This is a genomic window from Neorhizobium sp. LMR1-1-1.1, from assembly GCF_040675795.1.
Classification (GTDB): domain Bacteria; phylum Pseudomonadota; class Alphaproteobacteria; order Rhizobiales; family Rhizobiaceae; genus Neorhizobium; species Neorhizobium cellulosilyticum.
Genome location: NZ_JBEGHE010000025.1, coordinates 280,835 through 393,365 on the forward strand (window position 1 = coordinate 280,835; position 112,531 = coordinate 393,365).

Consider the following 112,531-nt stretch of genomic DNA (forward strand, 5'->3'; position numbering starts at 1 on the left):
TGCCGGCATTTTCCGGGCGGCTGCCCACTTCGATCGCAGCCTTCAGCGCGGCACCGGAGGAAATGCCGACCGGCACACCTTCGAGAGCGGCCACATGGCGGGCGGTCTCCAATGCGTCGGCACTGGCAACCGTGACGATCTCGTCATAGACCTTGGTGTCGAGGATCTTTGGCGCAAAGCCTGCACCGATGCCTTGGATCTTGTGCGGACCTGGCTCGCCACCGGAAAGGACCGGAGATTCCTTCGGCTCGACGGCAATCACCTTGACGTCAGGCTTGCGGCCCTTCAGCACCTGACCGACGCCGGTAATCGTGCCGCCGGTGCCGATACCGGCGATGAAGATATCGACCTTGCCGTCGGTATCGTTCCAGATTTCCTCGGCCGTTGTCTTGCGGTGGATTTCCGGGTTGGCGGGATTTTCGAACTGCTGCGGAATGATTGCATCGGGCAGCGTGGCGGCCAGCTCTTCGGCTTTGGCGATCGCGCCCTTCATGCCCTTCGGACCTTCGGTTAGAACGAGTTCGGCGCCGAGAAGCGCCAGCATCTTGCGTCGCTCGACCGACATGGTTTCCGGCATGGTCAGGATCAGCTTGTAACCCTTGGCGGCTGCCGCAAAGGCAAGCGCAATACCCGTATTACCCGAAGTCGGCTCGACAAGCGTCGTCTTGCCCGGCGCGATCTTGCCCTGTGCTTCCAGGCTCTCGATCATCGCGACGCCTATACGGTCCTTGACGGAGGCAATCGGGTTGAAGAATTCGAGCTTGGCGAGGATCGTGGCCTTCACGCCCTTTTCCTTCGCCAGCTTGTCCAGCTTCACGAGCGGCGTGTCGCCGATCGTTTCGGTGATCGAGGAATAGATCCGGCCGCGGCCCGGCTTCTTGTCCGACATTGTCGTTTCTCCACTAGAACAGGTGACCGAAAATAGTGTCCGATGGAGAAAGAGGCGAGGATGAATTTGTCTTGTCGCATCGAAAAAAGGCGAAATATCCTTCTCCCGACAGGCGGCGTGGCGCAATCGCATGCTGCAAAAGAGGCAATCTTGACAGCTATCAATGCTGGCGCGGCCGGAAAGCGGCGTCAGACCCCGGTCGAACCGAAGCCGCCTGCACCGCGCACGGTTTCGGTCACGTCGCTGATCTCGGCCACGCGCACCTGCGTTACCGGCGCGATTACCATCTGGGCAATCCGCATTCCGCGACTAATGACGAAGTCTTCCTCGCCGAGATTGATCAGCAGCACCTTCACTTCGCCACGGTAATCGCTATCGATCGTACCGGGCGTATTGAGGCAGGTGATGCCGTTCTTGAACGCTAGACCGGAGCGGGGGCGAATCTGCGCCTCATAACCGGCCGGGATCTCGAAAATGAAGCCGGTCGGCACGAGTGCCCGTTTTCCCGGCGCAAGCGTCATGGGCTCGGCGTCGGCCACCGCCGCACGAAGATCCATGCCCGCCGCACCGCCGGTTTCATAGGAGGGCAGGTCCAGTCCATCGCCATTTTCCAGGCGGATGAGATTGAGCTTGGGCGAAGAAGAAGTGTGAGCGTTCATCTCCTCATTAGCCCGGTGATAGTCGCCGGGGTCAAACACGAATTGAAACTTATCCACTAAGTCGCTAGATACGCGGCAACTCGAAGGATTGTTGCTGACATGGCCGAAACTCTGGCAGAGGCGGTTTCCCGCCGCCGTACATTTGCGATCATCGCCCACCCGGACGCGGGCAAGACGACGCTGACCGAAAAGCTGCTTCTGTTCGGCGGCGCCATCCAGCTTGCTGGCGAGGTCAAGGCGAAGAAGGATCGCATCCAGACGCGGTCCGACTGGATGAAGATCGAGCGCGAGCGCGGCATCTCGGTCGTCACCTCGGTGATGACCTTCGAATATAACGACAAGGTCTTCAATATCCTGGATACGCCGGGTCACGAAGACTTCGCCGACGATACCTATCGCACGCTGACGGCGGTGGATGCCGCCATCATGGTCATTGATGCCGCCAAGGGTATCGAGCCACGTACGCTGAAGCTTTTCGAAGTGTGCCGCATGCGCGATATCCCGATCATCACCTTCGTCAACAAGATGGACCGCGAAAGCCGCGACATTTTCGAGGTCCTCGATGAAGTCGAGGAAAAGCTGGCGCTGGATACCGCTCCGATCACCTGGCCGATCGGCCGCTCCAAAAGCTTCTGTGGCTCCTATCATCTTGCCGAAAACAAGGTTCGCGGTCCCGATAGCGAAGATTCCATCTCCGTCAACGGTCCGCAGGCGGTCGCCGACCGTCTGCCGGAAAACGAGCGCGCGGCCTTCGTCGAAGAAGTGGAACTCGCGCTCGAAGCCTGCCGCCCGTTTGATCGTCAAGCCTTTCTCGAAGGGCACATGACGCCGGTCTTCTTCGGTTCGGCGCTCCGCAATTTCGGTGTTCGCGATCTGATCAACGCATTGGGTGATTTCGCCCCGCCGCCGCGCGACCAGGTTGCTGATATCCGCACCGTTCATGCCGCCGAAGACAAGATGACGGCCTTCGTCTTCAAGATCCAGGCCAACATGGACCCGAACCATCGCGACCGTATCGCGTTTGCCCGCATCTGTTCCGGCAAGCTTGAACGCGGCATGAAGGCCAGGCTTGCCCGCACCGGCAAGCAGTTGGGCCTCACGGCACCGCAGTTCTTCTTCGCTTCCCAGCGCCATATCGCTGATACGGCCTATGCCGGTGACGTGGTCGGCATTCCGAACCACGGCACGCTGCGTATCGGTGACACGCTGACCGAAGGTGAATCGCTGGTCTTCCAGGGCGTCCCGAACTTCTCGCCGGAAATCCTCCGCCGCGTCCGGCTGGGCGATGCGATGAAGGCGAAAAAGCTTAAGGAAGCCCTGCAGCAGATGGCGGAAGAGGGCGTCGTGCAGCTCTTTCAGCCGGAAGACGGCTCGCCCGCTATTGTCGGCGTGGTCGGCGCGCTACAGCTCGACGTCTTGAAGGAACGGCTTTCGGCGGAATATAGCCTGCCGGTCAGTTTCGAAATGTCGCGCTTCTCGGTCTGCCGCTGGGTTTCGTCGGACAACAAGGTCGACATGGAAAAATTCATCACCGTCAAGCGCGGCGATATCGCCCGCGACCTCGATGGCGACCCGGTTTTCCTGGCGCAGGATGCGTTTTCGCTACGTTACGAGGCCGAGCGTTATCCGTCGATCAAGATGGCTGCCATCAAGGAATATCACGTCGCCAAGGCGGCGTGATCCCGATCAATCGATCTTCAGCTCCGACCTGCCGCTCGTGAGGTCAGAGACAAGCCGTGATACGGTTTCGATTTCTGTCTCTGGAACCCGAAGATGCAGGTCGGCTCCGGTTGCGGTAAACTGCTCCTCGGCAATCGCAAGGTCCGCGATCGCCTGAAGCCGCGCCTTCACGCGCGCCAGATCAGAGAACTCGACACGCACAAGCCCTTCGACGGAAGGTTTCAGCTCGATCATCGGCGCGTTTCTCAGGCAACCCGCCGCCGTGCCGCCATAGGCGCGCACAAGACCTCCGCTACCGAGCAAGATCCCGCCGAACCAGCGGGTGACGATCACCACGACATTGGTCAGCGACTGGCCGTCGATTGCAGCCAGTATAGGTTTGCCCGCCGTACCGCTCGGCTCCCCGTCATCGGAAAACCGATAGGCCGCACCGATCCGCCATGCCCAGCAATTATGGTTGGCGTCGGCATCGGAATGCGTCGCGAGCGCTGCCTTCGCTTCCTCTTCGGTCGCAACGGGAAGCGCGATCGCGAGGAACCGGCTTTTCTTGATGATCTGCTCGAATGTGGCGGCTTGCTCTAGCTGGAACATGCCAGAGCTTTAGCGTCTCGCCCTTGGCAAGGAAAGTGACAGCCCTTCCTAGCCAGGTCCGGCTCGTTTAATCCGCTGTCAGGTCCTTGAGGAAATCGTCGCACCAGCGGTTGATGTCGTATTCGAGCAGGTGGTTCATCATCTTTTCCCACCGCTGCTTGCGCTCGTCGAGCGACATGCTGAGACCACGTGCGATCGCATGCGCCGTCCCTTCGATATCGTAAGGATTGACCAGCAGCGCGCCTGTCAGTTCGCGGGCGGCGCCGGCGAAACGGGAGAGAACTAGAACGCCCGGATCTTCCGGGTCCTGCGCCGCGACATATTCCTTTGCGACAAGGTTCATGCCGTCGCGCAGCGGCGTGACGAGCCCGATCTTGGCAAGGCGATAGAGGCCGGCCAAAAGAGGTCGTGGTACGGACCGGTTCACATAGCGGATCGGCGTCCAGTCCACCTGGCCGAGAGCGCCGTTGACGCGACCTGCCTGCTCGGCGACCGTACGCTGCATCTGCTCGTATTCCGGAACCTCGGATCGCGATTTTGGCGTGACCTGCAGATAGGTGACCTTGTTCTGGTAGGCCGGGTTCAGCCGCACGAACTGTTCGAACGCATCGATACGCTGGGTAATGCCCTTGGAATAATCCAGCCGGTCCACGCCGATGATGAGATCGCGGCCCTCGATGCTTTCCTTGGCTTTCTTCACCATCGTATTGCGCGATGCCTTCACCGCATATTTGGAAAAGGCTTCGGTCTCGATGGAAATCGGATAGGCGCCGCCCTTAAAGGTCCGGCCATAGGTGGAGAATTTATTGCCTCCCTCCAGACGTTCGCCAATTCCCTCGCGCACCAGTCCGCCGCCGAAATTGTCGAGATCGAAATCCGTGTGGAAACCGACGAGATCATATTGCGACAGTCCGCGCATGATCTGTTCGTGCACCGGCATGGCGAAAAGCACATCGGCCGGCGGCCAGGGGATGTGCAGGAAGAAGCCTATCTTGTTCTTGAAGCCCATCTGCCGCAGTTCGGAGGCAAGCGGGATCAGGTGGTAGTCATGCACCCAGATGATGTCGTCTTCCTTCAGAAGCGGCGCCAGCTTGTGGGCGAAGAAACGGTTGACGCGGAAATAACCGGCCATTTCCTTGCGGCCATATTCCGCAAGATCCAGCCGGTAATGGCAGATCGGCCAGAGCACCCGGTTGGCAAAACCGTGGTAATATTCCTCGACATCCGTATCCGTCAGATCCGTCAGCGCATAGGTGATGTTGCCATGCTCGCGGATATCCAGTTTTTCCGGCTCACGTTCGCCGCTCGAATTGCCGGACCAGCCCATCCAGATGCCGCCGCGCTCTTCGAGCGCCGCCTGCAAGGCAACGGCAAGACCGCCGGCCGGCGCATCGCCAGCCTTTTTGGGAACGGTGACACGGTTCGAAACGACCACAAGGCGGCTCAAGTTAAATTCCTTCCAATGATGAAGTACAGCCGGCGCATTATCGAGAAAGACCAGCCAGAATATCGCGCAGCTCGGCTGCGGAAGAGATAAGCATCGCCGCCTGCGTGGTTTTTCCGTCAGGCAGGGTCGCCTCGCCGATTCTGATCGACAGTCCGCCAAGCGCATTGGCGGTCGCAAACATGGCTTCGTCGGTTAGATCGTCACCGATCGCAACCGGTAAGCGGCCTTCAAAACAGGGTTCGCTGAGGAAGTGTCGTACGGCTTCACCCTTGCTAGCTCGCGCCGGACGAAGTTCGATCACCATTTTGCCGCGCTGCAAAATGAAATCGCTGCCTGCATCGATGGCGGCGCGTTCCATCAGCGCTTCAAGCTGGGCCTGAAGCTGCGGGGCCTGTCGGTAATGCGCGCCGATTGCGGCCCCCTTGTCCTCGATCAGCACGCCGTCCAGTCCTGCGGCCTCTGTCGCAAGGCGTTCCTTCAGCACTTCGAATTCCGGTGTCGCGGTGACACGCTCTATGAGGCCATCCGACATCCGTCGTTCAGCGCCATGAAGGCCCGCGATCGGAAATCGGTAGGGTTCGAAAAGCCGGTCGGCATAAGGCAGGGCGCGACCTGTCACCAGCGCCAGAGCGCCACCGAGCTTTTTAGAGATCGTGTGAAGAGTGGTGGGGAGATTCGGTGGAACGACGATCCCGTCAGGCGTGGCTGCCAGATCGATAAGCGTCCCGTCGATATCAAGGAACAGTGCCCATCGGTCGAAGTCTCTGAGAAGACCCGAAACCACTGCTCCGGATGGTGTGAAACCGGAAGAATCCCGGGCTTCACGTGGATTTGCTTGTTGCGACATGGGTTCTTATCTAGGCCGAGGTGGAACATCGGCAACCCTTGATGCCACGGAATGGCCGCAAATGGGGCGGTCTGTACGGTACCGTGCGGGCAAGCCGAAAAGCGTTGCCTGCACACAACAGTCTTAATGTGCGTTGCAAAACGTGAAGTTTCGCCCGTCGCATTTCCGTCACGAATACTGTTAGCTTAACTTTTCATTAGGCGAATAACCCGACCCTCCTCTCAATGCGCCACGTTTGGCCGCGATCTCTATCGGAGTTAAAAAATCCATGTGCCGCTGGGCTGCCTATCGAGGCGAACCGCTTTATCTGGAAGAGCTTGTTTCATCACCCGCCCATTCCCTCATAGAGCAATCCCATTGTGCAACCCGCGCCAAGACGGCCACAAACGGAGATGGTTTCGGCATCGCCTGGTATGGCGACAGGCCTGAGCCGGGGCGTTACCGCGATGTTCTGCCCGCCTGGTCCGACTGCAATCTGAGGAGCCTCGCAAGGCAGATCCGTTCATCGCTTTTCCTCGCTCATGTCCGCGCAGCAACAACGGGCGCAACCCGGCGCGACAACTGTCATCCCTTCGTTCACGGCCACTGGTCGTTCATGCATAACGGCCAGATCGCCAATTTCGATCGCATTCGCCGCCGTCTGGAAAGCATGCTCTCGGACGATCTGTTCAGCGCCCGAACCGGCACGACCGATAGCGAAATGATCTTCCTGCTTGCGCTGCAGTTCGGCCTCGATGCCGATCCGTTGGGTGCAATGGAAAAGGCCGTCGCAACGGTTGAGGCGCTGTCGATCGAAAAATCCGGCGAGGCGCTGGTGCGCTTCACCGCCTGTTTCTCTGACGGCAAGCAGCTTTATGCCGTGCGTTACGCCACCGATCACAAGCCGCCGACCCTTTATGCCGCCCCAATGGCCGGCCCGGCAGGTGCCAAAAGCGGTTATTGTCTCGTCTCCGAACCTTTGAACGACGAGGCCGATACCTGGGTGGAAATCCCGGATGGCAGCGCCGTCAAGGTCTGCCCGGATGGCATGCAGGCGCTGTTGTTCCAGCCGAAGCTGCTCGCTGAAGCCGCCTGATCTTCACGCCACTGGTAGCGTGATCCCAAGTTCCAGCCGCAGTTTCTTCGTCAGTCCGGCAGCCACCAGTTCGTAGGAGCGGGTCACGTAGTGCACGAGTTCATCCTCGGAAAGTGGCGCACTCGCCTTGATCTCCACCCATTTGCGCTTGGCGAAATAGGGTGCCTGGCCGATCCCGTCGAGCGCCGTCAGGATCTCGAAACTTTCCTCTGAACATTTCACCACGATGCGAGCCTCGTCGCCCTCGCTCAGAAGCGTGAACACCTTGTCGCCCACCTTGGCGACATGACTGTCCCACTGGTCGACGAATGTCGTTCCCGGCAATGTCTTCACGAAGGCGTCGAAGCCTCTGCGGGTGAACCGGTTCATGGTTTTCGCTCCTCCTTAGCTCTGCAGCTTGGAAGCGATCAGTGCCGCCAGCCGTCCGGCAACCTCATCTTTTGCAAGATCGGGCCATTCATCGATGCCCTGAGCTGAAATGATCTTCACGCGGTTTCTATCGCCGCCCATCACGCCGGTTTCCGGCGAAACGTCGTTGGCGACGATCATGTCGGCGCCCTTGCGCTCCAGCTTGGCGCGGCCGTTTGCCTCGACATTCTGCGTTTCGGCCGCAAAGCCGACAACGAGCTTCGGGCGCTTCGCATGGTGGCCGACGGTTTTCAGGATATCCGGATTTTCCGCCAGCTGCAGCGGGGAAGGGGCCTCGCCCGGCTGCTTCTTTATCTTCTGGTCGGCGGAAGAAACCACGCGCCAGTCTGCAACGGCCGCCACCATCACCGCGATATCCGCGGGCAATTGCGAGGTGACGGCATCCAGCATCTCGCTTGCCGTCTCCACATGAACGGTCGTCACGCCGGCTGGATCGGGGATCGTCACCGGGCCGGAAACCAGCGTAACTTTTGCGCCGAGCTTTGCCAGCGCTGCGGCAATAGCATGCCCCTGGCGGCCGGAAGATCGGTTGGCGATGTAGCGTACCGGGTCGATCGGTTCATGGGTCGGGCCGGACGTAACGATTGCGGTTCGGCCTTCAAGCGGCTTTGCTCCACTATCGAGAAGATCGATAACCGCGGCCGCAATCTGCAGCGGTTCGGCCATTCGCCCGATACCTGCCTCATTGCTTTCCGCCATTTCACCTGCCATCGGGCCGATGAAGGAAATCCCGTCCCGCTGGAGAACCTCGACATTGCGGCGGGTTGGAGCCGCATTCCACATTTTCGGGTTCATGGCGGGTGCTACGAGAACCGGCCGGTCGGTCGCAAGCAGAACGGTGCTCGCCAGATCGTCGGCCAGGCCAAGCGCCATCTTCGCCATCAGGTTCGCCGTGGCGGGTGCCACCAGAACGAGGTCGCAATCGCGCGCCAGCCTGATGTGCCCGACATCCTGCTCGTCTTCGCGCGAAAACAGTTCCGTATAGACATGGCCTGAAGACAGCGCGCCAACGGCAAGCGGCGTAACGAATTCCTGCGCCGATTTCGTCATCAGCGGCCTCACCTCGCCGCCGCGCTCGCGCAGCCGGCGGATCAGGTCGAGGCTCTTATAGGCCGCGATGCCGCCTGAGATGATGAGGAGAATACGCTTGCCGGAGAGTTCCATAGTCTTGCCTGCCATTGAAGTGCCCGGAAGCTAAGACCTTGTCCTCAAAGTTGCAATCGCCTTTCCTCCCGAGTGGTGAATGGCAAGTGGTGAACGGCGGTCATCCACTTGCCTGCGACAATCCGCTGCGCTACCAATTCCCTAGGGCCGGATGCGGCCAGCCGCCCGCGGCATCCAGCCATGGTGAATGCATCCAACCGACCATCATCCTCGACCATCCGGCCAATGATGACGAACGGATCAGCAATGCGGGCCCTGATTTGGCCGTTCGTCCATTGAAAGGATGATGTCATGCGCGATTTCCGCGATGCAAAACTGATGGCAAAAAGCCTGCGCGATGCGCTTGCCGAACAGAATGTCGAACTCTCCCACAGCAAGGCACTGGAACTGGTCTCCGCCCAGTTCGGTTACGATGACTGGAACGTTCTTGCCGCAAAGATCGAGGCAGCCGAACCGACGGAGCGAAAAGACGCGATCTCCATCCAGCCCGCCATCCCGATCTTCCGCATTTTCGATGTGACGAAGGCGATGGAATTCTATCGGGATTTCCTCGGCTTTGCCGTGGATTGGGAACATCGCTTCGCGCCCACTGCACCGCTTTATTGCCAGATGTCGCGCAGCGGCATGCTGATCCATCTCTCCGAACACGCCGGTGACGCCTCGCCCGGCGCGCGCGTATTCGTGCCCATGTCGGGGGCGGCCGCCTTCCAGAAAGAGTTGATCGGTAAGAACTACCCCTATATGCGGCCGGGGCTGGAGCAGGCGGACTGGGGACTGGAGGTCACTGTCATCGACCCGTTCAGCAACCGCATCACTTTTTGCGAGCGCGAAATAAAGGCCTGATCAGCTCGCCTGCACAAGGCTGAACAGATTGAGGGCGATCGGGGATCGTTGTTCCTTCATCATGGCGATCCCCAGTCGCGCCACCAGCGGCGGCCCTTCTATCGGTCGAAACACGACGCCGTCGATTTCGATCTTGGCAAGTGATTTGGGCACGATCGACACGCCAAGGCCCGCCGCGACCAGATTGACGACCGAAGGGATTTGAGGGGCTTCCTGTGTCACCGTCAGCTCGAAACCGGCTTCCTTGCAGGCCTGCAGGATGTCTGTATAGAGGCTGAGGCCCATATTGCGCGGAAAGATGATGAAAGGCTCGCCGGCAAGGCTTGCGAGCTTCACGCGGCTTTGTGCCGCAAGCGGATGACCGACGGGAAGCGCCACCAGCATCTGTTCGTCCGCCATGCGTTTCAGCCGCACGTCCTTCGGATCTTCCAGCCCCGGCCGGATGAAGGCGACGTCGAGCTCGCCTCGATTGAGCTTTTCCATCAGCCAGTTGCTGTTCATCTCGATCAGCGACAGGGCGACCTCCGACCATCGTGCCCGAAACTGCCGGATGATCGTCGTCACGGCCGGGTTGAACGTCGCCGAAGCCGTAAAACCGAGCGTCAGACGCCCCGTTTCGCCACGCGCAGCCCTTTGCGCCGCGAGTTTTGCGTGATCCGCGGCTGCAAGCGAGATCCTGGCCTCGGCAAGGAAGGCGACACCGGCGGCCGTCAATTCGGCGCCATGCGCCACTCGGTGAAACAGCTGCGAGCCGATCTCCGTTTCGAGGTCACGGATCTGCTGGCTGAGCGGCGGTTGGCCGATGCCGAGTTTTGCCGCGGCCCGGGTGAAATTCAATTCTTCCGCGACGGCGACGAAATAACGAAGATGTCGAAGCTCCATATCTAAAACCTATCACGAACGCGTCCTCCATATATTGGACACATGAACGCATGCTGGCTAGATTCGGGGTATTCCAGAAGGTCTTTTTTATCATGCCGTCCGCCGCCGCCAGCCGTCCTTTAGCTTCCGAAATCGATATTCTAGAACCCACGATTGCCCCGCCTCAGTCTGATCCTCCCAAACAATATCTGACGCGCGGTACGCCAGGCTACCGAAAGGCTAGCCTGGCACTTTTCATGTCCGGTTATTCGACCTTTGCGCTGCTCTATTGCGTGCAGCCGTTGATGCCGATCTTTGCCGACGAGTTCAAAGTCAGCCCGGCGATGAGCTCATTGTCACTCTCGCTGTCGACGGGTCTGCTTGCGCTGGCCATCTTCTGTGCCGCCGCGATCTCCGAACGTTTCGGTCGCCGCAGCCTGATGTTCTGTTCGCTGATGGGCGCGTCGCTCTGCACGCTTGCCTGCGCCGTCATGCCCAGCTGGAACCTCATCCTGGTGATCCGCGCGCTGGAGGGGCTGCTGCTTGGTGGCGTCCCGGCTGTCGCCATGGCCTATCTGTCGGAAGAGATCGATCCCAAGGGGATCGGTGCCGCCATGGGCCTCTATATCGCCGGCAATGCGCTGGGAGGCATGTCGGGCCGTGTCTTTACCGGCATCCTCGCCGAGTATCTGTCCTGGCGCGTAGCGTTGGCGGTCATCGGCGCTTTCGGCATTGCTGCCGCCATCGGTTTCTTCACCATGCTGCCGCCGTCGCGCAACTTTAAGCCGCGCCGGTCCAACGCCAGCCATCACGTGTCGGCCTGGCTCGGCCACGTCAGGAAAGGCCCGCTGGCACTGCTCTTTCTCATCGGCTTCCTGCTGATGGGATCCTTCGTCACCATCTACAACTATTCCGGCTTCCGGCTGGTGGTCGAACCCTATCACCTCAACCAGACCGAACTCGGCCTGATCTTCACCGCCTATCTCTGTGGTGTTGGCTCGTCCTGGGTCGGCGGCACGCTGAGCGACCGTTTCGGCCAGTTTCAGGTGATGATGGCGGGTATCATCCTGATGTTTGCCGGGCTGATGACCACGCTGGCGTCACCACTCATCCTCATCATTCTCGGCATCGCCATGCTGACGGCGGGCTTCTTCATGGCCCATGCGGTCGCAAGCGCTCTCATCGGGCGTCTGGCCGGAGCCAACAAGGGGCATGCCTCCTCGCTTTATCTTCTGGCCTATTATCTGGGCTCCAGCATTGCCGGTTCGATCGGCGGAAAATTCTGGAGCGCCGGCGGCTGGTCGGCGGTCATCACCTTTACCGGCATCATGCTGGCGCTAGCGCTGGTTGCCGGACAGACGGCCTACTTCCTGAGCTGCCGCAAGGCTAGATAAAAGCCATTGCTATCCGCTGGTCCGGACAGCTCGGATCGGCTGGGTGACCAGCTTGAAATCCGCCATTTCCTTTTCCGTCAGATAATAGAGCCGGTCGGGCGGCGTCTCCAGCGCATGCAGCCACAGGCCGGAGCCGATGCCCATCTCTTCCAAATGCCGGGCAACTCGCGCGGTCGTCGATTGCGCGCTCGACATCGCCTGTTCCGCTGAAGGCCGCTCGCGGCTGCCGTTGAACACCTGATGTACGCCGATGACCGCATCCTTTTCCGCGATACGCTCGGTGCCGCCGGAAAAGGCGATCGGGCAGGACGAGGCGCAAAGCCCGCGTGAAGCGATCCGGGTTTGCAGCTTCTTCTCGCGGATGAGTTTTGACATCGCAATCGCGTCATCCACCGAACCGCCCGGCGAGTTCAGCTGCACGGTCTTTACATATTCCCCGCGTGCCTCGATTTCCTGCGCAAACCGTCCTGCCGCGCCCGGATCGATCGTCCCTTCCACCATCAGTACGCCGCCAGGTTTGAGGTCGAAGGTCATCGCCTTGCGCAAAACCTCGCTCGGGCTTGCTGGCTCGACCGGTGGAGCGGCAGGACGCCCGTCGGTCAAGGCAGGCGGCAACACGGGCTGATCGTCATGCATCGGGTCGAAACCCGGCAATTCCGCGCTCGCAGTTGCGATTTCGCGGACATCGATCACCAGAAAGGTCGCGGAGGCTGCGAGCAGCACATAGAATACGCAGCGCATCAATACGCCGTCGTCGATCCGGCGGATGGCTTCACCGATCGTCATGCAGCCTGTCCCTGCCGCGCGAGCGCGGATCGAGATTGGTGATATTGTTCGGCTCTTCGGTTGTGCCTTCGCCCTCCGCCTTGTTCTCCTCCTCAGCCCTCGCGACGGCAGCCTCCAGATCGACGCCATTGGCCGAAAGCGCGCGCTGGATTTCGAGCGCCCGCATCAGTTCTGCCGCGGTAATACGCTCGGCATAGGGCAGTTTCTCTTCCTGTCGGCGGATCGAAGCGTGGGCGACGGCGAGAATGAACACCATCACGCCCGGCAGAAGATCGATAGAGATCGCTCCGGCCCAGGCGGGAATGAAGTCTTCGGCATAATGCAGCACGGCTTCAGCCGAAGACAAAGGCACGAAGCGGCGCTCCCCAACCGGCGCGCGCGAAAGGATTTCGTCAGCGGCCTTGGCAAGTGCCTTCGACTGTGCGGCAACAGAGGCTCTGACCGTGGCCATCACCTGATCCTGCCGGTTGACCAGATTGGCATCGCTGCCATCGGCGACAGGCGCAATGAAGCCGAGCGAGAGATCATCTGCCGCGCGGCGGATCGATGGGGCAATCGATGTCTGGGCGAGCGAACTGATGACGCCGGTCAGCGCCACCGCTTCGGTCGAAAACTGGTCGGCGCGCGGCGCGATCAGGCCGGGTGCCGAGATCAGCGAACGCATCGTTTCCAGCCGCTTCTGCCCCTGCTCGAAAAGCTCCGCCACCTGCTCGCGCGAACCGTTGATATTGGCCTCGAGCGATCTCATCTGCCCCGACATCTGGGTCAGAAGCTGCACGACGCTCCCCGAACCCGTCGTGCCGGTCAGCGAGCCGGATTGCCGCTCGACGGCGGCAAGCTGGGTAAACCGCTCCGAGGCGCGCTGGATGTCCGGTAGCAGGCTCTGAACGGCAAGCGTGTTCTGGTGGGCGCGGTCCAGATCTGCGGCGTAACCTTCGACTGTTTCCGAAAGGTGCTGCTCGACGGCGGCAGAGCCGGCAAGGGCCGCAGCATTCAGCCAGCTCGACATGGCAAGGATCATCGCCGCACCACAGGCCATCACGAACAGCATCGCGGTCTTGCCGGTCCGGCTGGTGATATGCGGGTAGAAGCGCGCCATATAGGACCAGAAGGCATAGATGCCGACCGAGACCGAAACCGAATAGATGATCGCGGCAAAGAACACGCCGGTCGGCGATCCGTCGAGGATCGAGCGGACGCCGAGATAGGTGTAGACGCCTGACGCCAGCGCCAGAACGGCAAGCGCGAAACGAGTCATGGTTTCGACGGCTGCGACACCGTCCTTCAGGCGTTGCGTAGGACCCAAGGCCATCGGCAATCTCCGGGAAGAGGAATGTATTCCTTAAAGAGGTATGAAGAAACCGGCAGAATCAAGACGGCGCCGTGGTGCGGTAATGACGAAAAGCCCGCAAACAGAGGCTTTTTCATCAAATCCGGTTCAAGTCTCTATTCCTTGCATGCCGAGACCGCCGAGTGCGAAGAAATCATCGATCGCATGGATGGGGGAAATCGCGATCAGTCGTGCCAGGAATGCGTCGGAAGCAAGTTCCTCCTCCACCGCTTCCACCTCGGCGGAGAGGGCGCGATCGATGGTATAGAATGCTGCGTGTCTGCGCACCACCTCGTATATAAGCCCCACCGCGCCGCCCGGCTCGTCGCCATGCAAATCCATCGCCTGTGCAGCCAGCAGCGCCTCCAGTCCCGCGAGACGTCTCACAGCCCGGACCTGTCGCTCGAAGCGTTCTACCACAAGCGGCAGGAAGGCTGCCTCGTCCTCCATGCCGCCGGCAACGACGATCGACTGTGCCGAAACCGGATTGCTCATCGAAAGAACCCGCGAATAGATATCGCCGGCAAGCTTGATGATCGGCCCGAAGCCGGTGGCGATCGCACCCGGCGGCACCAGATTGACCGGCAGGTCACGCCGCTGGCCGTTGCCCAGAAGGACGCAGCGGTTGAAGGAATTGCGCGCCGCATGCGCCATGCAAAGCACAGCCGATTCCATCAGCACGGTCACATCGAGCGGCAGTGATCCACCGGACGTTAGCACCCGACCGTCGGCGATCACCGGATTGTCGTCGGAGCGTCCGGTCGCCGCGAGGATCTTGTGGCCGGAGGTCAGCACACTTTCGAACACTGCGCCGAAAACCTGTGGGATCATTCGAAGACTGAGCGGGTCCTGCACATGGGTGCCGCTTGGCCACGCCCAGCCCTGCGAGGCATTCAGCAGCCAAGAGCCGATCATCGCCTCGCGCGGCGTGCCCACATGGGTGACGGCGAGCCAGGGATCGCGGGACGCACCCATGGCGCCGGCTGCGGTGAGGCCTGTGGCCAGCAGCACGCGCAAGGCGCCGGCGGCTCCACGCATGATCCGGGCAGCTGCGGCGAAACTGACCGAATTGACGCTCAGCGAGGCGAGACCGTCGCGGGGTGCCATCCGCTGGGAGCTCAGGCCCGCTGCCTTGAAAGCCTCTTCCGCCGGCATCCTTCTGCCCCGATAGACGGCTTCCCCGACACCAGTCAGAACGGCGCCTATCTGCCCCATCAACCCGATATCGGCGCAACCGATCGAACCGGTTCGGCGAACGATGGGAATGACGTCTGCTTCCAGGAGTGCCAGATAACTCTCCACCAGCTCCGTCGTGCAGCCGACATAGCCGGTCAGCGCCGTGTTGACCCGCATTGCAATAGCGTTGCGCACCACCTCTGTCGGAAATGGATCGCCGGTTCCGAAATGGTGGGCGCGCACCAGGCCGAGATTGAACTGGTCCAGTTCGTCGCTCGACCATTCGATATCCTTCATCGCGCCGACGCCGGTCGTCGCCCCGTAGACCGGCATGCCGTCGGCGATCGCCTGTTCAAGCACGGCTCTTGCTGCTCGAACACGTGCCATGCCGTCCGGCTCGGCGCTGACGGAGGCGCGGCCATCGCCGATCACCAGAAGTTCCGCAAAACCGAGCGGCTGCCCGGTCAACCGGATGGGGAATTTCGCTTCGGACATCTGCTTTGCCATGCTTCCACCCTAATGGAGATAAGTGGCTGCGGGATATCCCGAAATGCGAACGGATATGTCGCGCGAAACCCCGTCAGAGCGTCACGGCGATATAGACGAGCGCTGCCGCAATCACCCAGAGCGCCCACCGGCCGTAACGGCTGTGCCGAGCCTCCGCTTTACCGATCGCCTCTGCCGTCTCGGGATCGAAGCGCAGGCCGTTTTCGCTCATATGGACCAGTTCCTGGTGGAACTTGCCCGTCTGTGCCGCGATTTCGGGTGCCGCCTCGGCAAGCTTGACGATCGCCTTCAACCCATCCTTGACGTCGGAGACTACGCGTTTCGGGCCGAGATTGTCGCGGATCCAGTCGCCGACGACCGGCTCCGACGCCTTCCACATGTTGAAGCGCGGGTTGAGCATGCGCGACACGCCCTCGACCACCACCATCGTCTTTTGCAACAGGATCAGCTCCGGCCGGGTCTGCATCTCGAAAAGGTCGGTCACTTCGAACAGCAACGCCAGAAGACGCGCCATCGAGATCGTTTCGGCCGGCTGTCCGTGGATCGGCTCGCCGATCGCCCGGATCGCCTGCGCAAATGCGGCGACGTCATGATGGCCCGGTACGTAGCCGGCTTCGAAATGCACTTCGGCAACGCGCATGTAGTCGCGGGTGATGAAGCCGAACAGGATCTCGGCGAGGAAGCGTCGCTCCTTCTTGCCGAGCCGCCCGGTAATGCCCATGTCGACCGCAACGATCGTGCCGTTAGCTTCCACGAACAGGTTGCCCGGGTGCATGTCGGCATGGAAGAAGCCGTCGCGCAGCGTATGGCGCAGGAAGGACTGGATCAGCACTTCGGCAAGTTTTTCCAGATTATGACCGGCGGCGCGCAGCGCCTCGACATCGTTCATCTTGACGCCGTCGATCCACTCCATGGTGATCACATCGCGCCCCGTCCGTTCCCAGTCTACGGTCGGTACGCGAAAACCCGGATCATCCTTGGTGTTTTCGGCAATCTCGGAAAGGGCAGCAGCCTCGAGGCGCAGGTCCATTTCCATCTTGGTCGTCTGCTCCAGCGTCCGCGTCACCTCGATCGGGCGAAGGCGCCGGCTGGAGGGCAAAAGCCGCTCCTGCATGCGGGCAACCACATACATGCCCTCGATGTCATGGGCAAAACGCTGCCGTACGCCGGGGCGCACGACCTTCACTGCAACCTTTTTACCGTTGACGGTCGCCGGATGAACCTGCGCGATGGACGCGGCCGCAATCGGCTCTTCAAACGACGTGTAGAGGTCTTCGATCGGGCGGCCGAGCGAGGTCTGGATCGCGTTCTTGGCGGCATCCGTCGGGAAAAACGCCATCCTGTCCTGCAGCATGGCAAGATCGACGGCCCAGTCGACGCCGACAACGTCCGGGCGGGTGGCGAGGAACTGCCCGATCTTCACATAGGACGGCCCGAGCCGATCGACGGCACGCGTCAGCCTTTCGCTGCGCGCCTGCTTCTTGGCGCGAAAACGTGCCAGCGGCTCCAGCATCGATTTGGCGAAGCCTACAGCCGGCGGCATGTCTTCGGTCGGAAGCGCGGAAACCACGCCTTCGCGGACAAGGACCCAGCCGACACGGGCGAGCCGGAAATACGCGCCGATCGTGCTCATGCGCTCAAAGCTTCCAGCCGGAATGCAGCGCAGCGATGCCGCCGGTGTAATTGGTATAGCTCACACGGGAGAAGCCGGCCTCGCGGATCATCGTGGCGAAATTCTCCTGGTTGGGGAATTTGCGGATCGATTCCACCAGATACTGATAGGGTTCGGCATCGCCGGTAATCATCTTGCCGAATTGCGGGATCGCCTTGAACGACCACTCTTCGTAAAACTTGTCGAGCAACGGCATTTCGACTTCGGAGAATTCCAGAACCAGCAGACGCCCGCCGCGCTTCAGGACGCGATAGGCTTCGGACAGCGCCACATCGATGCGCGGCACGTTGCGGATGCCGAAGGCGACCGTATAGGCGTCGAAGGAATTGTTTTCGAAGGGAAGGGATTCCGCATTGGCCTCAACGAAATCCAGATTGTCGGAAAGCTTCTTCTTGGCGGCACGCTCCGCGCCGACGGCAAGCATCGAGCCATTGATGTCGAGCACGGTCGTATGTGCCTTGCGGCCGGACGCCTCCACGATGCGGAAGGCGATATCGCCGGTGCCTCCGGCAACGTCGAGTGTCTTGTAGCCTTCTTCCTTGCGCGGCGAGAGCGCTGCGATCATCGCATCCTTCCAGACGCGGTGCATGCCAGCCGACATCACGTCATTCATGATGTCGTAGCGTTTGGCGACCTTGTGGAAGACGTCGTTGACCAGACCCTGCTTTTCTCCGTCGGCCACCTGGCGGAAGCCATAGGAGGTTTCCATTCCGCCATGGGCGCCGGTTCGGGCTTCGGTCATCGGTTACTCCTTAACGTCTTGTCCTTGAGCCTTCGATGGTAGCGAAACCGATTGTGGATCGCTATGTGGTGGATGGCCCGGTCGGTAAATCAATTGTCCGTCCGGTCTATAGATCACCGGCGCGGTTGTTGAAACAGGAAGTTAGGTATCCATGCCCGAATTGCCAGAGGTCGAAACCGTCAGACGCGGGCTTGCCCCGGTCATGGAAGGTGCGCTTGTGACACAGCTTCAGCAGAACCGCCCGGATCTGCGCTTTCCGCTGCCGGAAGCCTTCGCTGAAAGGGTCTCCGGCCGCCGTATCATCTCGCTGGGGCGCCGTGCGAAATATCTGCTGATCGATATGGAAGACGACCTGACCTTGATCAGCCATCTCGGCATGTCGGGTTCGTTCCGCATTGAGGATGCCGTTCAGGGCGACTTTCATTATGCGCGCTCGAAAGACAGCAAACATGATCATGTGATCTTTCACGTCGAGCGTGACCGGAGGCAACAGAAGATCATCTATAACGACCCGCGCCGTTTCGGCTTCATGCATTTGTGGAAGCGCAGCGAGCTCGATCTCTACCCCGCCTTTGCCGAGCTCGGCCCGGAGCCGACCGGCAATGCACTCGATGCCGATTATCTCGCCGGACGACTGAGCGGCAAGAGCCAGCCGCTGAAGGGCGCGTTGCTCGACCAGACGGTCATCGCGGGTCTCGGCAATATCTATGTCTGCGAAGCCCTGTGGCGATCGCGCCTGTCGCCGAAACGTCAGTCGGGCACGCTGGTGACGCCGAAGGGAAAACCGAAAAAGGAACTGCTGGCGCTGACGGAGGCGATCCGTGCCGTCATCGCCGATGCGATTGCCGCTGGCGGATCGTCCTTGCGTGACCATATCCAGACGGATGGATCGCTCGGTTATTTCCAGCATTCTTTCTCTGTCTATGATCGCGAGGGCGGGGCTTGCCGCATGCCTGGATGCAACGGTACCGTTGAGCGCATCACGCAATCCGGCCGATCAACCTTCTATTGCCAGGCCTGCCAGAAATAAGCCGTCACAGACGCGGGAGGATACCTCTATGACCTTGGAAGCAGACTTTGAGACGATCTTGACCGAAACTCGCGGTGCGGTGGCAATTATAACGCTGAATCGCCCCAAGGCACTCAATGCGCTGAACTCACTGGTTATGGCCGAGCTGACAGCGGCGTTGAGCGTATACGATAGGGACGAGAACGTTGCCGTTGTCGTCCTCACGGGCTCTGAAAAGGCATTTGCAGCCGGGGCCGATATCAAGGAAATGCAGTCGCTCGACTTCGTTGATGCCTATCTCGGCGATTTCATTTCTGGCTGGGATGCAGTTGCTTCTTTCCGCAAGCCGCTAATCGCTGCCGTCTCTGGCTTTGCACTGGGGGGCGGCTGCGAGCTTGCAATGATGTGCGACTTCATCATCGCATCGGATACGGCAAAGTTCGGCCAGCCTGAGATCACCCTTGGCGTTATTCCGGGCATGGGTGGCTCGCAGCGCCTCACCCGCGCTGTCGGCAAGGCCAAGGCGATGGATATGATCCTGACCGGCCGGATGATGGATGCAGCGGAGGCAGAGCGTGCGGGACTCGTATCGCGTGTGGTCGAAGCTGAAAAACTGATGGACGAGGCACTAGCTGCTGCGGAGAAAATTGCGGCCTTCCCGCGCGCCGCCACGCTGATGGCCAAGGAGGCCGTCAACCGGTCGTTCGAAGCAACATTGTCCGAAGGGCTGCGTTTCGAGCGCCGTGTATTCCAGTCGTTGTTTGCCACCGCCGACCAGAAGGAAGGCATGTCCGCCTTTGTCGAAAAGCGTAAACCGGCCTTTTCCAATAGGTAGAGGCTTAAAAAGCGCGTTGACTGGGGCGGGTATTCCCGCTATATGCCCGCCCACAGTTGGGAAAGCCTTTTATGCGGCTTCCTCTATTGCTCCCGAATTGCTGGATGATGGGTCGCAGGACCGGCGGCAACGGTGGAGTGTTGGTTCGAATTCGTAGAGAGGCATGAAATGGCCAATACAACTTCGGCGAAAAAAGCGACCCGCAAGATCGCTCGCCGCACCGCAGTCAACAAGGCTCGCCGTTCGCGCGTTCGCGGCTTCATCCGTAAGGTTGAAGAAGCCATCGCAACCGGTGACGTTTCCGTTGCTGCAGAAGCACTCAAGGCTGCTCAGCCTGAGATCGCTCGCGCCGCTACCAAGGGCGTTCTTCACAGCAACACGGCATCCCGCAAGGTTTCCCGTCTTGCTGCTCGCGTGAAGGCACTTTCCGCCTAAGCCGGCTATCAATTTCAAAGTTTTAAGAAAGCCTGGTCTAACGACCGGGCTTTCTTTGATTCTGCCTTTTCAACCGGTCGTTGCTCGGCTCAATAACGGTTTCGTGTCATATGCGTGACAAAGAAAATGCAGGTTTATTAGAGACTTACGAGCATTAGTTTGGCTTTTGCCTTCATTTGGCCCGGCCCTTAGAAGGTCAAAATAGAGTCAAGCGATTTTTTATTTTTCCTGTGAATCGCGATGGTTGTGGCTGGCCAAATTTGAATCCCATTGATTCAACTGCGATTCTTTATGACAGCCCCTGCGGCATTCTAAACACGCAGCAAGAGTCAACGCCCGGCGCTTAATTTTGGGTAAAAAACACTGTTGATCTTGCCAGGTGATCCTGCCTAAATGGCTTCCAGCAAGGGGCTCGGGGACAACTTCAGGAGCTTTCGCTGACAGTCTCAATCAAGAGAAGGTCGCGGACGTTTCATGTTCTTTGCTGCGGGATAAGAACTCCCGTTTTCCATAAACTTAGGGTTGCAAACCGGAAAGTGCATACTTTTCGGCCGCATTCCTTTTGTGTCCGCAGCCCGCCTCGGCGGTTTGTGGGCATTCCGCACTCATGATGTCTCGTACGAGGATGAGACATTGGAGTGACCCGTATCGACCGGCCTGAACGAGGCGGACCGGAAGATGAGCTTCGTTCTGGCGGATGAAGCTGGGAAAATTAAGGGGACGATTTAAAGCCTTTCCTTAGCGGGAAGGGTTAGGTGAAATTTACGACTATGTCTGGCGAAATCAGTTCGCCGGGCTTCCATTCAGAAGGCGGCAAATAATGCAGATCAATACCGTATCGACACGGGCACTTGGTGACAGCGACCGTGCTCGACAGGGATTCGATACAGTTTGCTCCCAAGCGGCAGGGGAAACAGCGGAAATGCAGCATGATGCTCTTTTCGAGCGGTTCAGTGCGCGATTGAAGGCGCAGGTCGGTCAGGATGTTTATGCAAGTTGGTTTGCGCGTCTTAAGCTTCATTCTGTATCAAAAAGCGTTGTGCGGCTCACCGTTCCGACGACCTTCCTGAAATCCTGGATCAACAACCGGTATCTCGAGCTGATCGAAGGCCTCTTCAAGGAAGAGGATAAGGAAATTCTCAAGGTGGAAATCCTGGTCCGCAGCGCAAGCCGCGCGATCAAGGCTCCCGGTGCTGTCGAACAGCGGCCGGCACCGGTCGAGAACAGCGCTACAACCAGTTTCAATCGCGCTTCGCAGCCGCGTGAAATCGGCAAGATCGCAGCCTTTCCGGCGCCGCTGGCTGCAGCCTCGACTGCGACGCGCAATGCGCACTCCGGACCGTTGTTCGGCTCTCCTCTTGATAGCCGTTATACGTTCGAGACCTATATCGAAGGTTCTTCCAACCGCGTGGCGCTTGCCGCCGCAAAGACGATTGCCGAAGCCGGTGCAGGCGCTGTCCGCTTCAATCCGCTATTCATTCATTCGAATGTCGGTCTCGGCAAGACACATCTTCTTCAGGCAATTGCCAACGCTGCCGTCGGCAGCAACCGTAACCCGCGTGTCGTCTACCTGACGGCTGAATATTTCATGTGGCGTTTCGCTACTGCGATCCGTGACAATGATGCCCTGACGCTCAAGGACAGCTTGCGCAATATCGATCTTCTGATCATCGACGACATGCAGTTTCTGCAGGGCAAGATGATCCAGAACGAATTCTGCCACCTCCTCAACATGCTGCTCGACAGCGCAAAGCAGGTTGTTGTTGCAGCTGACCGTGCACCGTGGGAGCTGGAATCGCTCGATCCGCGCGTCCGCTCGCGTCTTCAGGGTGGCGTTGCCATCGAGCTGGAATCCCCGGAATACGAAATGCGTCTGGAAATGCTCAAGGGTCGCCTGCAGACGGCCAAGCAGGACGATCCGTCGCTCGATATTCCGGCCGAAATCCTCAGCCACGTTGCCCGTAACGTCGCCAGCAGCGGCCGTGAACTGGAAGGTGCCTTCAACCAGCTTCTGTTCCGTCGTTCGTTCGAGCCCTCGCTTTCCATCGAGCGTGTTGATGAGCTTCTGGCGCATCTGGTTGGTGCCGGCGAGGCAAAGCGCGTCCGTATCGAGGATATCCAACGCGTCGTTGCCCGTCACTATAACGTGTCGCGGCAGGAACTCGTTTCGAACCGTCGTACCCGCGTCATCGTCAAGCCGCGCCAGATTGCCATGTACTTGGCGAAGACCATGACGCCGCGTTCCTTCCCGGAAATTGGCCGTCGTTTCGGCGGACGCGATCATACGACCGTTCTTCACGCGGTGCGCAAGATCGAGGAGTTGATCGGCGACGACAGCAAGCTTGGCCATGAGGTTGAGCTCCTGAAGCGCCTGATCAATGAGAACAATGCATGATCGGCTGCTGAGCCAAATTTGAAGACCGGATGGGTCGTTCCGCAAGGAGCGGCCCATTTTTTCACGATCCATAATGGGTGCTCTCGACGATCGGCTCTTGACGAGTCGAGCCCGCAAGTCGAACTTCTCGGAAAACGCCGGTAATCGACCAAGAGGCTCTGCATGTTCCTGTTATCTGTCGCTATGATCTGGGGCGTTGCCTGCATCACGCCGGGACCGAATACGCTTCTGGTAATCCGCTACTGCCTGACGGCACCGCGCAAAGTGGCGATCTCTGCGGTCATGGGGACTATTACCGGAACCCTGTGCTGGGGCATCGCCGGATGGCTCGGCATCAATGCTCTTTTTCAGGCGGCACCCTTTGCCTATCTGGCTTTGAAAATTGCCGGCGGTCTTTATCTGATCTGGCTCGGCATTCGTGTGTTTGTTGACGTTAGAAAGGCGCGCAGAGCACCAGAGGCCATCCCAGAAAAGGCCGATTTTTCGCTGAAGACTGCTTACCGCATGGGATTGGCGACCAATCTCGCCAATCCGAAATCCGCGCTTTTCGTCGCCTCGCTCTTCGCCGTCACCATGCCGGCCGGCACGCCATTTCTTTACGGTGTTGCTGCGATCGGGGTAATGGTGACCGTCTCGGCGCTTTATTATAGCTGCCTCGTAGCATTGATTACCCATCCACGAGTGGCGGCGGCTTACCTCAAGGCAAAACGGAAGATCGATCTCGGCGTCGCAACGGTGTTTGTCGGTTTCGGCACGAAGCTTCTCCTGTCGCAGCGGTGAGCGACAATGCATGGTAAGGACGATCCGACATCGCTCTTCTACTCCCACAACGCGGCAACATATGCGGCGGCACTTTCGGATGCGAGCCTGAAACGGCTGGATGCCTTTCTTGCGGGGCTTTCTGCAGGAGCAACCATTCTGGAACTCGGCTGCGGCAGTGGCCGCGACAGCGCCGTCATGATTGCCCGCGGTTTTGATGTCCTGCCCACCGATGGCATCCTGGAGATGGCAAGCGAAGCTTCATCGCGTCTTTCGATCCCCGTTCCGGTCCTGCGTTTTGAGGATATCGATAAGGTATCGGCCTTCGACGGTATCTGGGCCAATGCCTGCCTGTTGCACGTCCCACGTAGCGAGCTTGGCGGCATTCTGCGGAAGATCCATACGGCCCTGCGCCCGGGCGGAGTGTTCTACGCCAGTTTCAAGGCAGGCGAAACCGAGGGGCATGATACCTTTGGCCGATTTTTCAATTATCCGTCGAGGGATTGGCTTCAGTTGAAATACGAAGCCCTGCCTTGGAAATCGATAACAATGGAAGAGCAGTCGGGCAGTGCTTACGATCGCAAGCCAACCGAATGGCTCCACGTAACTGCCGTCAAGTCTTGATGCAGGGCGAACTTAGTGAAGCTTAGCGCGTTCGGTTGCAGTAATTCTTTCGAAACATCTGATCCTCCCCCTTTGTTTTAGAGAAAGGCGCTACATGTTTGATCGTATCTCTGGAGGAAGGCAATGAATGAAGAAGCGCGCGCCCGCATTGCGGCGAACGACAAGTTGTTGAAAGCCGTCATCACCCTGCTTGCCATCAAGGATCCAGACCTGCTGGACGAACTCGACATCATCTTCGCGCTTGCCGATGAAGAAGGCAGCGCTTTGGCCGAAACGGATCGCAGAACGCGGATCCATCTGAAGCAGGAGCTGGAGCTTATCCGTAATCTGGCAAGCTCCGCTCTGGAGACGACCCACTGAAGAGCCGTTCGCACGCCTCAGTGACGATGCTTGATATCAGGCGTCGCCGCCGGCCGTAGCGGCTTCGGTCTTCGGGCCGCCCTTGGCAACACCGACCATGGCCGGGCGCAGAACGCGGTCGCCGATAGTGAAGCCTGCCTGCACGACCTGCACGACCGTGTTGTTCGGAACGGCCGGGTTCGGAATTTCGAACATCGCCTGATGGAAGTTCGGGTCGAACTTTTCGCCCTCTGCATCGATCTTTTTCACGCCGTGACGCTCAAGAGCCGAAAGCATGGCGCGTTCGGTCATTTCGACGCCTTCAAGAAGGGTCGTCAGCGTGGCGTCCGCGCCAGAGCGCTGGTCAGCCGGAACTGCATCGAGAGCACGGCGAAGGTTGTCCGAAACGGCCAGCATGTCACGTGCAAAGCCGGAAACGGCATATGACTTGGCGTCCTTCACATCGCGCTCGGTTCGGCGGCGCAGATTGTCCATTTCGGCAGCAAGCCGGAGGAAGCGGTCGCGCAGTTCGGAATTCTCGGCCTTAAGCACATCCAGCGGATCCGGCTCGGCTGCAACCTCAGCAGCTTTCTCTTCGGCGGCACCGTCAAAATCGGCTGCTGCAGCTTCGACCTCGTTATCCGCGAAAGCTGCTTCAGGTCCGGTTTTCTTGGTTTCGTCGGTCATGACGTTCTCCGATTGATCTGTATCTTGAATTTGCGCTCGATATCGAGGTTTGCGGGCAAAAAATCAAGGCTTGGAGGACGAAGGAGCTGACTTACATCGAGCCGCGCGACAGGCGAGCGATCAACTGGGCCGTATAATCGACCATCGGTACAACACGCGAATAGTTGAGGCGGGTTGGTCCAATCACGCCGACGGCCCCGACGATCCGGTCCTCGCCATCGCGATAGGGTGCGACGATCAGCGATGAACCGGATAGCGAAAACAGCTTGTTTTCCGATCCGATGAAAATCCGAACCCCGGACCCGGCTTCGGCAAGCTCCAGTATTTCGATCAGGCTGTCCTTTTTCTCCAGATCGTCGAACAGCAGCCGCAGCCGGTCCAGATCCGAAGCCTCTCCCAATCCCTCCAGAAGATTGGCGCGGCCGCGAACGATGAGCTGGGTCGGCTTGCCTTCCTCGCTGTCGCCTGACCAGACCGCTAGGCCTTTCTCGATCAGATCTTGCGCCAGAGCATCGACTTCCGTCTGCACCTCCTGCTTCAACTTCTTGATCTGCCCCCGGAATTCGGGAAGCGTCTGGCCGGTCAGGTGTGCGTTGAGAAAATTGGCAGCTTCAGTAAGCTGTGAAGAGGTCACGCCTGCCGGCAAATCGATGATGCGGTTTTCGATCTGATTGTGATCGCCGACAAGCACAGCCAGGGCCTTTGTCGGCTCCAGCCGGATGAATTCCACATGCTTGAGGATCGGGTCGCTTTTCGTCGTGATGACGATGCCGGCTCCGCGCGAGACGCCTGACAGCATCAGGCTCGCATCCGTCATCAGGTTTTCCAGCGTCTGGTCCCTGTCGTTGGGACGCACCTGTCGATCGATACTGGCGCGTTCCTCATCGGAAAGGTTGCCAGTCTGCATGAAGGCGTCGACAAAGAAGCGCAGCCCGCTCTGCGTCGGCAGCCGACCTGCGCTGATATGCGGTGAATAGATCAGGCCCAACTGTTCGAGATCGCTCATCACATTGCGTACCGATGCCGGCGACAGCGACATGGGGAGCAGGCGCGACAAATTGCGGGAGCCGAGAGGCTCGCCATTTTCCAGATAGCTCTCCACGATACGACGAAAGATCTCGCGTGAGCGCTCGTCGAGCATCGACCCGACATCCATGCCTCTACCCGCAGAAAAGCTCATATCCTTAAGTAACCTCGATTTGTTCGCCTCCGAAATATAGTTATTGCAGCGGAGGCCTCAAAAGGGAAATCGCAGATGTCGTGCCAATTGTCACGATAAGGCGCGGCCAAGGCTTTTTCTTTGCAAATGAAGCCCGCGCACCTTAGAAGGCGGGAAACGCTGCAACAGATGAAAACGGCAACAATTCGCCTGTCATCCAATGCGGAAAATCAAAGGATCATCGCATGCTTGGGCGTCTCGCCTGAAGATGCGATGCGCTGATATAGGGAGTGATCAATGCGGCCTTCAGGCAGACCAGTAAACCAGATGCGCAAAGTGTCTTTCGAGCGCAACTTCTCCAAACATGCCGAAGGCTCCTGTCTGGTGAAGTTCGGCGACACGCATGTGCTGTGCACCGCAAGCCTTGAAGAAAAGACCCCGCCGTGGCTGCGCAATACCGGCAAGGGTTGGGTAACCGCCGAATACGGCATGCTGCCGCGCGCCACCGGCGACCGCATGAAGCGGGAAGCCACGTCCGGTAAGCAGGGCGGTCGCACGCTCGAGATCCAGCGTCTGATCGGCCGTTCGCTGCGTGCGGTCGTCGATCTCGAGGCGCTCGGTGAAAAGCAGATCACCATCGACTGCGACGTCATCCAGGCCGATGGCGGTACCCGTACGGCGTCCATCACCGGCGGCTGGATCGCGCTTCACGATTGCCTCAAGTGGATGGAAACCCGCTCGATGATCAAGCTCGACAAGGTCCTGAAGGATCACGTCGCGGCAATCTCCTGCGGTATCTTCGCCAACCAGCCGGTGATCGACTTGGATTACCTCGAAGACTCCGCTGCGGAGACCGATGCGAACTTCGTCATGACCGGCGCGGGCGGCATCGTCGAAGTGCAGGGCACAGCCGAAGGCAAGCCGTTCAGCCGCGAGGAATTCCTGCAGCTTCTGACGCTCGCCGAAGCCGGCACGCAGGAACTGGTTGCCATGCAGAAGGCCGCCATCGGCGCCTGAAAGGTGGAGCGGTGATCGAAGGCATACTCGAAACCGCACTTTACACCGACGATCTCGACGCGGCGGAGGCTTTTTATGGCGGTGTGCTGGGGCTTGAAAAAGTCCTGCGCGCCGGCAACCGCCACCTCTTCTTTCGCTGCGGAGAGATGATCCTGCTGATCTTTGATCCGAAGGAGACGGTAAAGCCGCCGTCTTCTGACGCGCTCCCTGTTCCGCCGCACGGCGCAACCGGCCCCGGTCACCTCTGTTTCCGTATGCGTGCGGAGGCGATTGACAGGATGGTCGAAAAGCTCAACAAGGCAGGCATTGTGATCGAAAGCGATTTCCGCTGGCCGAACGGCGCCCGCTCGATCTATTTCCGTGATCCCGCCGGCAACAGCCTGGAATGTGCAGAGCCCATGCTCTGGAACCTGAAGTAGGAATTTTCATGCGTAAGCTCGAGACCAAGACGATCGTTGTCGCAAGCCACAACGCCGGCAAGATCAAGGAGATCGCCGAGTTGATCGGACCATTCGGCTTTTCGGCAAAGTCTGCCGCGGAACTGAAATTCGAGGAACCGGACGAAACCGGCACGACATTCGAGGAAAACGCCACGATCAAGGCGCTGGCATCGGCCAAGGCTTCGGGCCTTCCGGCGTTGTCGGATGACAGCGGCATCGTGATTGATGCTCTCGGCGGCGCACCGGGCGTCTATACGGCCAACTGGGCCGAGCGCGAGGATGGCAGCCGCGATTTCCAGATGGCGATGGAAAAGGTCGAGAAAGCGCTGCAGGAAAAGGGCGCTGATACGCCCGACAAGCGCACCTGCCGTTTCGTCAGCGTGCTCTGCCTCGCCTGGCCGGATGGCCATACCGAGCTGTTCCGCGGCGAGGTCGAAGGTGTGGTCGCCTGGCCGCCGCGTGGCACCGCGGGCTTCGGTTACGATCCGCTTTTCCAGCCTGAAGGCTATGAAACGACCTTCGGCGAGATGACCAGTGAAGAAAAGCATGGCTGGAAGCCGGGCGACGAGCATGCTCTGTCGCATCGTGCCCGCGCCTTCAAACTCTTCGTCGAAACCTGCCTGGAGGCCTGATCCTTCGTGAACGCCGTAGCCTCCCACCTGCCCAATACGCTGCTTCCCGACACGGGTGAGCCGGGCTTCGGCGTATACGTCCATTGGCCGTTTTGTGCTGCCAAGTGTCCCTATTGCGACTTCAACAGCCATGTCCGCCATCAGCCGGTGGATCAGGCCCGTTTCACCGCCGCTTTCCTCAAGGAGATGGAAACGATGCGGAACATGAGCGGCCCGAAAGTCGTGACCAGCATTTTTCTTGGCGGCGGTACGCCGTCGCTGATGGATCCTTCAACCGTCGAGGCGATCCTCAACGGCATTGCCCGTCACTGGAACGTTCCGGATGGAATCGAGATTACCATGGAAGCCAACCCCTCCAGTGTCGAGGCGGAGCGTTTTCGTGGTTATCGGGCAGCCGGTGTCAATCGTGTATCCATGGGCGTGCAGGCCCTCAACGATGCCGATCTCAAATTTCTCGGCCGGCTGCATGATGTTGCGGATGCTTTGAAAGCGATACGGCTGGCGCGTGAGATTTTTCCGCGCATGTCCTTCGACCTTATCTATGCCCGGCCCAGGCAGACGGTTGAAGCGTGGGAAGCCGAGCTTAAGGAGGCAATTTCCTATGCCGTTGACCATCTGTCGCTCTACCAGCTGACAATCGAGGAAGGCACGCCCTTTTACGGATTGCACAAGGCAGGCAAGCTCATTGTGCCGGATGACGATCAATCCGCCTTGTTTTACGAGGCAACGCAGGAAATCACTGCACGTCACGGCATGCCGGCCTATGAAGTCTCCAATCATGCCAAGCCCGGCGCCGAGAGCCGCCATAACCTGACCTATTGGCGTTATGGCGATTATGCGGGTATCGGGCCGGGTGCACATGGTCGTCTTACCCGTGGCCGTAACAAGATCGCCACCGCCACCGAGCGCCGTCCCGAAACTTGGCTTGAGCGTGTAGAGGCCGAAGGCCACGGGATGAACGATCAGGAAGTGCTCGGCTACGATGAGCAGGCCGATGAGTTGCTGCTGATGGGGCTGCGCCTCACCGAAGGCGTCGATCTCGCCCGCTGGCAGGAACTCTCCGGCCGCGATCCGGATCCTGTCCGGGAGCAGACTTTACTGGAACACGGGTTTATCGAGCGTCTCGGCAACTCGCGTCTGCGCTGCACGCCAAAGGGGATGCTTATCCTCGACGCGGTCGTTGCTGATCTCGCCTGCTAAAGCAATCCCAGCAAAAGCGGGAACCGGTTTTGCTGGGATTACGGCAAAAAATAGACAGGCCCGTTTCGCGTTTCGAAGAAACGCGGAAATGATCTGATCAATCGATTTTTATGAAAAGGAAAGCGGCATTCAAGCCGCGTTATTGGCCTGCTCTTCATTGAGGAAGGCATAGATCGCGGAGGCGGAATCGGTCTGCCTCAGTTTCGCGGCAAGATCTTGGTCACGCAGCACACGTGCAATGCGCGACAGCGCCTTGAGATGGTCGGCGCCAGCGCCTTCCGGAGCAAGAAGAAGGAATACGAGATCCACCGGTTCGTCATCCAGTGCCTCGAAATCGACAGGGCTCTCCAACCGCGCAAAAATGCCGCTGATCGATGAAATACCGTTAAGCTTCCCATGTGGAATGGCGATGCCATGTCCCACACCCGTCGATCCCAGCCGCTCGCGCTGCAGGATGACGTCAAAGATTTCCCGTTCGGAAACGCCCGTCAGCTTGGCGGCCTTAGTCGCCAATTCCTGCAGGAGCTGTTTCTTGGAGGTCGCTTTTAAGGCAGGGATAATCGCATCTTGATGCAGCAGATCTGCCAATGCCATTCGTTTCTTCCTTTGTGCCGCGAAGGCAGGGGAAGCGTCGTTGCCGACGCCTCCCGAGTTTCGTTAGTTCTTGATATTGGTGGAGTCGATCCAGCCAATATTGCCGTCGTGGCGCCTGTAAACGATGTTCAGCTTCTCGTCACCGGGGCTACGGAAAAGAAGCACGGGTTCATCCGTCATATCCAATGCCATGACGGCCGTCGCAACTGACATCGTCCTCAGTTGCTTGGTAGTTTCGGCAACGATCGTCGGAGCAAAATCGTCCGGCACATCATCTGCCTCTTCAGGCACCCGGTCCATGACCGTGTAAGCCACTTCGGCAAAGCCGTTCTGCTGGTTGGTGCCAGCGTGATGATCCTTCAGGCGGCGCTTATAGCGACGCAGACGCTTCTCTATACGCTCGGCGGCAGCATCGAAACTACCTTGTGGATCATTGGCTTCGCCTGCGGCGTGAAGCACGATCCCCGTATCGAGATGCACTTTGCAATCAGCAGAAAAACGTGGGCCGGATTTCTCTACGATAACCTGGCTTGAATAGCCTCCATCGAAGTATTTGGTTATGGCCTCCCCGATATGGTCCTCGATCTTTTGGCGGAAAGAATCACCGATTTCCATATGCTTACCGGAAACACGCACACTCATGGAATTATTCCTTCTTGTCGTGACTTGCGTGTTCCAGTCTACGCCAAGCCGCTCTCTCATCCAAGCCGTCCGAACCGATTGCAGCAAAATAGCGCTACCCGTCCTGCCTTGCGCGGAATTATGGGGAAGCCCCGCTAGCGGCGGCGCTTCTAGCCTTCGTTGGAAGGGAAGTCAACGTCTCGACCTATGGATGCATCGCAAGGCTGCTTACAACATGGCTACTCTGGCCGCAGCGCGCTTCTCTCGTCGGCGTTGAACCGACGAGGGAATGTTCATGGCTTCCCGATACTTGGCGACCGTGCGGCGGGCGAGCTCGACTCCTGCCTGCTTGAGGCTGGTCACGATGTCGTCATCGGAAAGAACGGCGTCCGCAGCTTCCTGTGTTATCAGCATCTTGATTTTGTGGCGAACGGCCTCGGCGGAGTGGCTGTCGCCACCTTCATCGGCCGATCCGATCGAAACCGTGAAGAAGTATTTGAGCTCGAACATGCCCCGCGGCGTCAGCATGTACTTGTTCGAAGTAACGCGGCTTACCGTGGACTCGTGCATCTTTATGGCTTCTGCAACGGTCTTCAGATTGAGCGGGCGCAGGTGATCGACACCGTGCATGAGAAAAGCGTCCTGCTGGCGGACGATCTCTGTCGCGACCTTCATGATCGTCTTTGCGCGCTGGTCCAGGCTGCGGGTCAGCCAGTTGCCGTTCTGCAGGCAATCGGAAAGAAATGCGTAATCCCCGCTGTTTTTCGGGCAGTTCTTCGATACCTGTTGAAAATAGGTCTGGTTGACCAGAACGCGTGGCAGGGTTTCCGGATTGAGTTCCACCGCCCAGCCGCCGATATTGGCAGGACGGACAACGATGTCCGGCGAAATAACATCAGCGACCTGAGTTGCGAAATCCGCACCCGGCTTCGGGTTCAGTTGGCGAATTTCAGCAAACATGTCGATGAGGTCCTCGTCATCGACGCCGCATAACTTTCTGAGATTTGCGAAATCACGCTTCGCCAAGAGGTCTAGGTGGCGGACCAAGGTATCCATGGCGGGATCGAGCCGATCCCTTTGTTTAAGCTGGATCGCCAGGCATTCGCCGAGTGAACGGGCAAATATGCCGGGTGGATCAAGTGTCTGCAGGCGCACCAGTACTTGCTCGGCATACTCGGTCGTTATGCCGAGCCTGGCAGCGATCTCGTCGAGGTCGGCCTGAAGATATCCGGCATCGTCCAGTTCTTCATTTAGCTGCTGGGCAATAAGGCGATCCTGCGACTGTTTGAGCAGCAGCGGGATTTGCTGGCTGATGTGCTCCCGTAGGCCGACTTCGCTGGCAATGAAATCGTTGATATCGTAATCGTCGCCGGCATCACCCGCTGGCATCGATTTCCATTGGCCCATTAGCTCGGGCGCATCTCCTCGCCGCTCGGGCGGGTCGTCGGGAAAGACATTTTCAGTGCCGCCGTCCAGGCCTTCGCCAAACGTTTCTGTAATGACGATACCCTGCTCGTCCCGCCATGCTCCCGCATCGACATCGGCTTCTGCGGCAATGTGATCCGTTGTGTCGCCATAGCCCAATTCTGCGCCACTTTCGCCGTCCGATGGCGAAATTTCGAGCAGTGGGTTCTTTTCTATTTCCTGTGCGATGAATTGGTTCAGTTCGAAATGCGTCATCTGCAGCAGCTGAATCGACTGCATCAGCTGCGGAGTCATCACAAGCGATTGGGTCTGTCGCAGGAAAAGGCTGGCGGTTAAACCCATAGTGGACGCTAAACTCCCAAAACACCCGGCCGCGCACTCATTGCGTGGCCGTCATGCGCATCTGGCACAAGAATTGCTTTTTTGAGAGATTTGGTCAAGCGCCGAGGTGGCGGAATTGTGACGCTATTTTAAAGGCTGAACTTGTCACCAAGGTAAAGTCGACGGACATCCTGGTTGTTAACGATGTCAGAAGCCCGGCCGTGGGTCAGCACTTCACCCGCATGGATGATATAGGCTCTATCGATAAGACCGAGCGTCTCACGCACGTTGTGATCGGTTATCAGTACGCCAATGCCGCGTGCCGTCAAGTGTCGGACAAGATTCTGGATATCCGATACGGAAATTGGATCGACACCTGCAAAAGGTTCGTCGAGCAGCATGAACGACGGGTCTGTCGCCAGTGCCCGGGCAATTTCCAGGCGGCGTCGTTCGCCGCCCGATAAGGCCACGGCTGCAGACTTGCGGAGCTGGCTGATGTGAAATTCTTCCAGCAATTCGTCGAGCTTCGCTTCTCGCTTGTCCCGGTTGGGCTCGTGGACCTCGAGCACGGCACGGATATTGTCTTCCACCGACAACCCACGAAAGATCGAAGCCTCTTGCGGCAGGTAGCCGACACCAAGCCGCGCACGGCGATACATCGGCATGCGCGTTACTTCATTGCCGTTGATCGCGATCATTCCCTCATCCACCGGAACAAGGCCGGTGATCATGTAGAAGCAGGTTGTTTTGCCCGCGCCATTCGGCCCGAGCAGGCCAACGGCCTCCCCACGGCGCACGACCAGCGATACGCCGTTCACAACGCGTCTTGTGTCATAGGTCTTGGAAAGTCCATGCGCGACGAGGGTCCCCTCATAGCGCGCCTTGTCGCGTGCGATAAAGGGTTCGGGCGAAGGCGTTTTCCTTGCCGTCAACTGGGGGAGAAAAGGAAGTTTCACGTTATGAGTCTATTGCTTGGGCCGCGACTTTGGGTCGAGCATGATTTCAACGCGACCGCCGCAGCTGTCGAGCTTGGCCTGGCCGCTCGCCATCTGCACAGTCAGCTTGCAGCCTTTGAACACATTCGGTCCATCGGAAAGCACAACCTGCTTGCCGGTCAGCACAAACGTCTGGCTCGCCATGTCGAACTGGCCAGCTTCGGCTGTCGCTTGCTGCGTACCCGAACTCAGGAAAACCGTCTCATCGAGAAAAATCTTGTCGATGTCGGCGTTGCCGCTGGAAATCGACGCCGCACCGCCGTCGCCATTGGCTTTCTCTTTGTACTGAACGGTCATCTTGCCGGCCTTCAGTGTGGTTGTGCCCTGCACAACATTCACATTACCGGTGAAATAAGCCTTTTTTTCCTGATCCTTGATCTCCAGCTGGTCGCTCTGGATCTGGATAGGCTGATCGTTCGACAGCTTGAGACCGCTCATGTTGCTCGTTGTAGACTGAGCAAAGGCGGAAACACTGAGGCAGGAAAACATGGCCACCGCGGTCGCGGCAGGAATGCTGAGTGAAAAACAACGATGCATCATGGCGGCCGGGCTCTATTTGCCTTTGTTGCGGATGGCTGCGGGATCGAGATGGACCCGAACCTTACCGGTGAAGTTGAGGGTATGCCCCTTATCGGTGATCTTCATGGAATCTGCAACAATAGAGCCTTGGCTCATCGAGATATTAACCGCATCGGGCGTGTTCATCGTCCCGCCGGGAATATCGAGATGAGCAGATTGGAAGTGGGCGGTGATCCCGTTGCTCAGATTGACGTCGAATGGTGCAGTCAGATCCAGGATGTCGGCACCACGGTCGAAATCTGCACTTGTTGCGGTTACGCGCGCGATCAGGTCGTCATTGATCGGCACTGCCGCTTTGACGTCCTTGAGCGTGATTTTATTAGGGTTTTGGATGTCCTGAAGAGCTTTGTTGGCCAGCATAGAGTAGCTGATCCCGTCACTGTTGCGGCCGGATATGGCGGGCCGCTCCATGACAATCTTTCCGTCTTCTATCTTGGCGCTCTCGATTGACAGATTTTCTGGCAGATAGGTCCGGACAATGGCAACGCCAATAAAGCCAAGCGAAATTAGGCCCGCAGCCACAGGTAGGAGAATTTTCAGCCGGCTGACGCGCGAAGAATGGGACAGCGCAGCATCGTAAGCGCTTGTCGGCGCCTGTATCGATGCGAGTATGCTTCCTGTCTTTCGTATATGCTGCAGCATGAAGCTCCATTTCGTCGTTTCCGGCGATCTCTTCGCTAGCCGATAGGGCAGGGCGATCAATCGTCGACCGCCAATATGGTTTTTATTCTTCAACAAACAATAATGGAGAACATAAAAACGTGATACGAACCGCTGCAATCGGGCAAATTGGGGCCTATGTAAAGCGCTTTAGGCATTAAGGGAAATTTTATGGACCAAATGGCAATCGCGGATCGGCGCCAGTTGCGCCGCAAGCTCAGCTTCTGGCGCGTCGCGGCATTGATCTTTTTGGCGGCCATTGGCTTCGTATCCTATTGGGCAATCGCCGGTGAGCAATCCGGTTCTGCCGTCCCCCATATCGCTCGCGTGAATATCTCCGGAATGATCACGGATGACCGTGAGCTGATCGAGCGTCTTGATCGTGTTGCGGAAAGTAGCCAGGCCAAGGCCTTGATCGTCTCTATTTCCTCACCCGGCGGAACCACCTATGGTGGCGAGCGCCTCTATCAGGCCATCCGCAAGGTGGCCGAAAAGAAGCCGGTCGTTTCCGACATTCGCACCTTGGCGGCATCTGCCGGTTACATGATCGCTACGGCCGGAGACACGATTATTGCCGGCGAAAGCTCGATCACCGGGTCGATCGGCGTCATTTTCCAGTATCCGCAGGCCGATGAGCTGATGAAGAAGATCGGTGTATCGCTCGAGGAAATAAAGTCCTCACCGCTTAAGGCCGAGCCGTCGCCTTTCCATCCGGCCAGCGAGGAAGCCAAGGGCATGATCCGCAACATGATCATGGATAGCTATGGCTGGTTTGTGGACCTTGTGGCCGAACGCAGAAAGCTACCGCGCGACGAGGTTTTGAAACTTGCTGACGGCACGATCTTCACCGGAAGGCAGGCTTTGAACGTCAAGCTCATCGACAAGCTCGGCGGCGACGACGACATTCTGGATTATCTTGATACGCGCGACGTTTCCCGCGATCTGCCGATTGTCGAGTGGAAAAAGAGCGATTCCTCGTCGTCCTTCTGGTTTGCCCATGCGCTGACGGGGCTTTTCCGTTATCTCGGTGTCACTCTGCCGATCACGCCGGATGCGATCGATGGTTGGGGTTCCGGCAAGTTGTTCCTTGACGGTCTTGTCTCGGTTTGGCAGGTTGGCAAAGGTTGAAAATCTAATTTTTTCAGGGGGCAACCGTGATTAAGTCTGAATTGGTACAGATCGTTGCGGCACGCAATCCGCATCTCTACCATCGCGACGTCGAGAACATCGTCAATGCCGTGCTCGATGAAATCACGGATGCGCTTGCTGGCGGTAACCGGGTTGAGCTGCGTGGTTTCGGCGCTTTCTCGGTAAAGAACCGTCCGTCGCGTTCTGGGCGCAACCCGCGTACGGGTGAGAGCGTCTTTGTCGAGGAAAAATGGGTGCCGTTTTTCAAAACCGGTAAAGAGTTGCGTGAGCGCCTCAACCCGGGCATGGCCGACGAGGACGATTGAGCGCGGATATCGCCGCAGGGTCTTGAAACTGTGGCGTCCGGGCCAATCTGCTATGGCTGAATGAGAAATTGCCGGAGTGACCTATGACGAAGCTTAAGCGTATTGTTTCGCTTGTCGTTTTCGTGCCGATTGGCATCGTCCTGATTGTCTTGGCGGTGGCGAACAGGCAGGTGGTCACACTGGCGCTAAACCCGTTCCGTCCACAAGACAGCATATTGTCCGTTTCGGCGCCGTTCTTTGTTTTCGTTTTCCTTGCGCTCTTGGTGGGCATGGTGATCGGTGCTTCTGTGACGTGGTGGAAACAAGGCCACTATCGCCGCCAGGCTCGCGTCGAAGCCAAGGAAGCGGTGAAATGGCAGAAAGAGCATAAGGCGATCGCCGCTCGACGGGGCTGACAGATGGCGAAACGGCCCCGGTTCCTTCGCAGTCTCGCGTAACCGCTGTGATGAAATCTTCCTGACATCGTGGGCTATTTTTTTGCGGCCCGCAGACCTGGAATAGCCCTATCCTGCTCCCCGCATTTGCTTTCGTCGCGTATGATCGCATGGGCTTTGCCGAATGCGCTGCAGATGCTATCTGCACGAAAATGAAAGCGAAGGATCAACCGTTGAAGAGCAGAGACAAGCGGATGGGGCAGAAGGCTCCTTCTCGGGGCGGCAATGCGCAGGACCGGCATAGCGTCACCGGCAAGCCGAAGTCTCCCGTTGCCGCATCGCGTCCGAAAGCAAGCGACAAGGCGAGCGAGGTCAAGCCCGTCATCAGCCAGTCTGCAGCGCAAACGCGACCGCTTATGGTACGAGAGGGCGATCTGCCGAAAGAAAATGTTCCGATTATCCTTGAGTCGCAGAATGCCGGCGATTTCCACCTGGTCGACAGCGGCAAGGGTCTCAAGCTCGAAAAATACGGTCCGTATTTTGTCGTCAGGCCCGAGGCGCAGGCGCTCTGGCAGCCATCTCTTTCAGCGGACGTCTGGAGCAGGGCGGATGCGGTCTTCACCGGCAACACCGATGAAGACGGCATGGGCCGCTGGAAGTTTCCACGCGAAGCTCTTGGCGAGACCTGGCCGCTCTCGCTGCTCGACATCGATTTTCAGGGCCGCTTTACCGCATTCCGCCATATGGGCTTTTTCCCGGAGCAGATCGTTCACTGGACCTGGGTAAGGGATCAAGTGGAAGAGGCAAAGGCCAAGGGCCGTACGCTCAGGGTGCTCAATCTATTCGGTTACACCGGGGTAGCGTCGCTGGTAGCAGCCGCTGCCGGCGCGGAGGTGACCCATGTCGATGCCTCTAAGAAGGCCATCGGCTGGGCGCGGGAAAACCAGGCTCTTTCGCGTCTCGACAAGGCTCCGATCCGCTGGATCTGCGAGGATGCGATGAAATTCATCCTGCGCGAGGAGCGCCGGGGCAGCACTTACGATATCATACTCACCGACCCGCCGAAATTCGGCCGTGGTCCGAATGGCGAAGTCTGGGAGCTTTTCGAGCACCTGCCCGTCATGCTCGACGTCTGCCGTGAACTTCTGTCGAAGAATTCCGTCGGACTGGTCCTCACTGCCTATTCCATCCGGGCGAGCTTCTATTCCATCCACGAGCTGATGCGCGAGACGATGCGCGGTGCCGGTGGCACGGTGGAATCGGGTGAACTCGTCATTCGTGAGACGGGTATCGACGGCAAGGCCCGTGGCCGTGCCCTATCCACCTCACTCTTCAGCCGCTGGGTTTCCCAATGACAGACGAATTCAGAAAGCCGGGTGCCCGCAAGGTCGGGCAGGTGAAGGAAGTTACCTCGCTCGCCAACCCGATCATCAAGGATATCAAGGCGCTTTCCAACAAGAAGGACCGCGAAGCGGCCGGGATCTTCATGGCCGAAGGCCTGAAGCTCGTCATAGACGCGCTGGAACTCGGATGGGAAATCCGCACTCTCATTTATGCCAAGGCCGCCAAGGGCAAGCCACTGGTCGAGCAGGCCGCCACCCGCACGGTGGCAAATGGTGGCCTTGTTCTGGAAGTTTCCGAAAAGGTCCTCTCGTCGGTTACCCGTCGCGACAATCCGCAAATGGTTGTCGGCATTTTCGAACAACGCTGGAAGCGTCTGGAAGACCTTGCACCTGGCAGGGATGAAACCTTGGTGGCGCTCGATCGCGTCCGCGATCCCGGCAATCTCGGCACGATCATACGCACGGCAGATGCTGCCGGTGCTTCCGCCGTCATCCTCGTTGGCGATTGCACTGATCCGTTCTCGCTTGAAACCGTCCGTGCCACGATGGGCTCGGTCTTCGCACTTCCCGTGGTGAAATGCTCGGCGGACGAGTTTCTTGGCTGGCATAAGCGTTCAGGCGTCAATGTCGTCGCAACCCATCTTGCCGGTGCCGTCGATTATCGTACGGCCGACTACAAGAGCAAACCGGTCGTCATCCTGATGGGCAACGAACAGTCCGGCCTGCCGGACAATCTGGCCAAGGCCGCCAATCGTACCGTGCGCATACCTCAGCAGGGCCTTGCCGACAGCCTCAATCTGGCCGTCGCAACCGCCGTCATGCTTTTCGAAGCGCGCCGCCACCTTTTGACGTTGGAAGACAGAACATGACGCAACGCGTAACACCTCTGTCTCGCCCCCTGATTGCGGGGATCGTCATCGTGGCCGCAGTCCTCCTCGATCAGCTGATCAAGCTAGCGGTTGAAGCCTACCTGCCCATGCACGAAGCAGTGCCGGTCATCCCGTTCCTGGCGCTCTTCCGAACGTATAATCTCGGTGTTGCCTTCTCGCTTCTGTCCGGCATGGAGCGCGAATTCATTATTGGCATGCGCATCGTCATCGTTGGTGTCGTTCTCTGGCTTTGGCGCCGCACCCCGGTTTCGAGAACATTTGCGCATGCAGGTTTCACCCTGATTATCGCCGGCGCCGTCGGTAACCTGATCGACGGTTTGGTCTATGGTCACGTCATAGATTACATCCTGTTTCATACAGAGACGTGGTCGTTTGCCGTCTTCAATCTGGCCGACAGCTTCATAACTATCGGAGCCGGCTTGGTTATTCTGGATGAGCTTATCGGATCGAAATCGGGCGATTAAGTCCCTGTTAAGCCGTCGGCCTAAGGATTGCGAAGGAAAGCCCGTGTAGGCTTAATCCATGCGCACCCTCGCCGAGTTGCAAGACAGATTGACCAAGGCCTTCTCCCAGCCCCATTCTGCTGAAGGGCAGGCGGAGCAATTGTCTGAACTCATCGTCGAGCCGCCCGCAGAAATGGATTTCTTCGCTGCTGTAACCCCGCGGCACCTGAGCCCACTGCAGAACCTTATTTTCCAGTTGAAACGTTTGTCGCCCGGCCGGCACTCGCTGAAGAACCGCCTGAAAGAATCCGAAGCCGCTAGCGAGGCGAAATCGCGCCGCCTTTCGACGGTCGTGCATGAGATCCGAACGCCACTGAATGGCATTCTCGGCATGACACATCTGCTCAGCCAGACGAAGCTGACCGCGGAGCAGCAGAACTATCTCAGCGGCATTCGCCAGTCCGGCCATCTCCTGGCCCAGCTGGTCGATGATATCCTCGATCTCTCGACTATGGAGGCAGGCCGTTTCCGGCTGAACACGAGGGCGGAAAATCTCCGCCAGTTGCTCGAAAGCGTCGTCGAGATGCTCTCCCCACGCGCCCACGAAAAACGCATCGAGATTGCCGCGACCTTTGCCGCCGATCTTCCTGAATTGCTGGATTTCGATCCCGCCCGCCTTCGCCAGGTTCTATTCAATGTGATGGGCAACGCGGTAAAATTCACCTCCAGCGGTGGTGTGCTCGTTCGGGTGACCCTTGCTGAGGCTAACGTCGAAATCGCTGTCACCGATACCGGTCCGGGAATGACACCTCAAGAGCAGGCGAGAATCTTCGGTGAGTTCGAACAGGTCGGATCGGTGGAGGCTCGCAGTGGAGGGACAGGCCTCGGCCTCGGCATCGCGTCGCGCATTCTGGCGGAGTTCGACGGTTCTCTTTCGGTCAAGAGCCGTAAGGGTGAGGGCAGTACCTTCACAATTCGATTCCCTGTTCGCCTTGCCGAAGATGTGGCCGCGGGCGAAACCGATAGAAGCGGCATGCTGGCGCGGTCTCGGGTGATCTTGCTCGCGCCGCAAGGGCCAACGGCTCAGGCTACCGTTGCAACGATCGAGGCGCTGGGCGGCCGTTGCCGCCACCTCCTCAGCACACAGGACGTGTCGATGCTGATCGATAGGGCGGCGGAGATATCGATGCCTTTCACGGATCTGATCGTCGATCACCGGCTGGCATCGGATTATGCCTGCGAGCCGCTTCACAAACCTCTGCATCGCATTCTCCTCGTCAATCCGGAGGAGCGGGCCTCGCAGCCGCAGGATCTGTTCGATGCCTGGCTGATCCGCCCCCTGCGAGAGCGGTCGCTTGTCGACGTGTTGAGTGGCCGCATGCGTGGTTTCAGCCGTATCGACAATCAGTCGCAGAGCGTGCCGTCCCATGCGGATGGGATCGAAGCATTTGTGCCTTTCGATATCCAAAGAGAGTTGGATATCGTTCTTGCCGAAGATGATCCGGTCAGTGCCATGCTGCTGCGTACCATGTTGCAGAAGAATGGTCACAAGGTTCGATGGGTCACGGATGTCCCAAGTTTCCACAATCTTGTTCGCGCGCCCGGCGCGCCGCCTGACCTGATTATAACCGACTTGAACATGCCGGGTGGGGATCCGTTGGATGTTGTCACCGATCTGCGCGTGGCCGAAAAAACAATGAATAGTCTCGCAGTTCCGGTGATCGTCTTGACCGGCGAAGATCGCGACGAGGCTCTGCAAAACGCGTTGACTGCCGGTGCACAAAGGGTCCTGCAAAAACCCGTAGAGCCAGCCCGTTTACTCGCTGACATTGGTCATCTTCTCTCGGAGAATATTGCGCGTCAGCGTCTCCGTTGACGGATTCTTAGCCGCAGCCTATTGTGACAATCGATGTCACGTTCCTGTTGCAGAGACGTGATTAATGGCGGTGATCCAACCGGTACGGGTGACTCACCATGGCAATCGAACTCCTGAACCGCGAATTGACCCTCGATCATCCCTCGACACCGGCGCCTTCCATCGAGAAGAGCGATGTATTCGGCCGCATAGGCTCGTTGGAAACACGGCTTGCGCGCAACAGCCGGGAGATCGATGCGGCACAGTCGGTTCGCTATCGCGTTTTCGTTGAAGAGATGAATGCGATGCTGCCTCCCGAGGCGATGCATCTCAGGCGCGATTTCGATAGCTATGACGATATCTGCGATCATCTCCTAGTGGTCGACAATGCGATTGATGGCGAAATCGAAGATCAGATCGTTGGCACCTACCGCCTGTTGCGCCAGGAAGTCGCAATGGCCAACGGTGGTTTCTATTCCGCCTCGGAATTCGATATCGAGCCGCTCCTGAAGCGCCATCCCGACAAGCAGTTCATGGAGCTCGGCCGCTCTTGCGTCCTGCCCGATTACCGCACGAAGCGGACCGTGGAACTACTCTGGCAGGGCAACTGGGCTTACGCACTGAGGCACGGCATGGGCGCAATGTTCGGCTGCGCATCCTTCCCCGGTGTCGATCCGCAGGAACATGCGCTCGCTCTTTCCTTCCTGCACCAGAACTCACTGGTGAAGGATGAATGGATGGTGTCGGCCAAATCGGATCTCTATCGCAAGATGGACATGATCCCCGCCGACGAGATCAATCCGCGCCAGGCCCTGTCGGCCATGCCACCGCTGGTGAAAGGCTATCTGCGCCTCGGCGCGATGATTGGCGATGGTGCCGTAGTCGATCAGGCCTTCAACACGACAGACGTCCTGATCGTCCTGCCGATCGCCGTCATCTCCGGCCGCTACATTAACCATTTCGGCGCGGACGCAGGTCGGTTCGCCAGCTGATAATCTTATCGGGCGAGCCTGATAGGTCCCTTGTAACGGGCAATGGTCTCGTCCGAGGTCAAGAGAAGCATGCCTTCCGACAGCGCCTGTGCGATCAGGATACGGTCGAACGGGTCCTTGTGGATTGGCGGTAAGGCTTCCAGTGCGAAAGCGTGTTCACTGGTTATGGGTAATTCCTGAAAACCGTTATCCAGCAAGGCTCGGTACAGCACACGGGGGTGAACCGGGATGTCGTCTCGTCCGAGAGCGTGCTTGACTGATAGCTCCCATATGCTGGCTGCGCTGAAGAAAAGGCTATTGTCGGTATCTTCTATCAGCAGTCTGGCCTGCGCTGGAAGTTTGGTGCTCATGGCAGCCAGCCAGACCAGAATATGAGAATCCAGCAACAGCTTCATTTATCTTCGCCATAGAACATATCTTCGATTTCTTTGGCGAACATGGTGTCGAAATCGTCCGGTACGGAAAACTTACCATCAAGAAAGCCGATCCGGCGTTTCTTTTTTGGCGCGTCCGCCGGCGCTTCCTCCAGCGGAACAACCTTCACCATCGGCTTCCCTGCCTTGGCGATGACGAATCCCTCACCATTCGCGGCCTCTTCGACGAGCCGCGAGAGATGTGTCTTTGCTTCGTGAATATTGACCGTCTTCATGGCAGATGTCTCGAGTGGACTTAGTTCACTGAACTTAGTCCACTCGGGCGGTCATATCAAGAAATGCTTACGAGCCTGCATTGTAGGCGGCGATTGCTGCCATGTTGACGATCTCGCTGTCCTTGGCGCCCATCTGGGTGATCTGCACCGACTTGTCGAGACCGACGAGAAGCGGGCCGATCAGCGTCGAGCCGCCGAGTTCCTGCAACATGCGCGTGGCGATCGAAGCCGAGTGGATCGCCGGCATGACCAGAACATTCGCCGTGCCCGAAAGCCTGCAGAACGGATATTGCTCCATGCGTGTGGCATTGAGCGCCACGTCCGCGGCGATCTCGCCATCATACTCGAAATCGACCCGGCGGCTGTCGAGAATTTTCACCGCCTCGCGCACGCGCTCGGAACGCTCCCCGACCGACTGGCCGAAGTTGGAGTAGGCGAGCATTGCCACGCGTGGTTCATAGCCCATGCGACGCGCGACGCGTGCGGCCTCGGTCGCGATATCGGCAAGATCCTCTGCATTCGGCTGGTCGTGCACTGCCGTGTCGGCAACGAATATCGTGCGGCCACGGGCAACGACGAGCGAGACGCCAATCACCCGGTGGCCTGGCTTGGTGGAGATGCAGCGCCGCACATCTGCAAGCGCCGAGGCGTAGTTGCGGGTCGTGCCGGTCACCATCGCATCCGCATCGCCGACCGCGACCATCGTTGCAGCAAAATGATTGCGGTCATTGTTGATTAGGCGCTGCACGTCGCGCAGCAGGTAGCCCTGACGCTGAAGCTTGGCATAGAGGTGATCGGTATAGGCCTCTGTCCGCTTCGAAATGCGGGCGTTGACGATTTCGATGCCGGGTTGGTCGAGATCGATCCCGGCCTTTTCCGCGGTCGCCCGGATCACGTCGTCGCGGCCGAGCAGGATGGCTGTGCCAAGCTCCTGGTTGCAGAAGGAGATCGCGGCGCGCATCACCTGCTCTTCTTCGGCCTCGGCAAAGACGACCCGCTTTGGGAAGCGTCGTACCCGGTCATAGATGCTCTGTGTCGTGGCCGCGATCGGATCGCGCCGCGCAGCAAGTTCGCGCCCGTAAGCCGCAATGTCGGTTATCTCGCGACGCGCCACGCCACTTTCCATCGCAGCCTGCGCAACCGCCATCGGAATGGCCGAGATCAGGCGGGGATCGAACGGGACGGGAATGATATACTGCGCGCCGAAACGCGGACGCACGCCCTGATAGGCGGCAGCCACATCGTCCGGTACAGTCTCGCGGGCAAGATTGGCAAGCGCCTGCGCTGCGGCGATCTTCATCGCGTCGTTAATCTGCCGGGCGCGAACATCGAGCGCGCCGCGGAAGATGTAAGGGAAGCCAAGCACGTTGTTGACCTGGTTCGGATAATCCGAGCGGCCGGTCGCCATGATCGCGTCGTCACGAATGCGCGCCACTTCCTCGGGCGTGATCTCCGGATCCGGATTGGCCATGGCGAAGATGATCGGCTTGGGCGCCATGGAGCGGATCATCTCTTCGGTAAAGGCGCCCTTCTGGGAAAGACCGAAGACCACGTCAGCGCCATTCATCGCTTCTTCCAGTGAGCGGCGGTCCGTCTTGGCGGCATGCGCTGATTTCCACTGGTTCATGCCCTCGCTGCGGCCCTGGTAGATCACGCCCTTGGTGTCGCAGAGAATGATGTTTTCCGGGGCAAAACCCATCGCCTTGATAAGCTCGATACAGGCGATTGCGGCAGCACCGGCACCGTTGCAGACGAGTTTGGTGGTCTTTAGATCGCGACCGGTCAGCTCAAGCGCATTGATCAGGCCGGCAGCGGCGATGATTGCCGTGCCATGCTGGTCGTCATGGAAAACCGGGATATCCATCAGCTCGCGCAGCCGGCTTTCGATGATGAAACATTCTGGCGCCTTGATGTCTTCGAGATTGATGCCGCCGAAGGACGGGCCGAGATAACGCACGCAGTTGATGAACTCGTCGACATTCTCGGTGTCCACCTCAAGATCGATGGAATCGACATCGGCAAAGCGCTTGAACAGAACCGACTTGCCTTCCATGACCGGCTTGGATGCCAGCGCACCTAGATTGCCGAGGCCGAGGATTGCCGTGCCATTGGAGATGACGGCCACCATGTTGCCGCGGGTCGTGTAGTCATAGGCCTTGGCAGGATCGGCAGCGATCGCCAAAACCGGAACCGCAACACCTGGCGAATAGGCAAGTGACAGGTCGCGTTGCGTGGCCATCGGCTTGGTCGGCGTGATTTCGAGCTTGCCGGGGCGCCCATCGGAGTGAAAATCGAGTGCTTCCTGCTCGGTTACCGATGTTCGCGTGCTTGCTGTCTTATCGTTCACGACCATATCCTCCAGCTTCCTGTGGGCAGCTTCGCCTGAAGCTGCTGCAAATGTTGTCTTCCAAGGGGCTTCACCGATAGTGTTGCGACTTTCCATGCGCAATGAAAATCGGCCCAGTGACCCAGTTTGAACGTTTGTCCATCGACGCCCTGACCACCGACCAGCTCGCCTCGGAGGAAAGCCGTGCCACGGCCACCCCGATGATGGAGCAGTTCATCGAGATCAAGGCGAACAATCCCGGTTCGCTGCTCTTCTATCGCATGGGCGATTTCTACGAACTGTTTTTCCAGGATGCGATTGACGCATCCCGTGCGCTCGGCATCACGCTTACCCGGCGTGGCCAGCACATGGGCCAGGATATCCCCATGTGCGGTGTGCCGGTCCATGCGGCCGATGACTATCTGCAGAAACTGATTTCGCTCGGTTTCCGCGTCGCCGTCTGCGAGCAGGTGGAAGATCCGGCGGAGGCGAAGAAGCGCGGCTCGAAATCGGTTGTAAAACGTGATGTCGTGCGCCTCGTCACGCCGGGCACGATCACGGAAGAAAAGCTGCTTGTCGCCTCGGAATCGAACTATCTGATGACGCTTGCCCGCATCAAGGGCGGCGCCGAGCCGGCGATGGCACTCGCCTGGATCGACATCTCCACCGGCGTCTTCCGCATTGCGGAAACAGAGCCGTCGCGCCTGCTTGCCGATATCCTGCGCATCGAGCCGCGCGAACTGATCATGCCGGATACGATGTTTCACGATCCGGAGCTGAAGCCGGTCTTTGATGTGCTCGGCCGCGTCGCCGTGCCGCAGCCTTCGGTTCTGTTCGACAGCGCCACGTCCGAAGGCCGCATCGCCCGTTATTTCGGTGTCACGACACTGGATGGCTTTGGCACTTTTTCCCGTGCAGAATTCGCCGCCGCCGCTGCTGCCATCGCCTATGTCGAAAAGACCCAGATTTCCGAGCGCCCGCCGCTCGGACGGCCGGAGCGCGAAAGCGGCGCGTCGACCCTGTTCATCGATCCCGCCACCCGCGGCAATCTCGAGCTGACGAAGACGCTTTCGGGTGAGCGCGAGGGAACACTGCTGAAGGCTATCGACCGCACCGTTACCGGCGGCGGAGCCCGGCTTCTTGCCGAGCGGCTGATGTCGCCGCTGACCGATCCGGAGCGCATCAATCTCCGGCTCGATTCCATCTCTTTTCTGCTGGAAGAGCCGTCGCTCTGCTCCGACCTGCGCACATCGCTGAAGCACGTGCCGGATATGCCCCGCGCGCTCTCGCGTCTTGCGCTCGACCGTGGCGGCCCGCGTGATCTCGGCGCAATCCTGACCGGTCTGGAAGCCGCGCGCGGCGTGGCGGCTTTCCTTGATGGATCAATGCTTCCGGAAGAACTGTCCGATGCGCTCGTCGATCTGAAGGCGTTGCCGGTTACGGTTCAATCCCTGCTCGGCAATATGCTGGCCAAAGACCTGCCGCTTCTGAAGCGTGACGGGGGATTCCTGGCTGATGGCGCCAAAGCCGAACTGGATGAGGTTCGTGCCCTGCGCGACCAGTCTCGTAAGGTGATCGCCGGCCTGCAGCTGCAATATGCCGATGAAACCGGTATCAAGTCGCTGAAGATCAAGCACAACAACGTGCTCGGTTATTTCATCGAGGTCACTGCCGGCAATGCCGGCCCGATGACCGATACGCCGGAAGCCAAGGCCCGGTTCATCCATCGCCAGACAATGGCGAATGCGATGCGTTTCACCACGACCGAGCTTGCCGATCTCGAAAGCCGCATTGCCAACGCCGCCGACAAGGCGCTGACCATCGAACTCGAAGCCTTCGACCGCATGGTCGCCGCCGTCACGGCAGAAGCCGAGGCGATCAAGGCCGGCGCCCGTGCGCTGTCGATCATCGATGTCGCCGGCGGTCTCGCCATGCTCGCCGAGGAATGGAATTACCGCCGCCCGATCGTCGATGACAGCCGAATGTTTGCGATTGAAGGGGGCCGCCATCCGGTGGTCGAACAGGCGCTGCGCCGCCAGTCGTCGGGCCCGTTCATCGCCAACGAATGCGATCTTTCACCGAAAAATGGTGGCGAATTCGGCGCGCTCTGGCTGCTCACCGGCCCGAACATGGGCGGTAAATCGACCTTCCTGCGCCAGAATGCGCTGATCGCGATTCTTGCCCAGATGGGTTCTTTCGTGCCGGCTTCCGCCGCCCATATCGGCGTGGTCGACCGGCTGTTCTCGCGCGTTGGCGCGTCTGATGATCTTGCCCGCGGCCGCTCCACCTTCATGGTCGAGATGGTCGAAACGGCGGCCATCCTTAATCAGGCAACCGACCGTTCTCTGGTCATCCTCGATGAGATCGGCCGTGGAACCGCGACCTTCGACGGCCTGTCGATCGCGTGGGCATCGGTTGAGCACCTGCACGAAGGCAATCGCTGCCGCGGCCTGTTCGCCACCCATTTCCACGAACTGACCGTGCTTTCGGAAAAGCTCGGCCGTCTTTCCAACGCCACGATGAAGGTGAAGGAATGGGATGGCGAGGTGATCTTCCTGCACGAGGTCGGCCCCGGTGCCGCCGATCGTTCCTACGGCATCCAGGTCGCCCGCCTTGCCGGCCTTCCCGATAGCGTCGTGAGCCGTGCGAGAGACGTTCTGACCAAGCTGGAAGATTCCGACCGCAAGAACCCGGCTAGCCAGCTTATCGACGACCTGCCGCTGTTCCAGGTCGCGGTGCGCAAGGAAGAAAAGCGCGGTGGACCTTCCAAGGTCGAGGAAGCGTTGAAGGCCATCAACCCGGATGACATGAGCCCGCGTGAGGCGCTCGAAGCGCTTTATACACTGAAGAAGCAAGCCGGTGCGAAAACCTGATTTGGTTTTCGCACCGCTGCAGAATGGCAAAAAGCGTTTGTTCGGTCACCCCTGATACAACTTGGCATTTGCATCGTGTTCATCTGCTCCTGTAGCCTCGCCCGCGGGGAAACGGGATATGACTGATTTAAATGACCTATTGGTATCATAAGCTTGGCCGGAAACAGGGTGGCCCTGTTTCCGCCGAAGACCTCGGCGTGCTCGCCCGCAAAGGCACGATAAAGCCGGAAACACTACTCTGGCACCCCGGCCTTGCAGATTGGGTCAATGCCTCGGAAGCCTCCGAACTGAGCCTTTGTTTTGAGAGCGACATGTCGGACAAGGAATCAGATCCCTTGCCCGATCCGACGATTGCAGGGCCATGGCCGCGCTTTTGGGCGCGCCTTGCGGACGAAATGATAATCGGGGCGGTAGTAGGATTGCCTTTCGGCTATTCAATCCGGCCACACCTGCCTGAGATTGGCGTAAATTTCCCGGCAGCCGACAACCTTCTGACCATCGTGATGCTTGCTGCCATCACCAGCATCGTTTTGTGGGGGGCGATGACATTGTTTGGCACTACCCCCGGCAAACTGGTTGCGGGGCTCAGGGTGGAAAACAGATCCGGCATGCCGGATTGGCAGTTCTATATGACGCGGGAATTCAGGATCTGGTTCTTTGTCAACACCGTCGGCGTTCCTTATCTTTCAATCATTCCCTGCATCCTGCAATACCGTCGCGTCGCCAAGGGAAGACCTGCCTGGTATGACGAAGGCGCAGCCATTGTCCGCGGAAAAGGCAGGCTCTCTCGCTCTGCTGCCGCAGCCGCAACTGCTGCAGTCACATTCATGCTGACCGTGATGGCGATCGGCTACATGAACATGCTGCGCGCAGAAGAGCGCATGGCCTCCAGTTATCGGTATTGGGAAAATCCCGCCACGGGCAAAAAGGCGGATCTCTGGTCCACTTGGGTCTTTGGAGAAATCAAAGCCGAGAGCGGCAAGCTCTATCACTTCACATCTGACAAACTGACGTCCGAAATTCTGTTTGGTTATGAGCCGATGGATCAGCCATCGGTCGATGCGGTCGCTTACGGTGAGGCGCTGCAAAGCGTGATTGCCGAAGACATTTCCGTCAACGGCAAATGGGAACCGTTCAAGCTGAATGGTTTCGATGCAGCACGCGTCACCGGCATTGAGCCGAAGTTGAAGGATGTCAACGTTGAACTGACTGTCGTTATCGTCGGTCGGAGCGCCTGGCGAATGCTTCTGTTCGTGGAAGGTCGGCCTTTGACCAAACTCGCGATCAGGGAGGTTCTCATTCATTCGCTTCTGTCGACAGCAAAGGATATAAATGTCCCGGCAAGCATGCCCTGTGACGACGAAACCTGCTTTTCCGCGCTGCTGTCAACCGTCCGGTTTGCCCCCTCATGAGATGAGGTCTCGCCGACGAGTGGGTTTTTCCGAATGAGATGGCACTTGCAGATACTCTCATCTATTGTGTAGTGGCTGTGAAAAACGCTGAAGCCACTGTCAGGCGGTGGCTGAAACGGGTGCAGAGGAGTTCACGCGTGAGCGTTGCCTTCATGAAGGAGGAAAGTGCCGAGACGGCCGCCGAAACGGTACTGCCTGACCGGCCGATATCACCCCATCCGAACCTCGTGACGGAAACCGGGCTGAAGGCGCTTGAGCATCAGCTGCAGGCCGCCCGCGATGCCTATGAGGCGACGAACGGGTTGGATGACATCAATGAGCGGCGACGCCAGGCGGCAGGTCCGGCGCGTGACATCCGGTATTTCGCCGAACGGGTCCACACGGCCCAACTCGTCTCGGCGTCTGCATCGAATGCTACAGTCTCTTTCGGCAGCACGGTTACATTCAGCCGCGATGATGGCCGCGAGCAGACCTACCGCATCGTCGGCGAAGACGAGGCCGATCCCAAGGCTGGAACGATCTCCTATGTGTCGCCGGTCGCACGCGCGCTCAACGGCAAGTCCTTAGGCGATCTGGTGACGGTCGGTCATCAGGAACTCGAAATCATCGCGATTTCGTAATCAGCTTTGCCAATCATGGTGCTGCCGTGCTTGTGAAGACCTGCGACTGCGGCTATCTGGTGCGTCTCCTAGAGCAATTCCAGCAGAAGTGGGAACCGGTTTTGCGTCCGGAATTGCGATGAAACAAACCAACAAAGGCGCATTCCGGCATGAAACCAGATTATCTCGTCACCCATTCCGGTGGCTTCCATGCCGATGAACTTCTCTCCAGCGTCATCCTGACCCGGCTTTTTCCCGAGGCAAAAATCGTCCGCAGCCGCGCGCCGGAGTGGATCACGCCCGGCAGCGATCGCATCATCTATGATGTCGGCGGCGCTTATGATGCCGAAAAACAGATCTTCGATCACCACCAGCGCGGCGCGCCGCTGCGCGAGGACGAGGCGCCCTACAGCTCCTTCGGCCTGATCTGGAAGCATTATGGTCGCGACTATCTTGCCGCCATGAATATCCCGACCGCCCATATCGATGCCCTGCACGCCTCCTTCGACAAGAGTTTCGTCCTGCCGATAGACCTGATGGACAATGGTGCGCTCAGCCCGTCCAGCGCCGGTCCTCTTGCCGGCCTCACCCTGTCGAGCCTGCTCGAAACGCTCAAACCCAACTTCGACGACAAGGAGCAGGGTGCCGATGATCGCGCTTTTCATGCAGCGCTCGCCATCGCCCGTGCCTTTGTCGAGGCGGGTATCGGCAAGCGCGCCGCCAAGTTGCGTGCCGAAACGCTCGTTCTTGAAGCGATCGCCGAGGCTGGCGAGGGTCGCGTGCTCGAGCTTCCCATGGGCATGCCCTTCCGCCCGGCAATCGTGAAGGCCGGTGCCGATCACCTTCTTTTCGTCGTCCATCCGCGCGACGGCAAGGACTGGTGCGTTACCGGCATCCGTAAGGCGGATGACGGGTTCGAACTGCGCGCCGATCTGCCGAAATCCTGGGCGGGCCTGACGAACGGTGATCTCGAAGCCGCTTCCGGCGTCAAGGGCGCCACTTTCTGCCATAACGGTCGCTTCATCGCAGCAGCCACCAGCCGCGAGGCAGCCCTTGCCATGGCGGAGATTGCCGTAAAGGAAGCCTTGGCATCGGCCTGAACGGCCAAGACTGGCGAAGCCGGGTTCGGGCTACCTGCTATTGCGGGTAGCGCGATCTCCCTTTCGGGTCCGAAGATGATATAGATTGTCGTAGAATTTTCTTCAGGCTTTTCTGAGCGCCATCGGGATCGTCCATTGCTCGCCATACCGTTACCCTTCATTGCCGGATTGATCTTCGCGCTGGTTCTTCATCACAGCCTCAAGGGCGTGGAAGCGCCTGGAAGTCGCCGGTATTTCGTGGCTTTCCTGATCCTTTATGCATTGCAGGGCGTGGTCGTCGGCCTACATTTCGGCTACGGCGTCAAGGCGCTTGCGCCGATCCAGCCGATTACCGCCTCCGTGATGCCGCCACTCGCCTTCTTGGCATTTCGCGGCCTAGCGGATGAGACGATACCCAAACCCTGGATCCATCTATGGGCACCGGCTTCCATCGCGCTTTCGGTCGCCTTTCTGCAGGTGCTGGTCGATCCGCTGTTGCTTGTGATCTTCCTCGTTTACGGCACTGCCATCTGGGGTCTGACGCGAACCAGCGATGACGAGGTGATGGCGGAGGCGAGCCTTCAGCGCATGCGTCCGGCTTTGCGCGCCGCGCGTCTGACCGCGATCCTGATGTTCTTCTTCGCCCTGAGCGATGTTGCCGTGGCCATCTATGCGGGTGTCGCCGGTGCAGAAGGCGTTCCGTTTGCGGTGGCGATCATGAACATCGTTGCGCTTGCGGCAACAGGTATCTATTACCTATTGCCCGAGACGGACCGTACCGCGGTTTCTCCCAAAGCATCGGCTTTGCCCGATCCGGCAGATGCAGCAATCGTCGAGCGTGTCACAGCGGCTCTTGGCGAAGGCGAACTCTACAGAGATGAAAATCTCAGCCTCGCGAAAATCTCCCGCAAGGCGAAAATTCCTGCGCGCGACCTGTCTTCCGCCATTAACCGTGCCACAGGTCTCAACGTCTCCCAGTTCGTCAACAACCGTCGTATCGGCGAAGCCTGCCGCCTGCTGGATGAAACAAAACAATCGGCGACGGCAATCATGCTCGACGTCGGATTCTCGACAAAATCGAACTTTAACCGGGAGTTTCGTCGCGCAACCGGCATGAGCCCGCGCCAGTGGCGCGCAAGGTCGAAAGTCGAAACAACCGGCTCTTGAACTTCATGCTGCAAGGCAACAACTTGGAAACGACCTGCTGCCATAATTGGTGGTCAAGGTGACCAGAATTCGTTAGAGCAACTCCAGCAAAATTGGGAACCGGTTTTGCGCCCGGAAATGCTCTGGAGCCGACCGGCAAACTGGCATCGGCAGGAATGATATGGCCAGACACGAAATCAATTTCTCCGAACTTCTCGATGTAGATGCCCTGAAGGCCGAATGCTGCGCGGTGATGAAGACGGACCTTCCGCTTCTGGAACTGCGCTCGGCGCTTCTGCCCGTCATGCGCCGCGCCAGCAACGAAGGCCGCCAGAAGGCGCGTGAACTGCTCGAAAAAGACGGCAGCGGGCTCAATTGCGCCGAGCGTATTTCCTGGGTTCAGGATCAGATCATCTGCGTCCTGCATGACATCGTCGCCGCCGCAGTCCATCCGGAAGGCAAGGACATCACGATTGCGGCCGTCGGCGGTTATGGCCGAGGAACGCTTGCACCCGGATCGGATATCGATCTTCTGTTCCTTCTGCCGGCGAAGAACTCTGAGGAGATGCGCAAGGCCGTCGAATTCCTGCTCTATATTCTCTGGGACATGGGCTTCAAGGTCGGTCATGCGACCCGCACGGTCGAGGAGTGCATCCGCCTTTCCAAGACCGACATGACCATCCGCACCGCAATCCTCGAAAGCCGCCTGATCTGCGGTTGCGCAACCCTGTTTGCAGATCTGGAGACCCGTTTCGACCATGAGGTCGTGGCCGATACCGGTGCCGAATTCGTCAGCGCCAAGCTTGCCGAGCGCGACCAGCGCCACCAGAAGTCCGGCGACACCCGTTATCTGGTTGAACCGAACGTCAAGGAAGGCAAGGGCGGCCTGCGCGACCTCCATACGCTATTCTGGATCGCCAAATATTACTACCGCGTCAAGGATGCCGCCGATCTGGTCAAGCTCGGCGTGTTCTCTCGTGGCGAATTCCGGCTGTTCGAAAAAGCGGACGATTTTCTCTGGGCGGTTCGCTGCCACATGCACTTCCTGACCGGAAAGTCGGAGGAGCGCCTGTCCTTCGATATCCAGCGCGATATCGCCTCGGCCCTCGGTTATCATACGCGTCCCGGTCTTTCCGCCGTCGAGCGTTTCATGAAGCACTATTTTCTGGTCGCCAAGGATGTCGGCGACCTCACACGCATCTTCTGCGCGGCACTGGAAGAACAGCAGGCCAAGGCCGCGCCGGGGCTTGCCAATCGCGTCATCTCGCGTTTCACCCACCGTTTGCACAAGATCCCTGGCACAACGGATTTCGTTACCGACCGTGGCCGCATCACGCTCGCTTCGCCGGATGTCTTCACCCGCGATCCGGTCAATATCATCCGCTTCTTCCATGTGGCGGATATCCATCAGCTCGAACTGCATCCGGATGCGCTGAAGCGCATGACCCGTTCGCTGACGCTGATCGACAACAGCCTGCGTGAAAACGAGGAAGCCAACCGGCTGTTTCTCTCGATCCTGACCTCGCGCCGCGATCCGGCGTTGATGCTGCGCCGCATGAACGAGGCCGGTGTACTCGGCCGCTTCATCCCCGAATTCGGCAAGGTCGTGGCGATGATGCAGTTCAACATGTATCACCACTATACGGTTGATGAGCATCTGATCCGTTCTGTTGAAGCTCTCTCGGAGATCGACAAGGGCGAGATGAAGGAAGCGCATCCGCTTGCCACCAAGATCATGCCCGGCATCGAGGAGCGCGAGGCCCTTTATGTCGCCGTGCTTTTCCATGATGTCGCCAAGGGCCGTCAGGAGGATCATTCGATCGCCGGTGCCCGCATGGCCCGCAAACTTTGCCCGAGACTCGGCCTGAACCACAAGCAGACCGAAATCGTCGTCTGGCTGATCGAGCAGCACCTAGTCATGTCGATGACCGCTCAGACCCGCGACCTGCATGACCGCAAGACGATCAGCGATTTTGCCGCTGTCGTGCAGTCCATGGACAGGCTGAAACTGCTGCTCGTCCTGACGATCTGCGATACGCGCGCCGTTGGTCCCGGCGTATGGAACGGCTGGAAGGGCCAGCTTCTGCGCACCCTTTATTACGAAACCGAGATCCTGCTCTCCGGCGGCTTTTCCGACCTGCCGCGCCGCGAGCGCGCGACTGTCGCCGAAGAGGCGCTTTTCGATGCGCTGTCGTCCTGGGACGGGAAGGAGCGGAAGACCTATTCGTCGCTCCATTATCAGCCCTATCTCTTGGCCGTTTCGCTGAACGATCAGGTTCGCCACGCGACCTTCATCCGCGACACCGATCGCGCCGGCCATGCGCTTGCAACCATGGTCCGCACCGATGCCTTCCGGGCGATCACCGAGATCACCGTACTCGCGCCCGACCATCCGCGCCTTCTGTCGATCATTGCAGGCGCATGTGCTGCCGCCGGCGCCAATATCGTCGACGCGCAGATCTTCACAACGACGGACGGGCGTGCGCTCGATACGATCCTGATCAACCGGGAATTTGCGGTAGACGAGGATGAACTCCGCCGTGCTGGCACGATCGGCCGGATGATCGAGGATGTGCTTTCGGGCAAGCGCCGCCTGCCGGAAGTCATCGCCACCCGCGCCAAGACCCGCAAGAAGACCAAGGCCTTTGACATCCCGCCTTCGGTCACCATTTCGAACGGCCTCTCTAACAAGTTCACCGTCATCGAGATCGAGTGCCTCGACCGTACAGGTCTTCTGGCGGATATCACCGCCGGCCTTGCCGACCTGTCGCTGGACATCCAGTCGGCCCGCATCACCACATTCGGCGAAAAGGTCATCGATACCTTCTACGTCACCGATCTGGTCGGTCAGAAAGTCACCAATGATAACCGCCAGAATACCATTTCCGCGCGGCTGAAATCGGTCATGACCGACCAGGAAGAAGAGGCGAAGAAGAACCCGACACCGGCACCGGCCACAGAAGAACAGCCGCCGCGCAAGAGCAAGGCGCGCGCGTGACGGATATTCGACCATGAGCCTCGTCAAAAAATTCGCAACCGTCGGCGGCGCGACGCTCGGCAGCCGCATCTTCGGCTTCGCCCGTGAGACGGCGATGGCGGCAGCGCTGGGAACGGGGCCGATGGCCGACGTCTTTTACGCCGCCTTCCGTTTTCCGAACCTGTTTCGCCGGCTGTTTGCCGAAGGCGCCTTCAACGCCGCCTTCGTGCCGCTGTTTTCGAAAGAAATCGAGGCCAACGGTGTCGAGGGCGCCAAGCGCTTTTCGGAAGAGGTCTTCGGGGTGCTCTTTTCGGCGCTCCTCCTCATAACCATTGTCATGGAACTCGCCATGCCATGGCTGGTGCGTTTCATCATTGCGCCGGGTTTTGCCGACGACGCCGAAAAGATGTCGCTGACCATCCGCATGGCCGCAGTCATGTTCCCCTATCTCATGTGCATGTCGCTGACGGCGATGATGAGCGGAATGCTGAATTCGCTGCATCATTTCTTCGCAGCGGCAATTGCGCCCGTTTTTCTGAACGTGGTGATGATCGCCGCTCTGGTCTACGGCCTTTGGATCGGTGCGGAGCCCCAGCTGATCGCCTGGTATCTCTCCTGGAGCGTGCTGGTAGCGGGCGTTCTACAGCTTGCTGTGGTTTATATCGGCGTGCGCCATGCGGGCATCAATATCGGCTTTCGCCGCCCGCGCATGACACCGAACGTCAAGCGGCTTTTATGGCTGGCGGTTCCGGCTGCGATTACCGGTGGCGTTACCCAGATCAACCAGATCATTGGTCAGGCGATCGCCTCCGGCAAAGAAGGCGCGATCGCGGCTCTTCAATATGCTGACCGTATCTACCAACTGCCACTCGGCGTAGTGGGCGTAGCTGTCGGTGTCGTTCTTTTGCCGGAACTGTCGCGAGCGCTCAAAGGCGGCAAGATGAAGGAAGCGGCCGGCATCCAGAACCGCTCCATCGAATTCGTCCTCTTCTTGACGCTCCCCGCTGCTGTCGGTCTCTGGGTCCTGTCGGATGCGATCATCCGCGTACTCTACGAACGCGGGGCGTTCTCCGCCGAAAATACTTCGGTCGTTGCCGGCATTCTGGCGATCTATGGCCTCGGCCTTCCGGGTTTCGTGCTCATCAAGGCGCTGCAGCCGGGCTTTTATGCACGCGAGGATACGAAGACGCCGATGCGCATCACTATGCTTGCCGTCGTGGTGAATTCAGCGCTGGCGATTTCGCTTTTCCCGATCCTTGCCGAGCGCGGCATCGCCACAGCGGAAGCGGCAGCCGGCTGGCTTAACACCGTGCTGTTGTTCACGATCCTGGTCTGGCGCGGCGATCTCGTCTGGGAATGGCAGCTCGCCAGGCGCACGGTTCTGTTGATCGTCTCGGCAGGCGTGATGGCGGCAGCGCTTATCTACGCCTTGCCCTATGCCGGATCATGGTTGGCGCCGGGCGCTCATCTGCTAAGCCAGGTCACGGCCCTTGGCGCTTTGATTGCGCTGGCAATGGTCGTCTATTTCGGCGTCGCCTTCCTCATCGGCGGTGCCGATCTCGGCATGATCCGCCGGAGCTTGAAGCGCAAGCCAAAGGCGTCGTCTTAAAAGAATGCCGCGATCAGGTATCGCGGCTCTTCGACTTCGGCTTCAGGTTGGCAAGGCTGCCCTTGCCTTTCTTGCCACAGTGCGCCCAAGTGCGGCTCGGGCCGATATCGACATGCACGATGCCGTTGCAGTAACGACCGATGCCGCCAATGCCCGGCGCAGTGCGGGCCGCTGCCAGGATACGTTTTTCGGAGACACCCGGCACGCGGATGTCGGCGGCGAAACAGCGGCTATGTTGCGACTTGCCCGAACGCGGGCGATGACCTGACGTGACCATCGGCTTCTTGCCGGTCTGCTTGGCGATATGGGCAAGGATCGCTTCCAGCTTGTCGGGAAAACAGCCGGTACGGACGCTGACACGCTGTACCGTGTAAAAGGCAGAGTAATCGTGCTGAATTGCTGTGCTGCGGCGTTTGTCGTTCTTGCCTGCTGCCTCGGCGTTTACGTTCATACTGAATGCCAATAGGCAGGCCAGCGCGACGCGAGAAAAGATGCGCATGGTTGTCCCCTAAGAAAAGACCAGTCGTCATGACGGTCGACTTCGTCGTGGCGGGGTATTTCATTCTGAAAAGTGACGTGAATAAGGTGGGATTTACCTCGAATTGAGATTAATAGGTCATGAATCTTAATATTCGTTAATCAATTGCAGTCTTGATGCTGGTTATAGTTGTTCGGGGAGCGCCAAAACTTCGTTATAAAACTGTTACATAGCGGCGCTCAGAGCTTCTGTAGCAACGTCCTCGAAGTTGATTGTCAAACCCCCCAAAAAAATTGGGGTCTGAGGCGTAAAATTGCGAAAAATTCCCTTAATGGTTGCCAAGGCCCATTGTTTTAGCCAGATCACTACGCGAAACTCAGGAGCCGCCCATGCCAGTCCGATCACTTTTTCTCGTGACCTTGGTGGTCGATGACTTTGATCGGGCGAAGTCTTTCTATTGTGGTGACCTTGGCTTTGACTGCGTGGAGGATACGTCCCTTACCGATGATAAGCGCTGGCTCGTCGTGAAGCCGAAGGGTGATGACGGTGCGGCACTGCTGCTTGCCCAGGCCGTCGATGACAGGCAACTGGCCGCGATCGGCAACCAGGCCGGAGGGCGGGTCGGCTTCTTCCTGAAAACCGATGACTTTGCCCGCGACCACGCGGCAATGCTTGCCCGCGGCGTCAAATTCATGGAGGAACCGCGCCGTGAGGTTTACGGCACGGTAGCCGTGTTTGCCGATCCCTACGGCAACACCTGGGATTTGATTGAGCATGTCCCGCGCTGAGGCCTTGATTTCGCCCCGCCCGCCGTGCTTAGAGCGCGGCGTTAGCTACATGGCCCGCGGGGCGCGATTGCCGGAGACGTTCAAACCTGCCGGGAGCGCGTAACCTTGAGGCCTGAGGCCTTCCAACCGCCTATTCGAGGACATCATGAACACCTTCAAGCCGCTCGTTTTCTCCGGCGTTCAGCCGACCGGCAATCTCCATCTCGGCAATTATCTCGGCGCGATCCGCAAATTCGTGGCGCTGCAGGAAAACAACGACTGCATCTATTGTGTCGTTGACCTGCATGCGATCACTGCGCAACTTGTGCATGACGACCTGCGCGGCCAGATCCGCTCGATCGCCGCAGCCTTCATCGCTTCCGGTATCGATCCGGTGAAGCACATCGTCTTCAACCAGTCGGCCGTGCCGCAGCACGCCGAGCTAGCCTGGGTGTTCAACTGCGTTGCCCGTATCGGCTGGATGAACCGCATGACGCAGTTCAAGGACAAGGCCGGCAAGGACCGCGAAAACGCCTCGCTCGGCCTGCTCGCCTATCCGAGCCTGATGGCGGCTGACATTCTTGTTTACCGCGCCACCCATGTTCCGGTCGGCGACGACCAGAAGCAGCATCTGGAACTCGCCCGCGATATCGCCCAGAAGTTCAACATCGACTTCCAGGACAAGATCCGTGCGACGGGAACCGGCGTCGACATGGTCGTCGGCGAAGAGCCCATCCATGGCTATTTCCCGCTGGTAGAGCCGCTGATCGATGGGCCTGCGCCGCGCGTCATGTCGCTGCGTGACGGCACAAAGAAGATGTCGAAGTCCGATCCGTCGGATCTTTCGCGCATCAACCTTATGGACGATGCCGATGATATCGCCAGGAAGATCCGCAAGGCCAAGACCGATCCGGAAGGTCTGCCGAGCGAAATTGAAGGCCTTTCCGGTCGTCCGGAAGCCGACAATCTCGTCGGTATCTATGCTGCCCTTGCCGATCGCACCAAGGCTGACGTCTTGGTCGAATTCGGCGGCCAACAGTTCTCCGTCTTCAAACCGGCGCTTGCCGAACTGGCGGTCGAGGTTCTGGCTCCGATCGGCGCCGAGATGCGCCGCCTGCTCGACGACACCACCCATATCGACGCAATCCTCAAGGATGGCGGCGAGCGCGCCGGGGCACGTGCACAAAAGGTCATGGACGAAGTCTTCGACATCATCGGCTTCCTGCGCTGATTTTTGAGGCGGCATGAACAGGCAAACCCGTCGCGTGAAGCGGCGGGTTTTCATTTTTACACGTTGGTATAAGGTCCGCGGCGAGACTGCTTCGGCAACACAGGGGGCGTTATGGTTTCCAAGAGACTTTCGCGGCTTGAAGGCCACAGGCGCAAGTTCATGGCGGTCATCGACGGCACGCCGGAATGCGAAAAAGCGGTCCATTATGCCGGCCGCCGCGCCAAGAATACCAATGGCGGTCTGGTTCTCCTCTATGTCATTCCCGAAGGCGATTTCCAGCAATGGCTGGGTGTCGAGCAGATCATGCGCGCCGAAGCGATGGAAGAGGCCGAAGCGGTAATGGCGAAGGCCGCCCACCGGGTGCGTGAAACAATCGGCATCGACCCGGAAATCGTCATCCGCGAGGGCAGCGCTCCCGAACAGATCAACGGACTGGTCGAGGAAGACCGCGATATCGCGATCCTCGTGCTCGCAGCAGGTTCGGCGAAGGAAGGCCCGGGACCGCTGGTCTCCGCAGTCGCCGGTCGCGGTGCAGCCTTCCCGATTCCGGTCACGGTTCTTCCCGATACGCTCTCGGACGAGGAAATCGACTCGCTGGCGTGATCTCACTATTGACCATGAGCGGACAAAGGCGCACTTGAACCCAAAGATGAGAACGGTTATCTTATTTGGAAGAGTTCTAAACTGAGTGCCGCTCGCGGCCAGGAGCAAGCCCATGTTCATCCAGACCGAAGCCACGCCGAACCCGGCGACCCTGAAGTTTCTTCCCGGCAAGGTTGTCATGGAAAAAGGCACGGCCGAGTTTCGCAATGAAGCAGAAGCTGCAGCCTCTCCGCTGGCCCTGCGCCTTTTTAACGTTCCCGGCGTCACGGGCGTTTATTTCGGCTACGATTTCATCACCGTTACCAAGTCTGATTCCGAATGGCAGCACCTGAAGCCCGCCATTCTCGGCTCGATCATGGAGCATTTCATGTCCGGCCAGCCGGTCATGGGCGGCGGTTCGTCCCTTGCCGAGGCTTCCGACGAGGAAGGCGAATTTTTCGATGAAGGCGACGAGACGCTGGTTGCCACGATCAAGGAACTGCTCGAGACGCGTGTCCGCCCGGCAGTTGCGCAGGATGGCGGCGACATCACCTTCAAGGGTTTCAAGGACGGCACCGTCTACCTCAACATGAAGGGCGCATGCTCCGGCTGCCCGTCTTCCACTGCAACGCTCAAGCATGGTGTGCAGAACCTGCTCAAGCACTTCGTTCCCGAAGTGCAGGCGGTTGAGGCCCTCTGATACCCGCAAGACCTGTTCATGATCGTTCTCGCTATAGACACTGCAGGCATCGATTGTTCTGCGGCGGTATTTGACAGTTCCGCCAGCAGGCTTTTGTCTGCCGTCTCGGAAGAAATCGGCAAGGGGCATGCGGAACGCCTGATGGCGGTCATCGATCAGGCTCTGGACGAAGCTCAAGTCGATCTCCATGCGGTCGGCCGCATCGCCGTCGTCATCGGCCCAGGTTCCTTCACCGGCATTCGTGTCGGCGTCGCGGCTGCTCGCGGTCTGGCTCTCTCCCTCGGGATCGATTGTGTCGGCGTCTCGACGCTGGAAACGCTCGCGGCATCGTATCGGGCGACCAGCGGTTCCGACATGCCGGTTCTCGTCGCCATGGATGCCAAGCGCGAGGAAATCTATGCGCAGGCTTTCGCCGTCGATGGCGCTGCGCTGAACGAACCGGCAGCGCTTTCGGCAGAAGACGTCGACAATCTTGTCAAATCCCTCTCTACAGAGCCTACCGGCTCGTGGATTTCCAAGACGGGTGATCGCTTCGATATCGGAACTGTCGCGCGTATCGGTGCTGCAAAGGATGCCGCTGGAGCACGGCCGAAGCCGCTTTATTTGCGTGGACCTGATGCAAAACCGCAGACGGGTTTTGCTCTGGCGCGGGTGTAGCCCATGTTTGACGACTATCTGACCTGGAAGCCGTTTTTCGAAGTCGTGCCGATCGAGGATGTCGATTGCCACGAGATTTCCGAACTGCACGGCCTGCGTTTTCCGCGCCAGTGGAGCGAAGCTGAGTTTCAGGACCTTCTTTCGCAGAAAAATGTCTTCGGCTTCATTGCACGCCAGACGAATGCATTCTTTTCAAAGCCACTCGGTGGCTTCGTGCTCAGTCGCGAGGCTGGCGGCGAGGCGGAAATCCTGACGGTTGCGGTGGCCGAAAAGTTCGGTCGCCAGGGGCTCGGCTGGCGCCTGATGCAGGCAGCGGTGCGTGAGGCAATCTCCCGCGGCGCCGACAGCATGTTTCTTGAAGTCGAGGCCGAAAACAGGACTGCCGTCGGGCTTTACGGCAAACTCGGTTTTGCCAAGGTGGCCGAGAGACCGGCTTATTATCTGGGAGCGGATGGTCGACGGACCGCAGCGCTTGTCATGAGCCGTGATCTTCGCTAGTCCCTCAGCATACGTGAATATTTCGAAGGCCAGAACGTCATGACAGACCTTTCCAAGACCCTGGAAGAGTTGTGTGCCGAAAAGGGCATGCGCATGACCGATCAGCGCCGGGTCATCGCCCGGATTTTGCAGGATTCTGACGATCATCCGGATGTCGAGGAGCTTTATCGCCGCTCGTCCAAGGTTGATCCGCGCATCTCGATTTCGACGGTCTATCGGACAGTGAAACTGTTCGAGGACGAGGGGATTATCGAGAAACATGATTTTCTCGACGGCCGCTCCCGTTACGAGACCGTGCCGGAAGAACATCACGATCACATGATCGACCTCAATACCGGCAACGTCATCGAGTTTCAGTCGGCTGAGATCGAAGCGCTGCAGGAGCGCATCGCCCGTGAGCTCGGCTTTCGGCTGGTCGGCCACCGGCTTGAGCTTTACGGCATTCCCCTCGACAAGAACGATGATTGAGCGGAACCGGTAGGGACAAGACAAGTGATCACATCCATCCGGATCGGCCTTGTTGTCGTCTGTCTCGTGATCGTGACACTGGCGCTCCTGCCGTTTCAGCTTTTCGGCCTCGCCTTTGACTTGAAGATCCGCCGTTACGTTCCGCGTCTTTGGCATCGTTCCGCCTGTTGGCTTCTGGGTATCCGTATCCGGGTCCATGGCCACATCGAACGCCGCCGGCCGCTGATGCTCGCGGCAAATCATGCCTCGTGGAAGGACATCCTCGTTCTCGGCGCGGTTGCCGATGTCGTCTATATTGCCAAGTCGGAAGTAGCCAACTGGCCGGTCTTCGGCATTCTCGCAAAGCTGCAGAAGACGATCTTTGTCGTGCGCGAAGAAAAACGCCGCACCGGCGAGCAGGTCAACGAGATTGCCGCGCGCATGAATGCCGGCGAGATCGTCGTGCTTTTTCCCGAAGGCACCACCTCAGACGGCAACCGTCTGCTGGAGGTGAAATCCTCGCTTTTCGGAGCTGCTGCAGCAGCAGTGCCTCACACCCCCGATGGTGTCGTGCACGTCCAGCCGGTCGCGATCGCCTATACCCGCGTTCACGGCATGGCGATGGGGCGTTTCCATCGCCCGCTTGCCGCCTGGCCGGGCGATATAGAGCTGATGCCGCATCTGATCGGCGTGCTGAAGGAAGGCGCGCTCGATGTGGAGGTCGCTTTCGGCGATACGGTCGATTTTCGCACCGGTGACAATCGCAAGCACCTGAGCCAGAACATCACCGCCCAGCTCCGTCGCATGTTGATAAGGCATCTGCGGCAAAGGGAGTATGATGCGGATTGAGCGGACGGTTTATGTGCCGCTTCAATTCCGCCCTTTCTTGCGGTATGGAAGCGGCATGAACGAACATGTCTCCATTCCCGCGCCGGCCGATGAGGCTGCTCACTGTCCGGACAGCCGTCCCAACACCCGCAAGGTCTTCATCAAGACCTACGGCTGTCAGATGAATGTTTACGATTCCACCCGCATGGGCGATGCGCTGGCGGGCGAGGGATATGTGACGACGGAAGACATGGGGGAGGCGGATCTCGTTCTCCTCAATACCTGTCACATCCGCGAGAAGGCGGCGGAAAAGGTTTATTCCGCTCTCGGTCGCCTGCGTGACATGAAAAAGGAACGTGCCGCCGAAGGCCGCGAATTCATGATCGGCGTTGCCGGTTGCGTCGCCCAGGCGGAAGGCGAGGAGATCATCCGCCGCGCGCCGGCCGTCGATGTGGTCATCGGCCCGCAGACCTATCACCGCCTGCCGGATGCCTTGAGAAAGGCTCGCGGTGGCGAGCGTGTCGTCGATACGGAATATGCCGTCGAGGACAAGTTCGAGCACCTGCCGGCAACCGAAAAGAAGGTTATTCGCTCGCGCGGTGTTACCTCCTTCCTCACCGTGCAGGAAGGTTGCGACAAGTTCTGCACCTTCTGCGTCGTGCCTTACACGCGTGGCTCCGAGGTTTCCCGTCCCATCGGCCAGATCATCGACGAGGCAAAGCGGCTGGTGGATGCCGGCGTGCGCGAAATCACGCTGCTCGGCCAGAACGTCAACGCCTGGGCTTCAGAAGACGGCAAGGGGAATGCAATCGGTCTTGCCGATCTTCTCTATCGGCTGGCCGATGTTCCGGGCCTTGCCCGCCTGCGCTATACGACAAGCCATCCACGCGACATGGACGACCGCCTGATCGAGGCACACCGCGACCTGCGCATTCTCATGCCCTATCTGCATCTTCCGGTTCAGGCAGGCTCCGACCGTATCCTGAAGGCGATGAACCGCCGTCATACGGGTGCGGAATATTTGGCACTGATCGAGCGTATCCGCTCAGCCCGTCCCGATATCGCCATGTCGGGCGATTTCATCGTCGGGTTCCCCGGCGAGACGGATCAGGATTTCGAGGACACGCTGAGAATGGTCGAAGAGGTGAATTACGCCTCGGCTTTCTCGTTCAAATATTCGAGCCGTCCGGGCACGCCGGGTGCGGATCTTCCGGATCATGTGGCCGAAGAGGTCAAGACCGAGCGGCTGGAACGGCTTCAGGCGCTGCTCTTGAAACAGCAGGCCGACTTCGCCACATCCTGTGTCGGAAAGACCATCGATCTGCTTCTGGAAAAGCCGGGCCGCATGCCGGGCCAAGTGATCGGACGTTCGCCTTGGCTGCAGTCTGTGAATCTTGATGCAAAAACATCGCAAATCGGTGAGATTATCAGTGTACGAATCATCGGCACCGGTCCGAACAGCTTGTTTGCCGAGCCGGTTGAGAGTTTAATCGAGGTCTAATTCAAGTTGAGGAGCTTGCTTACTTGAACGCATCAGAATTGGTTTCTTCGACAGCGCGCCAGCCCCGATCCGCAGCGACCGACGCCAACCACTTCGTCCTGACGTTCGAGAATAACCGATTAGCAAGCGAACTTTTCGGTCAGTTCGACCAGAACCTCAAGCTTCTCGAACAGCGTCTCAATATCGATGCCCGCCCGCGTGGCAATTCGGTCTCCATTTCAGGAGATGTCGTTGCCACGAATCAGGCGCGCCGAGCCCTCGATTCCCTCTATGAACGTCTGCAGAAAGGCGGCTCCGTGGAAGCGTCCGATGTCGAAGGTGCGATCCGCATGGCGCAGGCCGCCGATGACCAGTTGAGCCTGCCGACGCTGGAACGCAAGGCAAAGCTCTCCATGGCGCAGATTTCCACCCGCAAGAAGACCATTCAGGCCCGCACGCCCACCCAGGACGCCTATATGCGGGCGCTGGAACGCGCCGAGCTCGTCTTCGGTGTCGGTCCGGCCGGTACCGGCAAGACCTATCTGGCCTGCGCCCACGCCGCCCAGCTTCTGGAGCGCGGTGCGGTCGACAAGATCATCCTGACGCGACCGGCCGTAGAGGCGGGTGAGCGCCTGGGCTTTTTGCCGGGTGACATGAAGGAAAAGGTCGATCCCTATCTGCGCCCGCTTTATGATGCGCTTTACGACATGATCCCGGCCGACAAGGTCGATCGTGCCATTACCGCAGGCGTCATCGAAATTGCACCGCTCGCCTTCATGCGCGGTCGTACGCTGCAAAACGCCGCGATCATTCTCGACGAAGCGCAGAACACGACATCGATGCAGATGAAGATGTTCTTGACCCGCCTTGGCGAAAACGGGCGCATGATCATTACCGGCGACCCGAGCCAGGTCGACTTGCCGCGTGGCGTCAAATCGGGTCTGGTCGAGGCTCTGCAGATCCTGAAGGGTGTAGAAGGCATCTCGGTCGTCCGCTTCAAGGATACCGACGTCGTCCGCCACCCGCTGGTCGGCCGCATCGTTAGGGCCTATGATGCGCAATATGCCGTCCATGAGGAAAGCGAGGAAGCTCTCGACCGGTAATACCGGTCGGGCTCACCATTCATGCCCGAACTAGACATACAGATCAGCGTGGAAGATGGCGGCTGGCCGGACGAGGCCGTTTTGGCGTCTCTGGCAAGCCGCGTGCTTGGCGCTGCCGTGGATTATCTTGTCCGCGAAGAAGACCAGCCCTTCCCAAAAATGGCACCAGAACTGTCTCTGGTCTTCACCAATGACGATTCCATCCAGGAAATTAACGCCGAGTGGCGGGATCAGGACAAGCCGACCAACGTCTTGTCTTTCCCTGCTTTTCCACTCGAACCGGGCGGCATGCCCGGCCCGATGCTGGGCGATATCGTGGTTGCAAGGGAAACTGTCGAGCGCGAGGCGGTTGATCTCGACAAGACTTTCGACGATCATCTGACCCATCTGCTCGTCCATGGTTTCCTCCATTTGTTCGGTTACGACCACATGGAAAAGGACGAAGCGGAAAAGATGGAAGCAGTGGAGACTCGCATTTTGGCCGGTCTCGGCCTATCTGACCCCTATGCGGGGCAGGACCCGTTGATATAAGTTTGGAACAATGAACGATTATTCGAGCAATGTCGCCCGAGAGGGCAAGGACAGTTCGGACTCTGCCTCGTCGGACGAGGGCAGTAGTTCGGCGAGGTCCGAACATCATCCCAAATCCCACAATTCCTTCTGGTCGAGGGCCGTGCGCCTGCTTCGGCCATCGCAGGGCGAACAGCTCCGCGAGGATCTCGCCGACGCGTTGATGACGGATACGAATGTCAGCAACGCCTTTTCGCCTGACGAGCGGGCGATGCTGCACAACATCCTCCGTTTCCGCGAAGTCCGCGTCGAGGACATCATGGTGCCGCGCGCCGATATCGAGGCGGTGGATATGAACATGACCATCGGCGAGCTGATGATCCATTTCGAGGAAACCGGCCGCTCTCGCATGCCGGTCTATAGCGACAATCTCGACGATGCCCGCGGCTTCGTCCACATTCGCGATCTCCTCTCATATTTGGCCAAGCAGGCGCGCAATAAGCGCCGCGTCAGCTCGAAGGCCTCGACGGTGCAGATCTCCGCAGCAGTCAATGGCACCGAAAAGCCGACCCGCGCGGCACCCAAGGCTGCCTTCGATCTCGGCCGCGTCAACCTCGAACAGACTGTTGCCGAGGCAGGCCTCGTCCGCAAACTGCTTTTCGTACCACCCTCTATGCTGGCTTCCGACCTGTTGCGCTCGATGCAGGCTGCCCGCACACAGATGGCTCTGGTCATCGACGAATATGGCGGCACCGACGGCCTCGTCAGTCATGAGGATATCGTCGAAATGGTCATAGGTGATGTCGAGGACGAGCATGACGATCAGGAAGTCATGCTCTCCAAGGCGGGTGAGGATGTCTTCATCGCCGATGCCCGTATCGAGCTTGAAGAGATTTCTAAGGCCATCGGTCCCGATTTCGATGTCCGCGACCGTATCGAGGATGTCGATACGCTTGGCGGCCTGATCTTCTCGGCGCTTGGCCGTATTCCGGTTCGTGGCGAGGTCGTCCAGGCCGTTCCCGGCTTCGAATTCCAGATCCTCGATGCCGATCCGCGTCGCATCAAGCGCGTCAAGATCCTGCGCAAGCGCGCTCTTGCCCGTCGCCGACAGGTGAAAGGCGAGAGCGAGGCGCTGATTACCGCGCCGCCGCAAGCGGCCGCGCTGCTGCCGGCTCCGGCCGAAAACGGCGCCGCGCGTCCCGAAGCCTGATTCACAGTCCGACCCGCGACAGGGCGCAGTTTTTTTGAAACACTGCGCCCTGATTCGCGAAAAGGGGACTTGTATGGAGTGGCTGGCGGGCAAGGTCATGCTTCTTTCGGGGTGGTCCCGGATTGCACTCGCAGTATTTGCGGGTGCCATTGGTGCTCTGGCACTTCCTCCCTTCGGTATCTTCGCCACGCTTTTCATATCGTTCACGCTTCTCGTCTGGCTCATCGACGGATCGACGGGCAATCCTGGCGGCGGGGCAGCCAGCCGCTTGCGCGCGGCCTTCGTGCTCGGCTGGCTATTCGGATTCGGCTATTTCGTTGCTAACCTCTGGTGGCTCGGCAACGCCCTGCTGGTCGATGCCGAGGAATTCGCCTGGGCGCTGCCTCTCGCCGTCTTCGGACTGCCCGCCTATCTCGCAATCTTCTATGGCCTGGCGACGGCGCTTGCCCGCGCTGTCTGGTCCGATGGCATCGGGCGTCTGGCAGCACTCGCCGCAGCCTTCGGGGTGGCGGAATGGTTGCGCAGCTTTGTGCTGACCGGTTTCCCCTGGAATGCCATCGCTTATGGCGCCATGCCGGTTCCGCTGATGATGCAGTCGGACGCGGTTCTTGGGATTTTCGGCGTCACGGTGCTTGCGGTCTTCGTTTTCTCGGCTCCTGCGTTGTTCGGCACGGGGAAGGGTAAGATTATCGGTCTTGCCGTTGCTGTCCTTCTGGCGGCGGCGCATGTAGGCTTTGGTGCGTGGCGACTAAATGTCGCAGACGAAAAACTCGCCTCGGGAGACGGCAAAAAAACAACCATACGTATTGTTCAGCCGATGATTGATCAGGCCCAGAGACTGGACGATACGAACCGCACGGAGATCTTCGAGGAGCATTTGCGCCTCACGGCAGCGCCGCTCAAGGACGGTGAAGCCCGCCCGGATATCGTGGTCTGGCCTGAGACTTCGGTGCCGTTCATCCTGACCGAAAATCCGGACGCGCTGGCTCGGATCGCCGAGGTTCTTGAAGACGGACAGGTGCTCGTCACCGGCGCCGTACGCTCCGAAAACGCCGGCGCCGGCGTCGCGCCGCGATATTATAATTCCATCTATGTTATTGATAGTGATGGGCAAATAACATCAGCGGCAGATAAGGTGCATCTTGTTCCCTATGGCGAATATGTGCCCTACGAAAGCATCCTTGCGTCGCTTGGGATTACCGAGGCGATCGCCATGCCGGGCGGCTTTACGGCCGCGTCCTCACGCAGCCTTCTCACCTTGCCAAGCGGTGCGCTTCTCTATCCGTTGATCTGCTACGAGGCGATCTTCCCAGGCGAGATCGGTCCGGATGTCGAGCGGACTTCGGCCATTTTGAACGTGACGAATGATGGCTGGTTTGGTGCAACGCCCGGTCCTTACCAGCATTTCCAGCAGGCCCGTCTGAGGGCCGTCGAGAACGGTATGTTCCTGATTCGCGGAGCAAATACCGGCATTTCGGCGGTCGTGGATCCATTTGGCCGTGTAGTGCAGGGGCTTGGATACAATCAAAAGGGTGTGATTAACGCATCTATAGGTGGTAAATATATCCTATATTGGAGTAATAGCAGTCGGCGGTGGTACTTCTGGTTGGTTGTGGCATTTATGTCTTTGATTGCAGTGTCCTCGCGTCTAAGTTTTAATTCCCGCGCGAATTGACCAAAAACCCCCAAAATTGCATAGTGAGAATGCCTACCGTCTCGTCATATGCTTCGCGCATTGGTTCTGTCGTCCCAATCGTGAGGTGTATTCTCCATACGCGGACCGGGTTGAAAACCTAACTGCAACTTCACCAGGACCCCCATTATGATTGAAAACAAGAAAAAGCCGAACCCGATCGACATTCACGTCGGGAGCCGGATCCGCCTGCGCAGAACGATGCTGGGCATGAGTCAGGAAAAGCTGGGCGAAAGCCTTGGCATTACTTTTCAGCAGATCCAGAAATACGAAAAAGGGACGAACCGCGTCGGTGCGAGCCGTCTGCAGAACATCTCGAGCATTCTTAATGTTCCGGTGTCCTTCTTCTTCGAAGACGCGCCGGGCGAGCAGTCCGGCGGTGCAACCGGCATGGCCGAAGCATCCAGCTCCAACTACGTCGTTGACTTTCTGTCGTCCTCGGAAGGTCTCCAGCTCAACCGTGCGTTCGTGAAGATTGCCGATCCCAAGGTTCGCCGCAGGCTCGTCGATCTCGTCAAGGCTCTCGCAGCCGAGGCGGAGGAGTAGTCTCTCTTCAAGAGACGGGGAGGAGAAAGCGGCTTTTACAGCCGCTTTTTTTTGTCCTCATTTCAGCTCAGAGGCAATTTTAGGCATAAAGATATATTTATGTCGTTGTGTTCTTGTTTTTATCAGTTGAACTCACTAAACATTTCACTGTCCATTCTTTGAGGGGTTCCCCGCATGCACGCCAATTATCTGTTCACCAGCGAGTCCGTGGCAGAAGGCCACCCGGACAAGGTTTGTGACCGCATTTCCGATGAAATCGTGGACCTTGTGTACCGCGAAGCTGCAAAGACGGGTGTTGATCCGTGGAAGGTTCGCATTGCCTGCGAAACGCTCGCCACCACGAACCGCGTAATAATCGCCGGTGAAGTGCGCCTGCCGCCAAGCCTGATGAAGAAGGACAAGAACGGCAACGACGTCATCAACCCGTCGAAGTTCAAGTCGGCAGCCCGCAAGGCCATCCGCGACATCGGTTACGAGCAGGACGGCTTCCACTGGAAGACGGCGAAGATCGACGTGCTGCTGCACTCCCAGTCTGCCGATATCGCGCAGGGCGTCGATAGCGCAGCCGACAAGCAGGGCGACGAAGGTGCCGGCGACCAAGGCATCATGTTCGGTTACGCCTGTAAGGAAACGCCGGATCTCATGCCGGCTCCGATCTATTATTCGCACAAGATTCTGCAGCTGCTCGCGACTGCCCGCAAGAAGGGCGAAGGTGATGCCGGCAAGCTCGGCCCCGATGCCAAGAGCCAGGTGACTGTGCGTTACGAAAACGGCAAGCCGACCGAAGTCGACTCGATCGTTCTCTCCACCCAGCACATCGATGCCAGCTGGGATTCGAAAAAGGTTCGCCAGGTCGTTGAGCCCTATATCCGCGAAGCGCTCGGCGATCTGCCGATTGCCGCCGATTGCAAGTGGTACATCAACCCGACCGGCAAGTTCGTCATCGGCGGCCCGGATGGTGACGCGGGCCTCACCGGCCGCAAGATCATCGTCGACACCTATGGCGGTGCAGCCCCCCACGGCGGCGGCGCATTCTCCGGCAAGGACACGACCAAGGTCGACCGTTCGGCAGCTTATGCCGCCCGTTACCTCGCCAAGAACGTTGTCGCAGCAGGCTTTGCCGATCGCTGCACGATCCAGATCTCCTACGCGATCGGTATTGCCCAGCCGTTGTCGATCTATGTCGACCTGCACCAGACCGGCAAGAACGTCACCGAAGACCAGATCGAAAACGCGATCCGCAAGGTGATGGACCTGTCGCCGACCGGCATCCGCCGCCATCTCGACCTCAACAAGCCGATCTACGCCAAGACCTCGGCTTACGGTCACTTCGGCCGCAAGTCCGGCCGTGACGGCTCCTTCTCCTGGGAGAAGACCGATCTGGTGAAGCCGCTCAAGGATGCTCTGAAGGAAGATCTTCTGGTCGCGGCTGAGTAAGCCTTTTCCGATCGGGGCTTTACCGAGCTGGTAATCACACGTTAAAGCGGGTGCCTTCTGCGGGCATCCGCTTCTTTGTTTTTGGACGACGAGATCATGACTGACGAGCAGCAGCACCCGACGCGGGCAACGGAAGCGTTTTACGGCCGCCGGAAGGGCAAGCCTCTCCGCGAGCGTCAGGCAGAAGGCATGGCGACGTTGTTGCCGGCCCTCAAACTCGACCTCGCATCACCGGCGCCGGACGACCTGCGCACGCTCTATCCGGCTCCGGTCGAGCGTATGCGGCTTGAAATCGGCTTCGGCGGCGGCGAACATCTGGTTCATCGCGCCCGGGAAAACGAAACGACCGGCTTCATCGGTGTCGAGCCCTTCGTCAACTCGATGGCGAAGCTGCTGTCGCAGGTCGAGATCCATGATCTGAAGAACATTCGCGTCTACGACGATGATGCGACGCAGGTGCTGGACTGGTTGCCGGCAGGCTCGATCGACCAGATAGACCTTCTCTATGCCGATCCTTGGCCCAAGCGGAAGCATTGGAAGCGTCGCTTCGTCTCACAGGTCAACCTGGATCGTTTCCATCGCGTGCTGAAACCCGGCGGCACGTTCTGCTTTGCCTCGGATATCGATACCTATATCAATCATACGCTGATGCATTGCCGTGACCACGGCGGTTTTGCTTGGCAGGCGGAGCAGTCTTCCGACTGGCTGACGCCTTATGCCGGCTGGCCGGGAACGCGCTACGAGAACAAGGCCCGCAGGGAAGGGCGCTCCTCAGCCTATCTGACCTTTATCAGGGCCTGAGAACGGCCCTTAAGAGAAATGCGGTCAGTGCAGGCTGACCGTCTTCAGATCGTCTTCTGCTGCCTTGAAGAAGGTGCTGGACCGGTTGTCGGTCAGAAGGATCGGCGTGCCGTCGGCGCCGAACAATGCCCACAGGTCCAAGCTTGGATCCATATCGGGAGCTTCGGGAAAGCAGCGGGAGACTTCTTCAGACCGCATCCTGCGAATATACCCAACTTCACCAGCACCGAGATGGGCGAGTTCGGATTGCGACAAATGCGTGTTCGCTTCTTTCAAAAGCATTCCAGCCTCCGCTTGAGGGCGTCGGCCTTGATGCCGACACGTTCTAGTCTGAGACGGAAATGTTAATTTTTCTCACTACGCGTTGCGGTTCCGGGCGCACCAGATCGACCGAGAGAAGGCCGTTCTTCAAGAGGGCGGAGGAGACTTCCATCCCGTCTGCAAGCATGAAAACCCTTTGAAACTGGCGTGCAGCAATGCCTCTGTGGAGGTAATCGCGCTCCGGCTGCTCGATCTGGCGACCGCGGATCACCAGCTGATTTTCTTCGGTCGTAACGTCGAGTTCGTCTTCCGAAAAGCCGGCGACGGCAAGCGTGATGCGCAGTTTCTCATGGCCATCGGCAATGCCCGACCTGATTCGCTCGATATTGTATGGCGGGTAGCCTTCATTCGCCTTGGCGAGGCGTTCGAGTGTTTTTTCCATCGCATCGAAGCCCAGCAGTAGCGGGCTCGCGAAGGGTGTCATCCGGGTCATCGTTCAGTCCTTGCATCAAGCGACCATGCCGACGCCCAGAAGGCACGCCGGTACCGTGATTTATATGGGTTGCCGACATCGGAAGCGCAAGTTGCGGCGGATGATCTGCTGCGTGAAAGCTGCTCCTGCCGTGCTTGACAAAGCTTGCGCAGGCCTCCACCAATCCCCCTCGAATTCAGGGGATGGACAATGTCGCCACGTAAGATCATTATCGATACCGACCCAGGCCAGGACGATGCCGCAGCGCTGATGCTGGCTTTCGCAAGCCCTGAGGAACTGGAAATCCTCGGCCTCTGTGCCGTTGCCGGAAATGTCCCCCTCTCGTTTACCAGCCGTAACCTGCGCATCGTCTGCGAACTCTGCGGCAAGCCGGATGCCAAGGTGTACGAGGGGGCATTGAAGCCGCTCAACCGGCCGCAGGTGACCGCCGAGCATGTGCACGGCAAGACCGGGCTTGACGGTGCTGATTTGCCTGAACCGACCATGCAGGCGCAGGCTCAGAATGCCATCGATTTCATCATCGAGACGCTGCGCTGCGAGCCTTCCGGAACGGTAACGATCTGCACGCTCGGCCCGCTGACCAACCTCGCGCTGGCACTGCAGAAGGCGCCGGATATCGCCAGCCGTATCCAGGAACTGGTGATGATGGGCGGTGGCTGCTTCGAAGGCGGCAACATCACGCCGGCGGCCGAGTTCAACATCTATGTTGATCCGGAAGCGGCCAAGATCGTTTTCGACGCCGGCATCCCGACCGTCATCATGCCGCTGGACGTGACGCATCAGCTTCTGACGACACGGGACCGCGTTGCAAAGATCGCGGCGCTCGGCACGCGTCCCGCCCAGGTTCTGGTTGAATGGCTGGCCTTCTTCGAACGCTTTGATATCGAGAAATACGGTTCCGATGGCGGGCCGCTGCATGATCCGAGCGTGATTGCCTATCTGCTGAAGCCGGAACTCTTCTCTGGTCGTCTTTGCAATGTGGAGATCGAGGTCGAGTCAGAACTGACGGTCGGTATGACCGTGGTCGACTGGTGGCATGTGACCGACCGCAGGCGCAACGCGACCTTCATGCGCAATGTCGATGCCGACGGTTTCTTCGCGCTGCTGACGGAACGCGTCGCGCGCCTCTGAAGTTCAGGGTGCCGCCCTTCACGGGCGGCACCCCATCGTGTTTCTCAGAACTCTTCCCAGCTTTCCGCAACGGCTGCCGAGCCATGGGAAACGCCTGCCACCTTACGCGGTGCATAGACGGGCGCCTCAGCTCGGCGCGGAGCCGCAGACTGCATTCTCTGCGCCATCTGACGAAGCGGCTGCGCTGAACCGACGCTTGGAGCCGAGGTGCGGAAGCGTTGGACGAGATCCCTGAGCGTTTCCGCCTCGCCATTCAGCACGGCGCTGGCAGCGGTCGTCTCTTCTACCATGGCGGCGTTCTGCTGCGTCACCTGATCCATCTGGTTGACGGCCGAGTTGATCTCCTTCAGCCCCACCGCTTGCTCGCCGGCGGAAGAGGAAATCTGGCGTATCAGTCCGTTGATCTGCATGACCTGGATTGCGATCTTCTGCAGCGCATCGCCGGCCTTGCCGACAAGGTCCACACCCTCGTTGACCTGCGTCGTAGAGGCATTGATAAGGGTCTTGATTTCCTTTGCCGCGGTCGCAGAACGCTGCGCCAGTTCCCGCACTTCCTGCGCGACGACGGCAAATCCCTTGCCGGCTTCGCCAGCGCGGGCTGCCTCGACGCCGGCATTCAGCGCCAGAAGATTGGTCTGGAAGGCGATCTCGTCGATCACGCTGATGATGCGCGAAATCTCCTGCGAGGAATGCGCTATGGCCTGCATGGAAGCGACGGCCTTCTGCACCACTTCGCCGGACTTTTCGGCGTCTTCACAGGCAAGATTGACCGTTGAGGCTGCCGTGCCGGCGTTTTCGGCACTGGAGTTGACCTGCTCGGTCAACTCGTTCAGCGCTGCGGCGGTCTGCTCAAGGCTTGCCGCCTGCTGCTCGGTGCGGTGAGACAGGTCACCAGTGCTGGCCGTGATTTCACGCGTGCCGTTACCGATATTCTGCACTGACGAGGCGACCGAGATGACGGTGCTTTCGATGCTCTCGACAGCGCTGTTGAAGTCGTGCTTCAGCTTTTCGTAATCACCCGGAAATTCACCCGTCAGGCGATGCTGCAGGTTGCCGTTGGAAAGTTCCGCAAGGCCTGAAGCGAGAAGCTCCACCACATGCGCCTGCTGACGGGCAGCGGCTTCACGCTCGGCCGCCGAGCGATGGCGCAGGTCTTCGGCGGCACTGCGCTGGGTTTCGGCTTCCGAAGCGAGCCGCTTGCCATCGGCCAGCGTGTGGCGGAAACCTTCCAGCGATCTTGCCAGCGCGCCGACTTCATCATTCCGGTCCTGGCCCTGTACGGCTTCGTTGTACCTGCCTTCGCCAAGCTGGCCGACGCTGGCAAGCAGGGCGTTCAGCGGGCGGCGTAGCAGCGAGCCGCTGGCAACCGAGAGGGTGATGATGACGGCGCCGAGCAGGAGGATACCGCTGACGATCATCATGAAGGTCTGGTCGGTGACCGGAGCCATGATCACGCTCATCGGCACGTCGACGACGACAGCCCAGCTGGTGTTGAGGTCCGGAACGGTAAACGGATAGACGACCCGCTCGTAAAGTTCGCCGCCAGGACCGGCCAGATTGTCGATCGTTGCCGGCTTGCCGGATTTCAGCGTCGAAAGCAACACGTCCGTGCCCTGGCCCTCGACCAGTTTCATCAGATTGTCGGCGATATCGGGAACGATCCACTTGCCGCCTTGCGAAACGAGAAGAACGCGGCCTGAACCGAAGGGGCGCATCGCCTGCAGGGTCCTCGAAAGCGTTGCCATCGAAACATCGACGCCGGCAATGCCGATGAGCTTGTCACCGGACATGACGGGGTAGGCGATCGAGCTCATGGCGGTCTTGTCGCCGGTCGAGCTTTCGATATAGGGCTGGGTCAGCGCGCCTTTTTTTGACGCTGCCGGCAGGGCATACCATTCCGCCTGGGTGTCGACCTCGAAGACGCTATAGGCGATGTTGCCGGCCTTGTTTTTGGTCCAGTAGGGAGCAAGTTCGCCCTTCTTGTTGCCGCCGAACTCGCCATTGCCGATGAACTCGGCGTTCCGGCCGTCGAACGCGCCGGGAACTTCGGCAAACCAGCTGCCATAGGCAAAGGTGTTCTGTTCGAGATTGGCCTTCAGCGCATCGATGACATTCTTGCGATCGAGATAGCCCGCCTCGTGGCCGCGGCCGACAACGCCGGCCATCGCGCGCGCCGCACCCGCAAGCTGGCCGATTTCGGCCGCAACTTCGTTGCCGATGGAACGCGCTTCGGCATTGGCCTGCTCCAGCGTAAGCGTGGTCACCCTGTCGCTTGTCTGGGAGATCATGAAGAAGTTCGAGACGACGAGCAGTAGCGCGATGGCAATGCTGGTGACGACGATCAATTTTTTCGAAAGGGAATTCAGGCGCAGGAAGGACATGACTTGCCTCGTGGATCCGTGGGGCGGAGATCGCTGACATGGCAAGTGAAAGGCCCCGTCATGGGGCGTTCTGCTCGGCTAACGCCTTAAGAAGAAGATGCCGCAGCGACGCTACCTGGCATCTGTTAAATTTGACTGAAATTGCAAGAAGGCGTCGGCCCGGTTTTCCAGGCCGATGAGAGGTTTTTACAGCTTCTGATCCACGGCTTCGGCAAGCGGGATCGAAGGCTGGGCGCCACGCGAAAGGCAGGCGAGCGACCCGGCGACCGCTGCCCGACGAAGGGCCTGCGCGAAGGTCAGGCCCTGGTCGAGGCTGGCAGCAAGGTAGCCGCAGAACGTATCGCCGGCTCCCACCGTGTCGACGGGCTCGATGACAAGTCCCTTGGCCGTCAGGATCTCGCCATCGCGAATGGCAATGACACCATCGCCACCGAGCGTCACGACGAATGTCTGACCGCTTTCCGAATGCAGCTTATTCAGGGCCGCTATGCGGGCTTCGGCACTGGCCGCAGGTTCGCCCGATACCAGATCGAATTCTGTTTCGTTGGCAACGACGATATCGGCCAGGGAGGACAGCCGGACCGCCTCTTTCGTGAATGGTGCGGTATTAAGGATAGTGGTAACGCCTTTTTCCCGCGCGGCCTTGAATACGGCCTCGACGGCAGCTGGCGGAATTTCGAGCTGCAGCATCAGAATGTCGCCCGCGGCCATTGCATCGACCGTCTTGACGGCCTCATCGGCGGTGATCGTGCCGTTGGCACCGGGAATGACGACAATCATGTTCTCGCCATCGCCGCCGACAAGGACGAGTGCCGTTCCCGTTGGTTCACGAGCCTTCAGAACCGAAGAAAGGTCCGTACCGGCAGCCTTCAGAAGTTCCAGTGCCGGGTCTGCGAATGTATCGCTCCCGACTGCACCCGACATTTTTACGCGGCTGCCAGCCCGCCGTGCCGCGAGCGCCTGATTGGCGCCTTTGCCACCAGCGGCCGTCGAGAATGTCTGACCTGGAACCGTCTCGCCCGGCTTGGGCAATTCTGCCGTTGTGGCGATAAGATCCATATTAATGGAGCCGAAGACGGTGATCATGAAATGCCCTGCCATGCGTGTTGATATGCGCGGACACTGCCCGACGGCACTAGTCCTCGTCAACTACCCGAAGTCGCAGAAGACCTGTACGGCTCTCGACCGATTTCGGCGGCGGTGCATCTGCCGATTGCTCGGCTTTCGCGGGCGCTTCCAGTTCCAGCGAGGTTATCCGGTTGCCGCGGCGGGTCAGCTTCTCGGTGGAGGTGAGGATCTGCTCGACATCCTTTTCCGCGGCAAGGAAATGCGACTGCAGCTTGCGCGTCCTGTCATCTAGCCGCGTCAAATCCTCCATCAGCAGGCCGACTTCGCCCTGAATCAGATGCGCCTGCTCGCGCATCCGCTGGTCTCTCAGCACCGCCTGGATGACCTGGATCGACAGAAGCAGCAGGGAGGGCGAGACGATCACCACGCGGGAGCGCTGAGCCTTCTGCACCACCGCATCGAAATGCTCGTGGATCTCGGCAAAGATCGATTCCGACGGCACGAAAAGAAGCACGGTATCCTGTGTTTCGCCGGCAATCAGGTATTTTTCCGAGACGTCCCTGATATGGACGTCCATATCTCGCCCGAACTGCTGGGCGGCAGCACGCCGCGCGTCGGGCGAGGCGGCCTCGCGAAACGCAGTCCACGCTTCGAGCGGGAATTTGGCGTCGATCACCAGCGGCGGTGCGCCGTTCGGCATACGGATCACGCAATCCGGTCGCGTTCCGTTGGAAAGCGGCGACTGGAAGGAATAAGCCCCGTGCGGCAGGCCGTCGGCCACGATCGTCTCCATCCGGCCCTGGCCGAATGCCCCGCGCGTCTGCTTGTTGGAAAGGATCGCCTGCAGGCCGACGACATCCTTGGCGAGCGACTGAATATTGTTCTGCGCGGCATCGATGACCGCCAGCCGCTCCTGCAGCTTGCGCAGGTTCTCATGCGTCGATTTGGTCTGTTCGGTGATCGTCGAACCCAGCCGGTGGGTCATCCCGTCGAGCCGCTGGTTGACCGCATGATTGAGTTCGGCCTGACGGCTGGTGATCGTCTCGGCCATGGCGGCGACACGCCCGTGCATCTCGCCTTGCATCCGCACCAGTTCGGCCAGCCGCGCCTCCGCATCAACTGTCCGCTGCGTCATCTCTTCGCGCTGGCGACCGCCGCGAAGGACGGCGAAAAGCGCGATGATGACCGCCAGAACGGCGGGAACTGCTCCTATGAGCAGGATTGGTAGTGCAGAATCAGGCGGCAGGATATGGGCAAGGATCTCTCTCATGGCGCCACTCTAGCAGATTGCATTAGCAATGAAAGATCAAAACGTGAACATATGCCAAGAAGCATGCTGCATACCTGTTCCATCGGCGCAAAAGATGCGCTATGGGGGCGGCATGACAATCAAGCCGCTCATCATCCTTCCCGATCCGCTTCTTAGGCAGGTTTCGGCGCCCATCGAAACCGTTAACGCCGAGCTTCTCAAGCTCGCCGATGACATGCTCGAAACCATGTATGACGCGCCGGGCATCGGTCTTGCCGCGATCCAGATCGGCGTGCCGAAGCAAATGCTCGTCATCGACGTGTCGCGCGAGGACGAAGAGAAGAACCCGCAGGTCTTCATCAACCCGCAGATCGTCAAATCTTCGGATGAGCTCTCGGTTTACGAAGAAGGCTGCCTTTCGATCCCGGATTATTATGCCGAGGTCGAGCGACCGGCTACGATCGGCGTGAAATATGTCGGGCGCGACGGCAAGGAACATATGCTCGAAGCGGACGGCTTGCTTGCCACCTGCTTGCAGCATGAGATCGACCATCTGAACGGCGTGCTTTTCATCGACCACATCTCGCGGCTGAAGCGTGACATGGTAATCAAGAGGTTCACCAAGCTTGCCAAGGGCAAGGCTGTTTAGGTCTCGGTCTACCTGACTGAAAACGGAAGGCGCGTCCGCGAGGCGCGAGAAGTCCCATGTCACTTCGCATCATCTTCATGGGCACGCCGGATTTTTCCGTGCCGACATTGCAGAACCTCAAGCAGGCCGGCCACGAGATCGTTGCGGTTTACACCCAACCGCCGCGCCCGGCCGGTCGCCGCGGGCTCGACCTTACCAAGTCGCCGGTGCATCAGGCGGCCGAGCTGCTCGGCATTCCGGTTTTGACACCGCTGAATTTCAAGGCGGAAGAAGATCGCCAGACATTTCGCGATTTCAACGCGGATGTCGCGGTCGTCGTGGCCTATGGCCTGCTTCTGCCGGTCGCGATCCTCGAAGGCACGAAACTCGGCTGCTACAACGGCCATGCCTCGCTCCTGCCCCGCTGGCGGGGTGCTGCCCCCATCCAGCGCGCCATCATGGCCGGTGACGATAAGACCGGCATGATCGTGATGAAGATGGAAAAGGGGCTGGATACCGGCCCGATGGCGCTGACCAGGGAAGTCGAGATCACGCAGGCAACGACGGCCGGCGAACTGCATGACAAGCTGATGCTCGTCGGCGCCCGCGCCATGGTCGAGGCGATGGCAAAGCTCGAAGCCGACGACCTGCCGTTGACGCCGCAGCCGGAAGAGGGCGTGCTCTACGCCGCCAAGATCGACAAGGCCGAAACCCGCATCGATTTTTCGAGGCCGGCGCGTGAGGTGCATAACCATATTCGCGGACTTTCGCCTTTTCCGGGCGCATGGTTCGAAGCCGAGATCAACGGCAAGCCGGAGCGTATCAAGGTTCTCACCTCCACCATCGGAGAAGGAAGTGGTGCCGCCAGACAGCTTCTCGATGATGCGCTGACAGTTGCCTGCGGCGAAGGTGCGGTTCGGCTCACCCGCCTGCAGAAGGCGGGCGGCAAGCCGTTGGATGCGGATGATTTTCTGCGCGGCACGCATTTGCCCAAGGGCACTACGCTTCCGGTTGGGGCTGCCTGATGCCGCGGTTCCGCATGACCGTCGAATATGACGGCACATCCTATGTCGGCTGGCAGATGCAGGAAAACGGCCATTCCGTACAGGCTGCCCTGCAGAACGGCATCCTGTCGCTGACCGGCGAAACCGTCTCTGTTCGCGGTGCAGGACGCACGGATTCGGGGGTTCATGCGAGGGGGCAGGTTGTCCATGCCGACCTTTCTCGCGAGTGGAAACCATTCAAGCTGCGCAATGCGCTCAACGCCCATCTGATGATGGCGAGCGAGCGTGTCTCGATCATCGACGTGCAGCAGGTCTCTGATGACTTCGATGCGCGATTTTCGGCGGTGAAGCGGCATTATCTCTACCGCATCATTACCCGTCCTTCGCCGCTCGCAATCGAGGCTGGCCAGGCTTGGTGGGTCCCGAAGGAACTCGACCACGAGGCGATGCACGCCGCCGCCCAGATGCTCGTCGGCCATCATGACTTCACCACCTTCCGGTCTGCCCATTGCCAGGCGAAAAGCCCGGTGAGGACGCTGGACCGGCTAGATGTGACGCGCTCAGGCGATCTGATCGAGATCCGCGCGAGTGCCCAGAGCTTTCTGCACAATCAGATCCGCTCCTTCGCCGGGACGCTCAAGCTCGCTGGCGAGGCGAAGATGTCACCCGACGATGTGCGAAGAGCGCTTGAAGCGCGCGATCGCAAGGAATGCGGTCCGGTCGCGCCACCGGAGGGCCTCTATTTCATGAAGGTCGATTATCCCGGCGATACTTGAAGCAATTCCAGCAAAAGTGGGAACCGGTTTTGCGTCCGGAATTGCGTTGGCATAAATCAGTAGGGCGAGACGCCGAGATAGGATTGCAAGAGGTCGGCGGCGATGAGGCCCGGCACCAGAAGCACGAGCATCGTCGTTGCGACCACAAGCGGCTCCGGTCCGCAGATCTGCCGCACGAAGCGGGAAATGGCGAAGATCGTTGCGATCAGCAAGGCCAGTTGCACAAGCGCAATGGCGCTTGCGGCAAAGGGGATGAGAAACAGCAGCAACGTCATCACCGCATAGGCGTAGGAAACCGGCACTGACAGCCAGTTGGTAGCCACCACGATGGCAGCGAACTTGCGCTCGGTCTTTAACAGCAGGCAAAGAATACCTAGCAGCGTAAGCGGCAGAACCCAGTTGATCGCTTCGATCAGGAACAGCCTGAGATAAAAGGCGAGGCCCGCCTTCGTGCCTTCCGGGTTGGCGGAAAGGAAGGCGAACCGCATCCCGGTCCAATAGACGAACATGGCCGGCAGGCACCAGACGAAGGCCCAGAACGACCGCATCATGCCGCGATCGGTCATGTCGAGCCGTTTCAGGCCCTGCGCGTCACCTTTGAAGAGCAGCCAGAGGCCACTGATGTAGAATTTGACTTCAGGAAATGGAGGCATCGCCGAACCAGCGGGAGAGGAAGGTTCCGTAGATCTGGGTCAGCGTCTCGAGATCGGCAAGGGCGACACGCTCGTCCACCATATGCATGGTCTGTCCGACAAGGCCGAATTCGACGACCGGGCAATAGTCCTTGATGAACCGCGCATCAGACGTCCCACCGGTGGTCGACAGCGCCGGCTGCTTGCCGGTCACGGCTTCGACGGCGCCAGAAAGCGAGCCGATCAGCGCGTTGTTGCGGGTCAGGAATACATGGCTCGGCCGCTCGGCCCAGGTGATCTCGTATCTGGTCGGCTGGCGATCCGGACGCAGCGTCTGGTCGGAGGCAGCCTCGTCGAGCCGGCGCAGGATCTCGGCCTTCACCGTATCGGCCGTCCAGGTGTCGTTGAAGCGGATGTTGAAGGCGAAGCCTGCCTTGGCCGGCACGACATTGGTGGCAGGATTGCCGACATCGACGGTCGTCACTTCCAGATTGGACGCCGGGAACTCCGGGGTACCGGCGTCGAAGGGCGGGTCCATCAGCGCCGAAGCAAGTGGCAGAAGACCGCGAACTGCATTGTCTGCCAGATGCGGATAGGCCGCATGGCCCTGCACGCCGAACACCGTGACCTTGCCGGACACGGAACCGCGGCGGCCGATCTTGATCATGTCGCCGAGCATGTCGGGATTGGTCGGTTCGCCGACCAGGCAGGCATCCCAGCGCTCACCCTTGTCAGTGGCCCATTTCAAAAGCTTTTCCGTACCGTTGACGGAAGGACCTTCCTCGTCGCCGGTAATCAGGAAGGAGATCGATCCTTTTGGTGCGCCATGCTTCTCGATATGACGGGCGACAGCTGCGATGAAGCAGGCGATGCCGCCCTTCATGTCGACCGCTCCGCGGCCGAACATCTCGCCATCGGCGATCTCGGCCCCAAAGGGAGGATGGCTCCAGGAGGCTTCGTCGCCGACCGGCACGACATCCGTATGGCCGGCGAACATCAGGTGCGGCCCGTCTGTTCCGAGCCGGGCATAGAGGTTTTCGACGTCGGGAAGACCCGGCTCAGTCGCGATCATCCGCTCAACGGTAAAGCCGAGAGGCGCAAGCATCGCTTCGAGTGCCGAAAGCGCGCCGCCTTCCGCCGGGGTGACGGAAGGGCAACGGATCAGCGTTTGCAGGTTTGCAATCGGATCGGAAACAGACATCGGATGGGTCTCTATTAGTCGCGCAGCAGCTCGTTGATACCCGTCTTGGAACGGGTCTTCTCATCGACGGTCTTGACGATGACGGCACAGTAGAGATGCGGAGCCGCGAGGCCGTTGGGCATCGTTGCATTGCCCGACGGCATCGAGCCGGCGACGACGACGGAATAGGGCGGGACTTCGCCATAGGTCACTTCGCCGGTGGCGCGATTGACGATTTTGGTCGACTTGCCGATGTAGACGCCCATTCCGAGAACCGAGCCCTCGCGGATGATGCAGCCTTCGACGACTTCCGAACGGGCGCCGATGAAGCAATTGTCTTCGATGATCGTCGGACCGGCCTGCATCGGCTCGAGCACGCCGCCGATACCGACGCCGCCCGAAAGATGCACATGCTTGCCGATCTGCGCGCAGGAGCCGACGGTTGCCCAGGTATCGACCATCGTGCCTTCATCGACGAAAGCGCCGAGATTGACGAAGGACGGCATCAGCACGACGTTCGTGGCGATATAGGCCGAACGGCGTACCACTGCATTCGGCACGGCGCGGAAACCGGCGGAACGGAACTGGTTTTCACCCCAGCCTTCGAACTTGGACGGAACCTTGTCCCACCAGGTGGAGTTGCCCGGACCGCCCTTGACGACTTCCATGTCGTTCAGTCGGAAGGAGAGGAGAACGGCCTTCTTGAGCCACTGGTTGACAGCCCAGGTGCCGTCTTCGCCGCGAACCGCGACGCGGGCCTGGCCACCGTCGAGCAGGTTGAGCGAGGTTTCGACGGCATCGCGTATTTCGCCTTTGGTCGAGATGGTGACGCTGTCGCGGTTGTCGAAAGCGGTCTCGATTGTCTTTTCGAGGGCGGCGAGGTCGAAGCTGCTCATGGAAGATCCTTAAACGTCACGCGGTATCGTGATGGCTGGGAAGGTGGTCATTTGGTCCCATTTGCTCTAAGCGACCGCCACTCAAGCGTCAATGTGAATTGGCGTCAACCACGGTTGGCGCGGGAAGGAAGCATCAGCATGTCGAAGAGAAGGTCGGAAGCGCGGGGAAATGAGGATAAGGTGTGGGAACCGCTGAAGGACAGCACGGCCGACAAGCACGCTGCCGCCGCCCAGCCCAAGACGCCGCAGACGCAGTCGCCCTCCTATCGTCTTGCTTTTGCCGACGAAGAGTTCCTTTGCAGCAAGGAGCTTCGTCCTGTGCGGCTGCAGCTTGAACTCGCCAAGGCGGAAATGATCCTCAGCGAAAAGGGCATCGCATCGACCGTCGTCCTGTTTGGCGGCGCGCGTATTCCGGCGCCTGGCCAAAAGCCCTGGGCCGCCCATAACGAGACCCAGCACAACAATCTCCAGGCGGCTTCCGTCTATTATGATGAGGCGCGAAAATTTGCCGCGCTTTGTGGAGAATATTCGGCGAAGTTCGACCACAAGGAATTCGTCGTCGTCACCGGTGGCGGTCCCGGCGTCATGGAGGCGGGCAACCGCGGTGCGACGGAAGCCGGCGCGCCGACGATCGGTCTCAATATCATGCTGCCGCACGAGCAGGCGCCGAACCCATATGTGACGCCTGAACTCTCCTTCAACTTCCACTATTTCGCCATTCGCAAGATGCATTTCATGATGCGGGCAAAAGCGGTTGCGGTCTTCCCCGGCGGCTTCGGCACGCTGGACGAAATGTTCGAGGCCCTGACGCTGATCCAGACCAAGCGCATGGAGCGCATTCCGCTCATCCTGTTTGCTGAAAAATTCTGGCGCAGCATCATCAATTTCGAAGCGCTGGCCGATTTCGGCACGATCGCGCCGGAAGATATCGAGCTGATCAATTTCGTCGAGACCGCCGACGAAGCCTGGAAAGTTATCCAGGATTTCTACGAGAAATAAAAATAGAAGACCCGCCCCTCGGGGGAGAGGCGGGCCTTTGTCGACAACTGCCGGGCTAGTTCCGTTATGCGGGGGGGCGGGGAACTAGAGGGGGCGGTCCGGCAGGTCGTCGATGGAAATTACGCCGTCCTTGTTGGTGTCCATGCGGGCAAACAGCTTGTCGCTGGCAGCTGAAGCCTCGGTCTTGGTGATCTTGTTGTCACGGTCTTCGTCGATCATCCGGAAGAAGCGACCGCCGCCCATGCCGCCGTGGTGCTCGAAGCGGGCCTGGCGGAATTCACCGTGTCGGCCGTCATGGCGTCGATCGTCGCGGTCGGCATGTTCATGCCGCGGACCATCGCCATCCTTGCGCTCGGCATTTTCAGCCAATTCCGGGCGCGGATTATTCTTGGCGAACTCTTCTCGCTTGGCGATGCGATAGTCGACAAGCTCGCCGCGCGTGATGTTGCCATCCTTGTTGGCGTCGATCTGGTTGAACAGGGCCTCCTGGCTGGCGGCCATTTCCTCCTTGGAGATCTTGCCGTCCTTGTTGGTATCGGCGCTCTTCAAAAGGCGAACGAAGGTCACGTCCTTCATCATCGCGCCACGCATCATGGCGTGAGGGCCATGCGGGCCGCCGGGTCCGCGGTCAGGCCGTTCGGGTGCGGCGAATGCCGGGATTGCGGCTCCTGCGACCAATACGGCTCCGAGCGTCGCAATAACGATCTTCTTGGCGGTCATCGAGAGTTTCCTTCCCTTTTATTTCGATGACCTCAAGCTATGGCCGCCAAGCCCCGGCGACCACTTAAACTCCCGTAATGTGGATGAATTCTTTGTAATGCTGGACTAGGGCTTCAAGCCTCAGCCCTGCACGATCCCCTTCAGGAATGTGGCGAGATCATCGGTCACGTAATCGATGTGATCGTCCTCGTCGGAAAACGTCTCCCAGCGCTCGATCAGCACGTCGTCGAGATTGCGCGGCGTGAGCAGAACGGTACGCATGCCGAGCGCCTTGGGGACGGTGAGGTTCCGCGGTAGGTCTTCGAACATCGCGGCATTCGCCGTGTCTACCCTATGGAGGCTGGCGAACTTGTCATAGGTCTCGCCCGCCGGCTTCGGCACATAGCCTGCCGCCACGATATCGAAAATATCGTCGAAATTGTCGAGGATGCCGAGCGCGCGGGCTGTCGCTTCCGCATGCGGCACGCTGCCGTTGGTGAAGATGAATTTTCGGCCCGGCAGCGCCTTGATTGCTTCACCCAGTTCCGGGTTCGGGACCAATATCGAGTAATCGATCGCATGCGCTCTTTCCAGAAAACCGTCCGGATCGATGCCGTGGTTCAGCATCAGGCCCTGCAGCGTCGTGCCGTGCTCGTGGTAATAACGCTTCTGCACCGCGCGTGCTTCGTCTCGCTCCAGCTGCAGCAATTCCTGCACATAGGCCGTCATGTTTACATCGATCTGCGCGAAGAGATTGATGTCATGCGGGTAGAGCGTGTTATCGAGATCGAAGACCCAATCGCGGATCCTGGAAAAATCGGTAGCGTCGGCGGAAGTCTTGGGTTTCTTGTCCATATCCCGCTTATGCACTGCCTTGCTGATAAAGAAAATCGAAAAGGCGACGGCTCGCTGCCGCTTGCGGCTTGGCGGCAAATCTGCCCGCATGATACCGGCTGAGAGATGGAACTCTGGATCCCCATCACTATTGCCGCGGCCTTCCTGCAAAACCTGAGGTCGGCATTGCAGAAGCATCTTCAGGGCAGGCTTGGCACCCGTGGCGCGAGCTTCGTCCGCTTCGGCTATGGTTTCCCGGTGGCGATCCTCTATGTCGTCCTGCTGCACCAACTCGCAGGCTTTGCAACCCCTCAGGTCAACTGGACCTTTGCGCTGTGGGTGGTGATCGGTGGCCTGGCGCAGATCTTTGCCACCATCATGCTGGTCCATCTCTTTTCGCTCAGAAATTTCGCTGTCGGCACGGCCTATTCGAAGACCGAGCCGGTTCAGGCGGCGATCTTCGGCTTCATCCTGCTCGGCGAAAAGCTGACGGTTGGCGCGATCGGCGCAATCATCACCGGCGTCATCGGCGTGATGCTGATCTCGATGGCGCGCATGCCCCTGTCATGGAAGAATACCGTCACGGCTCTCGCCAGCCGCACTGCGCTTGTCGGCATCGCTTCCGGTGCTGTCTTCGGCATTTCTGCCGTCGCCTATCGCAGCGCGTCCCTGTCGCTCGATGGCCCCAATTCGATCATGCAGGCGGCAATGACGCTTGCCTGCGTCACGACCTTCCAGACGATCTTCATGCTGGTCTGGATGGCATGGAAGGACAAGGGCGAGATCGTCACGGTGTTGAAGACATGGCGCTCTTCATCGATGGTCGGCCTTGCCAGCGTCTTTGGTTCGGCCTGCTGGTTCACCGCCATGACACTGCAGCAGGTGGCCTATGTCCGTGCGCTCGGCCAGATCGAACTCGTCTTCACCTTCATGGCCTCGTATTTCCTCTTCCACGAGCGGATCAACCGTATTGAAGTGATCGGTTGCCTGCTGATCGTGGCGGGCATTCTCGGGCTTCTGGCAGGCTGAAACGAAAAAAGGCGCCTTGCGGCGCCTTCATCATTCGATCCCGTGGGGGATCAGGGCACGATCAGCGTGCCGGCGCCGCGTTCGGTGAAGATCTCGAGCAGCACCGAATGGGCGGTCTTGCCGTTGAGGATGACGACGCCTTGGACGCCGGAGCGGATCGCGTCGATGCAGGTCTCGACCTTCGGGATCATCCCACCCGAAATCGTACCGTCCTTGATCAGCGCCTGCGCCTGCGCGACGGTCAGTTCCTTGATCAGGTTCTTGTCCTTGTCGAGCACGCCCGGAACGTCGGTGAGGAACAGCAGGCGGGTTGCATGCAGCGCACCGGCAATCGCACCCGCAAACGTGTCGGCATTGATATTGTAGGTCGCGCCGTCGCGGCCCGGAGCGACCGGTGCGATGACCGGGATCATTTCGGACTTGGCAAGCAGGTCGAGCAGCGTGCGGTCGACCTCGACCACTTCGCCGACGAAGCCGAGATCGAGCACGCGCTCGATGTTGCTGTCGGGATCGATGACGGTCTTCTTCGCCTTTTCGGCGAAGACCATGTTGCCGTCCTTGCCGCACAGGCCGATCGCCCATTCGCCGGTCTGGTTGATCAGCGCGACGATTTCCTTGTTGATCGAGCCGGCAAGCACCATTTCGACGATCTCGACCGTCTTGGCGTCGGTGACGCGAAGACCGCCTTCGAACTTCGATTCGATGCCCATCTTCGTCAGCATCGCGCCGATCTGCGGGCCGCCGCCATGCACGACGATCGGGTTGACGCCTGACTGCTTGAGAAGCGCGATATCGGCGGCGAAAGCCTTGCCAAGTTCGGTGTCGCCCATCGCGTGGCCGCCATATTTCACCACGATCGTCTTGTTCTCATAGCGCTGCATGTAAGGCAGAGCCTGAGCAAGGAGTTTGGCCTGGAGTTCGCTGTCCGACGTCGTCATGAAAATCCCTCACATCAAAGGTGGGGCGCTTTTAGCGCAAGTTTTTGTCAGAAGGAATAATCACTACAAAGTTTTCGGAATGATCGCGTCGTGGCCCTGCTGTCTTTATGACGCATTGCGCAGGCGCGTTACCCACCGTTTAGTGATGCCGGGCGTGTTGACAGAAGACAACGAGAAGCCGACCCTGTTTTGGTGTTCGTGCATTGTTTGCGTACCCAAATAAAAAGACACAGAACACACACCGGAAAAAGATCGCGCGACTTATGACGACTCCGAACCAGAGCGAAAGTGACCGTTCACGAGATCAAGTTCTCGCGGGCGAATATGTGTTGGGCGTATTGCCTCCCGAGGCTCGCCGGGGCATCGAGGAGCGTATGGCCCGCGATCCCTCTTTTGCGGCAACGGTCCGGCGGTGGGAAGACAATCTTTCGGATTACGACGAGCCGTATAACGATCCCAAAGCGCGACTTAGGCTTCAGGCACATTTTCCGATTCTTGTGTCAAAGAGAAGCTTCAGCCGCGAACTAGCCGTTGCAGGAAGATGCTGGAACTCGATTAGCTTCTGGCGTGCAATGTGCGTGATGTTGGTTTTCGGTATCGTGACCTACGCGGCTTTCCAGTCGGGATGGCTTGCACTCTGAGCATGCCCGCCGGCGTTTAGATTGTCAGCGTTACGGCCTCGCCAATCGCAGCTCGCAACTCGTCCAGCCCCTTTCCTTTCTCCGATGATGTGGAAAGAACGAACGGATACGCGGCCGGACGTTTACGGATCTTTTCCAGCGTTTCCTCGATCAGCTTCGGCACGGCCGGTTCCTTGATCTTATCGGTCTTGGTCAGCACGATCTGATAGGATACGGCGGCCTTGTCGAGCAGGTCCAGAACGTCGTCGTCGTTTTTCTTCAGTCCGTGGCGGCTGTCGATCAGCACATAGACGCGTTTCAGCGTCGCACGTCCGCGCAGATAGTCGAAGACGAGTTTCGTCCAGTTATCGACCATTTCCTTCGGCGCCTGCGCATAGCCATAGCCCGGCATGTCGACGAGAGCCATTGGCGGCAGGTCGCCCTCCTGACCCGAATATCCATCCGGTACAAAATAGTTCAGTTCCTGCGTCCGACCGGGTGTGTTGGAGGTTCTCGCCAAGCCTTTTTGGCCAACCAGAGCATTGATGAGCGATGATTTGCCCACGTTGGAACGACCTGCGAAGGCAACTTCCAGAGGGCCTTCCGGCGGCAGGAACTTCATCGAAGGCACACCACGGATGAAGATCCAGGGGCGACCGAACAGAGGCTTGTCGTTGGTGGTCATTCGTTTTTCTATCTCTGCATCTTCTGGAAAATAGATCGCATCCGGGTTTTGGCGTCAGATGTCAAGCATCTCGGGTGAGATGCGCCATACCGCCCTCAAAAGAAAACCCCGGTCGATGCCGGGGTTTTGCTGATTTACTTGCTTGTCGCAGGCTTTCGTTTGAATAGGCCCTTGAGATTGTCGAAGAGCTCGATCTTGGCACCATGGCGCTTCATGATCACAGCCTGCTGCGTGACTGACAGCGTGTTGTTCCAGGCCCAGTAGATCACCAGACCGGCCGGGAAGGATGCCAGCATGAAGGTGAAGACGAGCGGCATCCAGTTGAAGATCATCTGCTGCGTCGGATCAGGCGGCGTCGGGTTCATGCGCATCTGCAGGAACATCGTGATGCCCATGACGAGCGGCCAGACACCGATCATCAGGAAGTGCGGCACGTCGTAGGGCAGAAGACCGAACAGGTTGAACAGCGAGGTCGGGTCCGGCGCGGAAAGGTCCTGGATCCAGCCGAAGAACGGTGCATGGCGCATCTCGATCGTGACGTAGATAACCTTGTATAGCGCAAAGAAGACCGGGATCTGCAGGAGCACCGGCCAGCAGCCGGCGATCGGGTTGATCTTCTCTTCCTTGTAGAGCGCCATCATTGCCTGCTGCAGCGCCATGCGGTCGTCGCCGTGCTTGGCTTTCAGCTCTTCCATCTTTGGCTGCATGCGCTTCATGTTGGCCATCGAAGCATACTGCTTGCTGGCCAGCGGGAAGAAGATCAGCTTCACGACGATGGTCGTCAGAAGGATCGCAACACCGAAATTGCCGACGTGACGGAAGAAGAAGTCCATCAGCTGGAACATCGGTTTGGTGATGAAGTAGAACCAGCCCCAGTCGATAAGGAGGTCGAAATGCGGGATCTTGTATTCTTCGGCATAGCGGTCGACGAGCGGAACGCGCTTGGCGCCTGCGAAAACCATGTTCTTCAGCTCAGTCGATTGGCCGGGCTGAATGGTCAGCGCATCGCTCTTGTAGTCAGCCTGGTAGCGCGGCTGGCCATCGGTGAAGTGGGTGAATCGGCCTTCATAAGGCAATGCCTGCGGCGGTACGATCGTCGCGGCCCAGTATTTGTCGGTAATGCCAAGCCAGCCGCCGGTTGCCTTGGCGCTCGTGACTGCATCTTCTTCGACGTTGGAATAGGTATGCTCGCTCAGGCTGCCGTCGGAACCGAAAACGCCGAGGAAGCCCTCATGAATGACCCATACGGACGGCGTGACCGGCTTGTTGTTACGGGTGATGCGGCCATAGGACGAGAGCGTTACGGCTTCAGAGCCCGGGTTCTCGATCTTGTCCGATACGGTGATCATATAGTGATCATCGATCGAAATCGTCCGGTTGAACACGATGCCCTTGTCGTTGGTAAAGGAAAGCGTCACCGGTGTGGTCGTGGTCAGCTTCTGGCCGCTGGTGAGTGTCCACTTCGTGCCGGGACCCGGCGTCTGTCCGCTCGTGTCGCTGCCGATGTAGCCGATTTCGCCGAAATAGCCTTCCTTGGTATCGGAGGGCGAGAAGAGCGTGATGAGCGGGCTCGAGTCATCGACGGTCTCGTGATACTCGCGCAGCTTCAGGTCGTCGAAGCGCGCGCCGGTCAGGTTGATCGAGCCGGAAACGGCCGGAGTGTCGATTTCGACTCGCTCTGACTTGGCAAGCGCCTGTTCGCGTGTCGCGGTCGCTTCGGCCTGACCTGCACCCGGAAGGTTGCCGGTCGTCGCGGTAGCACCGGCGTTTTCCGGCGAGGGGGTCGGGTTTTGCGCGGCTTGCTGCTGCTGCAGTGCCTGCTGGGCTTCAGCGGCACGCTGCTGCGCTTCCATGCGCGGGTTCATATAAAGGAACTGCCAGGCAAGGACGATGACGACCGATAGGCCGATCGCGATGAAGTAATTTCGGTTTTTTTCCATCATGCTTTCCTGGAGGAGGTTCCTGAGACAGACTTGGGCTTTTGCCTGCCTTCAATCCGTGCTGCAAGTTGTTCGGTCAAATTTGAGAAGGAAATGCCGAGCACCTCCCTGCGCGCGACGATCACATAGTCGTGTCCATTTTCCATTGCAAATCCGGCGGATTTGCGCACCGCTTCCTTCAGGCGCCGGCGCATCCGGTTCCGCTCGACGGCGTTTCCGTGCTTTTTGGTAACGGTGAAGCCGACACGTGGCGGCTCATCGGGCTGCTTGCGGTCGAGAACTTCAAGGAGAAAGGTTCTCCCGCGGCGTGCTTCGCCTTTCCGAACAGCAAGAAACTGCGGCCGGCTTTTCAGCCGCCCGACAGTGTTTTTCTTGTCTTTACTCGTCGTCACTGCCCGGTCCGGGCAAGTCGGCCGTTAGGCCGACAGACTGGCACGGCCGCGTGCGCGACGAGCCGAAAGAACCTTGCGGCCACCCTTGGTAGCCATGCGGGCACGGAAACCATGACGACGCTTGCGAACAAGCTTGGACGGTTGGTAGGTACGCTTCATTTTTTTAATGCCGCGGTGTGCGGCCCTTCTTGAAGATTGCCTCTATCGAAGCAAGAGCGTTTCGGAAAATGCGCTGGCATGCGGATATGCAGGTTGCGAGCCGCTGCCTGAGCGCGCGGGCATATAGTTCAGGTTAAGCCCGAAAGTCAATCCGCAAGCCCCGGATGACCGGAAAGCCGCCGTTTTGCCATCCATTATTTAAGCGATTGCGAATGCAATTATTAATATAGTTCGCGTCAGGCGTAGTTTCTTTGGTTGTGTTTTTGGCGAAGTTTTTTCTATGTTGTGGGCAATGGCTCAAGTCGTGAGAAAATATATCGCGAAATAAGTCATGCGAGCGGGAGAATTTTGCTTGCGCGTCTAAAGTCGGGTGGTGCTTTCGATCAGCCATTATTAACGATTTTATGCTAATTTTCACAGTCATCAAGAATAGCGGCTGATCTTGGCGCTGTTCTGGTGTCTTTGGAGGGCGTTACCGTGAAAATTGGAGTAAAGATCAACCTTCTCGTAGGGTTGATGAGCCTTGTCGCATGTGCAATTGCCGGATTGTCGGTATTCGCGGTGAGCGAATACCATGACAAGCAGAGCGCCTACGCTAATATCGCTGATCGCGTCTACAAGGGCGAGCGGCTCAACCGCCTGGTGACCGCGGTGGTTATGGACGCTCGCGGTATGTATGCGGCGAAGGATGTCTCATCCGCCAAGCCTTTTGGTGAAGGCGTGACGAAAAGTCTCGCCGACATGGAAAAGCTGATTGCCGATTGGGCCGCTGTCGTTCCAGCAGCGCAGAAGGCGCAATTCGACAAGCTCACGGCAGGTTTCACAGAGTTCAAGGCATTCCGCACCGAAACGGTGCGCCTCGGCGCGACTGAAGGGCCGCAGGCTGCCAATGTTCAGGGTAACAACGACGCCAACCGCGCAAACCGCAAAGCCTATCAGGGGGAGATCGACAAGGTCGTTGCCTCAGATGTTGCCGAACTGGACGTGTTAAGCGCAGAGATGACGTCCTTCGGTAACCTGATCTTCTACTCCGTTCTTCTCGTTGCCATTCTCGGTGTCGGCGGTGGCCTAGGCTTTGGCCTTTATCTTGGACGCAGCCAGATTAGCGGTCCTATCCTTAAGCTGACATCTTCGATGGGGCGCCTTGCTCACGGTGATTATGATGCCGCCGTGCCATTTTCTGGCCGCAGGGACGAAATTGGCGACATGGCCGCAGCCGTCGAAGTCTTCAAGACGAACGGCCTGGAAGTTGCCCGCATGACCGATGCCGAGGCGGGTTTGAAGGCAAAGAGTGACGATCTGCAGACGCGTATGTCTGCCGTTGTCCAAGCTGCAGCCGAGGGCGATTTCACCTGTCGCATTGATAAGCAATGGGGTGTCGAAAGCCTTGACCGTGTGGCCCGCAATATCGACCAGCTCGTCAAAAGCATCGATGCCGGGGTATCGGAAACGCGCCGCGTCGTGAAAAGCCTTTCCGATGGCGATCTCACCGACAGCATGCGGGGAGATTTCAAGGGCGCGTTTGCCGAACTGCAGGAAAACGTCAACGGTACGATGCAGACGCTTCAGTCCACCATGGGTAAGGTGCGCAATGCCACCGGCGCCATGAATGACGGCGCGTCCGAACTGAGCAGCGCCGCTAACGATTTGTCGAAGCGCACCGAGCAGCAGGCGGCAGCCCTTGAAGAAACGTCGGCCGCTCTCGATCAGATCACCTCCGTCGTGAGGACCTCGACCGAGCGGGCCAATGAAGCGACCACCATGGTCGGCGAGGCGAAGGAAAGCGCGATCCAGTCCGGCGCGGTCGTTCGCAATGCCATTGAAGCGATGGGACGAATCGAGCAGGCCTCGCGTGAGATCGCCCAGATTACCAATGTGATCGACGAGATCGCGTTCCAGACCAACCTTCTGGCTCTGAATGCGGGTGTGGAAGCGGCGAGGGCCGGGGAAGCAGGCAAGGGCTTTGCCGTCGTCGCCCAGGAGGTCCGCGAACTCGCACAACGCTCCGCCAGTGCGGCGAAGGATATCAAGTCGCTGATCGGCAAGTCAGGCGAGGAAGTGGCAGGCGGCGTTCAACTGGTTCAGAAGACCGGAGCAGCCCTGTCAGAAATCGAAGCGCGCGTCAGCCGCATCAATGACCACATCCATTCGATCGCCGTGGCATCGAAGGAGCAGGCGACCGGTCTTGCCGAGGTAAATACCGCGGTCAACCAAATGGACCATGTCACCCAGCAGAATGCCGCCATGGTTGAAGAAAGTTCTGCTGCGACCAGCAAGCTATCTACCGAAGCCGACGCACTTTATCATCTTGTATCGCACTTCAGGATTGCCGAGGAAGATAGCCGCTTGCCTCGTCTCGTGCCGGCCGAAGCCTCTCATCGCCCGCAAGCTTCCCCGGCAAGAAAACTGACCGCAGCTCTCAGCCGTGCCTTGGGCGGAGGTGGCTCGGCCAAAGCAGCGGCAAGCGTTGCTGATTGGGAAGAATTCTGAATTCCAGCCTGAACATTACCGAAATTTAAGGCGGAGGCGGCTTTTGCCTCCGCCTTTTGCGTTTGCGCGGGGTGTTCAAATCTTGGTGACGCGGTAAAATGGTCGCATACACGCGGAGTTGAAACCCGTGGCTGAAATTGGAGATCCGTATGGATAGCGAGGTTCACACCTCGGAACAGCAGGGGACATGGCCGGACGGCGCCGGACCGGAGCCGATGCCGACCATCCTGCGCGGTCTTTCCGGGCGGTTGCTCTGGCTGACGGTCATATTCGTCATGATGGCAGAAATCCTGATTTTCATGCCGTCAATCTCCAGCATGCGCATGAACTGGCTTCGTGATCGCCTGGATACTGCCGCCGCGGCGGGCATCGTGATCGACGGGTTGCAGCCCGCCGAATTGCCGCGCGCCGTGCAAGACGACACGCTGCTGGCGACCGGAACAAAGGTCATCGCGTTGCGCAAGGATGGAACGTCCCGGCTTCTGGCCGCAATCGAGGTTCCGCCGGAGATCGATGCCCAATACGATCTTGCTCACACGTCTCTGCTAGGCTCGATGCGTGATGCGCTGGATACGCTTGTCTTCGGTGGCAACCGGGTGATGCGTGTTTTCGGTCCGGTTGGTGAAAGCGATATGATCATCGAACTGGTCATGACTGATAACGCCCTTCGCAAGGATATGCTGATCTACTCGAAGATGATGTTTCTCATCTCCTTGCTGATTTCGTTGATTACGGCAGTGCTTATCTTCCTCGCGATCAACCGTATGATGATTTCACCGATCCGGCGGCTGACGCACAATATGCAACTTTTTTCAGAGCGGCCCGATGACCCTTCCCGGGTTTTCTCCGCCGATCGTTCTCGCGGTGAGCTGGCCGTCGCAGGGCGGCATCTTGCAGCAATGCAGGTCGAGCTTCAAAGGACGTTGAAGCAACAGAAGAACCTTGCCGATCTTGGTCTGGCTGTATCGAAGATCAATCACGACATGCGCAACATCCTTGCTTCCGCTCAATTGATGTCGGACCGCCTGACGGATGTCGAAGACCCGATGGTCAGAAGTTTTGCGCCAAAACTGCTACGCACCATCGACAGGGCCGTCGGATACACCAATGAGGTCCTAGCCTATGGTCAGGCATCGGAAGCTGCCCCGCGCCGCCGACGGGTAAACCTGACCGACCTGTGCCAGGAAGTGCGTGACATGCTGGCCATCGATCCTGACTCGGGCATAGAATTCGTCGAACAGATCTCGGAAGGCGTGGAGGTCGATTGCGACGGGGAGCAGATTTTCCGTGTGGTCCACAATTTGTGCCGTAACGCCGTCCAGGCGTTGCTCACGCATGATGCCAATGATCCGAAAGCTGTGCGGCGGGTCACTCTGACGGCACATCGTCTCGGCAGCGTTGTCAGCATCACCGTTGATGACACCGGGCCGGGCATGCCGCGCAAGGCGCGGGAGAATCTCTTCTCGGCCTTCAGGGGCTCTGCACGTTCTGGCGGAACAGGGTTGGGGCTGGTCATTGCGCGCGAGTTGGTGCTGGCGCATGGCGGTACGATCGCGCTCGTTGAAAAACCAGGTCCGGGCACGCAATTCCGTATCGAAATTCCCGACCGTCCGGTCTCTTTGGAGGACTATCGCGCCAGGGCGTGAGTAATTATTATTTGAAAACAACGGCTTGATGAATTTACGAAGATAAAATGACATCAAGCCAGGGAAAATCGCTTGCAATCCTTCTCGGCACCCTTTAGAGGATCGCCACGCCAGCGGAACACACCGCTGACAGACGCACCCGTAGCTCAGCTGGATAGAGCACCAGACTACGAATCTGGGGGTCAGGAGTTCGAATCTCTTCGGGTGCGCCATTCTTTTTTCTTTGAAATACCGATGCTATTGCATGCGGCAAAGAGTTCCTCCGCCTGACGCAGTGTATTTCGCTTCATTCAGCTCCCTGTGAAAATTCCTCTCGTTTCTCCCTCTGCCCGATGGGCAGAACACACCGCGTGCGCTATCCAGAATAGACCTGTGAATCAGTCAGCTTGTTGCAGCAGTTTCAAGCGGCTTTTGTCTGTTCGGAGTCGGATGTCATGAGATGGAAGCGTACGATCCAGTTGCTGGATGTTCATGCGGAAGGCGAGATCGGCCGTGTGGCGATCGGTGGCGTCCCGAAAATTCCCGGCAATACCGTCGCCGAGCAGCTTGAATGGATGAATTCCGATCCCAAGGGGCAGGAACTGCGCCGCTTCCTTTGCCTTGAGCCGCGCGGCACCCCGATCGGTTCCGTCAATCTTCTCCTGCCGCCAAAACATCCGGATGCGGATGCTGCCTTCATCATCCTGCAACCGGATCAGGCGCATGCAAGCTCGGGCTCCAATTCGATCTGCGCCACCACGGCTCTTCTGGAAGCCGGTATCGTCGAGATGAAGGAACCGGAAACCGTCGTCACGCTGGAAACGGCGGCCGGCCTCGTACGGGCTGTCGCCACTTGCCGCGACGGCCGGTGCGAAAAGGTGAAGCTCACAATGGTCCCGTCCTTCGTCCATGAGCTGGACGTGAAGCTTCAGACGCCGGAATGGGGCGAGATCACGCTCGACATTTCCTATGGCGGCATTTTTTACGGTCTCGTCGACGTATCCCAGATCGGCCTCACCATCGAAAAGAAGAATGCCGCTTCCCTCGTGCAGGCCGGCATGATTTTGAAGGATCTGATCAACCGCCAGATCCCTGTGGCGCACCCGGAAATCCCGGCAATCTCCGGCGTCGCTTATGTGATGTTCCGCGATACGGAAGCCGATGGCACGGTGCGTACCTGCACGACCATGTGGCCGGGCAGGGCTGATCGTTCGCCATGCGGTACAGGCAACTCCGCCAATCTGGCAACGTTGCACGCCCGCGGCAAGGTGGCGGTGGGTGATATGTTCCTGTCACGATCGATTATTGGGACGCAGTTCGAAGTGGGACTTTCCGCCGAAACCGAGGTTGCGGGAAAGCCCGCCATCATCCCGACCATCGCCGGTCGAGGATTTACCTTCGGCCTGCATCAGGTCGCACTCGACCCGTTCGATCCGTTGGCCGATGGTTTTGCAATGACCGACGTTTGGGGACCTTCCGCCGGCGAGATAATCTGATCTATCAGATCTCGCTGCCGATCTTGGCAGGCGCTTCGACATCACCTTGTTTCAGCACCAGCGAGCTTACGCCCTCCACGCCCTGCTGGTTGGGAGCAGGCACAACACCCAGTTCTTGGAACTGCATGTATTTGGAAGCGCCGAACATATCGCCTTTTTCTGCAGCCTGACGATACATTTCGGCAGCTTTTTCTGCATTGGCCGTAATGCCTTCGCCAGTCTCATACATGATGCCAAGGTTGATCATCGCGTCAGTATTGCCGCGCTGCGCAGCAAGATCGTACCAGGCGATTGCGGTCTGGTCGTCGGCCTCCAAGAGTTGGCCTTCGTCATAGATGGCACCGATATTAAACGCGGCAGTGTCATCCCCGTCAGCGGCAGCCTTCTCGAACCATTGAAGCGCCTTGTCGACATCCGGCTGCGTGCCCAGACCATCGCGATAGGCAACGCCGAGATTATAGGCGGCAAGTGTATTGCCGCTGTCGGCAGCCTGCTGATAATACGCAAACTCCGCCTTGTCGTCGCCGAGACGACCCATAAGCATGCCATAGTTCACCATGGCAGCCGCGTAACCATCCTTTACCGCCGTGCTGTAGGCACTCATCGCCTGATCAGGCTGGTCGACGCTATTGAGCGCGCGGCCCAGCTGATACGCGAAACGCGGGTTCCCTGTCGTATCGAAAGCGATACGGCATGCCTGAACGGCCTGATTTCCTATGTCGGCAATGTTGACAGGCGCAAAATCGCCGTTGCGCTGTTGGTCGTAAGGGCTGCCTGCCAGGCGATCGCAATCACCCTGCTGCGCCGAGGCAAGAAGGAGGTTGTTGCGCTCGGCAGCACCAGGTGAGACAGTCAGCGCGAGAAGCGCGACAGCGGCACCTGTGGTAATCGCAAAACCCTTGTTGACTTTCAGAGTCCGGGATTTCATTGTTCGCTCCGACTCAAAACACTTTCAGATTGCTTAATGAACGCAGCACTCGTGTGCTTGTTCCGCGTATTCGCATCGAGTGTCCTTTCAGAGCCTCTGTAATCCGCACGATTTCGTGAAGTTTAGCGTGATATTGTCGGCATCGATTGGATGTTCCGGTGTTCTCGGAATGGGCGTGAGATTGTCTTTGCGTCTGCTTTGATGTTAAGCGGGATCGGCATCCCCAAAACACTTAGCGGAACAGCTCCATGAAAACGCTCCAGATTCGCCGCCCCGACGATTGGCATCTCCATCTGCGGGATGGCGCAGTGCTGGAGGGCGTGATCGGCGATACGAGCCGTCACTTTGCCCGTGCGATCATCATGCCGAACCTCGTTCCCCCGGTCGTGACCACGACCGATGCCACAGCTTATCGCTCACGTATCATGGCTGCCCTGCCGCAAGGGCATAGGTTCGAGCCGCTGATGACCCTCTATCTCACGGAGCATACGAACCCGGATGATGTGGAGGAAGGCAAGAAGAGCGGTCTCATTACTGCCGTGAAGCTCTATCCTGCGGGCGCCACGACCAACTCCCATGGCGGCGTGCGTGATCTGGAAAAGGCCATGCCGGTTCTCGAGCGCATGGCGAAGATCGGCCTGCCGCTTTGCGTGCATGGTGAGGTCACGACGCCCGAAGTCGACATCTTCGATCGCGAGGCGGTGTTCATCGAGACGGTGCTTGATCCGCTGCGCAAGCGGCTTCCGGAACTGAAGGTAACGATGGAGCATGTCACCACCTCGGACGGTATCGACTACATCAAGTCGTCCAAGGCGAACCTTGCAGGCTCGATCACTACGCATCACCTGATCATCAACCGCAACGACATTTTGGTCGGCGGCATCCGCCCGCATTATTACTGCCTGCCGGTCGCCAAGCGCGAGAGCCATCGCCTAGCCTTGCGGGCCGCTGCGACATCCGGGGACCATCGTTTCTTCCTTGGCACAGATTCCGCGCCGCATGTCGACCCGTTGAAGGAATGTGCCTGTGGCTGCGCCGGCATCTATACTTCGGTGAACACGATGAGCTGCCTTGCCCATGTTTTCGAGCAGGATAATGCTCTGGAAAAGCTGGAAGCCTTCGCATCGCTGAATGGTCCGGCATGGTACGGGCTGCAGCCGAACGAAGAAAAGATCACGCTTGAGAAGCAGGACGTGCAGGTCGAGTTTCCTGCAAAATGTGATACCGGCGCCGGTGCAATCACCGTGTTCGATCCCGGTTTCCAAATCTTCTGGAATGTCGTGGACTGAAATTACTGGTTGTTTCTGCCGGTTTGATATTTATTCGAGTTGTAGCTCTCCAAAGGTAACACTTTGGAGAGATTCTCATCTTAGCTTCTGCTCGCATATTGAATAAATCTTCGAAGAGAATTCCGGCATGATGCTTGACTATCAGTCTCTTCTGCTTGCGCTTGGCGTTTCCGCCGCATGCCTGATGGTGACCTTGTTTGGCACCTGGTTTTCCCGTCGAACGGATTCTTTTCTTTTGACCCTGGCCATTTCACTATGCCTGGTGGTGGCCGGCATTGCTGTCTACAGCACATTCTCTTCTCAATCGGGTCTCGCTCCCGCTGCGATAGCCTATGCGCTGTTCATGATCGGCTTTTCCACTATCTACGCTGCTTCGGTCCAGTTTCGTATTGGAATGTCACCCTGGCGGTTGGCCGGCACTCTGTCATTTGTCAGCCTTGCCCTTGGGATGCCGCTAATTCTCGCAGGGCTCGACGGGCTCGGCCTGATCATCATGAATGTCCTGACGGCCACCCTTCTTGTCGGCACGGGGTGCCAATACTGGACGGCACGCAAAGAGGCTCCTGGTCCTTTGCTTGGCATGGTCATTCTCTATTGCGTCAGCGGTTTCTCCTTCGCCCTTTGTGCCGGTGTTCTTATTGCGGATGGCCGCATGAGCCTAGGCGAACCGCCGGTAAACTGGGCGGAAAACTTTAATATCGGCATCTGCATTGCGGGCATGACCGGCATTGGCGCCTTGTCGCTGGCGCTTCATCAGTGGCGCATGGCGGCCCTTCACCGGCATGAAGCGATGACGGATGCCCTGACTGGCCTCATCAATCGTAGAGCATTGTTTGATCAGTATGGCGGACGCAAGCTGAATGCATCGACCGCCGTGATCGTCTTCGATATAGATAGGTTCAAGTCGATCAACGACCGGTTTGGCCATTCCGCGGGCGATGAGGTTCTAAAACTCTTCGCGCAGGACATGCTGTCGGAAATGATTGCCGAGGGGGCGGCAGCGCGGCTGGGAGGCGAAGAGTTTGCCATGGTTGTCGGCGAGGTCATGCCCGGCCGGGCCGAAAGGATCGCCAATGCAGTACGTATGCGTTTCGCGGCACGTGATATCTTCATCGATGGAAAGCTTGTTCGCTGCACGGTCAGCGGAGGTGTCTCTGTCGGCACCCCGGAAGGCCAACCGTTCGAAACCGTTCTGAGCCTTGCTGATGGCGCCCTTTATGAAGCAAAAGGCGCCGGGCGCGATCGGGTCGAAATCGCATCCTATCTCCGATCCATCCACCCTGCGCCTGACAGCCGCACTTCAGCCTGAAAATTTCATCGCCTAATCTATCCGCTGGCGTATCTGACACCATGCTGCTATTGCGGCGCGTGGTTTGAAGCAATGTCCAGCGAAAATCTGCAGCAGTTTCGCGTTCGGACTTGCGAATAAAGAAAAGCAGCGATCAAGGAGCGGGCGCATGATCCAGACCACATTTACCGACCGGAACGTAATGGCCGAACTGATGGCAAAGATGCTCTGGGAAATCGGAGCCGTGCATTTCAGCGCCGACAAGCCCTACAAGTTCTCCTCCGGCATGATGAGCCCCGTCTATATCGACTGCCGCAAGCTGCTTTCCTTCCCGCGTGTTCGCTCCACCATCATGGATTTTGCCGCAGCCACCGCTTTGCGCGAAGCCGGCTTTGAGAAGTTCGATTGTATCGCAGGTGGCGAAACTGCGGGCATTCCGTTTGCTGCCCTTCTGTCCGAACGCCTCGGTCTGCCGATGATCTATGTCCGCAAGAAGCCCAAGGGCCACGGTCGTGCATCGCAGATTGAAGGCCATCTGCCGGAAGGTGCTCGTGTCCTCGTCATCGAGGACCTCGTCACGGTCGGCGGCGGCATGTTCACCTTCATTGACGCCATCCGCGCGGCAGGCGGCGTGGTTGACCATGGTATGTCGCTGTTCTTCTACGACATGTATCCGCAGGTCGCTGAGCGTTTTGCCAATGGCAAGGTTCAGTTCAATTACATCGCCACATGGCGCAACGTTTTGGCTGTTGCCCGTGAGCAGAAGCTGTTCGACGAAAAGACCTTTACGGAAGTCGAATCCTTCCTCGACGCGCCATTGGCGTGGTCGGGTCGCAATGGTGGCGTAACTGAGCTTTCGCTCTAGCAATGATATAAAAGCTCAGGTATCGATGGGCGAAACAATGATCTCGGGAGGAAATCGATGATCCTGTGCTGCGGCGAAGCTTTGATCGACATGTTGCCGCGTGAGACGACGCTCGGCGAACCGGCCTTTTCGCCCTATGCCGGTGGCGCCGTCTTCAATACGGCCATCGCACTTGGCCGTCTGGGTGTCCCGACGGCCTTCTTCACCGGTCTTGCCGATGACATGATGGGTGACATCCTGCGCGAGACGCTGCGCAAGAGCAATGTCGACTTCAGCTATTGCGCCATCGCCTCGCGGCCCTCGACCATCGCTTTCGTCAAGCTGGTGAATGGTCATGCAACCTACGCCTTTTACGACGAAGGCACCGCTGGCCGCATGATCACCGAGGCCGACCTACCGGCAATCGGAGACGAATGCGAGGCGCTGCATTTCGGCGCAATCAGCCTGATCCCCGAACCCTGCGGCTCGACCTACGAGGCGCTGATGCTGCGCGAGCATGAAAAGCGCGTCATCTCGCTCGATCCGAACATCCGCCCCGGCTTTATCAAGGACAAGGCGGCTCATCTCGCCCGTATCCGACGCATGGCCGCCATGTCGGATATCGTAAAATTCTCGGATGAGGATCTCGCCTGGTTCGGCCTGGAAGGCGACGAGGATACGCTCGCCCGCCACTGGCTGCATCACGGCGCAAAGCTCGTTGTCGTCACCCGCGGTGCCGAAGGTGCTGTCGGCTATACGGCGGATCACAAGGTAACGGTTCCGAGTGAACGGGTGACGGTCGTCGATACGGTCGGCGCCGGCGACACATTCGATGCCGGTATTCTCGCGTCGCTGAAGATGCAGAACCTGCTGACCAAGGCCCAGGTCGCAAATCTGACCGAAGACCAGATTGCTAAGGCACTCGCCCTCGGCGCCAAGGCAGCTGCCGTGACGGTTTCGCGGGCCGGGGCAAATCCACCCTTTGCAAACGAGATCGGGCTGTAATCGAGCCTTCCGCAGCGAATAAAAAAGCCCTCCGGAACGTCCTTCCAGAGGGCTTTTTGTTTGATTGTAACGAGCTTACTTCTTCAGGCCAGCCAGCGTCTTCACCAACCCTTGCGTCGATGAATCGTGGCCGGCAGCACTTTCCTTGCCTTCCACGACCGGAAGCAGGCCGGTTGCCAATTCCTTGCCGAGTTCCACACCCCACTGGTCGAAGGAGTTGATGCGGAAAAGCACGCCCTCGACAAAGACTCGGTGCTCGTAAAGCGCCACGAGGCGGCCGAAGGCAAACGGCGTCAGCTTGTCCTGCACGAAGGTGATCGACGGGCGGTTGCCGGTAAACACGCGGTGTGGCGCGATAAAGTCGGCTTGCTTGTCCTCCATACCCTTGGAGGTCAGCTGGGCTTTCGCTTCCTCGAAAGTACGGCCCTTCATCAGCGCTTCCGACTGCGCCAAGCAATTGGCGATCAGCAGGTCGTGCTGATGGCGCAGCTCCGGCTCGAACCCGTTTGCCGCGATCATGAACTCGGCCGGAATGATGCTCGTGCCCTGGTGGATCAGCTGGTAGAAGGCGTGCTGGCCGTTGGTGCCGGGCTCGCCCCAGACGACCGGGCCGGAATTACCCTCGACCGGCGTGCCGTCGATCGTCACGCCCTTGCCGTTCGATTCCATGTCGAGTTGCTGCAGATACGCCGGGAAGCGGAGCAAGCGCTGGTCATAGGGCAGGATCGCGCGGGTCGGGTAACCCAGGACGTTGCGATGGTAGAAACCGATCAGACCGAGTAGCATCGGCAGGTTTTCGCGAACCGGCGCCTCGCGGAAATGCTTGTCCATCGCATGTGCGCCATCGAGAAACTTGCCGAAATTCTCCGGTCCGATGGCGAGCATCAGCGGCAGGCCGATAGCCGACCAGATCGAATAACGGCCGCCGACCCAGTCCCAGAAGCCGAACACGCGGGTCTGATCGATGCCGAAGGCCGCGACCTTGTCGAGCGCGGTGGAGACCGCGCAGAAGTGATGCTCTACGGCGGCATCGCCCAGCTTGTCGGCAATGAACCTGCGGGCCGTGGCCGCATTGGTCATCGTTTCGATCGTTGTGAACGTCTTGGAGGCAACGATGAACAGCGTCGTCTCCGCATCGAGCAGCTTCAGCGTATCGGCAATATGCGCGCCATCGACATTGGAAACGAAATGCGCGCGCGGGCCGTCATGGTGAGGAGCGAGCGCCAGCGTTGCCATGACCGGGCCGAGGTCCGAGCCGCCAATCCCGATATTAACGACATCGGTGATCTTTTTGCCGGTTGCGCCTTTCAAGGCGCCGGAACGGATGCCGTCGGCAAACTTGCCCATCGCCGCCAGAACGGAATTGACGTCCGGCATGACATCCTTGCCGTCGACCAGAACCGGCGTGTTGGACCGGTTGCGTAGCGCCGTATGCAGCACTGCGCGGTCTTCGGTGAAGTTGATGGCGACGCCGGAGAACATCTCCTCGCGCTTCTTCGCCACGCCGCCGGCATCGGCTAGCTTCTCAAGCAGCGTAAGGATTTCCTCGTTCACCGCGGTCTTGGAATAATCCATGGTGAGATCATCGAAGCGGGCGCTGAATTTTTCGAAGCGGCCCGCATCCCTGGCGAAAGCGGCACGAATGTCCGTCGCCTTGGTAGCGTCTGCGGTTGCCTTGAGCTCTTGGACGATGGTCTGCATGATTTCCTCGCATTCTGCAGAATGATGCAGGGGAACCTATTCGCTTTCTTGTTCAAATCAAGCGTCACCGTTGCGTCTTTTGCGTAACGGCTCAGTCAATTGTCCATTTCACTGGCCGACGGCCGTCTCCACCGTGTTGCCGACTGCCTGTCCGAAACGTCCGACCTGATCGTTATAACTGCGCCGGGTTGCCGGGTCGAAGATCGCAATCGGCGTGCTGACCGCGACACTCGCTGCGCCGCCCACGGTTTGCGCGGTGCCGAGCGCCACAGCCCCTAGTCGTTCGCCAAGCCCGACATCGCTGTCGGTCACGGTCTGCCCTGCAATCAGCCGGTTTCCGATCAGCTTCACCACTTCCGGGCTTTCGGCGAACTTGCCATGGTTCAGCCTGTCGCCGCCCTTGAGCTTGGTCAGGTCCAGCACAACGATGCCGGCTTTCTCGAATTCGCTGCGATACGGCTCGACAGTCGGGTCGACCTGGCCCAGCCGGTCGATATTGCCGGAGATCCGCCGGGACAGGCTGAGAGCCCGGTCATCCTGCGATACGAAAAGGGTGAAGTGCGGGTGCTTGGGACCAAGCTCGGCAAACTGCCGGCCGAACACGTCGACATCGAGATCCGGCGAGGCCAGAATGACGTTCTGGATCTTGGGCGCCACGCGACCGTCGCGGATTGCCATTTGGCGCAGCGCCTCGACCGTGAGCCAGGACCCCATGGAATGCGCCATGATCGTCACTTCGCCGACCGCAGGATCGGTAGAAAGCTGACGCAGCATGTTCTCCAGCGCATCGCGGGAATAGTTGGTGCTTTCCTTGTCGTAGTTATAGGCAAAGATGCTGCCGCGCGACGGCCAGGTGAAAAGTACCGGCGCCACGTCCGTATTGGAATCATGAACAATCTGCGCAAAGCGATAGACGGCATCCTCGTAGCGATTGTTGAACCCGTGGACAAAGACCATCACCCTGCGGCTCTTGGGCAGGTTATGATGCAGCCAGTTGCGCGCACCGCCGATCTGCAGCGGGGTGACCGAAAGCGTGGCGAATTCCTTGGCGGGGTTGGCAGGAAGCTTTTTCGGCCATTGCACCTGACCCACTTCACGTGCGCTGTCGGGCGGTATCGAAACCTTGATTTCAGTGACGGAGGGTTCTCGTCCGCGTTCACCGGAGAACAGGATGCCGGGCGCTTCGGTCGGCTTGCGGGTTGTCGCCACCAGCACATCGACGGTCGAGGTATCGGGAACGGACGCAGTAGCAGTCGGAATGAGCACGCCTTCGGGCCTGCCGGCGCAGCTCGAAAGCGCAGCGACGAGCGAAGCAACGGCAATCAGGCGAAACGAAAATCCGGCACGGTTTTGCAAGCGAACTCCAACAGCTTTTCCCGGCACCACAGCTCGTGAGTAGTTGAGCGCGAAGGTGCCGTCCACTGCTAAACGGAGGAGATGACAGCGACAAGTCACTCTTGGTTCTGACCTGTCGCCGTGTTGCAACGGCGCTGGAGCAATGCCAGCAAAAGTGGAAACCGGTTTTGCGTCCGGAATTGCGCGGAAATAAGGTGCTTACCGCAACTCCCGCCGCAGGATCTTGCCGACATTGGATTTCGGCAGCAGATCGCGGAATTCGATGACGCGCGGCCGCTTGTAGTTGGTCAGGTTCGCGGCACAATGGGCCTTGAGATCCGCCTCGCTCAGGTTCGGGTCCTTCTTCACCACAAACAGTTTCACCGCCTCGCCGGAATTCGGGTCGGGAATGCCGACTGCTGCACACTCCAGCACGCCGGGATGCATCGCCGCCACTTCCTCGACCTCGTTGGGATAGACGTTGAAGCCGGAAACCAGGATCATGTCCTTCTTGCGGTCGACGATTTTGACATAGCCCTGGCGGTCCATGTAGCCCATGTCGCCGGTGCGGAAAAAGCCGTCCGGCGTCATCACCTTTGCGGTTTCATCCGGCCGGTTCCAATAGCCCGCCATCACCTGTGGGCCGCGAATGCAGATTTCGCCCACATCGCCAAGTTCGACATCATGGCAGTCATCGTCCCGGATCGCAATTTCGGTCGACGAGACCGGCAGGCCGATCATGCCGGAAAATTCCTTGGTATCCAGCCGGTTGGCGGTCGCGACGGGAGAGGTCTCGGAAAGTCCGTACCCTTCCGTGATCGGGCAGCCGGTCATTGCCAGCCAGCGCTCGGCGACCGGCCGCTGCACCGACATGCCGCCGCCGAAGACGAGGATCAACGACGAGTGGTCGAGCTTCTGGAAGTCGGCATTGTTCATTAACGCATTGAACAGCGTATTCAGTCCCGGAAAGATGTGAACGGGGTGTTTCTGTAATTCCTTGACGAAGGCCGGGATGTCGCGCGGATTGGCGATCAGAAGGTTATGGCTGCCGGTCGCAACCCCCATCAGCGAATTCACCGTCAGTGCGAAGATGTGATAGAGCGGCAGCGCGCAGAGGAACTGCAGCTGCTCCGGGCGCGGCTTGTTGAGGAAGGCGGTTTCCAGCCATGTTCCCATCTGCTCCTTGTTGGAGAGAAGGTTGGCATGGGTGAGGATGGCGCCCTTGGATACGCCGGTTGTTCCGCCGGTATATTGAAGAAAAGCGACATCATGCGGGCCGACGTCAATCGACCTCAGCGTCGTTCCTGCGCCTTCATTGAGTACGGTCCTGAAGCTGGAATGGCCGGGCAGCGACCATGCCGGTACCAGCTTCTTCACCTTGCGCACGACCAGATTGACGATATGCCCTTTGACGCCCAGCATGTCGCCCATCGTCGCAACGACGACATGTTTGACGCTTGTCGCCTTCAACACCTGCTGCGCGGTTGCGGCAAAATTCTCCAGCAGAAACAGCGCTTTCGCACCGGAATCCTTCAGCTGATATTCAAGCTCGCGCGGCGTATAGAGCGGATTGACGTTGACGACCACCAAGCCGGCGCGAAGAATGCCGTAGACGATCACCGGGTTCTGCAGGACGTTCGGTAGCATCACCGCCACGCGGTCGCCCTTCTCCAGGCCCTTGGCCTGCAGCCAGCAGGCTATTCTGCGGCTTTCGGCCTCCAACTGGCGGAAAGTCAGCGATTTTCCCATGCTGGTAAAGGCGGGCCGGTCACCATAACGGGCGCAACTCTCCTCGAAAAGCTGCCCGAGCGAGCGATGAGCCAGCGGTTGAATCTCTTCGGGCACTCCGGGCGGATAGGACTTCAGCCAGATCTTGCGCGGGTTCGTCGGGGCTCTCGCCACCTGTTCGTTCATGAGAGCATCCTCCATGCTCGTTGCCCTTACCTGAAGGCTATGGAAAAGTCCTCCACTTCTCCAAAGCCTATATTAGGTCATTCACAGGAACCGGAAAAGACTGGTCCATTCTCGAACAGCTAGATGACTTTAACGTAAGCGTCAATTGTCGCAGGCCGAGAAGATTTTTCGGGAACGATTGCCGTGGGGGGAAGTTCTAATCCCATGACGAAAAGATCAAAGGAGGTACGTCATGTTGCATCAGGAACCCCGTGCAGGTCAGGATCCGTATGTGAAGGATACGCCTTCGCTGATCGCCAGTGATAAGGTCGAAGGCACTGCAGTCTATGGCGCCGACGGTAAGCGGATCGGCTCGATCGAACGCATTCTGCTCGAAAAGCGCGGCGGCCGTGTCAGTTATGCGGTCCTGAGCTTCGGCGGTTTCCTTGGCATCGGCGATGACTATTACCCGCTGCCATGGGAAAAGCTGCGCTATGACGAACAGCTCGACGGTTACCGTATCGACCTGACCAAGGATCAGATTACCGGTGCTCCGAAATATCACGATCTCGACGACGATAGTTTCTATCGAGCAAATGACCGGAAGGTTTACGACTATTACGGCGTTCCGCCTTACTGGATGTAATCCGATCTGATGGTTGAGAGAGAGGCCCCAAGCGGGCCTCTTTTCGTTTGCTTAAGCCTATTCTGGCACGGTCCCGCCAGGGCGGTTTGGCCAACGGGGATTGCTGTCATGGCGGAAAAGGCGGGCGGGGTGCGTGATCTGGAGCGGGAGGACCTACCTTCCGTGGCCGAACTCTTCCAGAAGACCTTCCGTGGTTCGCAGCCTGTCCGTCCATCCATGATCCAGTATCTGCGCGAGGTGCTCTTCGATCATCCGTGGTATGACGAGGAAATCCGTTCCAAGGTTTTTATCGACAAAAGCGGCGGTGTGCAGGGCTTCATCGGCGTATTTCCATCCCGCCTCGAAATAGGCGGTCGCCCCATCCGCGCGGCCTTTGCCGGATCCATGATGGTGGATCGGCATGAGCAGAATCCGCTGGCAGGTGCCCGTCTCCTTCGTGCCTTCCTCACCGGGCCGCAGGATATTTCACTGACGGAAACCGCCAATGCTCTGGCACTCGGCATGTGGCAGAAGCTCGCCCTGCCTTTGGATATCGCTTACAGTCTCAACTGGCTGCGAATCCTGCGCCCTGCAGGCACGGCCGTTCAGGTTGCCGAGCGCGGGCTGAAAGCTGCGCGTTTTCTCCGCCCCGTTGCATCGCTGTCAGATGGCATGATCGAGCGCATGGGCGTGAAGGCGTTTCGGGCGCCGCCGATCCATGGGGCAGGGCGCGTAAATTTCTGGGATGCATCGCGGGAAGATTTTACCCAAGCGGTGCTGAAACTCTCCGAACTCTTTCCCCTGCGCCCGCAGTGGAACCGAGCGTCGCTGGATTGGTTCATGGATCATGCGCAGGAAAAGCGCCAGTTTGGTAAGCCCTCGTGGCGTATCGCCGAGTCCCGCAGCGGCGAGCTGGTCGGTTGTTACGTCTATTACGGTCGCCCGCGCGGGATTGGCTGGCTACTGCAGGCCGTCTGCGCACCAAATATTGCCGGCGAAATGGTCGACGATCTGTTTGCACATGCCGATGCCGCGGGCTGTGTCGCTATCCGCGGCGCCGGCCATCCTTGGCTGACGCCCGAACTCATCAGCCGGAAGACGCTGTTTTACGGCCGCGCTTTTTTCGTCGCCCATGCAAAGGACAAAAGCCTGCTGGAACCGATCAAGGCCGGCGAAGCCCTGATCAGCGGGCTCGCCGGAGAAAACTGGATGCGCCTGATCGGCGACGATTTCGACTGAGCCCGATCGGGTTCAGTCGAGCATCGTCAGCGGCGGGGCGTGCAGGTAATCGGCGACCTTCCGCTTCGAGGCGATATTGCGCCAGACCGCATCCACCTGATCCGGTGTAAGCCCCGCTGCGTCCGCGGTCTCTTCGCGGGAAATACCGTTGTCCAGCGCATAGAGGCAGATATCCATCCGGTCATAGGGCAGCGAGAAATAGTATTCGTCCTGCCCCTGCGGCAGCGACCAGGTGTCGGTTGTCGGCGGGCGACGGCGAATTTCTTCCGGCACGCCGAGCGCTTCCGCCAGCTGATAGACCTGGGTCTTGTAGAGATGGGCGATCGGCTTGAAATCGGCCGCGCCATCGCCGTTCTTGACGAAGAATCCCTGGTCGTATTCCAGCCGGTTCGGTGTGCCGGCAACGGCGAAGTTCAAGCGGTCGGCATGGTAATATTCGATCTGCTTGCGGGTCCGCTGCTTCATGTTGGCGGCGGCGATCATGCCGAGATAGACATCGAGCGGCATCCGGTGCCGGCTCTGCTCGCCGGCCGGGTTGGCTACCACCAGCCACGATATGTTGTAACCGCGCCCGGTCAACGCATCCTCAAGTACCACCTTGCAGCCCCAGCCGTCACCGAATTCCGGCACGACCTGACGGATAAAGCCGTCACGGCGGGCGTAGCATCCCTGGGCGGCGAGTGACGGGCCGATATCCTCCAGCACCGTTTCGATGCCAACCGCCTCCGCCAGCGCCTTGCCGAGCCGCAGACTGTCCGGGTCGCTGTCATGTTCCGGCATGAACACGCCGCTCACCTTGCCCTTGCCTAGCGCGCGGGCGCAAAGCGCTGCCGTCACGCTGGAATCGATGCCGCCGGAAAGGCCGAGCACGGCCCCGCGTTTGCGCAGGTCTTTCAGCACCGTGACGCGCAGCCATTCGCAAATGCGCTCGATCTCCGCCTCGGCATCGAGCACGAGCCTTTTTGCGGAAAACGATGCGGTCGGTTTCAAGCGGGCAGGGGCGTTTGTCATGCGACATTGTCCTCGATATCGGGAGCGGATTTTTCGGCGGTAAGGCGGATTTTGCCGGTACTGGTCTTTGGTAACGCGTCGCGAAACTCGACGCTTTTCGGCACCATATAATCTTCGAGATGAGCCGCGCAGTGGCGCAGGATATCCTTTTCGGAAAGCCCGGCATCAGGCTCCAGCGCGACATAGGCGCGGATCAGCTGGCCGAACACCGGATCGTCGATACCGGCCACAGCCGCCTCGCGAATGCCGGGTAGCGCGTAGAGAATCCGCTCCACCTCCTGTGGGCTCACCTTCTCGCCGCGGGTCTTGATGATGTCGTCGCGCCGGCTGACGAAATAGAGAAAGCCGTCGTTATCGGTCCTGAAGAGGTCGCCGGTATGAAGCCGCCTGCCGTTGGCAATAGGCAGCAGCTTGGTGGACGAATTCAGTTCGTCTCTCCAGTAGCCGTTCATCACATGCGGTCCTTCGACCACCAGTTCACCGATCTCGCCGGCGCCGAGTGCGCGACCGTCCTCATCGATGACGAAAGCGCGCGTTCCCGCAATGGCCCGGCCCACAGAGAGCGGCCGCATGTCGGCTTCTTCCGCCGGAAGATAGGTCGCGCGAATGCATTCCGTCTGGCCATACATCAGGAACAGCCGGGCATCCGGCAGCAGGCTGCGAAGTCTATGGCCGACCGATGGCGGCATGGCGGCAGCAGCGCTGGTGATATAGCGCATTTCAGGCAGAAAACCCGGTTGGAGATCCTGCATCCCCGTAATCAGGGCCGCCATCGGCGGCACAAGCGGAAATCCGGTCGCCTTCACTTCGGCGAGACGCTGAAGCACCCTGCGTGGAAAGGCAAAGCTCTTCTCCAGAACCAGCGTTCCACCGACCATCACCATGGTCAGGATCTGGGTGATCCCGTAACCGAAGGAGATCGGCAACACGCTGAGCACGATGTCGTCGGAGTTGTTTTCCAGATAGTCGACAATCGAGCCACAGGCGGCGAGCAGGCTGGCATGGCTATGCATCACGCCCTTCGGCGTGCCGGTCGAACCCGATGTGTGGATCAGAAGCGCCAGCGCTTCGCTGTCCACCTGTCGCGGCAGTTCGGCCTTGCCGTCATGAGTGGCAATCGCCTCATAGGCCAGCCAATCTTCGGTGGCGCTCGTTGGCAGGGTCCCGAATGCAATTTTGAGAGGAATATGATCCGCACCGCTGAGTGCACTGTCCACCACGCTCAGGAAACGGGCCTGCGCAAGGATAGTAGAAGGTTCTGTACTCTCGATGATGGCGCGCAGCTTGTCCTGCTTGATCGAGGCATGGAGAGGGCAGGGTACCGCCCCGGCCTTCCACGCAGCGAAGAATGCCACCGCTACCTCGACCGAATTCTCGGCAACCATCAGAATCCGGTCGCCCGCCTTGATCCCCTGCGTGATGAGGCCAGCAGCCAGCCGATCAGATAGCTCGTCCAGATCCTCATAGGCCAAACGGATTTCGCCGACGATCAGCGCCGTCTTTGATCCGAAACGACCGGCGCTTTGGCGAAGATGATCCTCGATACGCATGGCCGGTCCGCTGGCCTCAAGCCGCCGCGGCCGGCAGCTTCGATGCCAGATATCGCGTCATGTTGGCGATGCTGTCGAGATTTTCCGGAACGATCTCATCGTCCGCAATGGAAATGCCGAACGTCTGCTCCAGAAAGGCGATGACTTCGAGCACGCCGGTGGAATCGATCACGCCGCTTTCCAGCAATGACTGGTTGTCGTCGAGTTCAGCATCGGCGCGAAACAGAAAGTTTTCCGCAATGAATTCCCGCACGGGTGCGTTGAACTTGTCGGTCATCAGATAAGCCTTCCCCAGAGAGCGGCCTATTCAGCGGTTTCAACACGCGCGGCCACTATTACCCATAGTCTGACCCTGCATCAAACACCTGAATCTTTCACTAAGCCCGCATTTCCACTTTGATACATTCCCGA

General features: G+C 59.0%; 109 protein-coding genes and 1 tRNA gene (1 of these 110 only partly in view). 63 read left to right on the forward strand and 47 right to left on the reverse strand.

Going from position 1 to position 112,531, the window contains the following annotated elements:
- Together cysK and dut are read right to left on the reverse strand one after the other, a co-directional pair.
- Positions 1–889, reverse strand: partial view of a cysteine synthase A gene (cysK, locus tag MRBLMR1_RS14545; protein WP_148146030.1) — the 5' portion only. It extends 77 nt beyond the left edge of the window; only the first 889 of its 966 coding nucleotides appear in the window; it begins with the start codon at positions 887–889; its stop codon lies off the left edge, out of view.
- A gap of 188 nt (positions 890–1,077) precedes the next feature.
- Positions 1,078–1,548, reverse strand: coding sequence for a dUTP diphosphatase (dut, locus tag MRBLMR1_RS14550; RefSeq protein WP_148146029.1), 471 nt, complete (start codon positions 1,546–1,548; stop codon positions 1,078–1,080).
- A 99-nt stretch (positions 1,549–1,647) separates the two neighbouring features.
- On the opposite strand from dut, the gene MRBLMR1_RS14555 reads away from it, so the two are divergent.
- Positions 1,648–3,228, forward strand: a complete 1,581-nt coding sequence (locus tag MRBLMR1_RS14555) for a peptide chain release factor 3 (protein WP_148146028.1) — start codon at positions 1,648–1,650, stop codon at positions 3,226–3,228.
- A gap of 6 nt (positions 3,229–3,234) precedes the next feature.
- Here the strand turns inward: MRBLMR1_RS14555 and MRBLMR1_RS14560 are convergent, their stop codons facing one another.
- From MRBLMR1_RS14560 to otsB, 3 genes are all read right to left on the reverse strand, one after another.
- Positions 3,235–3,819, reverse strand: coding sequence for an IMPACT family protein (locus MRBLMR1_RS14560; protein ID WP_148146027.1), 585 nt, complete (start codon positions 3,817–3,819; stop codon positions 3,235–3,237).
- 67 nt (positions 3,820–3,886) lie between these two features.
- Positions 3,887–5,266, reverse strand: coding sequence for an alpha,alpha-trehalose-phosphate synthase (UDP-forming) (gene otsA, locus MRBLMR1_RS14565; RefSeq protein WP_148146026.1), 1,380 nt, complete (start codon positions 5,264–5,266; stop codon positions 3,887–3,889).
- 37 nt (positions 5,267–5,303) lie between these two features.
- Positions 5,304–6,113, reverse strand: coding sequence for a trehalose-phosphatase (gene otsB / locus MRBLMR1_RS14570; protein WP_148146025.1), 810 nt, complete (start codon positions 6,111–6,113; stop codon positions 5,304–5,306).
- Between the two features lie 268 nt (positions 6,114–6,381).
- On the opposite strand from otsB, the gene MRBLMR1_RS14575 reads away from it, so the two are divergent.
- Positions 6,382–7,188, forward strand: coding sequence for a class II glutamine amidotransferase (locus MRBLMR1_RS14575; RefSeq protein WP_148146024.1), 807 nt, complete (start codon positions 6,382–6,384; stop codon positions 7,186–7,188).
- A 3-nt stretch (positions 7,189–7,191) separates the two neighbouring features.
- On the opposite strand, the gene MRBLMR1_RS14580 is transcribed toward MRBLMR1_RS14575, so the two are convergent.
- Positions 7,192–7,557, reverse strand: a complete 366-nt coding sequence (locus MRBLMR1_RS14580) for an MmcQ/YjbR family DNA-binding protein (RefSeq protein ID WP_148146023.1) — start codon at positions 7,555–7,557, stop codon at positions 7,192–7,194.
- Between the two features lie 15 nt (positions 7,558–7,572).
- Complete coding sequence (gene coaBC / locus MRBLMR1_RS14585; RefSeq protein WP_148146283.1) at positions 7,573–8,781, reverse strand: bifunctional phosphopantothenoylcysteine decarboxylase/phosphopantothenate--cysteine ligase CoaBC; 1,209 nt, start codon at positions 8,779–8,781, stop codon at positions 7,573–7,575.
- A 291-nt stretch (positions 8,782–9,072) separates the two neighbouring features.
- On the opposite strand from coaBC, the gene MRBLMR1_RS14590 reads away from it, so the two are divergent.
- Entirely contained in the window at positions 9,073–9,624 is a 552-nt protein-coding gene (locus MRBLMR1_RS14590; protein ID WP_148146022.1) for a bleomycin resistance protein, read from the forward strand.
- On the opposite strand, the gene MRBLMR1_RS14595 is transcribed toward MRBLMR1_RS14590, so the two are convergent.
- Positions 9,625–10,506, reverse strand: a complete 882-nt coding sequence (locus MRBLMR1_RS14595; RefSeq protein WP_500065141.1) for a LysR family transcriptional regulator — start codon at positions 10,504–10,506, stop codon at positions 9,625–9,627.
- A gap of 92 nt (positions 10,507–10,598) precedes the next feature.
- Here MRBLMR1_RS14595 and MRBLMR1_RS14600 point away from each other — a divergent pair, with 92 nt between their 5' ends.
- Complete coding sequence (locus MRBLMR1_RS14600) at positions 10,599–11,879, forward strand: MFS transporter (protein WP_148146282.1); 1,281 nt, start codon at positions 10,599–10,601, stop codon at positions 11,877–11,879.
- A gap of 9 nt (positions 11,880–11,888) precedes the next feature.
- Here MRBLMR1_RS14600 and MRBLMR1_RS14605 read toward each other — a convergent pair whose 3' ends face one another.
- The 5 genes from MRBLMR1_RS14605 to ubiE form a co-directional block, all read right to left on the reverse strand.
- Positions 11,889–12,665 (reverse strand): ATP-dependent Clp protease proteolytic subunit, encoded by a 777-nt coding sequence (locus MRBLMR1_RS14605; RefSeq protein WP_148146020.1) that lies wholly within the window; start codon positions 12,663–12,665, stop codon positions 11,889–11,891.
- Positions 12,652–13,977, reverse strand: a complete 1,326-nt coding sequence (locus MRBLMR1_RS14610) for a hypothetical protein (protein WP_148146019.1) — start codon at positions 13,975–13,977, stop codon at positions 12,652–12,654. Before MRBLMR1_RS14610 ends, MRBLMR1_RS14605 begins: the two co-directional genes overlap by 14 nt.
- Before the next feature lie 126 nt (positions 13,978–14,103).
- Positions 14,104–15,678 carry an aromatic amino acid ammonia-lyase gene (locus MRBLMR1_RS14615; RefSeq protein WP_500065144.1) on the reverse strand — a complete coding sequence of 525 codons (1,575 nt, stop codon included), beginning with the start codon at positions 15,676–15,678 and terminating at the stop codon, positions 14,104–14,106.
- A gap of 73 nt (positions 15,679–15,751) precedes the next feature.
- Positions 15,752–17,311 carry a 2-polyprenylphenol 6-hydroxylase gene (gene ubiB, locus MRBLMR1_RS14620; protein WP_148146018.1) on the reverse strand — a complete coding sequence of 520 codons (1,560 nt, stop codon included), beginning with the start codon at positions 17,309–17,311 and terminating at the stop codon, positions 15,752–15,754.
- Positions 17,312–17,315: 4 nt separating this feature from the next.
- Positions 17,316–18,092, reverse strand: coding sequence for a bifunctional demethylmenaquinone methyltransferase/2-methoxy-6-polyprenyl-1,4-benzoquinol methylase UbiE (gene ubiE, locus MRBLMR1_RS14625; protein ID WP_148146017.1), 777 nt, complete (start codon positions 18,090–18,092; stop codon positions 17,316–17,318).
- Between the two features lie 151 nt (positions 18,093–18,243).
- Between ubiE and mutM the strand changes: the two genes are divergently transcribed.
- The 7 genes from mutM to MRBLMR1_RS14660 all read left to right on the forward strand — a co-directional run bounded on the left by mutM (position 18,244) and on the right by MRBLMR1_RS14660 (position 24,509).
- A complete protein-coding gene (mutM, locus tag MRBLMR1_RS14630) occupies positions 18,244–19,122 on the forward strand; it encodes a bifunctional DNA-formamidopyrimidine glycosylase/DNA-(apurinic or apyrimidinic site) lyase (protein WP_148146016.1) in 879 nt (292 codons plus the stop codon).
- Between the two features lie 28 nt (positions 19,123–19,150).
- On the forward strand, positions 19,151–19,936 hold the full coding sequence (locus MRBLMR1_RS14635) for an enoyl-CoA hydratase (RefSeq protein WP_148146015.1): 786 nt from the start codon (positions 19,151–19,153) through the stop codon (positions 19,934–19,936).
- A gap of 168 nt (positions 19,937–20,104) precedes the next feature.
- Positions 20,105–20,371 carry a 30S ribosomal protein S20 gene (gene rpsT / locus MRBLMR1_RS14640; RefSeq protein WP_112507133.1) on the forward strand — a complete coding sequence of 89 codons (267 nt, stop codon included), beginning with the start codon at positions 20,105–20,107 and terminating at the stop codon, positions 20,369–20,371.
- 820 nt (positions 20,372–21,191) lie between these two features.
- A complete protein-coding gene (gene dnaA, locus MRBLMR1_RS14645) occupies positions 21,192–22,766 on the forward strand; it encodes a chromosomal replication initiator protein DnaA (RefSeq protein ID WP_148146014.1) in 1,575 nt (524 codons plus the stop codon).
- Positions 22,767–22,928: 162 nt separating this feature from the next.
- Positions 22,929–23,546 carry a LysE family translocator gene (locus MRBLMR1_RS14650; protein WP_148146013.1) on the forward strand — a complete coding sequence of 206 codons (618 nt, stop codon included), beginning with the start codon at positions 22,929–22,931 and terminating at the stop codon, positions 23,544–23,546.
- Between the two features lie 6 nt (positions 23,547–23,552).
- The gene (locus MRBLMR1_RS14655; RefSeq protein WP_148146012.1) at positions 23,553–24,149 is read left to right on the forward strand and encodes a class I SAM-dependent methyltransferase; all 597 of its coding nucleotides are present in this window, start codon (positions 23,553–23,555) and stop codon (positions 24,147–24,149) included.
- Between the two features lie 123 nt (positions 24,150–24,272).
- Positions 24,273–24,509: a hypothetical protein gene (locus tag MRBLMR1_RS14660; protein WP_148146011.1), complete on the forward strand. Its 237-nt coding sequence runs from the start codon at positions 24,273–24,275 to the stop codon at positions 24,507–24,509.
- A 36-nt stretch (positions 24,510–24,545) separates the two neighbouring features.
- Here the strand turns inward: MRBLMR1_RS14660 and grpE are convergent, their stop codons facing one another.
- Positions 24,546–25,175: a nucleotide exchange factor GrpE gene (grpE, locus tag MRBLMR1_RS14665; RefSeq protein WP_148146010.1), complete on the reverse strand. Its 630-nt coding sequence runs from the start codon at positions 25,173–25,175 to the stop codon at positions 24,546–24,548.
- Between the two features lie 91 nt (positions 25,176–25,266).
- Entirely contained in the window at positions 25,267–26,355 is a 1,089-nt protein-coding gene (hrcA, locus tag MRBLMR1_RS14670; RefSeq protein WP_148146009.1) for a heat-inducible transcriptional repressor HrcA, read from the reverse strand.
- 276 nt (positions 26,356–26,631) lie between these two features.
- Here hrcA and rph point away from each other — a divergent pair, with 276 nt between their 5' ends.
- From rph to hemW, 4 genes are read left to right on the forward strand one after another with little or no spacing between them, the layout of a single operon-like run.
- Complete coding sequence (gene rph, locus MRBLMR1_RS14675; RefSeq protein ID WP_148146008.1) at positions 26,632–27,351, forward strand: ribonuclease PH; 720 nt, start codon at positions 26,632–26,634, stop codon at positions 27,349–27,351.
- A gap of 11 nt (positions 27,352–27,362) precedes the next feature.
- On the forward strand, positions 27,363–27,770 hold the full coding sequence (locus tag MRBLMR1_RS14680) for a VOC family protein (RefSeq protein WP_148146007.1): 408 nt from the start codon (positions 27,363–27,365) through the stop codon (positions 27,768–27,770).
- 8 nt (positions 27,771–27,778) lie between these two features.
- The gene (gene rdgB / locus MRBLMR1_RS14685) at positions 27,779–28,423 is read left to right on the forward strand and encodes an RdgB/HAM1 family non-canonical purine NTP pyrophosphatase (protein WP_148146006.1); all 645 of its coding nucleotides are present in this window, start codon (positions 27,779–27,781) and stop codon (positions 28,421–28,423) included.
- A 6-nt stretch (positions 28,424–28,429) separates the two neighbouring features.
- Positions 28,430–29,623 carry a radical SAM family heme chaperone HemW gene (hemW, locus tag MRBLMR1_RS14690; protein ID WP_148146005.1) on the forward strand — a complete coding sequence of 398 codons (1,194 nt, stop codon included), beginning with the start codon at positions 28,430–28,432 and terminating at the stop codon, positions 29,621–29,623.
- Positions 29,624–29,752: 129 nt separating this feature from the next.
- On the opposite strand, the gene ptsN is transcribed toward hemW, so the two are convergent.
- The 6 genes from ptsN to lptC form a co-directional block, all read right to left on the reverse strand.
- Positions 29,753–30,217 carry a PTS IIA-like nitrogen regulatory protein PtsN gene (gene ptsN, locus MRBLMR1_RS14695; protein ID WP_148146004.1) on the reverse strand — a complete coding sequence of 155 codons (465 nt, stop codon included), beginning with the start codon at positions 30,215–30,217 and terminating at the stop codon, positions 29,753–29,755.
- A 63-nt stretch (positions 30,218–30,280) separates the two neighbouring features.
- Complete coding sequence (gene hpf, locus MRBLMR1_RS14700; RefSeq protein WP_148146003.1) at positions 30,281–30,859, reverse strand: ribosome hibernation-promoting factor, HPF/YfiA family; 579 nt, start codon at positions 30,857–30,859, stop codon at positions 30,281–30,283.
- 207 nt (positions 30,860–31,066) lie between these two features.
- Positions 31,067–32,605 (reverse strand): RNA polymerase factor sigma-54, encoded by a 1,539-nt coding sequence (gene rpoN, locus MRBLMR1_RS14705; RefSeq protein ID WP_148146002.1) that lies wholly within the window; start codon positions 32,603–32,605, stop codon positions 31,067–31,069.
- A 128-nt stretch (positions 32,606–32,733) separates the two neighbouring features.
- A complete protein-coding gene (gene lptB, locus MRBLMR1_RS14710; protein WP_148146280.1) occupies positions 32,734–33,516 on the reverse strand; it encodes an LPS export ABC transporter ATP-binding protein in 783 nt (260 codons plus the stop codon).
- A 33-nt stretch (positions 33,517–33,549) separates the two neighbouring features.
- The gene (locus MRBLMR1_RS14715) at positions 33,550–34,119 is read right to left on the reverse strand and encodes an LptA/OstA family protein (RefSeq protein WP_148146001.1); all 570 of its coding nucleotides are present in this window, start codon (positions 34,117–34,119) and stop codon (positions 33,550–33,552) included.
- 12 nt (positions 34,120–34,131) lie between these two features.
- A complete protein-coding gene (gene lptC, locus MRBLMR1_RS14720; protein ID WP_148146279.1) occupies positions 34,132–34,800 on the reverse strand; it encodes an LPS export ABC transporter periplasmic protein LptC in 669 nt (222 codons plus the stop codon).
- 189 nt (positions 34,801–34,989) lie between these two features.
- On the opposite strand from lptC, the gene sppA reads away from it, so the two are divergent.
- The 8 genes from sppA to olsB all read left to right on the forward strand — a co-directional run bounded on the left by sppA (position 34,990) and on the right by olsB (position 42,169).
- On the forward strand, positions 34,990–35,946 hold the full coding sequence (gene sppA / locus MRBLMR1_RS14725; RefSeq protein WP_148146000.1) for a signal peptide peptidase SppA: 957 nt from the start codon (positions 34,990–34,992) through the stop codon (positions 35,944–35,946).
- Between the two features lie 26 nt (positions 35,947–35,972).
- On the forward strand, positions 35,973–36,272 hold the full coding sequence (locus MRBLMR1_RS14730; RefSeq protein ID WP_112454414.1) for an integration host factor subunit beta: 300 nt from the start codon (positions 35,973–35,975) through the stop codon (positions 36,270–36,272).
- An 83-nt stretch (positions 36,273–36,355) separates the two neighbouring features.
- Positions 36,356–36,667 carry a lipopolysaccharide assembly protein LapA domain-containing protein gene (locus tag MRBLMR1_RS14735; protein WP_148145999.1) on the forward strand — a complete coding sequence of 104 codons (312 nt, stop codon included), beginning with the start codon at positions 36,356–36,358 and terminating at the stop codon, positions 36,665–36,667.
- Between the two features lie 212 nt (positions 36,668–36,879).
- Positions 36,880–38,001, forward strand: a complete 1,122-nt coding sequence (locus MRBLMR1_RS14740; RefSeq protein WP_500065153.1) for a class I SAM-dependent methyltransferase — start codon at positions 36,880–36,882, stop codon at positions 37,999–38,001.
- Positions 37,998–38,858 (forward strand): TrmH family RNA methyltransferase, encoded by an 861-nt coding sequence (locus tag MRBLMR1_RS14745; protein ID WP_148145998.1) that lies wholly within the window; start codon positions 37,998–38,000, stop codon positions 38,856–38,858. The genes MRBLMR1_RS14740 and MRBLMR1_RS14745 overlap by 4 nt, the downstream gene beginning before the upstream one ends.
- Positions 38,855–39,343: a signal peptidase II gene (lspA, locus tag MRBLMR1_RS14750; RefSeq protein ID WP_148145997.1), complete on the forward strand. Its 489-nt coding sequence runs from the start codon at positions 38,855–38,857 to the stop codon at positions 39,341–39,343. The genes MRBLMR1_RS14745 and lspA overlap by 4 nt, the downstream gene beginning before the upstream one ends.
- A 58-nt stretch (positions 39,344–39,401) precedes the next feature.
- Positions 39,402–41,198, forward strand: coding sequence for an ATP-binding protein (locus MRBLMR1_RS14755; RefSeq protein WP_148145996.1), 1,797 nt, complete (start codon positions 39,402–39,404; stop codon positions 41,196–41,198).
- 98 nt (positions 41,199–41,296) lie between these two features.
- Positions 41,297–42,169: a l-ornithine N(alpha)-acyltransferase gene (gene olsB / locus MRBLMR1_RS14760; RefSeq protein WP_148145995.1), complete on the forward strand. Its 873-nt coding sequence runs from the start codon at positions 41,297–41,299 to the stop codon at positions 42,167–42,169.
- Between the two features lie 5 nt (positions 42,170–42,174).
- Here the strand turns inward: olsB and MRBLMR1_RS14765 are convergent, their stop codons facing one another.
- The 3 genes from MRBLMR1_RS14765 to MRBLMR1_RS14775 all read right to left on the reverse strand — a co-directional run bounded on the left by MRBLMR1_RS14765 (position 42,175) and on the right by MRBLMR1_RS14775 (position 45,171).
- Positions 42,175–42,564 carry a type II toxin-antitoxin system VapC family toxin gene (locus MRBLMR1_RS14765; RefSeq protein WP_148145994.1) on the reverse strand — a complete coding sequence of 130 codons (390 nt, stop codon included), beginning with the start codon at positions 42,562–42,564 and terminating at the stop codon, positions 42,175–42,177.
- On the reverse strand, positions 42,561–42,818 hold the full coding sequence (locus tag MRBLMR1_RS14770) for a type II toxin-antitoxin system Phd/YefM family antitoxin (RefSeq protein WP_500065156.1): 258 nt from the start codon (positions 42,816–42,818) through the stop codon (positions 42,561–42,563). Before MRBLMR1_RS14770 ends, MRBLMR1_RS14765 begins: the two co-directional genes overlap by 4 nt.
- A 67-nt stretch (positions 42,819–42,885) precedes the next feature.
- Positions 42,886–45,171: an NADP-dependent malic enzyme gene (locus tag MRBLMR1_RS14775; protein ID WP_148145992.1), complete on the reverse strand. Its 2,286-nt coding sequence runs from the start codon at positions 45,169–45,171 to the stop codon at positions 42,886–42,888.
- Between the two features lie 194 nt (positions 45,172–45,365).
- Here MRBLMR1_RS14775 and mutS point away from each other — a divergent pair, with 194 nt between their 5' ends.
- From mutS to murJ, 7 genes are all read left to right on the forward strand, one after another.
- Complete coding sequence (gene mutS, locus MRBLMR1_RS14780; protein ID WP_500065506.1) at positions 45,366–48,017, forward strand: DNA mismatch repair protein MutS; 2,652 nt, start codon at positions 45,366–45,368, stop codon at positions 48,015–48,017.
- 131 nt (positions 48,018–48,148) lie between these two features.
- Positions 48,149–49,429, forward strand: a complete 1,281-nt coding sequence (locus MRBLMR1_RS14785) for an RDD family protein (protein ID WP_148145990.1) — start codon at positions 48,149–48,151, stop codon at positions 49,427–49,429.
- A 137-nt stretch (positions 49,430–49,566) separates the two neighbouring features.
- A complete protein-coding gene (greA, locus tag MRBLMR1_RS14790) occupies positions 49,567–50,049 on the forward strand; it encodes a transcription elongation factor GreA (protein ID WP_148145989.1) in 483 nt (160 codons plus the stop codon).
- A gap of 149 nt (positions 50,050–50,198) precedes the next feature.
- Positions 50,199–51,128: an MYG1 family protein gene (locus MRBLMR1_RS14795; protein WP_148145988.1), complete on the forward strand. Its 930-nt coding sequence runs from the start codon at positions 50,199–50,201 to the stop codon at positions 51,126–51,128.
- A 135-nt stretch (positions 51,129–51,263) separates the two neighbouring features.
- Positions 51,264–52,274 carry a helix-turn-helix domain-containing protein gene (locus MRBLMR1_RS14800; protein WP_148145987.1) on the forward strand — a complete coding sequence of 337 codons (1,011 nt, stop codon included), beginning with the start codon at positions 51,264–51,266 and terminating at the stop codon, positions 52,272–52,274.
- Positions 52,275–52,434: 160 nt separating this feature from the next.
- Positions 52,435–55,251: a [protein-PII] uridylyltransferase gene (locus MRBLMR1_RS14805; protein ID WP_148145986.1), complete on the forward strand. Its 2,817-nt coding sequence runs from the start codon at positions 52,435–52,437 to the stop codon at positions 55,249–55,251.
- Positions 55,252–55,264: 13 nt separating this feature from the next.
- Entirely contained in the window at positions 55,265–56,839 is a 1,575-nt protein-coding gene (murJ, locus tag MRBLMR1_RS14810; protein WP_148145985.1) for a murein biosynthesis integral membrane protein MurJ, read from the forward strand.
- Positions 56,840–56,852: 13 nt separating this feature from the next.
- On the opposite strand, the gene MRBLMR1_RS14815 is transcribed toward murJ, so the two are convergent.
- Positions 56,853–57,338: a YcbK family protein gene (locus MRBLMR1_RS14815; protein ID WP_148145984.1), complete on the reverse strand. Its 486-nt coding sequence runs from the start codon at positions 57,336–57,338 to the stop codon at positions 56,853–56,855.
- Between the two features lie 368 nt (positions 57,339–57,706).
- Here MRBLMR1_RS14815 and MRBLMR1_RS14820 point away from each other — a divergent pair, with 368 nt between their 5' ends.
- The 16 genes from MRBLMR1_RS14820 (at position 57,707) to trmB (ending at position 71,807) form a co-directional block, all read left to right on the forward strand.
- A complete protein-coding gene (locus tag MRBLMR1_RS14820) occupies positions 57,707–58,105 on the forward strand; it encodes a VOC family protein (RefSeq protein WP_148145983.1) in 399 nt (132 codons plus the stop codon).
- A 145-nt stretch (positions 58,106–58,250) separates the two neighbouring features.
- Positions 58,251–59,315 (forward strand): tryptophan--tRNA ligase, encoded by a 1,065-nt coding sequence (gene trpS / locus MRBLMR1_RS14825; protein WP_148145982.1) that lies wholly within the window; start codon positions 58,251–58,253, stop codon positions 59,313–59,315.
- A gap of 111 nt (positions 59,316–59,426) precedes the next feature.
- Positions 59,427–59,918 (forward strand): universal stress protein, encoded by a 492-nt coding sequence (locus tag MRBLMR1_RS14830; RefSeq protein WP_148145981.1) that lies wholly within the window; start codon positions 59,427–59,429, stop codon positions 59,916–59,918.
- A gap of 112 nt (positions 59,919–60,030) precedes the next feature.
- Entirely contained in the window at positions 60,031–60,597 is a 567-nt protein-coding gene (locus MRBLMR1_RS14835) for a NifU family protein (RefSeq protein WP_148145980.1), read from the forward strand.
- An 18-nt stretch (positions 60,598–60,615) separates the two neighbouring features.
- Positions 60,616–61,254: a tRNA (adenosine(37)-N6)-threonylcarbamoyltransferase complex dimerization subunit type 1 TsaB gene (gene tsaB / locus MRBLMR1_RS14840; protein ID WP_148145979.1), complete on the forward strand. Its 639-nt coding sequence runs from the start codon at positions 60,616–60,618 to the stop codon at positions 61,252–61,254.
- A gap of 3 nt (positions 61,255–61,257) precedes the next feature.
- Entirely contained in the window at positions 61,258–61,752 is a 495-nt protein-coding gene (locus MRBLMR1_RS14845; RefSeq protein ID WP_148145978.1) for a GNAT family N-acetyltransferase, read from the forward strand.
- 39 nt (positions 61,753–61,791) lie between these two features.
- Positions 61,792–62,220, forward strand: a complete 429-nt coding sequence (locus MRBLMR1_RS14850) for a Fur family transcriptional regulator (RefSeq protein WP_148145977.1) — start codon at positions 61,792–61,794, stop codon at positions 62,218–62,220.
- 24 nt (positions 62,221–62,244) lie between these two features.
- Complete coding sequence (gene olsA, locus MRBLMR1_RS14855; protein WP_148145976.1) at positions 62,245–63,048, forward strand: lyso-ornithine lipid O-acyltransferase; 804 nt, start codon at positions 62,245–62,247, stop codon at positions 63,046–63,048.
- Positions 63,049–63,103: 55 nt separating this feature from the next.
- Positions 63,104–64,528, forward strand: a complete 1,425-nt coding sequence (gene miaB, locus MRBLMR1_RS14860) for a tRNA (N6-isopentenyl adenosine(37)-C2)-methylthiotransferase MiaB (RefSeq protein WP_148145975.1) — start codon at positions 63,104–63,106, stop codon at positions 64,526–64,528.
- 23 nt (positions 64,529–64,551) lie between these two features.
- Positions 64,552–65,610, forward strand: a complete 1,059-nt coding sequence (locus MRBLMR1_RS14865) for a PhoH family protein (protein ID WP_148145974.1) — start codon at positions 64,552–64,554, stop codon at positions 65,608–65,610.
- Positions 65,611–65,631: 21 nt separating this feature from the next.
- Positions 65,632–66,141, forward strand: coding sequence for an rRNA maturation RNase YbeY (gene ybeY / locus MRBLMR1_RS14870; protein ID WP_148145973.1), 510 nt, complete (start codon positions 65,632–65,634; stop codon positions 66,139–66,141).
- Between the two features lie 10 nt (positions 66,142–66,151).
- A complete protein-coding gene (locus tag MRBLMR1_RS14875; RefSeq protein WP_148145972.1) occupies positions 66,152–67,330 on the forward strand; it encodes a hemolysin family protein in 1,179 nt (392 codons plus the stop codon).
- 73 nt (positions 67,331–67,403) lie between these two features.
- Entirely contained in the window at positions 67,404–69,005 is a 1,602-nt protein-coding gene (lnt, locus tag MRBLMR1_RS14880; RefSeq protein WP_500065164.1) for an apolipoprotein N-acyltransferase, read from the forward strand.
- 147 nt (positions 69,006–69,152) lie between these two features.
- The gene (locus tag MRBLMR1_RS14885) at positions 69,153–69,569 is read left to right on the forward strand and encodes a helix-turn-helix domain-containing protein (RefSeq protein WP_148145970.1); all 417 of its coding nucleotides are present in this window, start codon (positions 69,153–69,155) and stop codon (positions 69,567–69,569) included.
- A 174-nt stretch (positions 69,570–69,743) separates the two neighbouring features.
- A complete protein-coding gene (metK, locus tag MRBLMR1_RS14890) occupies positions 69,744–71,006 on the forward strand; it encodes a methionine adenosyltransferase (RefSeq protein ID WP_148145969.1) in 1,263 nt (420 codons plus the stop codon).
- A 96-nt stretch (positions 71,007–71,102) separates the two neighbouring features.
- Positions 71,103–71,807, forward strand: coding sequence for a tRNA (guanine(46)-N(7))-methyltransferase TrmB (gene trmB, locus MRBLMR1_RS14895; protein WP_148145968.1), 705 nt, complete (start codon positions 71,103–71,105; stop codon positions 71,805–71,807).
- A 24-nt stretch (positions 71,808–71,831) separates the two neighbouring features.
- On the opposite strand, the gene MRBLMR1_RS14900 is transcribed toward trmB, so the two are convergent.
- Complete coding sequence (locus tag MRBLMR1_RS14900) at positions 71,832–72,089, reverse strand: BQ00720 family protein (RefSeq protein ID WP_148145967.1); 258 nt, start codon at positions 72,087–72,089, stop codon at positions 71,832–71,834.
- Positions 72,090–72,132: 43 nt separating this feature from the next.
- On the reverse strand, positions 72,133–72,561 hold the full coding sequence (locus MRBLMR1_RS14905; protein WP_148145966.1) for an Hsp20 family protein: 429 nt from the start codon (positions 72,559–72,561) through the stop codon (positions 72,133–72,135).
- A gap of 189 nt (positions 72,562–72,750) precedes the next feature.
- Between MRBLMR1_RS14905 and MRBLMR1_RS14910 the strand changes: the two genes are divergently transcribed.
- Positions 72,751–73,692 carry a nucleoside hydrolase gene (locus MRBLMR1_RS14910; RefSeq protein ID WP_183684933.1) on the forward strand — a complete coding sequence of 314 codons (942 nt, stop codon included), beginning with the start codon at positions 72,751–72,753 and terminating at the stop codon, positions 73,690–73,692.
- Between the two features lie 44 nt (positions 73,693–73,736).
- Here the strand turns inward: MRBLMR1_RS14910 and MRBLMR1_RS14915 are convergent, their stop codons facing one another.
- The 3 genes from MRBLMR1_RS14915 to MRBLMR1_RS14925 all read right to left on the reverse strand — a co-directional run bounded on the left by MRBLMR1_RS14915 (position 73,737) and on the right by MRBLMR1_RS14925 (position 78,411).
- On the reverse strand, positions 73,737–76,073 hold the full coding sequence (locus tag MRBLMR1_RS14915) for a methyl-accepting chemotaxis protein (RefSeq protein WP_148145964.1): 2,337 nt from the start codon (positions 76,071–76,073) through the stop codon (positions 73,737–73,739).
- A 186-nt stretch (positions 76,074–76,259) separates the two neighbouring features.
- Positions 76,260–77,159 carry a ribokinase gene (locus MRBLMR1_RS14920; protein WP_148145963.1) on the reverse strand — a complete coding sequence of 300 codons (900 nt, stop codon included), beginning with the start codon at positions 77,157–77,159 and terminating at the stop codon, positions 76,260–76,262.
- A 49-nt stretch (positions 77,160–77,208) separates the two neighbouring features.
- Entirely contained in the window at positions 77,209–78,411 is a 1,203-nt protein-coding gene (locus tag MRBLMR1_RS14925) for a DNA recombination protein RmuC (RefSeq protein WP_500065167.1), read from the reverse strand.
- Positions 78,412–78,523: 112 nt separating this feature from the next.
- On the opposite strand from MRBLMR1_RS14925, the gene def reads away from it, so the two are divergent.
- Genes def through truA form a run of 3 tightly spaced genes read left to right on the forward strand, consistent with a single transcriptional unit; the run spans position 78,524 to position 80,798 of the window.
- Positions 78,524–79,039, forward strand: a complete 516-nt coding sequence (gene def, locus MRBLMR1_RS14930; protein WP_148145961.1) for a peptide deformylase — start codon at positions 78,524–78,526, stop codon at positions 79,037–79,039.
- Between the two features lie 56 nt (positions 79,040–79,095).
- Positions 79,096–80,043, forward strand: coding sequence for a methionyl-tRNA formyltransferase (gene fmt, locus MRBLMR1_RS14935; protein WP_148145960.1), 948 nt, complete (start codon positions 79,096–79,098; stop codon positions 80,041–80,043).
- Complete coding sequence (gene truA, locus MRBLMR1_RS14940) at positions 80,043–80,798, forward strand: tRNA pseudouridine(38-40) synthase TruA (protein ID WP_148145959.1); 756 nt, start codon at positions 80,043–80,045, stop codon at positions 80,796–80,798. The genes fmt and truA overlap by 1 nt, the downstream gene beginning before the upstream one ends.
- A gap of 56 nt (positions 80,799–80,854) precedes the next feature.
- Here the strand turns inward: truA and MRBLMR1_RS14945 are convergent, their stop codons facing one another.
- From MRBLMR1_RS14945 to dapD, 3 genes are read right to left on the reverse strand one after another with little or no spacing between them, the layout of a single operon-like run.
- On the reverse strand, positions 80,855–81,451 hold the full coding sequence (locus tag MRBLMR1_RS14945) for a hypothetical protein (protein WP_148145958.1): 597 nt from the start codon (positions 81,449–81,451) through the stop codon (positions 80,855–80,857).
- A complete protein-coding gene (gene dapE, locus MRBLMR1_RS14950; protein WP_148145957.1) occupies positions 81,435–82,631 on the reverse strand; it encodes a succinyl-diaminopimelate desuccinylase in 1,197 nt (398 codons plus the stop codon). The genes MRBLMR1_RS14945 and dapE overlap by 17 nt, the downstream gene beginning before the upstream one ends.
- Before the next feature lie 14 nt (positions 82,632–82,645).
- Positions 82,646–83,506, reverse strand: a complete 861-nt coding sequence (dapD, locus tag MRBLMR1_RS14955; RefSeq protein WP_500065168.1) for a 2,3,4,5-tetrahydropyridine-2,6-dicarboxylate N-succinyltransferase — start codon at positions 83,504–83,506, stop codon at positions 82,646–82,648.
- A 138-nt stretch (positions 83,507–83,644) separates the two neighbouring features.
- Here dapD and MRBLMR1_RS14960 point away from each other — a divergent pair, with 138 nt between their 5' ends.
- Positions 83,645–84,505, forward strand: coding sequence for an LOG family protein (locus MRBLMR1_RS14960; protein WP_183684935.1), 861 nt, complete (start codon positions 83,645–83,647; stop codon positions 84,503–84,505).
- Between the two features lie 84 nt (positions 84,506–84,589).
- Here the strand turns inward: MRBLMR1_RS14960 and MRBLMR1_RS14965 are convergent, their stop codons facing one another.
- Both MRBLMR1_RS14965 and MRBLMR1_RS14970 read right to left on the reverse strand, forming a co-directional pair.
- Positions 84,590–85,225, reverse strand: coding sequence for an EF-hand domain-containing protein (locus MRBLMR1_RS14965; protein WP_148148349.1), 636 nt, complete (start codon positions 85,223–85,225; stop codon positions 84,590–84,592).
- A gap of 120 nt (positions 85,226–85,345) precedes the next feature.
- A complete protein-coding gene (locus MRBLMR1_RS14970; RefSeq protein WP_148148348.1) occupies positions 85,346–86,059 on the reverse strand; it encodes a pyrimidine 5'-nucleotidase in 714 nt (237 codons plus the stop codon).
- 105 nt (positions 86,060–86,164) lie between these two features.
- On the opposite strand from MRBLMR1_RS14970, the gene MRBLMR1_RS14975 reads away from it, so the two are divergent.
- Positions 86,165–87,067, forward strand: a complete 903-nt coding sequence (locus tag MRBLMR1_RS14975; protein ID WP_148148347.1) for a DMT family transporter — start codon at positions 86,165–86,167, stop codon at positions 87,065–87,067.
- Positions 87,068–87,117: 50 nt separating this feature from the next.
- Here MRBLMR1_RS14975 and argB read toward each other — a convergent pair whose 3' ends face one another.
- Entirely contained in the window at positions 87,118–88,005 is an 888-nt protein-coding gene (argB, locus tag MRBLMR1_RS14980) for an acetylglutamate kinase (RefSeq protein ID WP_148148346.1), read from the reverse strand.
- 263 nt (positions 88,006–88,268) lie between these two features.
- Between argB and MRBLMR1_RS14985 the strand changes: the two genes are divergently transcribed.
- The gene (locus tag MRBLMR1_RS14985; protein WP_148148345.1) at positions 88,269–88,646 is read left to right on the forward strand and encodes a hypothetical protein; all 378 of its coding nucleotides are present in this window, start codon (positions 88,269–88,271) and stop codon (positions 88,644–88,646) included.
- Between the two features lie 16 nt (positions 88,647–88,662).
- Here MRBLMR1_RS14985 and yihA read toward each other — a convergent pair whose 3' ends face one another.
- From yihA to rpmH, 4 genes are all read right to left on the reverse strand, one after another.
- On the reverse strand, positions 88,663–89,310 hold the full coding sequence (yihA, locus tag MRBLMR1_RS14990; protein WP_210297746.1) for a ribosome biogenesis GTP-binding protein YihA/YsxC: 648 nt from the start codon (positions 89,308–89,310) through the stop codon (positions 88,663–88,665).
- Between the two features lie 134 nt (positions 89,311–89,444).
- Entirely contained in the window at positions 89,445–91,250 is a 1,806-nt protein-coding gene (gene yidC / locus MRBLMR1_RS14995; protein ID WP_148148343.1) for a membrane protein insertase YidC, read from the reverse strand.
- Positions 91,250–91,642, reverse strand: a complete 393-nt coding sequence (gene rnpA / locus MRBLMR1_RS15000; RefSeq protein ID WP_148148342.1) for a ribonuclease P protein component — start codon at positions 91,640–91,642, stop codon at positions 91,250–91,252. The genes yidC and rnpA overlap by 1 nt, the downstream gene beginning before the upstream one ends.
- A gap of 24 nt (positions 91,643–91,666) precedes the next feature.
- Complete coding sequence (gene rpmH / locus MRBLMR1_RS15005) at positions 91,667–91,801, reverse strand: 50S ribosomal protein L34 (protein ID WP_112458319.1); 135 nt, start codon at positions 91,799–91,801, stop codon at positions 91,667–91,669.
- 477 nt (positions 91,802–92,278) lie between these two features.
- Here rpmH and MRBLMR1_RS15010 point away from each other — a divergent pair, with 477 nt between their 5' ends.
- The 4 genes from MRBLMR1_RS15010 to MRBLMR1_RS15025 all read left to right on the forward strand — a co-directional run bounded on the left by MRBLMR1_RS15010 (position 92,279) and on the right by MRBLMR1_RS15025 (position 97,412).
- On the forward strand, positions 92,279–94,291 hold the full coding sequence (locus MRBLMR1_RS15010; protein WP_148148341.1) for a methyl-accepting chemotaxis protein: 2,013 nt from the start codon (positions 92,279–92,281) through the stop codon (positions 94,289–94,291).
- Between the two features lie 149 nt (positions 94,292–94,440).
- On the forward strand, positions 94,441–95,937 hold the full coding sequence (locus MRBLMR1_RS15015) for a sensor histidine kinase (RefSeq protein ID WP_148148340.1): 1,497 nt from the start codon (positions 94,441–94,443) through the stop codon (positions 95,935–95,937).
- A 135-nt stretch (positions 95,938–96,072) separates the two neighbouring features.
- Positions 96,073–96,149, forward strand: a tRNA-Arg gene (locus tag MRBLMR1_RS15020).
- 222 nt (positions 96,150–96,371) lie between these two features.
- The gene (locus tag MRBLMR1_RS15025; RefSeq protein WP_148148339.1) at positions 96,372–97,412 is read left to right on the forward strand and encodes a 4-hydroxyproline epimerase; all 1,041 of its coding nucleotides are present in this window, start codon (positions 96,372–96,374) and stop codon (positions 97,410–97,412) included.
- Between the two features lie 4 nt (positions 97,413–97,416).
- Here MRBLMR1_RS15025 and MRBLMR1_RS15030 read toward each other — a convergent pair whose 3' ends face one another.
- The gene (locus tag MRBLMR1_RS15030; RefSeq protein WP_148148338.1) at positions 97,417–98,340 is read right to left on the reverse strand and encodes a tetratricopeptide repeat protein; all 924 of its coding nucleotides are present in this window, start codon (positions 98,338–98,340) and stop codon (positions 97,417–97,419) included.
- 248 nt (positions 98,341–98,588) lie between these two features.
- Here MRBLMR1_RS15030 and pyrC point away from each other — a divergent pair, with 248 nt between their 5' ends.
- The 4 genes from pyrC to MRBLMR1_RS15050 all read left to right on the forward strand — a co-directional run bounded on the left by pyrC (position 98,589) and on the right by MRBLMR1_RS15050 (position 102,766).
- Positions 98,589–99,629 (forward strand): dihydroorotase, encoded by a 1,041-nt coding sequence (gene pyrC, locus MRBLMR1_RS15035; protein WP_148148337.1) that lies wholly within the window; start codon positions 98,589–98,591, stop codon positions 99,627–99,629.
- Positions 99,630–99,756: 127 nt separating this feature from the next.
- Complete coding sequence (locus tag MRBLMR1_RS15040) at positions 99,757–100,938, forward strand: GGDEF domain-containing protein (protein WP_148148336.1); 1,182 nt, start codon at positions 99,757–99,759, stop codon at positions 100,936–100,938.
- A gap of 148 nt (positions 100,939–101,086) precedes the next feature.
- Positions 101,087–101,782, forward strand: a complete 696-nt coding sequence (locus tag MRBLMR1_RS15045; protein WP_148148335.1) for an orotate phosphoribosyltransferase — start codon at positions 101,087–101,089, stop codon at positions 101,780–101,782.
- Between the two features lie 57 nt (positions 101,783–101,839).
- Positions 101,840–102,766, forward strand: coding sequence for a carbohydrate kinase family protein (locus MRBLMR1_RS15050; protein ID WP_148148334.1), 927 nt, complete (start codon positions 101,840–101,842; stop codon positions 102,764–102,766).
- A 75-nt stretch (positions 102,767–102,841) separates the two neighbouring features.
- On the opposite strand, the gene pgi is transcribed toward MRBLMR1_RS15050, so the two are convergent.
- From pgi to MRBLMR1_RS15065, 3 genes are all read right to left on the reverse strand, one after another.
- Complete coding sequence (gene pgi, locus MRBLMR1_RS15055) at positions 102,842–104,467, reverse strand: glucose-6-phosphate isomerase (protein ID WP_500065177.1); 1,626 nt, start codon at positions 104,465–104,467, stop codon at positions 102,842–102,844.
- 108 nt (positions 104,468–104,575) lie between these two features.
- Positions 104,576–105,823, reverse strand: a complete 1,248-nt coding sequence (locus MRBLMR1_RS15060) for an alpha/beta hydrolase (protein WP_148148332.1) — start codon at positions 105,821–105,823, stop codon at positions 104,576–104,578.
- A gap of 198 nt (positions 105,824–106,021) precedes the next feature.
- A complete protein-coding gene (locus MRBLMR1_RS15065) occupies positions 106,022–107,716 on the reverse strand; it encodes a long-chain fatty acid--CoA ligase (RefSeq protein WP_148148331.1) in 1,695 nt (564 codons plus the stop codon).
- Positions 107,717–107,948: 232 nt separating this feature from the next.
- Between MRBLMR1_RS15065 and MRBLMR1_RS15070 the strand changes: the two genes are divergently transcribed.
- Together MRBLMR1_RS15070 and MRBLMR1_RS15075 are read left to right on the forward strand one after the other, a co-directional pair.
- Positions 107,949–108,341 (forward strand): PRC-barrel domain-containing protein, encoded by a 393-nt coding sequence (locus tag MRBLMR1_RS15070; RefSeq protein WP_148148330.1) that lies wholly within the window; start codon positions 107,949–107,951, stop codon positions 108,339–108,341.
- 108 nt (positions 108,342–108,449) lie between these two features.
- On the forward strand, positions 108,450–109,559 hold the full coding sequence (locus MRBLMR1_RS15075; protein ID WP_148148329.1) for a hypothetical protein: 1,110 nt from the start codon (positions 108,450–108,452) through the stop codon (positions 109,557–109,559).
- A 12-nt stretch (positions 109,560–109,571) separates the two neighbouring features.
- On the opposite strand, the gene nadE is transcribed toward MRBLMR1_RS15075, so the two are convergent.
- From nadE to MRBLMR1_RS15090, 3 genes are read right to left on the reverse strand one after another with little or no spacing between them, the layout of a single operon-like run.
- Complete coding sequence (gene nadE / locus MRBLMR1_RS15080) at positions 109,572–110,570, reverse strand: NAD(+) synthase (RefSeq protein WP_148148328.1); 999 nt, start codon at positions 110,568–110,570, stop codon at positions 109,572–109,574.
- Positions 110,567–112,120 carry a class I adenylate-forming enzyme family protein gene (locus MRBLMR1_RS15085; RefSeq protein ID WP_148148327.1) on the reverse strand — a complete coding sequence of 518 codons (1,554 nt, stop codon included), beginning with the start codon at positions 112,118–112,120 and terminating at the stop codon, positions 110,567–110,569. The genes nadE and MRBLMR1_RS15085 overlap by 4 nt, the downstream gene beginning before the upstream one ends.
- A 16-nt stretch (positions 112,121–112,136) precedes the next feature.
- A complete protein-coding gene (locus MRBLMR1_RS15090) occupies positions 112,137–112,397 on the reverse strand; it encodes an acyl carrier protein (RefSeq protein ID WP_148148326.1) in 261 nt (86 codons plus the stop codon).
- Positions 112,398–112,531: the final 134 nt, after the last annotated feature.

Bases quoted from the DNA above. Each gene is read 5' to 3' on its own strand.
- dut (WP_148146029.1), bottom strand. From the start codon at position 1,548: ATGAACGCTCACACTTCTTCTTCGCCCAAGCTCAATCTCATCCGCCTG.
- MRBLMR1_RS14555 (WP_148146028.1), top strand. From the start codon at position 1,648: ATGGCCGAAACTCTGGCAGAGGCGGTTTCCCGCCGCCGTACATTTGCG.
- MRBLMR1_RS14560 (WP_148146027.1), bottom strand. From the start codon at position 3,819: ATGTTCCAGCTAGAGCAAGCCGCCACATTCGAGCAGATCATCAAGAAA.
- otsB (WP_148146025.1), bottom strand. From the start codon at position 6,113: ATGTCGCAACAAGCAAATCCACGTGAAGCCCGGGATTCTTCCGGTTTC.
- MRBLMR1_RS14575 (WP_148146024.1), top strand. From the start codon at position 6,382: ATGTGCCGCTGGGCTGCCTATCGAGGCGAACCGCTTTATCTGGAAGAG.
- MRBLMR1_RS14580 (WP_148146023.1), bottom strand. From the start codon at position 7,557: ATGAACCGGTTCACCCGCAGAGGCTTCGACGCCTTCGTGAAGACATTG.
- coaBC (WP_148146283.1), bottom strand. From the start codon at position 8,781: ATGGAACTCTCCGGCAAGCGTATTCTCCTCATCATCTCAGGCGGCATC.
- MRBLMR1_RS14590 (WP_148146022.1), top strand. From the start codon at position 9,073: ATGCGCGATTTCCGCGATGCAAAACTGATGGCAAAAAGCCTGCGCGAT.
- MRBLMR1_RS14595 (WP_500065141.1), bottom strand. From the start codon at position 10,506: ATGGAGCTTCGACATCTTCGTTATTTCGTCGCCGTCGCGGAAGAATTG.
- MRBLMR1_RS14600 (WP_148146282.1), top strand. From the start codon at position 10,599: ATGCCGTCCGCCGCCGCCAGCCGTCCTTTAGCTTCCGAAATCGATATT.
- MRBLMR1_RS14605 (WP_148146020.1), bottom strand. From the start codon at position 12,665: ATGACGATCGGTGAAGCCATCCGCCGGATCGACGACGGCGTATTGATG.
- MRBLMR1_RS14610 (WP_148146019.1), bottom strand. From the start codon at position 13,977: ATGGCCTTGGGTCCTACGCAACGCCTGAAGGACGGTGTCGCAGCCGTC.
- MRBLMR1_RS14615 (WP_500065144.1), bottom strand. From the start codon at position 15,678: ATGGCAAAGCAGATGTCCGAAGCGAAATTCCCCATCCGGTTGACCGGG.
- ubiB (WP_148146018.1), bottom strand. From the start codon at position 17,311: ATGAGCACGATCGGCGCGTATTTCCGGCTCGCCCGTGTCGGCTGGGTC.
- ubiE (WP_148146017.1), bottom strand. From the start codon at position 18,092: ATGACCGAAGCCCGAACCGGCGCCCATGGCGGAATGGAAACCTCCTAT.
- mutM (WP_148146016.1), top strand. From the start codon at position 18,244: ATGCCCGAATTGCCAGAGGTCGAAACCGTCAGACGCGGGCTTGCCCCG.
- MRBLMR1_RS14635 (WP_148146015.1), top strand. From the start codon at position 19,151: ATGACCTTGGAAGCAGACTTTGAGACGATCTTGACCGAAACTCGCGGT.
- rpsT (WP_112507133.1), top strand. From the start codon at position 20,105: ATGGCCAATACAACTTCGGCGAAAAAAGCGACCCGCAAGATCGCTCGC.
- dnaA (WP_148146014.1), top strand. From the start codon at position 21,192: ATGCAGATCAATACCGTATCGACACGGGCACTTGGTGACAGCGACCGT.
- MRBLMR1_RS14650 (WP_148146013.1), top strand. From the start codon at position 22,929: ATGTTCCTGTTATCTGTCGCTATGATCTGGGGCGTTGCCTGCATCACG.
- MRBLMR1_RS14655 (WP_148146012.1), top strand. From the start codon at position 23,553: ATGCATGGTAAGGACGATCCGACATCGCTCTTCTACTCCCACAACGCG.
- MRBLMR1_RS14660 (WP_148146011.1), top strand. From the start codon at position 24,273: ATGAATGAAGAAGCGCGCGCCCGCATTGCGGCGAACGACAAGTTGTTG.
- grpE (WP_148146010.1), bottom strand. From the start codon at position 25,175: ATGACCGACGAAACCAAGAAAACCGGACCTGAAGCAGCTTTCGCGGAT.
- hrcA (WP_148146009.1), bottom strand. From the start codon at position 26,355: ATGAGCTTTTCTGCGGGTAGAGGCATGGATGTCGGGTCGATGCTCGAC.
- rph (WP_148146008.1), top strand. From the start codon at position 26,632: ATGCGGCCTTCAGGCAGACCAGTAAACCAGATGCGCAAAGTGTCTTTC.
- rdgB (WP_148146006.1), top strand. From the start codon at position 27,779: ATGCGTAAGCTCGAGACCAAGACGATCGTTGTCGCAAGCCACAACGCC.
- ptsN (WP_148146004.1), bottom strand. From the start codon at position 30,217: ATGGCATTGGCAGATCTGCTGCATCAAGATGCGATTATCCCTGCCTTA.
- hpf (WP_148146003.1), bottom strand. From the start codon at position 30,859: ATGAGTGTGCGTGTTTCCGGTAAGCATATGGAAATCGGTGATTCTTTC.
- rpoN (WP_148146002.1), bottom strand. From the start codon at position 32,605: ATGGGTTTAACCGCCAGCCTTTTCCTGCGACAGACCCAATCGCTTGTG.
- MRBLMR1_RS14715 (WP_148146001.1), bottom strand. From the start codon at position 34,119: ATGATGCATCGTTGTTTTTCACTCAGCATTCCTGCCGCGACCGCGGTG.
- lptC (WP_148146279.1), bottom strand. From the start codon at position 34,800: ATGCTGCAGCATATACGAAAGACAGGAAGCATACTCGCATCGATACAG.
- sppA (WP_148146000.1), top strand. From the start codon at position 34,990: ATGGACCAAATGGCAATCGCGGATCGGCGCCAGTTGCGCCGCAAGCTC.
- MRBLMR1_RS14735 (WP_148145999.1), top strand. From the start codon at position 36,356: ATGACGAAGCTTAAGCGTATTGTTTCGCTTGTCGTTTTCGTGCCGATT.
- MRBLMR1_RS14745 (WP_148145998.1), top strand. From the start codon at position 37,998: ATGACAGACGAATTCAGAAAGCCGGGTGCCCGCAAGGTCGGGCAGGTG.
- lspA (WP_148145997.1), top strand. From the start codon at position 38,855: ATGACGCAACGCGTAACACCTCTGTCTCGCCCCCTGATTGCGGGGATC.
- MRBLMR1_RS14755 (WP_148145996.1), top strand. From the start codon at position 39,402: ATGCGCACCCTCGCCGAGTTGCAAGACAGATTGACCAAGGCCTTCTCC.
- olsB (WP_148145995.1), top strand. From the start codon at position 41,297: ATGGCAATCGAACTCCTGAACCGCGAATTGACCCTCGATCATCCCTCG.
- MRBLMR1_RS14765 (WP_148145994.1), bottom strand. From the start codon at position 42,564: ATGAAGCTGTTGCTGGATTCTCATATTCTGGTCTGGCTGGCTGCCATG.
- MRBLMR1_RS14770 (WP_500065156.1), bottom strand. From the start codon at position 42,818: ATGAAGACGGTCAATATTCACGAAGCAAAGACACATCTCTCGCGGCTC.
- MRBLMR1_RS14775 (WP_148145992.1), bottom strand. From the start codon at position 45,171: ATGGTCGTGAACGATAAGACAGCAAGCACGCGAACATCGGTAACCGAG.
- mutS (WP_500065506.1), top strand. From the start codon at position 45,366: ATGATGGAGCAGTTCATCGAGATCAAGGCGAACAATCCCGGTTCGCTG.
- MRBLMR1_RS14785 (WP_148145990.1), top strand. From the start codon at position 48,149: ATGACCTATTGGTATCATAAGCTTGGCCGGAAACAGGGTGGCCCTGTT.
- MRBLMR1_RS14795 (WP_148145988.1), top strand. From the start codon at position 50,199: ATGAAACCAGATTATCTCGTCACCCATTCCGGTGGCTTCCATGCCGAT.
- MRBLMR1_RS14805 (WP_148145986.1), top strand. From the start codon at position 52,435: ATGGCCAGACACGAAATCAATTTCTCCGAACTTCTCGATGTAGATGCC.
- murJ (WP_148145985.1), top strand. From the start codon at position 55,265: ATGAGCCTCGTCAAAAAATTCGCAACCGTCGGCGGCGCGACGCTCGGC.
- MRBLMR1_RS14815 (WP_148145984.1), bottom strand. From the start codon at position 57,338: ATGCGCATCTTTTCTCGCGTCGCGCTGGCCTGCCTATTGGCATTCAGT.
- MRBLMR1_RS14820 (WP_148145983.1), top strand. From the start codon at position 57,707: ATGCCAGTCCGATCACTTTTTCTCGTGACCTTGGTGGTCGATGACTTT.
- trpS (WP_148145982.1), top strand. From the start codon at position 58,251: ATGAACACCTTCAAGCCGCTCGTTTTCTCCGGCGTTCAGCCGACCGGC.
- MRBLMR1_RS14830 (WP_148145981.1), top strand. From the start codon at position 59,427: ATGGTTTCCAAGAGACTTTCGCGGCTTGAAGGCCACAGGCGCAAGTTC.
- MRBLMR1_RS14835 (WP_148145980.1), top strand. From the start codon at position 60,031: ATGTTCATCCAGACCGAAGCCACGCCGAACCCGGCGACCCTGAAGTTT.
- tsaB (WP_148145979.1), top strand. From the start codon at position 60,616: ATGATCGTTCTCGCTATAGACACTGCAGGCATCGATTGTTCTGCGGCG.
- MRBLMR1_RS14845 (WP_148145978.1), top strand. From the start codon at position 61,258: ATGTTTGACGACTATCTGACCTGGAAGCCGTTTTTCGAAGTCGTGCCG.
- MRBLMR1_RS14850 (WP_148145977.1), top strand. From the start codon at position 61,792: ATGACAGACCTTTCCAAGACCCTGGAAGAGTTGTGTGCCGAAAAGGGC.
- miaB (WP_148145975.1), top strand. From the start codon at position 63,104: ATGAACGAACATGTCTCCATTCCCGCGCCGGCCGATGAGGCTGCTCAC.
- ybeY (WP_148145973.1), top strand. From the start codon at position 65,632: ATGCCCGAACTAGACATACAGATCAGCGTGGAAGATGGCGGCTGGCCG.
- MRBLMR1_RS14875 (WP_148145972.1), top strand. From the start codon at position 66,152: ATGAACGATTATTCGAGCAATGTCGCCCGAGAGGGCAAGGACAGTTCG.
- lnt (WP_500065164.1), top strand. From the start codon at position 67,404: ATGGAGTGGCTGGCGGGCAAGGTCATGCTTCTTTCGGGGTGGTCCCGG.
- MRBLMR1_RS14885 (WP_148145970.1), top strand. From the start codon at position 69,153: ATGATTGAAAACAAGAAAAAGCCGAACCCGATCGACATTCACGTCGGG.
- metK (WP_148145969.1), top strand. From the start codon at position 69,744: ATGCACGCCAATTATCTGTTCACCAGCGAGTCCGTGGCAGAAGGCCAC.
- trmB (WP_148145968.1), top strand. From the start codon at position 71,103: ATGACTGACGAGCAGCAGCACCCGACGCGGGCAACGGAAGCGTTTTAC.
- MRBLMR1_RS14900 (WP_148145967.1), bottom strand. From the start codon at position 72,089: ATGCTTTTGAAAGAAGCGAACACGCATTTGTCGCAATCCGAACTCGCC.
- MRBLMR1_RS14905 (WP_148145966.1), bottom strand. From the start codon at position 72,561: ATGACCCGGATGACACCCTTCGCGAGCCCGCTACTGCTGGGCTTCGAT.
- MRBLMR1_RS14910 (WP_183684933.1), top strand. From the start codon at position 72,751: ATGTCGCCACGTAAGATCATTATCGATACCGACCCAGGCCAGGACGAT.
- MRBLMR1_RS14915 (WP_148145964.1), bottom strand. From the start codon at position 76,073: ATGTCCTTCCTGCGCCTGAATTCCCTTTCGAAAAAATTGATCGTCGTC.
- MRBLMR1_RS14920 (WP_148145963.1), bottom strand. From the start codon at position 77,159: ATGATCACCGTCTTCGGCTCCATTAATATGGATCTTATCGCCACAACG.
- MRBLMR1_RS14925 (WP_500065167.1), bottom strand. From the start codon at position 78,411: ATGAGAGAGATCCTTGCCCATATCCTGCCGCCTGATTCTGCACTACCA.
- def (WP_148145961.1), top strand. From the start codon at position 78,524: ATGACAATCAAGCCGCTCATCATCCTTCCCGATCCGCTTCTTAGGCAG.
- fmt (WP_148145960.1), top strand. From the start codon at position 79,096: ATGTCACTTCGCATCATCTTCATGGGCACGCCGGATTTTTCCGTGCCG.
- truA (WP_148145959.1), top strand. From the start codon at position 80,043: ATGCCGCGGTTCCGCATGACCGTCGAATATGACGGCACATCCTATGTC.
- MRBLMR1_RS14945 (WP_148145958.1), bottom strand. From the start codon at position 81,451: ATGCCTCCATTTCCTGAAGTCAAATTCTACATCAGTGGCCTCTGGCTG.
- dapE (WP_148145957.1), bottom strand. From the start codon at position 82,631: ATGTCTGTTTCCGATCCGATTGCAAACCTGCAAACGCTGATCCGTTGC.
- dapD (WP_500065168.1), bottom strand. From the start codon at position 83,506: ATGAGCAGCTTCGACCTCGCCGCCCTCGAAAAGACAATCGAGACCGCT.
- MRBLMR1_RS14960 (WP_183684935.1), top strand. From the start codon at position 83,645: ATGTCGAAGAGAAGGTCGGAAGCGCGGGGAAATGAGGATAAGGTGTGG.
- MRBLMR1_RS14965 (WP_148148349.1), bottom strand. From the start codon at position 85,225: ATGACCGCCAAGAAGATCGTTATTGCGACGCTCGGAGCCGTATTGGTC.
- MRBLMR1_RS14970 (WP_148148348.1), bottom strand. From the start codon at position 86,059: ATGGACAAGAAACCCAAGACTTCCGCCGACGCTACCGATTTTTCCAGG.
- MRBLMR1_RS14975 (WP_148148347.1), top strand. From the start codon at position 86,165: ATGGAACTCTGGATCCCCATCACTATTGCCGCGGCCTTCCTGCAAAAC.
- argB (WP_148148346.1), bottom strand. From the start codon at position 88,005: ATGACGACGTCGGACAGCGAACTCCAGGCCAAACTCCTTGCTCAGGCT.
- MRBLMR1_RS14985 (WP_148148345.1), top strand. From the start codon at position 88,269: ATGACGACTCCGAACCAGAGCGAAAGTGACCGTTCACGAGATCAAGTT.
- yihA (WP_210297746.1), bottom strand. From the start codon at position 89,310: ATGACCACCAACGACAAGCCTCTGTTCGGTCGCCCCTGGATCTTCATC.
- yidC (WP_148148343.1), bottom strand. From the start codon at position 91,250: ATGGAAAAAAACCGAAATTACTTCATCGCGATCGGCCTATCGGTCGTC.
- rpmH (WP_112458319.1), bottom strand. From the start codon at position 91,801: ATGAAGCGTACCTACCAACCGTCCAAGCTTGTTCGCAAGCGTCGTCAT.
- MRBLMR1_RS15015 (WP_148148340.1), top strand. From the start codon at position 94,441: ATGGATAGCGAGGTTCACACCTCGGAACAGCAGGGGACATGGCCGGAC.
- MRBLMR1_RS15025 (WP_148148339.1), top strand. From the start codon at position 96,372: ATGAGATGGAAGCGTACGATCCAGTTGCTGGATGTTCATGCGGAAGGC.
- MRBLMR1_RS15030 (WP_148148338.1), bottom strand. From the start codon at position 98,340: ATGAAATCCCGGACTCTGAAAGTCAACAAGGGTTTTGCGATTACCACA.
- pyrC (WP_148148337.1), top strand. From the start codon at position 98,589: ATGAAAACGCTCCAGATTCGCCGCCCCGACGATTGGCATCTCCATCTG.
- MRBLMR1_RS15040 (WP_148148336.1), top strand. From the start codon at position 99,757: ATGATGCTTGACTATCAGTCTCTTCTGCTTGCGCTTGGCGTTTCCGCC.
- MRBLMR1_RS15045 (WP_148148335.1), top strand. From the start codon at position 101,087: ATGATCCAGACCACATTTACCGACCGGAACGTAATGGCCGAACTGATG.
- MRBLMR1_RS15050 (WP_148148334.1), top strand. From the start codon at position 101,840: ATGATCCTGTGCTGCGGCGAAGCTTTGATCGACATGTTGCCGCGTGAG.
- pgi (WP_500065177.1), bottom strand. From the start codon at position 104,467: ATGCAGACCATCGTCCAAGAGCTCAAGGCAACCGCAGACGCTACCAAG.
- MRBLMR1_RS15065 (WP_148148331.1), bottom strand. From the start codon at position 107,716: ATGAACGAACAGGTGGCGAGAGCCCCGACGAACCCGCGCAAGATCTGG.
- MRBLMR1_RS15070 (WP_148148330.1), top strand. From the start codon at position 107,949: ATGTTGCATCAGGAACCCCGTGCAGGTCAGGATCCGTATGTGAAGGAT.
- MRBLMR1_RS15075 (WP_148148329.1), top strand. From the start codon at position 108,450: ATGGCGGAAAAGGCGGGCGGGGTGCGTGATCTGGAGCGGGAGGACCTA.
- nadE (WP_148148328.1), bottom strand. From the start codon at position 110,570: ATGACAAACGCCCCTGCCCGCTTGAAACCGACCGCATCGTTTTCCGCA.
- MRBLMR1_RS15085 (WP_148148327.1), bottom strand. From the start codon at position 112,120: ATGCGTATCGAGGATCATCTTCGCCAAAGCGCCGGTCGTTTCGGATCA.
- MRBLMR1_RS15090 (WP_148148326.1), bottom strand. From the start codon at position 112,397: ATGACCGACAAGTTCAACGCACCCGTGCGGGAATTCATTGCGGAAAAC.